Here is a 115,343-nt window from a genome sequence, read left to right on the forward strand (position 1 = left end):
ATGGTGGCAAAGTAATGACAGGTCACGAAGGACATTTAGGAATGGATAATAATGCATCAAAAAAAGAAACCGAGCATACCAATATGACAGAACGTTTGGAAGTATCAAAAGCATTTCAACAACAGTTAAATAAGGTTTATGAAAGCTATATTAATTTAAAAGATGCATTAGTTGAAGATGACACAAACAAAGTATCTAAAGATGCCAATAGTTTACTGGATAATTTGAGTCAGGTAGATATGAAATTAGTAAAAAATGAAGCTCATAACCATTGGATGTCATTAGCAAAAGAGATAAAATCTTCTTCAAGTGCTATTTCAAAAACAACAGATTTAAAGGAACAAAGAAGCCATTTCAAACATCTATCTTCACATTTAATCAATGCTGTACAATTGTTTGGAATCGATGAAAAAGTCTATGTAGAATTTTGCCCAATGGCAGATAACAATAAAGGTGCGTATTGGTTGAGTAAAGAAGAAAAAGTAATCAATCCATATTTTGGCGAAGCAATGTTAACCTGTGGAGAAGTAAAACAAGTAATAGAATAATTAAACAGAAATAATAACAATTAAATTTTTAAAAAATGAAGAAAGTAATTTTAAGTGTAGCTGTAATAGCAGCATTAGGTTTTACAAGTTGTAAAAACGAAACCAAAAAAGAAACAGGAACAACCACTACAGGAGTTTCAAAAGATATGGCAATGACTGACTTGTCTTTTGGAGTAAGAGGTAATTGCGGTATGTGTAAGAATACGATTGAAAAAGCAGCAAACGGAGTAGATGGTGTAGCAAGTGCCAATTGGGATGTCGATAAAAAGAAAATTGATGTATCTTTTGATGATACCAAAACAGATGCAATGGCAATTCATAAAGCAATAGCAGCGTCAGGTTATGATACCGAAAAAGTTGCTGGAAGTGAAGAAGCCTATAAGGATTTACCAGGTTGTTGTAAATACGACCACGAAATGATGATGAATCAATCAGGTGAAATGAAATCGGAAGACCATTCAAATCACGACAATTAAGTAATATAAATAGGGTCTATTGAAAGTGATTATTTTGATAGACTCTTTTTAAAAATTACAATAGCACATTCCATTCCACACACATTCCACTTCTCTCCTATCGTCGTTTCGTAAAAAGAGTGTTCCATTAACATTTCAGAAAAAACTTTTGAGAATAAATTTTTTCGAAAAACAGAAGTAACAACTTTCGCTTTTAACCAAAGCTCAAGTTACATAACGCAGTACATTATAGTACAAATGTTCATTATGTTTTTAGGGTATTATTTCCATTTGACAGCTATTAAATATATCAAAATTTGGTTATCATCTGTCGTTAAATATACTCACTATCTATTCAAATCATCCAAAACCAAACGTAATTCGCCATAGCTATATTTATCGTCTAGCTGCTGTTTTAAATCTGAAAGCCCCTCAAATTTGTGTTTAGGAATAAGTACCTTCAACTCTTTATAGTGTATTTCTGAAATTAAGTCGGTTATTTTCACCTCACCAGTTGGAATAAAATAAGCCAAATGCCCCATTATGGTGTTAGGGTTTAACTCCCTATCATTCGCTATTTCGTCAATTGATTTTCCTGCTTTAAATAATTCTAAAGATTCTTTTTTAGTATCACCTCGTTTTTTCTTGGGTTTTTCTGCTTCAAACAAATCTTCTTCGTTAGTCGTTTCAATATCGTTTTCTTCACAATACGCATGAATAACTTTTAGAATCTTAGTCCCATATTTTTCTACACGGGTTTTCCCCATCCCATTAATCTGTAGTAATTCTTTTTTATTAGTGGGTAAGGTTTCGCAGATTTCGTATAAAGCTTTTTGAGTAAACACTTGATAATGAATCAAATCATTTTCTGTTGCTATATCGTTTCTAAGCACTCTTAACAACTCAAATAATTCAATATTTGTTGTACCGTCAATTATTGATTTTCGGGGCTTCTTAGGTTTCTCTTTAGCAAGAAAAACAGACTTTGCTCTCAGCTCTAAAAATGTATTGACATTAAAACCTTTTTCCAACCCTTGAAAGTATAATAGTTTGGCTGCTAATAATTCTTCTATGGTGTCTAGTTGTTTATTAATATCTTTTTCAATTGCTTTGTTATCTGTAGTAAAACCTAAGGTTTTTAAAGGCTCACTAATGGTGGTTTTGGTTTGCTCACTAAAATAATGTATTGCTTTTACAAAACGCTCTTGAACGTCTTTACTAGATTCTGGGGCTTCCGCAGATTCAGACAATGTTTTAAGTTGCGCTTTAAAACCATTGCCAATTTTCAATAAGCTAGCAACGCCTTCTTTTATAGTATTTAAAGGCGTTTCTACCTGCCCTTCAATAATAGTTCTGTTTTTATAATAAATATCTAAAATGCGCCCTACAGGATATAAAAACTTATAAAAATCAAATAGTTCTGCTATTAAATTCAATTGAAACTCAGCTTTAGATTGTTGCAATATGTTCTTATCTGGCTGATTTTCTTCAGCACTTTTATTAAACGATATCACATTCACATCGCTAATAATTTGACTGGAATCTATTTTACTTTTTAAAACTAAACCTTCCAACGATTTACATCGGCTTAATGCCACATAGGTTTGCCCATGAGCAAAAGCGCCTTGGGCATCTATAATGGCTTTTTCAAAGGTTAAACCTTGACTTTTATGAATGGTTATTGCCCAAGCTAATCGCAAAGGCATTTGTGTGTACGACCCAATTTTGTTTTCTGAAATGGCTTTGGTTTCAGCATCAACCGTATAATTTATATTTTCCCAAATTTCTGGCGTGGTTACAATGTTAAAATCATCGTCAGGACAGTTCACCACTACTTCATCTTTATCTAAAAGAATCACTTTACCAATCTTTCCGTTGAAATAGCGTTTTTCTGGTGAGCTATCATTTTTTATAAACATGACTTGCGCCCCAACCTTTAACTCTAATTTTTCGTCATTAGGATAAGCATAATCGGGAAACTTACCTTCAATTTCAGCTTTATAAGTATGTGCCTTTGTTTTTAACTTAGCTAGTTCGGAATGATTCGTTTGTTCTGCTTTATTGTTGTGCGTTGTTAAAGCAATGTAACCGTCGTTTTTATCTGGCACAAAGTTAGGTTGATAGCGTTTGTTCAACTCATCTGCCGAGGCTTGAGTTAGTGTGTTGTTCCGTATTTCATTAAGAATATCAATAAACTTAGGATTATCTTGCCTGTAAATATGTTTTAATTCTACTGTAACAGCGTTGCATTGTTGGTACGCATAGCTACTAAAAAAGAAAGCATTTTTGTAATGCGCCTTTAATAGTTGCCATTCGTTGTCTTTAATAACTGGCGATAATTGCTGTAAGTCGCCAATCATTAATAATTGAACGCCTCCAAACACTTTGTTTTTATTTTTAAAACGCCTAAGTGTTTTATCAATGCCGTCTAATAAATCGGCGCGAACCATACTAATCTCGTCAATAACCAAAAGATCTAAAGATTTGATAATATTGATTTTGGTTTTATTAAATTTTCGGTTGAAGTTAGAAGAATTATTCAATTCTGCATCTGGTAAAATAGGACCAAAAGGCATTTGAAAAAACGAATGAATAGTAACGCCTTTAGCGTTTATAGCAGCCACACCAGTTGGTGCCACCACAACCATACGCTTTAACGATTTCATTTTTAATTTATGCAGAAAAGTGGTTTTTCCTGTACCTGCTTTACCTGTAAGAAACACATTTCTGTCTGTATTGTTTACAAAATCCCAAGCTAAATCTAATTCGTTATTTACATCCATTTTTTATACTTAGCTTACTTTTTTAACTAGTTTCCCAACGGTTAACCCTTGAACTAATATGGAAAAAACTACAACTATGTAAGTAATTACTAAAAACAAATCGCGTTGCATAGCCTCAGTTAAGCCTAATGCTAAGGCTATAGAGATACCTCCTCGCAGTCCGCCCCAAGTCATAATTAAATTCGTTTTCGGCACAAAATCCAATCGTTTTTTAAAAAAATTAATCGGGAACAGAAGTGATGCATATCTGCATAAAAGTATAATAGGAATGGCAATTAATCCTGCCAAAATATATTTGCCATCAAAAGCTAGAACAAGCATTTCCATACCAATAAGCACAAACAATATGGTATTTAAAAGAATATCAATAAGTTCCCAAAATTTATCTACATAATTCTCTGTAATTTTAGACATGGCTGTCCCTCTAACCGTATCGTTACCAACAATAAGTCCTGCCGTAACCATTGCCAAAGGCGCAGATACATGAATTTTATGTGCAATAACAGTACCCGCCATTACTGCTGCAAGAGTTATAATAACTTCAATATCGTAATCATCAATAGTCTTTAAAAGCTTATAAGTTATCCATCCTAAAACGCCTCCTAAAATAACGCCTCCAATAACTTCTTGTCCAAACAGTTTAACAATATTTAAAGTTTCAATATTACCGTTTCCAAAAGATGCTATTTGAAAAATAGTTAGAAAAATAACGACACCTACACCATCATTAAATAACGATTCGCCAACAATTTTAGCTTCTAGTTTTTTTGGCACACCAGCTTTCTTTAAAATCCCTAAAACTGCAATAGGATCGGTTGGAGAAATTAAAGCACCAAACAACAAACAATAAATAAAATCGACATCAAGCCCTATCATTTTCAAAATATAAAACATCACAGTCCCAACTAAGAAAGTAGATACAATTACTCCAAAAGTTGCAAAAACAAAAACGGGCCAACGCTGTACTTTTAATTGCTGAAAATTAGTATGCAACGCCCCTGCAAAAAGCAAAAAACTAAGCATGACATCTAGCAAAACGGCTTTAAAATCTATTTGAGTAATAATGTATTTTTCGGCATCTAAAAGTGTAGAATCAAAATAACTTAAAGCAAAAACTGCTAAAGTAAAAACAATTGTGATAAGCATTAAACCAATGGTGTTAGGCAACTTTAAAAACCGCACGTTTATGTAACCAAAAATAGCAGATAGCGTTACCAAAACAGTAATTATAAAAAAATAGTCGTCCATTGAAGTTTTGTTTAGTTCCGCTAAAATAAAATTTAAAAATCTATATAAATAATTTATGTTAAGTATTACAAATATTATCGACTGAAATCTTTTAGATTTATATCTTTAAGCAAAAATTTTATGGAAAAAACATATTACGACCCAGCAGATTTAAAGAAATTTGGAAAAATTAGTGAATGGAATCAAGAACTTGGTGACAAATTTTTTGAATACTACGGAAAAGTTTTCGAAGAAGGCGCACTTACGGCACGTGAAAAATCATTAATAGCCTTAGCGGTTTCGCACACAGAGCAATGCCCATATTGTATTGATGCTTATACTAAAGATGGTTTACAACGCGGCATAACCAAAGAAGAAATGATGGAAGCTTTACACGTTGGTGCAGCCATAAAAAGTGGCGCAACCTTAGTACATGGTGTTCAAATGATGAATAAAGTGAATAAGCTAGATGGTTAAAAGTTAGAAGACCGAAGAAAACTCCATTAATTTGGAAAATGAATATGACAAAACTAAAAACACAATCCCTACATAAACGCGAAAGCGATTTAGCAAATAGCAACAGGCAACTGGAAATCTTATCAAACGGTATTTTTAAAAACGGAGAATTACCAACCTTTAAAACTAAAATTTCCGAAACCAATCAATTTCCGCTAAAAGCGAAAAAATTAGAGATTCTTCAAATAAACGTAGGCTATATGTGCAACCAAGTTTGCGAACATTGTCATGTTGATGCTGGTCCCGATCGAAAAGAAATTATGACACGTAGCACCATGCAACAATGCTTAGAAGTCATAAAAAACACAGATGCACATACTTTAGATTTAACAGGCGGTGCCCCAGAAATGAATCCAGATTTTCGTTGGTTTGTAGAAGAAGCTGCAAAGGCAGGTATTAAAGATTTTATAGTGCGTTCCAACTTAACCATTATTCGAGCCAATAAAAAGTATTACGATTTACCGGAATTCTTTAAAAAACATAATGTACATATAGTAAGCTCTATGCCACATTGGACCCGTGGAAAAACAGATAAACAAAGAGGCGAAGGTGTGTTCGATCAATCTATAAAAGCATTACAAGAATTAAATACTATTGGTTATGGTATGCCAAATAGTAATCTCAAATTAGATTTAGTTTACAATCCTTCAGGAGCTTTTTTACCAGGAGATCAAATGACCATGGAGAAGGATTTTAAAAAAGCTTTAAAAGAAGATTTTAATATTCAATTTCATAATTTATTTGCCATTACTAATCTTCCAATTAGTAGGTTTTTAGATTATTTAATTGCTTCAGAAAATTATGAAGACTATATGTATGCGCTAGTCGAGGCATATAATCCAACTGCTGTTGCAAACGTTATGTGTACAAATACTTTATCTATAAGTTGGGATGGTTATTTATACGATTGCGATTTTAATCAAATGTTAGAATTGCCAGTAAATAGCAAAGTAAAACATATTTCAGAATATAATGAAGAACTGTTAGAAGGACGAAACATTGTCATTTCGCAACATTGCTACGGTTGTACTGCTGGCGCAGGAAGCAGCTGTCAAGGTGTTGTAGCTTAACCCAGTTCCTGCACAGGCAGGAATCTCATACTATGAAAACCAAAATTTTATATATACTTCTATTTTTTTCAGGCATTAGTTTCTCTCAAGAAAACCTTTCAGAATTATTAAAAAAGCATAACTCTGAAAGCATTCCATACATTTCGGCCGAAGATTTATCAAAACAACAAAATATCATCATTTTAGATTCAAGAGAATTATCTGAATACAAAACAAGTCATTTGCAACATGCAATTTACGTTGGTTATGATAATTTCAATCTAAAAAAAACAATCAAAAAATTCAACAACAAACAACAACCCATAGTTGTGTATTGCTCTTTAGGAATTCGGTCTGAAGATATTGCGGAAAAACTCAAAAAGGCTGGCTACACTAATGTATATAATTTATATGGTGGTATTTTTGAATGGAAAAATAATAATATGCCCGTTTATAATTCCAAAGAAAAAGAAACAGATAGCATACATACATTTAGCAAAGAATGGAGTAAATGGCTTAATAAAGGCACTAAAGTTTATGACTAAAGAACTCATTATTGTTTTTGTAAAAAACATAAAACTAGGCAAAGTTAAAACACGACTTGCAAAAAGCATTGGCAACCAAGGTGCTTTTGAAGTGTATAGCGAACTCGTTAAAATAACAGAAACAGCTATAAAAAACTTATTAATTGATAAGCGCATTTATTTTTCTGATGCCATTATCGATACTAAATGGGAGAACCATTATAAAGCAGTTCAAAAAGGTGAAAATTTGGGAGAGCGTATGAAAAATGCTTTTATAAAAGGTTTTGAAGATGGCTATGAAAAAATCGTTTTAATAGGCTCAGATTTACCAGATATAAATTCTAATCATATTGAAAACGGGTTGCAAGCGTTAAATAGCAATAATGTTGTTTTTGGACCAGCTATTGATGGTGGTTATTATCTTGTTGGGATGACTAAAATTTATGATTTTATTTTTGATAACAAACCTTGGAGTCAATCCAATTTATTAGAAATTACACTTGAAGAATTAAAGGAAAACAGCATCTCATTTAGTTTGCTAGAACCTTTAAACGATATTGATACATTTGAAGATTTAGAAACTTCAGCATTTTACAAATCGAATATTGAATTACAACAACGCATACAACAATTAAATGATAAAGCATATTAAAAAAACGGTAGAATATCTACAAGAAAAAGGATTCGAGAACCCAGAAATAGGCATTATTTTAGGCACAGGTTTAGGGCAACTTATTAATGAAATTGAGATTATAAAAGAAGTAAGTTATAACCACATCCCCTATTTTCCAACAGCAACCGTAGAATTCCATAAAGGAAAACTTATTTATGGAATGTTAGAAGGAAAAAAGGTTATTGTTATGCAAGGGCGTTTTCATTTGTACGAAGGCTACTCGCTACAAGATGTTACTTATCCTGTTCGCATTATGGAAAAATTAGGTATAAAAACCTTATTGGTATCTAATGCTGCTGGAGCTATAAATCTAAACTTTAAAAAAGGTGAATTAATGCTTATTGAAGACCATATAAATCTTCAAGGAAGCTCTCCTTTAGCTTTTAACGGTGTTGAAAAATTAGGCGAACGCTTTACAGACATGAGCGCTCCGTATGATTCTAGTATTAATTCAACATTAAAATCCATTGCTAAAAACAATAATATAAAACTTCACGAAGGTGTTTATGCTAGTGTTGTTGGGCCACAATTAGAAACGCGTGCAGAATACAGAATGCTTAAAATTATAGGTGCCGATGCTGTAGGAATGAGTACAGTACCTGAAATAATTGTGGCTAATCATTTAAAATTAAAAGTGGCAGCGGTGTCAGTTTTAACAGATGAATGCGACCCAGATAACTTAAAACCTGTTGATATTACAGAAATTATTGCTATGGCTGCAAAAGCAGAACCTGACATGATAACACTTTTTAAAAAACTTATAAAGATTATATAATCATGTAATATTTGTTACACTTAATTGTTTACAAAAAGTCTACTTTTAACATAGCAAAAACATCATTAAAAAATCATAAAATGAGTTATTTAGAAACCACACATAACGTATATAAAGAAGCAGCACTAACGCCAGACGTTGGACTATGCTGTACCACTAATCCTATTTGGGAATTACCGGGGTTAAAAATTCCTAAAATCATGCAGGAAATGAACTATGGTTGTGGTTCTACCGTGCATGCACGCGATTTAACCAACAATCCTAAAATGTTATATGTTGGAGTTGGTGGTGGTATGGAATTGTTACAGTTAGCATATTTTAATCGTCAAAAAAACGGTGTTATTGGTATTGATGTTGTAGATGAAATGCTGGAAGCTTCTCGCAAAAATTTTATAGAAGCTGAAGCCCAAAACCCATGGTTTAAAAGTGAGTTTGTTGATTTGAAAAAAGGTGATGCTATGCATCTTCCTGTTGAAGATAACAGCATTGACGTTGCTGCACAAAATTGCTTATTCAACATTTTTAAAGCAGATGATTTAAAGAAAGCTATTGCCGAAATGTATCGCGTTTTAAAACCTCACGGACGTTTAGTAATGAGCGACCCCACTTGCGAACAACCTATGAATGATGAATTACGAAATGACGAACGCTTACGTGCTTTATGTTTAAGTGGAAGTTTACCTATAGCAGAATACGTTAAAGCATTAACTGATGCTGGTTTTGGCACTATAGAAATTAGAGCTAGAAAACCATACAGAATTTTAGACCCTAAAAATTATCCAACAGACGAATTGATTTATATTGAATCTATTGAAGTAGCCGCCATTAAAGACCCAATGCCAGAAGATGGCCCATGTGTTTTTACAGGAAAAGCTGCTATTTATTATGGTGACGACGATTATTTTGATGATAAAGCGGGACATATTTTATTAAAGAATCAGCCTTTAGCCATTTGCGATAAAACAACAGTAGCTTTAAAAGCTTTAAATAGAGATGATATTTATTTTTCAGAATCCACGTTTCATTACGATGGTGGTGGATGCTGTTAGGTAATTGATTACCTTTTTATTATGCTTTGAATTATGAAATACTTAGTTCTCATTTTTTTGTTTTGTTTTTTAGCAGCATGCTCAGGAACTAAAAAAGCTGTTGAAAATACTCCTAAAATTGGAACTGAAGTTTTAAAAACCAAAGATTCTATTACCAAAAAAGAAGTTAAAGTCAAAAAAACTAATACGACTAAAAAAAACGAAGTAGAAAAACCTAAACAAGAGCTTAATCAAACATTAAGAAAAGAGTTTAAACCTATTCATCAATTATGGGATGAATTGTTACTAAAGCACGTTTCTAAAAATGGCAACGTAAACTATAAATCGTTTAAAACTGAACGCAAAAAACTGCTCACTTATATTCATACTTTAAATTTGATGTTTTCAAATGAAAAGTTTGATACATTCTCAAAAGAAGAAAAACTAGCGTTTTGGATAAATGCATATAATGCTATGACTATCGATTTAATTCTTCGTCATTATCCAATAAAAAGTATAAAAGATATTAAAAACCCCTGGAAGCAACGCTTTTGGAAATTAGATAAAAAGTGGTGGAATTTAAATGACATTGAGCATGAAATTTTACGAAAAATGGACGAACCCAGAATTCATTTTGCTATAGTTTGCGCTTCAGTTTCTTGTCCAAAATTATTAAATGAAGCTTATACGGCTTCAAATTTAGAAGAACAACTCATTAAAGTCACTCAATGCTTTTTAAGCGATTCAACAAAAAACAACATATCTGAGAACACCCTTAAATTGTCAAAAATATTTCAATGGTTTGCTAAAGATTTCAAACAAAATGGTAGTTTAGTTGATTTTTTAAACCAATATTCAGGCGTTCAAATTTCCGCGAAAGCTAAAAAAAGTTTTAAAAATTATAATTGGGGTTTGAATGAATAACACATTGCGTCATTCTGAATTTATTTCAGAATCTCATAAAAAAATGTGTCTGTAAGAAACGTGACTTAAAATATGAAACACCAAATCTCCATAATAATACCTACATTAAATGAAGCAGATAATATTCCCAATCTGCTTAATCATCTAATAAAAAACTCTTCAAAAGAAAATATAGCAGATATTATTATTGTTGATGGTGGCAGTACTGATGGCTCTCAAAATATAGTACAGAACTTTGTCACTTCGAGTAATTCTGAGTATAGCGAAGAATTGTATCGAGAAGTCCACACGCAAGTTCTCGATACAAAATTTTCTATCGAAAATTCTACTCGAACGGGCATCAAATTAGTTAACTCGACAAAAGGACGCGCAAAACAAATGAATTTAGGCGCAAAAAATGCCACTGGAAATATCCTGTATTTTTTGCATGCCGATTCTTTTCCTCCTAAAAATTTTGATAAGCATATCATTGATCAAATTAAAAAAAACAATCATGCTGGCTGTTTTAGAATGAAATTCAACAGCAGCCATTTGTGGTTAAAACTTGCTGGACAGTTAACATGTTTACCTTTTAAATCCTGTCGTGGTGGCGATCAAAGTCTGTTTATCACAAAATCCCTTTTTAATTGTATTGAAGGTTTTGATGAAAATTTTAAAATTTACGAAGACAACGATTTAATTAGCAAACTTTACGCTCGCAAACAATTTGTAGTCATTCAAAAGTGGTTAACTACCTCTCCAAGACATTATAACACGAATGGAGTTTGGAGTTTACAGTATCATTATTGGGCCATTCATTTAAAAAAATGGCTTGGTGCTTCGCCAGATAAACTAAATCAATATTATGCAAAATATATAAGTGTTAACAAATAATAAATTTCACTTAACGAAATTATAAATGTTACATTTAGGTCATATAATCGTCTATTTTTATAGCAAATAGATATTATATGAAATCAAACTTTTACTTTATTTTAATTACGCTTTTTATTTCTCAGCTATTTCAAGCACAAGAATCAATACATGCTAAACTGATTGACTCTACTACACAAAAACCTATTCCGTTTGCCACTGTAGAACTTAATAAAAAATCTGGGGTTATTAGTAATGAAAATGGTGTTTTTCAAATGTATTTGAATAAAAAAACAACTGTAAACGATTCGCTTTTTATTAATTGTTTAGGTTACGAGACAAAACGCGTGGCGGTTCAAAAATTTACGGATGGTATTATTGTTTTAAGTCAAAAATCTATTGAATTGGATGAAGTTTTAGTTTCTAATAAAGAATACACAGTTGATGAAATCATAGAAAAAGCACAAGAAAATTTAGCGACTAATTATGATTTTGAATATACCAAAAGTAGGCTATTTTATAGGCAATCTGATAATAACAATATTCTTAAAAACACTATAGATATTAAAAAATCAACCATTCCAGAAATTAATCAAAAATTTGTAGATAGCGTTTTAAGCATTATGCCTAAAAACTCAAGCAATTATACAGAAATTTTAGGCGATTTATACGAAAAGCCTATTGCTAATAATGCTCTGAAATTAGATATAATAAAAGCTTCAAACCTTTATGATAAAAACAATGAAATCTCATTTGAAAGTCTTGAGGAAAAATTTAATAATATATTTAAAAAGCACATTAAACGAGATTCTTATTTTAAAATTAAATCTGGAATTTTTGGAACTAAAGAAGAAATAGACTCCTCACTTTTTGGTGACACTAAAGATGATAAAGACATTGAAAAAACAAAAGTCTTTATTGAAGAACAAAAAAAGAAGGAAAGTGAAAGAAAAAAGAACTTTTTAAGATATAGAAAACAAGCTATTTCAAATTTAGAAACCAGTAGTTTTATTTTTGAAGACTCACATTTAAACTTTCTTGAAAAATCTAACAGATATAACTTTGAGCTTTTAGATTACCAATTTCTAAACGGTGAATTTGTTTATAAAATAACCTTTAAACCTAAAAGAAAAGAAGAATATAAAGGCGTTTTATATATTAATACTGATGATTTTGCCATTGTTAGAGTAGATTACAACAATGTAAAAAAACTAAAAAACTTTAGACTTTTAGGAATTTCTTTTAGTGAGTATCTAAAAAAAGGAACCTTTATTTACTCTAAAAATAATGCAAATAAATATGTGCTTAAATACGCTGAAGAGGAAAATGGAAATAAATTTGGAATTAAAAGACCTTTAAAGATTATTGAAAAAAATAAGCACACCAAAGGACGAAGAAAGCAGAATGAAATTTCAACCGATATTCATTTTATAGTTTCAAATATTACAAAAAAAGAATTGGTGGTTTTTGAAAATGAAAGTATTACTGAAACGACATTTAACGACTTTACAGAAAAAGCAAAAGTTAAGCCTACGTATTTACCAAAGTACGATCCTAGTTTTTGGAAAGGCTATAATGTTATGGAGCCCAATCAAGCTATAAAAGATTTTAAGAGTATTGAATAAATCAAACAACCTGAGTTTATTATAAAAATTCGTTTTTACTGTTAATATTTCAATGAAATCAATAGTTATCACCTTGAGCGCAGTCGAGAGGTCTTAAAACCAATGAAATTTAGAGGTTTTGACTGCGCTTAACTTAACACTCAAACATAAATTATAGACTTATAAGAATTGTATTTATTGATATATTAAATTCAGGCTATTAAGTTCTTAAGCCTTATTTCGCCCCTTTTCATTTGGATATAAAGCAGGTAAATTATCACTTTGAAAAAATGCTTTTGTTTCAATATTCATCGCTGATAATTTACCAGTAAAAGCAGCACCTGTATCAATATTCCAAATATTTACAGCATGCATGGGTACATCAACATTAAAATTAATGGTTGGCGTATGCCCTATATAAATTTCGTTATAATGTTTTAATCGTTTTGGATACAGTTCTGAATTCTTTTCAATCCGTTTATCCATAGTTATAGCCATTTCCCAAAGTGTTCTATCAAAATACAAACTTGCTTTAAAAACTTCTTTTTCTACACCGTGCATTGATGTAAATCCTGCATGAACAAACAATCTGTTTTTATCATCAATATAATAAAGCGGCATACTTTCAAAAAAAGCTAAATGCTCCTTTTTTTCATCTTCTGAAAAATCAGCATAACTATCCATAGTTTCTTTACCACCATGCATATACCAAATAGGGTTAACGGCGTCGTCTCTCAACCAATCTTCACACCAAACATCGTGGTTTCCTTTTATAAAAATACAATTTATTTTTTGAGATAACGCCATTAAAAACTGAATAACTTGTGCAGATTCACTCCAACCATCAACATAATCGCCCACAAAAACAAGGGTGTCTTCATCTTTAATTTCCATTTTATTTAATAGCTGGATTAAAGCTTTTAAACCGCCATGAATATCTCCTATTACAAATGTTTGCATATATTAAATTTTCAATCAAAAGTAAACGATTTTTTTAAAAATACTGCCCAATACCAAATACAAATCCCTTAGTAGAATTTTTAGTTATTCCATGACCGTAATCAATTCTAAAAATGGCATTGTATATTTTTTTATGAATAAAACGAAGTCCTAAACCTGGGTATACTTTAATATTATCATCTTTACTAAAATCGCCAAAATCGCCTCCAGGATTTCGCCAAGAACCAGCATCTATAAAAGCATTACTCTGTAAAACAAACCAGTTTTTTTCATAAAGCGTATAGCGGAATTCGGTGTTTAAAACTATAACTCCTGTGCCTCTATCTATGGTGTTTCCAACGCCTCTAATATTCAAATTATTATCAACTGAAAAAGGCGCAAACGGTGTTTCATCATTTTTTGATAGCCCCAATCGCAATCGGTTTGCCCAATTACTTCTCGTACCAAAACGTTTAAAATAGAAAAAATCGTTCCAAGCGATAAAAAAATCGGGTAACATATCGTTGGTTGATGTTACATATTGAAAGTTAAGTTGGTTTTTTACACCAGATACATATTGATAAAAATAATCCAAGTTATTGTATTCGTAAATACTTTTCAGCAACCATTTATGCACATTTAATTGCTGTGGCACACTGGGATTTATTGCGCCAGATTTATAGGCATAATCTTCAATAAAATAGTTAAGCCCAAGTTCAAGTTTATTATTAAAATTAAACTCATACAATCCTAAAATTTCTAAAGATTGGTTATTATATTTATAATTGGCTGTCGCATTATCAAAAAAAACGGGTTCTTGGGTTGTTAAATCTTGATAATTAACAGCTAATCCTAATGTATTTGAAAACAAATAAGGCGCTCTAAAATTGATAGCATAACTGCTATAAATATCTTTTTGATAAAATCCGCCAAAGCCAATATTTCTTCCCAATAAATTAAATTCGTGCAGTCCTAAACGATAAGCAAATTCATCATTATTAGTCGTGTAAATATTTGCAGATGGAATTAAAGTGAAGTTCTCTTCAATATTATAAAACACGTTATATTGATTGTTTTCTGAATGAAATACTTGATAATAAGCATGAGAAACCGAAGGTAATCGCTTTAGACGTTTCATATCTTGTTCAATAACTAGCGAATCCAATTTTTCTCCAGCTTTAGTAATTGAAATATTTTTTATGAAAACTGTTTTCAGCTTTTTATTACCTTGAATTTTTAAATCGGCAACCGTAAAATTCTGCGAAAACAAACTCACAGTGTACAAGCTTAATAATACAACGGTTAGAGTTTTACTCATTGAGCTTTAAACGTTTTAAGAATGACCCAATTTACCCAATTATCTTCACTAACGTCCATTAAAGTGAAGTTATAATTGTTTCCTAAAATTAAAGCAATTGGCGTTTCCGTTGTGATATTTAAAACAACATTTGAGATATTGTAATATTGAAAATAATTATCGTAAGTGTAAGTTCCAGACAATAAATTGTTTTGTTCATCCGAAACTACTTGAAAATATATTGCATTATCACCAAAAGCGTCATCTTCCCACATAAAATTTGGCATTCCAGATTGTGATTGATTTATAGTAACTTCATCATTCCAAACGGTTGGTTTTGTAATTTGTTTAGACCGAATAGGATTTGAAATTTTGATTTCATTATCCAATTCAAAAGTAACAATAATCCATTTTTCATTTGAAGATGATTGCGTAAACTTGCCTAAATAGCCATTAAAAAAAGGTTCACTTTGAATAGATACTTTCAAGTAATTTGAAAAATCATCTTTATTAACTTGAGCATTTTGGGTTTCATAAAAACGAATATTGGTAGCTCCAGTTTCTGGGTAATAAAACGTTAAAACATCGTTTGTTTTTTCATCACTTGCAGCACAAGCAATAACAGCTCCCATTTCAAAAGATTTATTTGAAACATAATTCTGTAAAGTATCGAGCAACATATCATCATTATCTTTTGAACAAGATATTAAAGCTAAAAGACTTACAATTATGTACTTTATTTTGTTCATTTATATTCTATATACTGCTTACGTAATAAATCTTCAACGGGTTTGTTTTGCGGTGTAAATTGCGAGTTGTTTATGCCACCAACTTCACCGTGATTAATAAACCATTTCCAAATAAAACCACCTGCAAACCAATCTTCGTTCCAAAAAGTATCAAACAGTGCTTTCGTGGTATTGGTTTGCGCTTCTAAGTTTACTTGATTCATACTTCTATCGCTTTTCCATGGTTCTCTTCCAGAATAATCTACGCTTCTATAACCAAACTCTGTAAACAAAATGGGCTTGTTAAATGTATTTGAAACTTCATTAATAACAGGTTTATGCGCTTTCCAACCTTCTTTAGCTTCTGCAATTGTTGGTGTTTTACTATCACTAATAGGAAAATAGGCATCAACTCCAATAAAATCTAAATCGCCCCAAAACGGTGTACGTTTAAACTCATCCCAATTTGCTGCGTAGGTTAATTTACCTTTGTATGTTTTCTTTATTTCTATTATTAAATTACTCCAATAATCTGGTCTGCTTTCTATGAATTTTTCGAGTTCTGTTCCAATGCAAAAAATTTCAGCTTGTGCCTCTTGAGCTAATTGGGCATATTCTAAAATAAATTTTGAATATGATTCTTCTAAAATTTTCCAATTGGCTTCAGATTTCATTTCTAAATAACCCGTAAATTCACCATGCCAAATCCAAATTTGAGGTTTTATCATAATTTTTATATGTTGCTCTCGAAGCACTTCAATATACTGCTTAGCTCCTGCCCTGGTTTCTCCAAACCACTGTCTATCTGTATTATGAATGATTTCTGGATGCTCTGAATTTTTTATAAAACCAAAAGGCATAATGGCTGCATAATTTGCATTAACATTTACAACAGGTTTTACATGAGATTCGTTAATTTTATCTGAAGAAGCTACAAAACTAATACCGTTAATTTTTTCTGGTTGACTTAAACAAGATTGAAAATTTAACGTTAAAAAAACAATGAAGAGCTTAAATAGTTGCATAAAAAACGATTTATAAACTCCTAATTTACACTATTAATTAAAATAATGCTCTTAACCCTATATTAAATGATTGCCCTAAACCTGTAGCATTACCTCTAACAAAATTACTATAAAGCACCTCTAAGTTTAAAGTTTTACATAATTGATACTTTCCACCAAAACCTAATGCGGTAAAATCTTGTTCAAAATCTCCAACACGTTGTTGGTGTTGCACAAAGCCTAAGATGGTAAATTCTTTATTAGGAAAATAACTTAAAAACACACCAGGAGCTAACACAAATGTTTTATCGGCAAAACTAGTTTTCTCACCAAAGTTATATTCGGTATTTAGCTCTGTAAAAAGTTGCCAATCTCCACTTGGAAACGTATAATCATAGAAAAAACGATTTTGAAATGTGTAAGCTGTTTGATCTAAAAACACACCATTTTCAGTTTCATTATCAACCAAAGGAATATGAAATGCGGTTTGAATTGTAAAATTACTCACATTTTTAAGCGGATTAAATTTGATAGCTGGTGCCATTGAAGTTATGCCCGAACGTGCCGTATTAGTTTCTCCATCAAATTTAAAAACATCGAGTGATTTTCTATTTCCAATTACATTTGAGCGCATTTCAATTAACAATCCTACGTTTAATTTACTGTTTTCTGAAACGCCTGCAAAAATGTCTATAGTTGATGTAAAATAAGTTTCTCTTGGTAAATTTTTGGTTACATCTCCACTGCTGCTTGCACTTTTTGTTTGCGTATACAAATTGTTAAAAAATTTAATATCCCATTGTCCTTTCTTTAATAATTTTGATGGTGTATAGGTTTGAATATTACTTGTTGTGGTTTCTTCCTCATCTTGTGCAAACCCCGTAAAACTTAAAGTTAATGCAATGATTAATACTATTAGTTTGTTCATTTTTATCTGTTTTTGAGTTGATTATTGTTTATTTAATGTCCAATCGTAAGGGAAATAACTTAGTTTGTATTTGCCTTCTAATTTTTCGGTTCTGTATTTGTTTATAAAATCGATTTCGGTTTTACCATTCATAGTAAAATCTTCTTTGTACCATTCCATAATTTGTGATGCTTCAACGCGTTTCTTTTTGGTAGTCACTCTTAAAAAACTACCGTTTATTGCTTTTTTAGTCTGTGTTTCTAATTGGGCATCCAATGTATTTGGTAAATAAGCCTTATTAATTAATGGCGGACAACCAACGGCTCCACAAACTAGCACAAAATGAAAACGTGTATCATTAAATTGTGCTCTCAATAATTTGTGTTCAATATCATTTAATGTGATATTTTTTCCTGCTAAACTATAAGTCGTTTTATCAAAAAAACCAACGTTATCCAAAGGTGATTTTGTTGGATAATTATTTATGATGCCTTTTATAACTGATAAATTATAAGCATTAATCCAAAAAGCTTGGTAGATTTTAGCATCTTCTTTTGAAACTGAAATAGCTTCGGAAATATTCATTAATTCATTTAAAGCATTTTGATTCTTATGAATTTCTGAGTATGCGACTTTTCCGTTATCAACATGGGTTTTAAAGAAAGCATTGGCTTTACTAAAAAAGCTATTTACATCTTGCGAAAATCCTTTAATACTAAGTAAAAGTATTATTAAAATGATTATTTGTTTTTTCATTTGGTTCAATTTACTATTTGCAAAGTAATAATACCTAGGTCGTATAAAATGTTAGATAGCTTACATTGATAAAAAAAGTTTTCGGCGTCTTTAAAATTTTTAAATCCTTACAAAACACCTTCAATTTAAAGCAATTCTAAATTAACAACTTCAATATAAGTTATTATCTTTAACTTCGACCTACTACAACACAATCAATAAATATGGAGCACATTGTTATTATAGGAAATGGAATTTCTGGTGTTACCGCTGCAAGACATATAAGAAAACTTTCCGATAAAAAAATCACTATTGTTTCTGCCGAAACTGATTATTTCTTTTCTAGAACCGCGCTTATGTATGTGTATATGGGGCATATGAAGTTTGAGCACACACAACCTTACGAAAATTGGTTTTGGGAAAAGAACAGAATTGAACTTAAAAAAGGCTATGTAAAAACTGTTGAAACAAAATCGAAAACATTGTATTTTGCAAATGGTGACACACTACGGTTTGATAAATTAATAATCGCCACAGGTAGCAAACCCAATAAATTTGGATGGCCAGGACAAGATTTAAAAGGTGTTATGGGCATGTACCATAAACAAGATTTAGATAATCTAGAAAAATACGCTCCTAATAATAAAGTTTGTAAACGTGCCGTAATTGTTGGTGGCGGATTAATAGGAATTGAACTTGCTGAAATGTTACATTCACGACATATTCCTGTTACGTTTTTAGTTCGAGAATCTAGTTTTTGGAATGGTGTTTTACCAGAAGGTGAATCGGCTATGATTAACCGCGAAATACTAAATAATGGTATCGATTTACGATTAGGCGTGAATTTAAAAGAAATTAAAGCCGATGAAAACGGACAAGTGAAATCGGCAATTCTTGAAGAAACAGGAGAAGAAATTGAATGTAACGTAGTTGGTTTAACTGCTGGGGTTTCACCAAATATTGATTTTATAAAAGAATCAGGCATTGAAACGAATCGCGGTGTAAAAGTAAACAGGTTTTTAGAAACTAACATTCCTGATATTTATGCCATTGGCGATTGTGCCGAACAACATGAAGCTATTAACCAGCGCAGACCCATTGAAGCCGTTTGGTACACCGGGCGCATGATGGGAGAAACCGTTGCGCAAACTATTTGCGTTAACCGCATTGAGTACAAACCAAGTCATTGGTATAACTCTGCAAAATTTATAGATATTGAATATCAAACTTATGGTTGGGTTTGGGCACAGTCAAAAGAAAATGAAGCGCGTTTTTATTGGGAACACGAAGATGGTAAAAAATGTATTCATATAAATTATGATAAAAATACGCGAAAATTTATAGGTATTAACTCTTTCGGAATTAGAATGCGCCATGAATTTTTTGATAAAATTTTAACCGAAAAGCGTTCTGTCGATTATGTTTTAGAACATTTAGCCGATGCTAATTTCGATCCTGAATTTTACAAACTTCACGAACCTGAAATCGTTGCAAAATTCAACAAAGAAAACAACACGAATATTCAACTTAAAAAGAAAAGTTGGAAACGTATTTTTAGTACTTAGTGAGCACTACCGTTATTACGGAAATGTAAATTTTTAATAAAATAGATTCCTGCCTTCGCAGGAATGACAAAAAATATATGAAAAACATTCAAAACATAGGGCTTGGTTTATTTTTAACAGGTCTTGCTATATTTATCTCGCTCATTTTTTTAGGAAAATATGAAGTATCTCCAGAGTTATTAGACAATATAGTTACTAATAAAGGTATTAAAAGCGAACTTTTTATTGATGAATTAAAATCTGAAGTAGTTGGAAAAAAATTTGCAAATCCGTTTTCATTTTCATCTAAAATCACATCAGCATTAAAAACAGTAAATGAAACGCACAAACAAAATAGTGAATGGGATAAAGTTATCTGGGATAAACCACATAGCTTCACTTATGAAATAGTCAAAAGTGCGGGAAGCGGTATTATTAAAGAAAATAAAGGGCTTTTTTGGTGGCTCACTTTTGGTTTAGGTATTATTGGCGCATTATTATTTATCATCCCAAATGTAATTACACTCGGCCCTGCGGGTATTAAAAACAATGGTATTTTTCATAACGCAGCGACTAACCGCGGATGGATTGGTTGGTTTGCATTTATTTTTTTAGTTGGATTTTATATTCTGCTTTATTTCAGGCCTGATTATATTGTAAACTGGGTTTACCTTGTAGACCCTATAAGTGAAAATTTAAGCGGTAACCCAGCCAGTCAATGGTTTCTATATGGATTTTTATATTGTACCGTTATGACGGTTATGGCTGTTAGAATGTATATAAAATATCGCCATAATAAGTACCAAATATTACGAACTACATCGGTTTTATTCTTTCAAATAGTCTTTGCGTTTTTAATTCCAGAAATCTTGGTTCGTTTTGAAAAACCTTGGTACGATTTTAAAAATGCGTTTCCTTTAGATTACGATTTCTTCTTTAAATGGAGTCTAGACGAACTTATTAATAGCGGTGGTTTAGGTTTATTTATTTTAGTTTGGGGTATCGTGCTAACTTTGGTCATCGTTCCAGTAATGGTTTATTTCTTTGGAAAACGCTGGTATTGTAGTTGGGTTTGTGGTTGTGGTGGATTAGCAGAAACTTTAGGTGATCCTTACAGACAATTATCCGATAAATCGTTAAAAGCATGGAAACTGGAGCGTTGGTTAGTTCATGGTGTTTTAGTATTTGCTTTAGTAATGACGGGGTTTACACTCTACTCCTATTTTTCAGGAGCCAAAGCTGTTTTAGATATTAAAACGCAAACCATTCAAGATATTTATGGCTTTTTAATTGGTTCTATATTCGCAGGAGTTATTGGCACAGGTTTCTATCCTATTTTTGGCAATAGAGTTTGGTGTCGTTTTGGTTGCCCGTTAGCGGCTTATTTAGGTATTGTGCAACGCTTTAAATCACGTTTTAGAATTACGACCAATGGCGGACAATGTATTTCTTGTGGCAATTGCTCAACCTATTGCGAGCAAGGTATTGATGTTCGCGCCTATGCTCAAAAAGGCGAAAACATTGTAAGAGCAAGTTGTGTGGGTTGTGGCATATGTGCTGCGGTTTGCCCGCGGGGTGTTTTAAAATTAGAGAATGGTCCAGAAAAAGGGCGAATTAATTCCAATGATATTTTGCTTGGAAATGATGTTGATTTAATGGATTTAGTGAATCAGAAATAGTGAGTAGTTTTCAGTTCGCCATAAAACATATGTGCATTCTTGGCAAAATCCAAAAAATTAAAATGAAAAAGAATCTATTCTATATAATACTTTTAATAAGCTTATCAGCATCAGCCCAAAAAACCTATCAAAAAAACTACTTTGATAATGGTAATTTAAAATCTGAAGGCTGGACAAAAAATAATCAAAAAAATGGTTATTGGAAATTCTATTATGAAAACAGAAGTATTGAAAAAGAAGGTCATTTCTCAGCAAACAAACCTGTAAAATATTGGTATTTTTACACCGAAAATGGCATTAAAAAAAGTGAAGGCCATTTTATAAAAGGTGAAAAAACAAATTGGTGGTTATTTTATGATGATAAGGAAAAAATTGATTATAAATGCCAACTGAAACACAATAAAAAAAATGGTTTTTGCTTAATGTATAAAAATGAAAAATTAATTTCTGCGGCTAAATTTAAAGCAGGAAAAAAGATTAAAGAATGGACAGATTTAAAGGCGTTCAAAAAAGAAAATAATCTATTAGACCTACAATGATCAACATAAAAGTCATCATTCCTGCCTATAACGAAGCAGATTCTATTACTCACGTTATTAATGATATTCCTAATATAGTTGACGAAATAATTGTTGTTAGTAATAACTCAACCGATGATACCGAAATTAATGCTAAAAAAGCCGGAGCCACCGTTTTAACTGAAACAAAAAAAGGCTACGGATATGCTTGTTTAAAGGGCATGCAGTACATCGCTTCGACTACGCTCAGCGACCCAAGTAAAAAACCAGACATCATAGTCTTTTTAGACGGCGACTACAGCGATTATCCAGAAGAATTAACAAAAATTGTAACACCAATTATTAATGATGATATAGATTTTGTAATCGGTGCTCGTGTTAAGCGACTTAGAGAACAGGGGTCGATGACGTTTCCTCAAATTTTTGGAAACTGGCTAGCAACCACATTAATGACCTTGTTTTTTAGAGCAAAGTTTACCGACCTTGGCCCATTCAGAGCCATTAAATACGATAAACTTTTGGCACTAAATATGGAAGACAAAACCTATGGATGGACAGTTGAAATGCAACTAAAAGCCTTAAAACAAAAACTTACATATATCGAAATACCAGTAAACTACAGAAACAGAATTGGCGTTTCAAAAGTTTCAGGCACGGTAAAAGGTGCTATATTTGCAGGCTTAAAAATATTAGGTTGGATTTTTAAATACAGTATTAAAAAATGAGCAACGTTTTATGCTTAAAATATTTTAAGGTCATTAATAGCGAATTACATATGACCTTTGAAAAACAATAAAAATCAACAGATGAAATGATTCTAGAAACAATAGTCATAATAATATATACCATTGCGTTACTTCTTATATTTATATACGCCTTGGCACAACTAAATCTTCTTTTTAATTATTTGTCTTCTAAAAAAAATAATGAATCTTGTGCGTCTTTCGATTTATCAAATCCAGAGGAAACCCCATTTGCAACCATACAACTGCCTGTTTATAACGAAATGTATGTGATGGAGCGTTTGCTTGATAATATTGCCAAAATTAACTATCCTAAAGATAAATTAGAAATTCAAGTTTTAGATGACTCAACTGATGAAACTATTGAAACTACTAAAAATCATATTGCTACACTTCAAACCAAAGGCATAGATATTCAACATATTACTAGAACTAACCGAAAAGGTTTTAAAGCTGGCGCGCTTAAAGAAGGATTAAAAACAGCTAAAGGCGAATTCATTGCTATTTTCGATGCCGATTTTCTTCCAAAAGAGGATTGGTTAAAACGTACTGTTCCTTATTTTAAAGATAAAAGCATAGGCGTTGTACAAACCCGTTGGGGGCATATTAATCGTAATTATTCGGTATTAACAAAAATTCAAGCTTTTGCTTTAGATGCGCATTTTACATTGGAGCAAGTTGGCAGAAACAGTAAAGGGCATTTTATAAATTTTAACGGAACTGCAGGGGTTTGGAGAAAGACCTGTATTATTGATGCTGGGAACTGGGAAGGAGACACTCTAACTGAAGATTTAGATTTAAGTTACCGTGCACAATTAAAAAACTGGAAATTTAAGTATCTTGAAGATGTTGAAACTCCAGCAGAACTTCCAATAGTTATAAGTGCAGCACGTTCGCAACAATTTAGATGGAATAAAGGTGGCGCAGAAAACTTTAGAAAGATGATGTGGAAAGTATTAAAAAATAAAAACATTTCATCTAAAACAAAAGTTCATGGTTTACTTCATTTATTAAATAGCACTATGTTTTTAAACATCCTTATTGTTGCTGTATTAAGTATTCCAATGTTGTACATTAAAAACGAATATGCTCATTTAAAACTCTATTTTTATGTCATGAGCTTTTTTGTAATAAGCACCTTAATATTTTTTATATGCTATTGGATCATGTACAGAAAAATGTATGGTGGTGGCATTAAAAATTTTATGAATTACATAGGGATGTTTTTTGTGTTTTTCTCAATAGCCATGGGTTTTTCATTGCACAATTCCATTGCTGTTTTAGAAGGCCATCTGGGGAAGAAAAGTGAATTTGTACGTACACCTAAATTTAATATTAGTACTATAAAAGATGGTTGGAAAAAGAATAAATACCTAAAAAAAACAGTTTCTATACACGTTATTTTTGAAGGTCTTTTAATGCTTTATTTTGCCTTTGGTATGTATAGCGCATTTGTAGTAGGCGACCAAGGTGGCGATTTTGGATTGTTTCCTTTTCACCTCATGCTATTTTTAGGCTTTGGTTATGTTTTTATTAAATCGCTAACTTCTAAAGTTTAAATCTCCTTGGTTTTTTTATCTAATTTAATCTGTAGCTCTTGTTTTAATTTCTCAACTAATTCTGGGTAATCATAAGCTATATTGTTAGTTTCTTTTTCATTCGTAGAATGATCATATAATTCCACAAAGCCGTCTTTATGAAGCACCAATCTATGTGTTAAGGTTCTTAAAGTGGCTGCATAATTGTTATATGCTAAGGCAATATGACCAACTGAATCTTTCTCTTCTAAAACTTTTTTTAACGAAACACCTTGGGTGGAATTAGGTATATCTAATCCGGTTAGCTCACATAAAGTTGGAAAAACATCAAGGGTTTCTACAATAGCATTGGTTTTAAAACCTTTCTTTTTAATTCTAGGATCATGAATTATCAAAGGAGCATGCAACGACTCCTCAAACAAGCTATGCTTACCCCATATAGCATGCTCACCTAAATGCCATCCATGGTCGCCCCAAAGAATAACTATAGTATTTTTATCTGCTCCAGTTCGTTTTAATTCTTCAAGAACTTTTCCAACTTGGGCATCGGCGTAACTAACACAAGCTGCGTAATGCCGTCTAACCTCATCAGCAAATAGGCCATCATTATTTGGGTCTTTCCCCCATCTATTATATTGCTTAAATTCTCCTGAATTATGCCATGTAGTCTTTCCTATTGGTTTATTAGAATGTTTTATATCAGGAAATTCAGCATCTTCATATTTGTCTAAATAAGCTTTGGGAGCTCCAAAGGGTAAATGTGGTTTAATAAAGCCTACTGCAAGAAAAAATGGTTTTTCATCATTAGTTGTAAGCCTTTTTAATTGCTTTAATGCCTCTTCAGTAATGGCACCATCAGGGTAGATATTATCATCACCATCTACTGATTGAAAAACATCCATTTCACTAGACTTTACGCGAATTTCCCCACGTGCTAGCCCGTGCATCATTCCACGTGGATGCTCCCATTCTGCAACTGGCATAATATGCTTATCCCAGCCATTAGGTATTTCAATAATAGTACTATCATTCCAATTCACTCCCCCTCTTCCTCCTGGGTGATGAGATACTTTTCCAACTGATATTGTTGTGTATCCTTGATTTTTAAACCATTTTGGCATACTTGGGTCAACCTGTTCTCCTTTTAATATTTTTTTTGAGCGTAAAAAAAGAGCATTGTTACCTGAAGCTCCATATTTACCAGTTAATAATGTATAACGCGATGGTCCACAACTTGGCGAATTAACATAATGTCTTTGAAAGGAAACTCCTTTGTCTGCAAGCTTATCAATGTTTGGGGATATTATATATTCTGCACCAAAGCTCTTTAACTCTGGACGAAGATCATCAACACAAATTAAAAGTATGTTTGGTTTTTTTTCAACTAATGCTTTTTTACAACTTGATATTAATAGGATTGGTATAACCAAACAAATAATCAATAATGATTTACTTCTCTTCATTATATTAATACTTTTAATTTATAGAAGTATTACAGCATAGAAACTAAACTAACCCAAAAAGACTTAATTTCTATCGAATTAGCTTATCAATCCTTGTCGATTTTTTTGTATTTATTTTTGTTTTTCTTCCAATCAATAAGTTTAGATGGGTAGTACTTAACATTCATACGGTCTAAAAATGGTGTTTGATTTGCTAATCGCACTTTGTAATTTTCCCAATCTCGATTCTCTTGAGTCGTCCAACTAAGCTCAGAGTAACCAATAGCTCTTGGAAAAGCCAAATATTCGAGCTCTTCAATGTTACTAATAGTTTCAGACCAAAGTGGTGCTTCTAATCCCAAAATATTTTTTATTGGTATGCCTTCATAAGATTCTGGTGTCCATATATATGCAGTATCTACAGGAATATAAGCTGCCCAATGTAAACCGTGTTTGGAAAGTGTATCATATTTCATATCTAAATACGCTTTTTTAGCAGGCGACATAATTATCTTCATTCCCTTATCTACAGCAGCTTGAGCGTTTTTTTTGCTAGCCCAAAATTGAGCAATTGAGGTTGAATCTATATCGGCCGTAGCAACTTCGTCCCACCCAATCATGCGCTTATTATATTTTTGAACAATCTTCTCTACTTTATTTACAAAATAGATATAATCTGACTTTTTAGTTGCGTGACTCTCATCGCCTCCAATGTGAATATATGGTCCAGGAGTAAGCGCTGCTATTTCGCGAATTACATCATCAATAAAGGTGTAAACGGTGTCTTTACGTGTGTCGAATGTACTAAAACCAACTTCTGTACCTTGATATAATTCAAGCTTCCTTCCATTTCCATTTAAAAAAGGGTAAGAAACTGAAGCTGCATTGGTGTGCCCTGGCATATCAATTTCTGGTATAACTGTAATATGATGCATAGCTGCATAATCTATAATTTCGGCATAGTCTTCTTGAGTATAAAAACCACCAGACTCCCCTCCTACTTCTGTACTTCCTCCTATTTCGGTGAGCTTAGGCCATGATTTAATTTCGAGGCGCCAACCCTGATCGTCTGTAAGATGCAAATGCAAAACATTATACTTGTAGTATGCCAAAATATCAATATATTTTTTAACATCTTCTACACTAAAAAAATGACGTGCAACATCTAACATGCTTCCTCGATATTCAAATTGAGGATTGTCTATGATTTTTCCTGTTGGGATAGTCCATATTTTAGTTCTAGCAATTAGCGTATCATTACTTACTTCGGGAATTATTTGTCTTAACGTTTGAATGCCCCTAAAACTACCTGCTGCTGTATTAGAATTCAAGATTATAGAATCTTGAGTTATATGCAGTTCATAGGCTTCTAATCCTTCAACATTAAGACTATCAGATTGATTAATATAAATAACTGTTTCTATATTAGGTAAGTCATTTACATTAACTTGTAAATCTAAATCCGTTTTTGCCTTAATTTTTTTTGCTAAAAATTTCCCAACATCCTCATAACCCTCAATATTTTTAGAGGTATATATGGCTGTATATTTATCAAGTGCAAACCCGTTATTAGATGGAATTACTTGTAAAGGTTTTGGGATAAAGTTTTCTAAAGATAAATCAGTTTTCGGAAAGTTAATTACCCGCTCCTTTTTTTGCTTTGAACAAGCCATAAAAATAATTACAAAAAATAAAGTTACTAAGGTTCTAATTGCTCTTGATCTTACCATAATTTAAATTGAAACTAACTATATTATACATTACATAAACAAGCTAACGAAGTTATCTAATTTCTCTCATAAAATCAAGTAAGTGTATCTATATAAAAACCGACAAACAATTAATATTATATTTACTGTATGCTTTTAAACCCTGTCTTTTTTAAATTAAACAAAACACCACTACTTTTAGCGTTAGTAAGCTTACTACTATACATTTCTTTTGCTTATGATTTGATTCGTACAGATTATATAAAACTGGTTATGCTATATGGTGCTTTATGGTTTTTGTTTTACAAATTGGTACAATTTTTAAAAACTAACATTAAACTTTTAACTTGGTTAGCATTTGGGCTTAGAGCCATATTTATTTTGGCTATACCAAATTTATCTCAAGATTTTTATCGTTTTATTTGGGATGGCAGAATGCTTTTAGAAGGTTTTAACCCTTATTTATTTACAGTAGATTCTTTTATTAGTAAAGGTGAGTTTCCTGTGGCTCAAGCACAAGAATTATACAATGGTATGGGCACTTTAAATGCTAGCCATTTTACTAACTATCCTCCTATTAATCAACTTTGTTTTGTTATTGCTGCACTATTCTCAGGAAAAAACATTTTAGGTTCAGTAATTGTAATGCGCTTATTAATTATTGCTGCCGATTTTGGAACTTTATGTTTTGGTAAAAAACTGCTAGAAAAACTAAGCATGCCCTCATACCATATTTTCTGGTATATTTTAAATCCGTTTATTATTATAGAGCTCACTGGCAATCTTCATTTTGAAGGTGTTATGATTTTCTTTTTAGTTTGGAGTTTATATTTACTGCATATTGGCAAATGGCAATGGGCTGCAATAGTTTTTGCTTTATCAGTTTCAGTTAAATTAATTCCTTTAATATTTTTGCCTTTATTTTATCAGTGGATTACTTTGAAAAAAAATGATGATGCAATGCTGAAACATACTTCGGATGCGCTCAACACAAGAGCTCAGCATGATGAAAGAATCAAAAAATGGATTCCTGCCCTCGTGGGAATGAAAAAGTTAATTTCATTTTATGCTATTATAGGTATTACAACAGTTATTTTATTTCTTCCTTTTTACTCATCCGAATTTATAACTAACTATACTCAAACTGTTGCTTTATGGTTTCAAAATTTCGAATTTAATGCTAGTATGTATTACATCGCTAGAGAAATTGGATATACTTTTAGGGGGTATAACGAAATTGCTATTATTGGAAAAGTAATACCAATAGTAGTAATCCTTTTTGTTTTAATAATTACTTTTTTTAGAAGAAACAAAACAACTGTAAAACTTATTACTGCCATGCTTTTGGTATTGTCCTTTTATTATTTTACAACCACTACAGTGCATCCATGGTACATTGCTACACTTTTAATATTGTCAGTTTTTACTAAATATAAATTCCCGTTAGTTTGGAGTTTTGTAATTATACTAAGTTATTTAGCTTATATAAATATTGATAAAGCCGATAAATCTGAAAACCTATGGATTATTGCTTTAGAATACGCCATTGTTTATGGCGTTTTTATATGGGAAGTATATTATAAAAAAGGCTTCCGTAAAAGGAAGCCTAAATTCTTTTTAAAAACTTAAAATCATTACATTTTTTTAAGTTTGATTATAGTATTAATTTCTTCTTCATCTTCATAACCATCATCATCTTTAGTTACTTCTGTTCTCGTTTTATAGGTAATACTAAATCTTTTTCCAATTAATGTTTCAGATTTTAAATCAAACTCTTTTAACAATTCGTCTTTTACCTCTTGAAATGTTATAGTGTATTCTTCTCCTTCTATATCTTTTGCTATAAAATTATAGCCATATTCTTCATGTCCATCATATACTGCATTTACTACAGTTTCATCTTGAACGCTTGATTTATATGTGGTTGTAAAGCTTACAAGCGTAAAAATTGATAGTGTAAAACCTACTAATTTTAATAAAAAATTTGTTTTCATTATTGTACAGATTTTAAAATTAAATTGAAAAAATTATCGGAAAACATCCTACCACAAGTCCGAATTACTCACAGTAATTTTAACCATTAAAACTACTAGTAGTCAATATTATATATACGTTTCGTTTTATTGCTCAGATTATACTTCATAAAAAAAATTAGATCTATTAAATTGTAAAATGATGTGTCTTTAGTTTTTAATCTAAATCTTCAGAATCTTCATCAATAATGTTTGGATCTTGTACAGCTTCTGGGTCATCATCATCAAAATCTTCGTAGTCATCCTCATCATAATTCTCCATAGTTAACTCTAGTTTTGTGCTTACTTTTACCAAATACTTAGTATCATCTGTAATAACCTCAACAGCTTCAATTAGTTCGTTTTGAGCGTTTCTAAAGGTTACTATATGATCTTCATCATAACCATCTGGATATTTCTCCACCAATAAAGCTAGAATTTCTGGTGTTAACTTTTTAAAATCTACGATAACACGTTTTAAATTGTCGTTTCTTTTTGTCATTATCTTAGGTAAAATTAATTTTTAGTTAAAGATATTATTTAATTCTTATAACATCGTAAAAATCTTTTCGTCTATCTTTTAAATTTTTAACAGCTCCAAAAGCATGCAACTCTCTTAATAAGCTTAAATCTACATCGGCTACTAATATCATTTCTGTATTTGTGGTCGCTTCTGCTTTAATGCCATTGCTTGGAAATGAAAAATCGCATGGTGTAAATACTGCAGATTGCGCATACTGAATATCCATATTATTAACATTTGGTAAGTTACCAACGCTACCAGCAATAGCGACATAACATTCGTTTTCAATAGCACGTGCTTGAGCGCATAAGCGTACACGAGAATAGCCATTTTGTGTATCGGTTAAAAATGGCACAAAGAGAATATCCATACCTTCGTCTGAAAGCAAACGGGATAGTTCTGGAAATTCAGAATCATAACAAATTAAGATGCCTATTTTTCCTGCATCTGTTTCAAATGTTTGCAACTTATTGCCTCTTTGCATTCCCCAAACTTTTGCTTCGTCTGGAGTTACATGTATTTTCTCATAACGCTCTAAGCTACCATCTCTACGACATAAATACCCAACATTAAACAATTTGTGATCTATAACTTCTGGCATACTACCAGTAATAATATTAATGTTATATGATATAGATAATTGCTGCATTTTCTCAACAATAACTTCGGTATATTTTGCTAATTCTCTAATAGCATCAGGTTCATGCAAATGATTAAACTTTGCCATAAGTGGTGCGTTAAAAAACTCAGGAAATACTGCAAAATCTGATCTGTATGCTGCAACGCTATCTACAAAATATTCTACTTGCTGCATCAATTCTTCCAAACTATTATAGGTTCGCATTTGCCATTGAATTAAACCTAATCTTACAACGGTTTTTATGGTACTCGCTTTTCTGTTCTTCTTGGTGTAATATATATTATCCCATTCCATTAAAACAGCGTATTCATTAGACGCTGTATCGCCTTCTAAATACCCTTTAATAATTCGTAATGGATGAAAATCATTAGATATTTGAAAGTTTAAAACAGGATCGTGTATCTCTTTACGTTTAACTTTTTCTATATACTCTTTTGGTGTTAACTCACTTTGATACTTATGGTAATTTGGCATTCTACCACCAAATACAATACCTTTTAAATTAAGTTCTTCACAAAGTTCTTTTCGGTAATCATACAAACGTCTTCCTAATCGTAAACCTCTATATTCTGGCTTTATAAAAACATCAATTCCATAAAGCACATCTCCGTTAGAGTCGTGATTTTTAAATTTATCACCTTCAATAATGTCTGCATAGGTATGATTATCTTCAATGTTGTTATAATTAACAATAAGTGACAAAGCACAACCTGCGATATTACCATCTATTTTTATAACCACTTGCCCCTTAGCAAAAATAGTAGTTAACTGTTCAATATGATGCTTTTTCCAATAGCTGTCAAGTACACCTCCATAAGATTCGAGTGTTGCCGATTTTAATTCCTCAAAATCATCAACAGTCAAATACTTTAATTCGATATTTTCTATTTTCTGTTCTTCCATTATAAGTTTAGAAGATAAGCAAAAATTAAAGGCGCTACAATAGTAGCATCACTTTCTATAATAAACTTAGGCGTATCAATATCTAATTTTCCCCAAGTAATTTTCTCGTTTGGCACTGCTCCAGAATACGAACCATAACTTGTTGTAGAGTCGCTTATTTGACAAAAATAACTCCAAAACGGCGTATCTGTACGCTCCATATCTTGATACAACATAGGCACAACACAAATTGGAAAATCGCCTGCTATCCCTCCTCCTATTTGGAAGAACCCAATACCATTCTTAGAATTATCGGTATACCAATCTGCTAAAAACGTCATATATTCTATGCCAGATTTCATAGTGCTTGCTTTTAATTCGCCTTTAAGCACATAGCTAGCAAAAATATTTCCCATAGTACTATCTTCCCAACCTGGGCAAACTATTGGTAAATTCTTTTCAGCAGCGGCATACATCCACGAATCTTTTAAATCAATTTCGTAGTATTGCTCCAGTACACCAGACAACAACATTTTATACATATATTCATGTGGTAAATAACGTTCGCCTTTAGCTTCTGCATCTTTCCATATTTTATAAATATGCTCTTGTAATCTTCTAAAAGCTTCGTGCTCTGGAATACATGTGTCTGTTACACGATTTAATCCTTTTTCTAATAAATTCCATTCCTCTTGAGGTGTTAAATCACGATAATTTGGCACACGTTTATAATGCGAGTGTGCTACCAAATTCATAATATCTTCCTCAAGATTTGCACCAGTACAAGAAATGATTTGAACTTTGTCCTGACGAATCATTTCTGCAAAACTTTTACCAAGTTCTGCGGTACTCATAGCACCAGCTAAAGACACTAACATTTTTGCACCATTGTTTAATTGTGCTTCGTAGCCTTTAGCTGCATCTACTAATGCAGCTGCATTAAAATGTAAATAATGTTTTTCTATAAATTGAGAAATTGGTCCTTTAGTAATCATCGCCATCGTTGTGTTTTGAATTATTTTTATTTATATAATCGCTATCAAAAGCATTATTATAATCGTCTTCTGCCTCATCGTTTTGAAATTTATAGCTTAACATTTTATAGTATAATTTAGCCGCTAAAAAGTCTGAAGATTTATCTTTTGAATTTGGACATAATTCAACAATATCAAAACCTACCACATTTTTTTCTTCGAAAACCTGTTTTAAAAACTCTAAGGTTTCGTACCATAATAAACCACCAGGTTCTGGTGTACCTGTACTTGGCATAATTGAAGGGTCGAAAGCATCTAAATCAAAAGTAATAAAAACATTATCTGTCATTTGATCGATTGCAGCATCCATCCAAGTATCATCAATAGCCATATCGTGAGCGAAATAGGTTTTCTCATCATCCATAACGGTTTTTTCCATCACATCCATTGAACGAATACCAACTTGAATGAGATTGGTGTTTTGACTCGCTTCGTAAACAGCACAAGCATGATTACACTTTGAACCTTTATAAGACTCACGCAAATCTGCATGCGCATCAATATGCAATACGGTTAAACTTGGATACATCTCGTTAAACGCACGAATAGTACCAATTGAAATAGAATGCTCACCACCAAAAATGGTTACAAACTTGTTCTTTTTAATATACCTTTTTACGGTTTGGTGTACTGCTTCAACCATAGTTTCTGATGAACTATTTTCTGTTACAGCATCAACTAAATGCACACCTTGTTTATACACTTCGGTGTCTGTTTCAATATCGTAAAGTTCCATGTTCTCAGAAGCATTTAAAAAAGCTTCAGGACCTTTGTCTGCACCTTTCTGCCATGTACTTGTACCATCATAAGGCACAGGGATTAATACAATTTTTGCGCTTTCTAATTTTGCGAATTCTTCTGGAATTCCAGCGTATGTTTTTGTTTTCATGTGTGTATTTTATTATTTTTCAATGGTCACATATAACCTTTAATGATTAAAGCAATCTTTAAATTGAGTATTTAAAGATTATTTTAATCATGTCGGTTTCATAGTTTTATTTATCTGCTAATTGCAAATCAACTTCTGTATTAGTTGTTTGTACTTCGTTTGTTTCAGGTTTTTTATCGTAACCTAAAATTTTTAGTAAATCTTCACTTTTCTGTTGTTCAGAAAATAATTCGGTTGTTATATTTCCATCTGCGTCTCTATTAATTAAAATATGCTTTGGCGTAGGAATTAAACAGTGCTGTAAACCTCCAAATCCTCCAATAGTTTCCTGATAAGCACCTGTATTAAAAAATCCAATATATAATGGTTTTTCTTTGTTGTATTTTGGTAAATAAATAGCATTCATGTGTTGTTCGCTATTATAATAATCATCACTATCACAAGTTAAGCCTCCCAACAATACACGCTCATAACTATCGTTCCAACGGTTTAATGGCAACATAATAAATCGCTTATTAATAGCCCAAGTATCTGGTAATGTTGTAATAAAAGATGAGTTAATCATATTCCACTTCTCACGATCGTTTTGTTGTTTTTGGTAAAGTATTTCGTAAATCGCTCCGCCACTTTCGCCAACGGTAAAGCTTCCAAACTCTGTAAAAATATTTGGCACATCTACCTCTTCTTCTTCACAAGTCACTTTAATTTGATTTACAATTTCATCTACTAAATACTCATAATCAAAATCGAAAACTAATGAGTTTTTAATTGGAAATCCACCACCTATATTTAAGCTGTTTAAAGTTGGACAAATCTTCTTTAAACTGGTATATACCTTTAAGCATTTTAAAAGTTCGTTCCAGTAATACGCATTATCACGAATACCGGTATTAATAAAAAAGTGAAGCATTTTAAGTTCTACTTTTTTATTATTTTGGATTTGATTTTTATAAAAAGGCACGATATTTTTGTAGCCAATACCTAGGCGTGAAGTATAGAATTCAAACTTTGGCTCTTCTTCTGAAGCTATACGAATACCAACATTAAATTTTCCTTTTATCTCCTGCGAAAGTAAATCGATTTCTTCATAATTATCAATTATTGGAATACAGTTTTTATGTCCGCTGTTAATAAGTCTCGCAATATTAGTTACATATTGCGCACGCTTAAAACCATTACTAATAACAAAGGTGTCATTTGTAATTTTACCTTCGTTTTTTAGGCTTTCAATAATATCAATATCAAAAGCCGAAGAGGTTTCAATATGAATATCGTTTTTTAATGCTTCGTGTAAAACATGCTTAAAGTGCGAGCTTTTAGTACAATAGCAATAGTTGTATTTACCTTTGTAATTATGTTTTTCAATAGCATTTTCAAACCATTGCTTTGCTCGATTTATGTTATTAGAAATTTGAGGTAAGTATGTAAATTTTAATGGTGCACCATACTGCTCAACCAATTGCATTAGGTTAACATCATGAAAATTAAGTTTATTGCCTTCAAGCTTAAATTCGTCTTGCGGAAAATCAAAAGTTTGATTGATTAAATCAATATATTTGGTATTCATTATTTGTTTTAAAATAGTGTTGTTTAAAATTGAAAAAAATAAGAAACGTAGCGTTTCTAAAACGGAAACAAAACTCTAAATCAAATCTGAATTTGACTCTGCGTAGTAGGTACAAAGCCATAGTTATGCTGGCTAGCATAGATAGGTAAAACGGAAGTTAGCTTTAAAATTCGGTCGCTCATCCTATAAGCTGCTTTTGAATATGACTTCCTAATTTTCAAAAGCCCGAACACAGAAACAGGGTTCAATTTGTTCAGCTAAATGCACTGCAAATGAAATACATTTTTTTGAATTACAAACTTTTTTTGATTTTTTTTTGAAAAAAATTTAAAAAATGATTTTTTAGGATGTTACCATACCCTTCGACTTAGCTCTTGGAAGTGGTCGAGCTTTCTTCTGCGTTGGCAAATTTAAAAAGGCTTAAAGCATTTTAAGTGTATTTAATTCTTGCTCGGTCAGATGTTTCCAACTACCACGCGGAATATCTTTTTTAGTTAAATGCCCAATAGCTACACAATCTAAATTTTCTATTTCGTACTTTAAATAATCAAAAATAGTACGGATAATTGTGTTACCAGTATTTTTAATTTTTAAACCTATTTCTTTTTTTGAAGCACCATCAATATAACTAATCTCTTCAACAGCAACAAGTTTACCTTGAACTTTAAAACCTTCTTGGATTTTCTTTAAATCTTCAAGCTTTAAGTTTTTATTCAATTCAATGTGAAATAAACGTGCCACACCATTTTTAGAGTTGGTGAATTTATCTACAATAGCATCATCATTTGTAAACAACAACAACCCTTTTGAGTTTCTACCTAAACGCCCTATTGGTTTTATTCTAGACGATGTTGCATTAGATACTAAATCCATTACTGTTCTGCCTTTACCTTCGCTAGTTGTGGTTGCAAATCCTTTTGGCTTATTAAGTAAAACATAAGCTTTCTTTTCAGGGTTTATACGCGCACCATCGTAACGAACTTCGTCACCTATTTTTACTTTGTAACCCATTTCGGTAATTACTTTTCCGTTTACAGAAACCAATCCTGTAGCAATATGCACATCAGCCTCACGACGCGAACACATACCAGAGTTAGCCACATATTTATTTAAACGAATCTCATCTGGATTAGATGGCTTTTTAGGCTTAGGTTCTGCCTTTTTAAAAGGTGTATTTCCTTTTACATAACTTTTTTTAAAGTTCTCTTTAGAACCCTCTACAGAAGTTTTTCCTTTTCTTTGTCCACCTTGTTGTTTACTCATCACTTTAATTTTGCTGCAAAGATATAGTTAAAATTACGATTTAAGATTTAAGATTAACAATTTTGTTAAATTCTATTCAACACCAAATCAACATTAATTAAAACAATACTAAAAACACCCATTAAAATGATAAACTTTAAGACATTATGGAGTACTAAATAGTGTGTTTTCGTTTTAGATTTCCATAACAATAATAAAAAACCAAGTAGCAACACAATACATAAATAAAAATAGATATACATAAAACCAATTTCGAAACGATACACTAATAAGTATATTGGTATTAATGTTAGCACAGATAACATTGTAAGCATAGCTTTAGATGCTCTTTCACCATAAACAATTGGTATAGTTTTATAGTTTAAAAGTAAATCACCTTTAATATTTTCTAAATCTTTGGTGAGTTCGCGCATAGATATTATTAAAAACAGAAACAGGGCATGTACAAAAATGACTGTTTCAAAATTTTTGTAATACATAAAAATGGCAAAAAATGGTGTAATAGTTAAAATTGCCGATGTTAAATTACCTATAAATGGAAGTTTTTTTAGTTTATGCGAATAAAACCAAATACCAAAAATATAAACAGAAAAAAAGATAACGGGCTTAAACGACACATAACTTGCCATAATAACCGCCATAAAATTTAGCACAAAATAAAATGATAGCTTTGTGTTTTGATTTATCAACCTATCTAATTTTGATTTATGTGGACGATTGATTAAGTCTTTTTCTGAGTCGTAAAAATTGTTAATAATATAACCGCCAGCAATGGTCGCTGCCGATGCCAAGACTAGCATGAGTAAATTAATATCAAAAAGGACACTTTTTAGTGGTTTATCATGAGCAAGAATATAAACAGCTGCTAAATACTGTGCTATAACAATTATCAAAATGTTATAACCTCGAACCACAGAAAACATACTGAAGAATTTTAATAGTATATGTTTCTGTCTTCGGTTGAACATGAAAATTTATTTAGTAAAAGACCTTTCGACCGCGCTCAAGGTGACAGAGAAGTTTAAAAGTTATAAACCACTTCTAACTTATAATCTTTTAAAGATTGTTTAGCAATATCAATATTTTCAGTAAACCCTAAAATATAACCACCACCACCTGAGCCACAAAGCTTTAAATAGTATTCGTTAGTTTCAATACCTTTTTTCCAAAGCTCATGAAACTGCTTAGGTATCATGGGTTTAAAATGATTTAAAACCACTTTTGATAATTGTTTGGTATTACTAAATAACGATTTAATATCGCCTTTTAAGAAATCGTCAACACAAGCATCAGTATGCTTAATGAATTGATCTTTTAGCATTTTTCTAAAACCTTCTTGTTTCATATTTTCCATAAAAATACTAACCATAGGAGCTGTTTCTCCTATAATACCACTATCTAATAAAAACACAGCATTTTTTCCTTCAGTATTTTGCGATGGAATACCAGTAGCTTCAATGTTATCTTTAGAATTGATTAAAATAGGAATACTTAAATAACTGTTTAAAGGATCTAAGCCTGAAGATTTTCCATGAAAAAACGATTCCATTGCAGAAAAAATCGATTTTAATTTAAGTAATTTTTCTCTTGTTAAATTCTCTAAAACCGTGATTTTATCTTGGGCATATTTATCGTAAATAGCTGCTACTAAAGCACCACTACTCCCTACACCATAACCTTGTGGGATAGAAGAATCGAAATACATTCCTGCTTCAACATCTTTTTGAAGTGTATCAATATCAAAAACCACTAATTCTGAATCAATATTACTCAAATAATTAACAAATTTCTTTAAGCTTTCATTTGAAGTTAAAGCTTCTTCAGAAGGGTTTTCGTCTGTCTTTAAAGCTCCATTATAAAAATTATATGGAATTGATAAACCTTTAGAATCTTTAATGATTCCGTATTCTCCGAAGAGTAATATTTTTGAGTAAAAGAGAGGTCCTTTCATAAGCAATCCTTGACTTGGTTAAGCAAAATTACAATAGTTTAGCTCCAAATCCAATTTTATCGTTAATATACTCACCTTTTTGACAATATGCAACTAATTCATTTTTAATGAATTCACAAATTTTTTCGGTTTCACTCTCAGGATACAAAACATGTACATTCGCTCCAGCATCTAAAGTAAAGCAAACATTTGAGTTTGTTTTTTGCCTAAACGCCCATATTTTATTAATAATTTCTAATGTATTAGGCTTCATTAAAATAAAATATGGCATACTGGTCATCATCATCGCATGCAAGGTTAAAGCTTCACTTTCAACAATCTCGATAAATGATTTTAAATCTCCTGTCTTAAATACATTTATTAAAACTGAAAGATTGCTATGTGCCTGTTTAAATCGTTCTTGAGCAAAGGGATGATTGTGCATTAAATTATGCCCCACTGTACTGCTTACTTGCTTTTCGCCTTTATCTACAAGTAAAATAGTATCGTTATAATTTTTAAAATTTTGATGTACTTCAAAAGGATATTTTATGCCAAATAAATCTGAGCTTCCATCTATTTCATCATGTTTTCCCCAAACCACTAAATCGCCTTCTAAACTTCGGCATGCACTACCTGAGCCTAAACGTGCTAAAAATGATGCTTTTTGGGTGAAATGTTCATTTGTAATTTCAGGGTTTAATTCTTTTTCAATACTCATTAAGCATGAAGCTAAAGCGCTCATACCAGAGGCTGATGATGCAATACCCGAACTGTGTGGAAATGTATTTGATGTTTCTATTTTAAAATAATAGTCTTTTAAAAATGGGGAATAAGCTTCAATACGTTTAAAAAAAGTTTCAATTTTTGGTTTAAAATTGTCTTTCTTTTCTCCATCTAAAAATACATCAAATAAAAATCCATTATTATTTTCTTTTTTAGAAAAGCTTAAAGTAGTAGTTGTTTTACAGTTATCTAGCGTAAAACTTATTGATGGGTTTTCTGGAATTTGGTTTTCCTTTTTACCCCAATACTTTACTAAAGCGATATTACTTGGCGACGACCATATGTAACTTCCTTTTTCTATCAAATTTTTATATGTTTTTGGAATAAAACCTTTTGCTGTCATTTATTATTTTTCTGCTGACAAAGATAATAACTTTACCATTGTATTATAGTTTCTTACTGTTGCAGTTGTATTCAATTTTCTTTCAAAGAAATTCATATTGAATTTTGCACGACCATAACCTGTTGAACAGTAAAAATAAATACAATCGTTTATAATATAGTATTCTTCACCTTCATACACTTTTTCTGAAGCTATTTTTACCAATTCTTCTTTTGGTGTATCATGCAATAGCGCAAAATAGCTCTTTAATTTCTTTTCTTCTATAAATGGACTAGCATCAAAAATGCGTTTCAAATCATTTCTTGTTTTTACAAAAACAGAAACATCAAACTCAAAATGGCTGATAATCGTATTTTTAATTGCTTTTTCAATGGATAAGGTGTTTTCTTTTGAAGATTGAAATATTACATTACCACTTTGAATATAGGTTTGCACATTTTTTAGATCAGATTTGACAAGTAATGTACGTAAATCTGCCATGGGTACTTTTTTATGCCCACCAACATTAATTCCTTTTAATAAAGCAATATATGTGTTCATTTATTCTGATATAGATTTAGCTGCAATAAATGCTCCTGTCCATGCATTTTGAAAATTAAAACCGCCTGTAATAGCGTCAATATTTAAAATTTCTCCTGCAAAATACAGGTTTTTATGTAGTTTACTTTCAAAGGTTTTAAAATTAATTTCTTTTAAATTTATGCCACCAGCGGTTACAAACTCTTCTTTAAAAGTGCTTTTTCCTTCTACTTTAAAAATGGCTTTTGTTAATTGTAATGCCAAAGCCTCCAATTGATTTTTATTTAAATCTGCCCAAGTTGTAGTTTCAGAAATATGTGATACTAAAACCAATTGACGCCATAAACGTTTAGGCAAATCAAATTGCGAAAACTTAAATACTGTTTTTTTATTTAATTCTTGTTTTAATACTTTTAAATTATTTATACAATCTTCATAAGATTGCTTAATAAAATTCACTTCTATCGAGAATTTATAATCTCGTTTCGCCAATTCTAAAGCACCAAAAGCAGAGAGTTTTAAAATAGCTGGAGCACTCATACCAGCGTGTGTAATAAGTAAAGGACCACCGGACTCTAAATTAGAATCAACCACTTTCACTTCTACATTTTTTGCTACAACTCCTGGAATAGTTTTAATGCGTTTATCTTTAATATTAAAAGTAAATAATGATGGAACAGGCTGTGAAATAGTGTGATTTAAACCTTCAAGCAGATTCCATATTTTAGGGTTACTTCCTGTTGCTATCAATAACTTTTCAGCAAAAAACTCACCTTGATTAGTATCCAATTCCCAACTATCTTTTATATTTTGAATGGATTTAACTGAATGATTATACAAAACTTCAACCTTGTATTTTTCAGCTTCATTTAAAAAGCAATCTATTATAGTTTGCGACGAATTTGATACTGGAAACATACGTCCATCTTCTTCAATCTTCAACTCCACACCCCTTTTTTCGAACCACTCAATAGTATCACCTGTCATAAATTGATGAAAAGATCCTAACAATTCTTTTTCCCCGCGAGGATAATTCCTTACCAAATCTTGTGGAATAAATTCTGCATGCGTCACATTACAGCGTCCGCCTCCAGAAATCTTTACTTTTTGCAAACCCTCTTTACTGCGTTCTAGAATAGCCACTTTCAAGTCTGGATTTTGTTCTGCAATATTTATAGCCGCAAAAAAACCTGCTGCACCACCTCCAATAATAATAACGTTATATAATTTCATATAGATTACAAAAATAAGATTATTATCTACTGTATTTCTAATGTTTAATTATTTGGTTTAACTTTGATTTATGGAAAAAGAACCCACACTTATTTGTATCCCCGATATTAGTGGTTTTACTCAGTTTATGAGTGAAGTTGACTTTGAATTAAGTAGTAAAATTATTCCTTCGCTACTCAATAAAATAGTTTATTCTAACGAAATTGGATTTAAAATATCTGAAATTGAAGGTGATGCCGTATTGTTTTTTAGAAAAGGTGAGCTTCCATCTTTTAAGTCACTTATCGAGCAATGCAAGCTTTTTTATACAGAATTTTATCATCAGATGGAATTATTAATGGCTGAAAATAGCCATAAACTAGACAGCCATATCATACCAAAAATACTAGGTTTAAAAATTGTTTTGCATTATGGCTTAGATATTGGTGCTATGCAAGTTGGCAATAACATAAAATTGATTGGTGAGGACATTATAATTGCACATCGATTACTTAAGAATAGTATTGAAAGTGACGAATATTTAATGATTTCGGACACTTTATTACATCAATATAAAGGTAATAATATTGAAAAAGAAACATATTGGTCTGATTTAAAACATGGGCAAGATAATTATGATCACATTGGCGAAATAAATTATCATTATATTGAATTAAAACCTTTACAGGGTTAAAATTAACAAAGAAAATGCTAACCTCTTATTATAGTAAGTTTATCCTTTTTATGTTTCTTTATTACTCATGCAACACTGGTAATTTGAAAGCAATTGCAGATATTGATGGAGAACTAAAAGAAGCCTCTGCTATTGAATTAGTTGAGAATTCAAACATTTTATGGACTATTGAAGATGCAGGAAATAAAAATAACATTTATGGCTTAAACATAAAAGGAGGTATTATTAAAGACATAGATATTAGCAATGCAAGTAATATAGATTGGGAGGATTTAACATCAGACAATCAAGGTAATTTATATATTGGCGATTTTGGAAATAACAGTAAAAATCGTGATGATTTTACTATCTATAAAGTTGCAAATCTAAATACCAAAAACAATAAGACTACTGCAGAAAAAATAAATTTCCTGCTTCCAAAAAAAATGAAGCCTAAAGATTTTGAAGCTTTTTTTCTTTTAAATGATTATTTCTACATTTTTAGTAAAGAAAATAAATCTAGCGTAGTTATAAAAGTTCCAAATGAAATTGGGAAACATACTGCAGAATTTGTGTCTGATCTTAAGCTAAATGGAAAGCATACAAAAATAACATCTGCAGATATAAGTGATGATAGTAAAACCATTGTGCTACTGAATCATGACAAGCTATGGGAAATCACAAATTTTAAATCTGACAACTTTTTTAAAGGTACCATTAAAGAATTAAAATTTAATCACGATTCGCAAAAGGAAGGTATTTGTTTTAAAAACAATTCAACAGTTTATATAACAGATGAGAAAAACAAAAGTGAAGGCGGAAATTTGTATACCTTAAAATTATAGTTTTTAATTTAAAAATTTAGCCCAAAACCAAACGAGAATCTAAACCCTTCTGTGCTATTAAAAAAGTTAAAAGTCCCCGATAAACTTTCAGCTGCTGTCATCCATAATCCACCACCATAATCACTGTGCCATTTATTAGAATCTTCATTTTTTAACCATACTCGACCAACATCTGCTCCTCCAAATATTCCTATTTGTAAAGGCAAAATATTAGTTTTAAAAGACGGAAAACTATATCTCAAATCGGCATTACCAACAAAAGAATTTTTACCTGTAAAACGCTCTGTTCTATAACCTCTTAAACCATTATTACCACCAATATTAGAGGCTTGATAAAACACGAGTTCATCTCCAACTCTTATTTGAGTTTTTACATCTGTTTTAAGCACCAATTTTCTGTTTTTTGATAAGGCATTATAAAACCCAAGATTAGAATTTATATAACCATAAGTATTTTTGGTATCCTTAAATTCTGTTTTACCCCCTATGTTTAACATAAATGTCATACCCCGCGACGGGTTTATAGCATTATCAAAACTTTTGTAGTTATACTCTGCCTCTAGTCCCCCAAAAAAGCGTCTTTTATAAAAATCTGTGTTAATTACCGGAGCAAAGTTAGAGATAAAACGCCCTTCTGTTTCGTCAATTTCAACACCTTCAAAAATTGTTCTAAAGCCATAATCACTACCAAAACTTCCTTTTTTTATAATGCCAATTTTTGTTCCGATAATACTGGTTTTCACTCTGTTAAAATCTAAATCATTGTTATTATTTACTGTTTCATTTCCGTAACCAAAAAAGTTATTTGTAAAATTTTCAGTTGTAAATGTCCCTGCAACATGTAAATTCCAATCTTGAAATATGTTAGCAAACTCGCCATCGTACTTAAGTGCAAATCCACTAGTAGCAAAAAAATAACCTCCTTTAAAACGATGTTGTTGTGAAAACGGATTGCGTTGAAATCCTTTCACTGTTTTTACAAAAGATACGCCTAGCTGAAATCCATCATCTGGATTATATCCTGTATTTGGTGTAATAGTAGATGTCTTTACAATATTTTTATTAAAATCGAAAAGATTTAAGTTATACACATCTGTAAGTTTAATTTGTCCGCCTTTATTCTCTTTTACTGTATTCTTTTTTGATTTATGATCGTAGACTTTAATACGTCTGCCATTTTTAATAATATATGTATCATTTTCTTGTCCGCCAATAAGTCTTGTGTATATTAAATTATTGGCTTTTCCAGAAACTTCAAAAATATCTTTATCATCTAAACCATAAATCCAGATTTCTTTAGTTACATCTCTATTAAAGGTTTTATCTACTAAAACTTCGCCTTTTTCTCCATCTTTAATTCGTGATATTTTTATGTGCGTTTCGTTATACCCAGTACGAGTGACTTCAATATAATCGTCTTTATCTGTTCCTGTTAAAATAACCAATTCGTTTAAATAATTATAATAACGTGTTGCTATATCTTGCAAGTTGCCTCGCCTTCCTTTTAACTTTTGCTTAATATCTTTAAGGGTTTCATCCTGAACAGTTTCCGGTACTTTTGAAAAAGCGACATCTATAATTTCATCAGTGATATGTTCTTGTAAAAATTTAGCTTGCTCTAACCATTTTTCTTTATCCGCTTTTTGAATAAGCACACGGTCTAGTTTAATTCCTGCACTATTCATCCACTCAATATCTTTTAACTCTTCATCATACACTTGAAGTTGTTTGGTTGAGCCCGAAATAATCTTCATGACATCAAGTAAAGCTCCGTCAAAGTTCGAAAACACTTGATCTCTATCTCTAGGAATTGGTCTGTAATATTTGTCGCCATTTTCCATATTAAACTGTGCCCATCTCCATTGATCTTGATGTCGATCCCAATCTCCAATAAGCATATCAAAAAGGCGTGCTCTTACAAAAGCATTTTCATCTATTTTATACTTTTCGTCTTCTCGCACCTTTTCAATAATATCGTGTGTACTTTCAATATCATCAGCATATCCAAAATTTTTTTCATCAGTATAGTTTTCTTCAGGACGTTCTTCAATCATATATAATTCACCTCCATATTCTTCATTATACTCCCCTAATGCCTTATGCTTAGGTATAAAAAACAGCTTTGGATTAGTGTGATAAATCTGAGCTGCATTTGACAAATCTGGAACTACTGTAAATGCATATGGATGTGCAGCTGTATAGAAGTCTAAAATAAGACCTTCAATAGCTGTTTTTTCAAACTCGTCTTGTATATAAGTGTCTTTAAAAAGTACTGTTTGAAGATATTGCGTTGCACTTTTACGAAGTGCTCTCATATTCAATTCTCTCCCATCTTTTGTTTTTAAGCGTAATGAACGTGTTTGATGCCCTCCACCTTTTCTAACCACTTCTAAACCGCCATAAAGTGTATCTAATGTTGCAACTTTAGCTTTTATTTTTGTGCTATAGATTTCTCTATAATGGTCGCCCCAAATAGATTCAAAAAAATCTGTTTTATCGGTTTCTTCTTTTGAGTAAATAGACACTTCTACTTCTTGCGGAAACGTTTCTTTTAAATTAGAAGCATCAAAAACTTTTCTTGCTTCAAAAACTTCTTTTTGAAACAATAATTTAGCTTTTCCGTTTTCTTCCCCATAAATTCTAACCCAACTACTTCCGTCTTTAAAAACAACTAATTCTGCAAAGCCTTGTTTTCCATAAGAAAACAAACCATTTTCCCCTAAAGCAGCCGCAGATCCTTTTGATCCAGAGCCAGAAACAATTTGCTTTATCGACTCATTTTCTATATACTGCATAGTATGCTCATGACCAGAAACAAAAACCACGTTTTCTGTATCTAAAGTCATGGTCTCCAACCTACTCATTAACTTGTGATAACGTTCGTTATAACGATCTTGAATAGATACACCACCTTGAGTTCTTACTTGAGCTAATAATGAGGCAATAATTGGAACAGGAATCTTTTTCTGAGTTGGGAATAAATGCTTTGATGCTGCGTAATAACCGCCATGAATACCATTAGTATACATAGGATGGTGCATGGCAAACACCACCGTTTTGTTTTGTGCTTTTTTTAATTCGCCCTCTACCTCTTCAAATAAACGTTCTCTTGTTTTTATTTCGCAATCATCATTTATAGTTGGGTTATGGTTCCAGTTTTCTAAATACCACTGTGTATCTATAATTATTAATTGAATGGTTTCGCTTACATCTACACTCTCTAAGGGGCAGCCATTTTCTGGCAAAAAGGTGTTTTTTCCTAAAGCATCTTCAATATATTTCTCTTCACGTTTTAAACCTTTTAATCCGTTAGAATACCAATCATGATTTCCTGGGATAAAAACAGTTTCTCCTTTAAAATTCTTAACAGATTTTATTTGTGCATTTAATCCGTTTTCTGCACTTGCTCTTCCTTTTTGATTTTCATCTGGTAAGCCTGCAGGATAAATATTATCTCCCAAAAAAATAGTGTAATCGCCTTTGGTGTTTTTATCTGAAATATGATTTTGAAAAGCTGTTAAACCTTTTGAAAGCGCACCTTGAGATGATAAACCTGCATCTCCAACAAGATAAAATATTCTATCTATTTCTTTACTTGGAAATTGATTTTGTTTAACATCTTCATTCGCATATTGTGCCTTGTGTGTTGCACATGAATTCATTATTAATAATGTTGTTAAAGCTAATATTCTTTTATAAATCATCATAATTGGTGGTTTCTTATTACAAAAATAACTATTTAAAGCATGGGTTAATAACGTATTTAAATCAATCATTAACCCTAAAGAAGATTAATTGCTAATTAATAAGATACATTTTTCTTGTAGAGTGGTGCAAAAAACTAGAAACTTAACTTTATCTTTTTTAAATAATTACTATTTAAGCATATCTGTATGAAGCTGTCTAAGCTTCGCTAATTTAGGTGTAATTACAAAACTGCAATACCCTTGTGATTGATTATTACGGTAATAATCTTGATGCTCATTTTCGGCTTCATAAAACACGTTTAAAGCAACAACCTCAGTAACTATTGGATTTTCATAATGTACCGCAACCTCTTTGATTACAACTTCTGCTATCTCTTTTTGCTTATCATTACAATAAAAAATCACTGAACGGTATTGCGTACCTCTATCTGCACCTTGTCTATTTAAAGTAGTAGGATCGTGCGTTGTCATAAAAATAATCAAGATATCTTCATATAAAATAATACTGGTATCAAATGTTATTTGTACCACTTCGGCATGTCCTGTTAAGCCTGAGCAAATTTCGCAATAGGTTGGACGCCCAGGAACATTTCCTCCTGAGTAACCAGACACGACCTTTTCTACACCTTTTACTTCTTGAAAAACAGCTTCTGTACACCAAAAGCAACCACCACCAACTATAGCAATTTGCAAACTCTTATTATTCATTCATCGCCTCCTTATTAAGAATCATTGATTCTGAGTTGATACAATATCGTAATCCGCTTGGTTCTGGTCCATCAGGAAAAACATGACCTAAGTGCGCATCGCAAGTATTACACATTACCTCAACGCGTACCATCCCAAAGGCTGTATCTCTTTCGTATTTAATAGCGTTTTCCTTAATGGGTTGTGTAAAACTAGGCCAACCTGTACCAGAACTAAACTTAATTGTAGAATCAAACAAAGGCATATTGCAACAAACACAATTATACTTACCAGCATCATGAACACTACAAAGCGCTCCGCTATGTGGGCGCTCGGTTCCTTTTTGCCTTGCAATTCTAAATTGCTCTGGAGTTAATTGAGCTTTCCATTCTTCATCTGTTTTTTCAACACGTTTATCTGGAGTTGGGTTTCCTTTTACAGAAAAGTTTATAACTTCTTTCCAAGTTAGCATAATATGGTTCCTTTTTTTTTAGATTAATTTATAATACACTTTTTAACCTAAATATAGTCGTTTTTTTTATCTTAAAATTACATATAAACAGAAACTACGATTCCTATTTTAATTATTTTTTTAGTACTTTGGTTTTTATTAAAACTTATCTATGTCTAAATTGATTAAAAGTACTGAAGAATTCGTGTTTAACTTATTAAAAAACGAGTTAGATCAGTCATTTATTTATCATAACTACACCCATACCGAACGTGTTTTACGAAGTATAAGAGAGATTATTAAAAACACGGATGTAGACAAAAAAGATGCAGAAACACTAGAACTAGCTGCATTATTACACGATACAGGATATACAAAAACTAGAGAAGGACATGAAGAGGAAAGTGCTAAAATTGCAACTGCCTTTTTAAAAAAACAAGGTGCAGACGATAGCATTATTGAAGCGGTTACTGAGTGTATTATGGCTACAAAATTTAAAGATTCGCCTAAAACCGAACTTGGTAAAATAATTAGAGACGCAGATTCGTCGCATTTTGGGAAAAAATATTTTAATGAAGCTAGCGAGTTTTTAAGAAAAGAGTTAGAAATTCAGGGTATTGCTACTTACGCTCCAAGTGAATGGATTAACGAAAACATAAAAGTACTTACTAGAAAACATGAGTTTTACACCGATTATGCTTTAAAAAATTGGCAACCTAGAAAGGAAAAGAACCTTGCCAAACTTATTAAAACCAAAAAGAAAAGAAAAAGCAAACTTAAAACAGAAGAGTTAAAGGCTAAATACAAAGCACAATATAAAAACGAAAGCCCAGAGCGTGGTATTCAAACATTTTATCGAGTAGCTTTAAGAAATCATATTAAGCTGAGTGATATAGCAGATACAAAAGCCAATATTTTACTATCTGTTAATGCTATTATAATTTCGCTAGTACTTTCAAATCTAATCTCAAAATTAGATACCAATGAATATTTAGTGTATCCTACAGCAATATTTACATTATCTAGTGTCATATCAATGATATTATCAATAATTGCCACAAGACCAAATGTAACAAGTGGAGAGTTTACTAAAGAAGATGTAGAAAACAAAAATGTGAATTTAACCTTTTTTGGAAATTTCCATAAGATGAGTTTAAATGAGTATGAATGGGCTATTAATGAGTTATTAAAGGATAAAAACTATGTATACAACTCACTTACAAAAGACCTTTACTTTCTAGGAAAAGTTTTAGAACGTAAGTATCGCATTTTAAGGATAACCTATACTATTTTTATGTCTGGAATAATAATATCTGTAATTGCTTTTGGAATTGCAGTAAAAAATAGTCCTGAAGCTGAAGGTGATCTTAAAGATATACTTCCAGAGAAAAAAACATCAATGATTCAGTTAGATTCTAACAGGAAAAGCAATGCTTTTATTTATAGTGTTTAGGCTTTAATTTCTTTCATTAAATCATTATAAGTATAAAAAGATTTATCTTCTTCATTTTTATGATATAACACACTTACTCGAATGGCTTTTAATCCTGTTACCGCTTGTAAGTCTTGTAGCTCAACTATTTCAACATCGGTATCTAAATAGTTTTTAGATTGTAAAAATTTGATATATCTTAAATATTCGCGCTCGTCTTGTTTTTGTGAGTACACAATGCTTATTTTTCCTTTTTGAGTAACACGCTCTTTAGTGCCTTTAATATAGGCCTTATCAACTCGCTTTTTAACAATTTCGTAGCGTGCATTGTATGTGCCATCTACGTCAAATTGTTTTTCATCCATTCTAAAACTAATGGATAGTGGTTGATTAAACACTAAAACCATTGATGCTACATCTAGCGCCACAGAAAACTCAGATTGCATTTGGTAGTAGGTATTCTCCATTTCGCACATAACCTGTAATTGCCACAAACGTAAATTGTATAAATAAATAGGATTAAAACTTTCTTCTTTAGTGATAGATTCTCCAATGTACATGTTATGCTCTACACCATCGGTTTTAAAACGCTCAAAATAATGTGGGTACATAGCCTGTGCTTCTTCTTGTTTTTTATCTAAAAGCGATGCCATTTCTTTATTAATTAATGCAATAGTATCATCATAATCTTTTCTGTGATGATACAGCACATTAACTTTATCGTCAATACTATTAAAATAAGCATCTATCTGCTCTTTCAACTCATCAATTGTATATAAATGTTTTAAAACAGCATTAAGTTCCTGATTAAAAAATTCAGAAATTTGCTGTTCACTATCCACTTGAAAATGCTTACTTAACCCTTCTAAATAATCATTTATTTGATATACATATTGCTCGTATATTGGTAATGTTTCTATTTTTGAGGCATTCTTAAAAATGTTTTTTACAGCATTTAACTGCAAGGTTAAATCTTCTTTTGTAGCTTGGTTTCTAGCTTCAGATGAGCCTTTAATATCAATTTGCCCATAAAGCGGGTAAATATTATCAAAGGCTATTTTTTTAAAGACAGCTTGTTCACCATTCATTTCAGCTTTAATAAAATCTTTTGCCTCTCTTGCAAATCGCCAATGCACACTCGGATGAATAGAAGTACACTCTTTTTGAATAATGGCTTCAATTAAATTTTCTTCATCATTTTTAGAACGCTCAACTGCAGATATAATGTAAGGCATAACATCAACCAACTTATTGGCATTTATACTGTTAAGCATTTGGGCTTTATTTGATACTATTTCTAAAATTCCCATTAACCCATCATCATTTGCAATAGGTGCAAAAATAGCACTTTTTATACCCTGTTTATGTAAGCTTGTAATGTGTGGAGCGCATCCTTTAGTTTTTTCAAACATTCCATCTACATCAGATACCGAGAAATATTTTTTTTCTTTTAATAATCTATCATACGACCAACTACACAGGGCATCAGTACATTTTTCCTTTTCATAATTTCTAAGAAGATAGCTTTTCATACCTGTGCCATAGACACGCTCAAAAACACCTTCTTCTTTATTATATATTGAAAACCCAACTTTAAGATCGTTAATACCAAAAAGAGATCTGAAAATTTCATGAAATCCAGCCATAAAATTTTCATCTTTTCGTTTGTCATCAGATATTAGACTTGACTTAACGTTAGAGATAGATTGATCATCAGTAACGTCAAAAATGTTTGAAATAACAAACCCTTTAAACGTGTAACTATTTGGTGGAAACTTTTCTTTCCAAAGGGCAATGTTTTCAAAATTATCTAATAATTCATCATAATCTTTTTGAGTTATTTTTGGTGCATTTTTATTAGGAACAATTTCAGTAAAATCGGCATTATATAATATTTTATAAAAATGTGTAATACCATTTTCATCAGGTATTTCGTAATAAAATGGGCGTTTAAAATTTAAATTATACCCATAACAAAAATTTAAAATGATAGTACAAGCAATTATATAAGTATCATCTTTAGGCATGTTTTTAATTTCTAATTCGAAATCTTTACCTGCTGTTTTAATTATACTTTTAAATCGTTCTGATGCATTAAAAATTAAATTATGAAAGGGTATCGACGCTGTTTTTATTTCATTTTTAGTTAAAACTGGACTAAACGAATCTTGTAGAATTGTACTAATTTCTTTTTCTCTTTTTTTTAATATAGAAGCGTCACTAAAGCCGTCTCTTAATTCTGGAAACACGCTAGCTGTTTTTAATATACGTTTAGCTTTAGCTGCAGTAAATTCGTCGCTATTCTCTGCTAATGTTTCATAGTGCTGTAGGAGCTTATTGAAACTCACTTTTAGTTCAAAAGGCGATTCTATATTTTCGTTAATATCCATGATATTGGTTTTCTTATAAAACAAAATTACAAATTATTGCGTTAGTCGTTTTTATATAGACTTTCTAACACATAAAATGTTACAAACTTATTGTTTAATATTTAGGGTTTTTAAATTAAAAAGGCTTCACAAAAAATGTGAAGCCTTTACTACTTATAATTAAGAAACCTGCAACAATCATCAAAATATTAAGTTTTACTAAGGTTTCTTATTTACTAACATGTAAAACTTAAACACTAATAACCAACCAGTGTTTTTTTAAAGCGAACTTAATATTGTTAACAATACAACCATAACAATGGTTGTAAGAACTCCTAAGAGGAAATAAAATCTAAAATTTTTCATCAGTTTTATATTATTTACGATGGTATTTTATTAAAATTTGGTATATGTGTTTTTTTAAAGTATTGAACTCCTTAATGAGCTGGACATATTGCGCTCTTTTATTTTCATGAATATTGGCTCTTAATGCATTGTACTCCGTTTTTCCGTATTCGTATTCATTTTTTAACGCTTGGTCATACTTGCAAAATATTGCCATAATCAAAACATTTTTTCGGCGCAACCCTTGAATTGAACTTGAGACAGAACCTTTTTTAACGAGTTGTTTTTCAATAATATTAAAGTAATTCAATTCGTTATTAAGTTCCTCTAAGGTACTTATCCACAGATTTAACTCGTTCAAATCTTTTTTGATGCATAACTGCCTTTGAGTCTCTATTTTTTGTGATAAGGTTGAATTCAATAAAAAATAATTAGTGCTTTGTGGTAAGCGTAAACTTACCCTGTACCTTGTTAAAAAACTTGTTTTTCAATTTTCTGTATGCCTCTATATGTTGCAAATATCTTCTTCTGCAACTCTCGTGTTCCGTAATGTAAACCATATCGCATTGCGTGTCTTCACACTCTATAATGTCCGTTCGGGAAATTGCATATCTATTTAATGCGGCAAGTAGGTCTTCGTTTTCAACTTCTTTTATTTGAAGACTTTTTAGCACATTATCTTCCTTTAGTTTCAAGCTTAAACCTGTGTTGCACAAGTTTACTAGATTGTTTATTTCCTTTTTTATGTATTTTAAATGGCTCATCCAATTGTCCAACTCTATGGTGTTGATTTTATGCGTAACATCTACATCTGAATCATTAAAGAATATTTGAGTATTTTGATTTTGCATAACTGTTAATTTTATACCACTAAATCCATTCCACTGAAAATTTCTTCTTGACTCACATCAGCAATCTTTAGTTGTTGTTTACCTGCTGGAAATTCCCAAAGAATGACATCATCTTTAGCGTACCCAAAAAGGGCCGACCCCATTGGTGTAAGTATTGAAATTTTGCTCTGCTTCATATCCTTGTCCATAGGTATCACGACTTGCAAGGTTTTTTCCCAGCCTTTATCTGATACTACCGTAACTTTTGAATTAAACCGAACAACATCATCAGGCATTTCGTTTTCATCCAATATGTGAGCAGTTTTAAGTTGCTCAGTTAATTCTTGTAACGATTTTTGGGTATTAAAATCTCCTACATAACCAGATATATTAAGTATGCGTTTTAAATACACATACTCTTTCTTTTCCAATATTAAACTTCCGTACTTCATTGTGTGAATTTTTAAATGTTTTATTATTATTATTATTATTATTATGGGAAAATCCCTCTTTCAATATAAGCTCTTTCTATGCGCTGAATAGCAATACAATAAGCAGCTGTACGCATATCTAGGCCTTCTCGTTGCGAATATTCATAAACCTTATTAAAAGATTCTCTTAACTTCTTTTCGAGTTTAACCATGACTTCATCCAGTTGCCAAAGCTCTCCATTTCGGTTTTGTAGCCACTCAAAATAGCTTCCAACTACACCTCCAGAATTACATAAAATGTCTGGAATAATAGCAATATCTCTTTCTAAAAGAGTTTTTTCTCCATCAACATTTGTTGGTCCATTCGCACCTTCAGCAACTAAACTTGCTTTAATTTGTGAAGCTTTTTTAGCTGTTATTTGGTTGCCTAAAGCTGCTGGAATACATATATCACACTCTGTTGCAAAAAACTTGTCTTTCTCTAAATTTTTAGCATTTGGAAAATCTACAACACTCCCTTTATTTGCCTTTGTATAGTTAAACAAATCTTCAACTACAATTCCTTTTTGATTTTCAATACTACCAAAAGCATCTTGAACAGCTACTAATTTTCCACCTTCTTTCTCTAGGAAATACGCTGCCCAATAACCTACATTACCAAAGCCTTGAACAATAAATTTCTTGACTTTTAAATTGATATTGTTTTTCTCTGCCCAAATTTTAATTGACAAGTAAACACCATAACCTGTTGCTCTATCGCGACCTTCAAGACCTCCACTACCAGCTGGTTTTCCAGTAACTACGTGTTGGTTTGCAGTACGTTCAGCTGGTGGACGTGTGCTCATATACGTATCTGCCATCCACGCCATAGTTTGGCTGTTGGTATTTACATCTGGAGCTGGAATATCGTGTTCAGGACCAATGTTATCTGCCAAAGCAAACGTAAAACGTCTTGTAATGCGCTCTAATTCACCTTGTGAATATTTTGAAGGATCCAATTGTATGCCTCCTTTACCTCCACCATAAGGTAACCCAGCTAATGATGTTTTCCAGGTCATCCACATTGCCAATGCTCTTGCAGCATCAATATCTACAGTAGGATGGTAACGTAAACCTCCTTTATAAGGTCCTAACGCATTATTATGTTGTACTCTGTAACCTCTAAATATTTCTACATCACCATTATCCATTTTTACAGGAAAATTGACAATGATTTCATTATTGGTAATGCTCAATATTTTTCTGATACTTGGATGTAATTTAATTTGGTTCGCAGCACTATTAAACTGCTCCATTACATTGTCCATCATTCCTTTTACTGGCACTTTTTTTGAGTTTTTCTTTATTTCTGCTGTTAATGTTTCCATTTAATAATATGTTTTTGGTTATAATTCGATTCTATTAAATCTTCCTTTATTTGAAAATCTGTAAGGGCTTGTCCTAATGGTATCAAACCTTAGTTTCCCCTTTGTTGTTCTTTGGTTTGTCAATCCGTTTAAAATCGTTTTAAAATTCATAATATGTTTCTTTTACAATTACACCAATACTAAATGAGTTTCCTTAATCTTATATTTTGCCCTTATTGGTGTTATCTGTTTTTAAATTGGCTATCTGAAATATCTATTCGAAATCGATCTTTCGTGATATTTATCCATGATGTATTGATGTCTCATTGTATTTATGCAAGACATTCTAATTTTTAAAAGTTTTTCTTTGATTCCTGATATTACTGTCTTAAAAATCATAATCTTAAGTATTTAATAGTTAAACTAACTGTAAGATTTCTTTTTTGTGTTGCTCTGGTTTTTGCATTGTCTCAGAATTACATATGCTTGGTATATCTTCATCAAACTCGCTACAAGACCAAACTTTGTCTTTTTGTGTAGTTAACACACAATTATTGCGATGTATGCAACTCGGACAAATATTAAAATGATTCATATTAAAATGTATTAATGTTTTACACCTACCATAAGGCAATGGATGTGCCAAAACAATTACCAAAATCATATTGAACACAAAAGACCCTTTGTTTATAAGGGCTTAAAGAGTTGATCGTAGAAATTAAATAAAATTAGAGTTGGTGCAAAATTACCCAACTGAGTGTAAATGTATCAGTAAAAATAAAACTATTCAGAAAGTTTATGACGAATGGTTTTTCTGTCTATTTGAAGAATTTCAGCAGCTTTGGTCTTATTGTTTCCGGTTGCTTGCAATACTTTTTCTATATATTTTTTTTCGATTTCTTTAAGTGGAAGTAGTTTGTTGTCTTCAGAAAAATCCAAACTGTATTTTAAGTGCTCAGGTAAATGCTCTATATCAATTAATTTATCACACATAATTACAGCACGTTGTATAACATTTTCTAATTCACGAATATTTCCAGGCCAATTGTAACGTTCTAAAACTTTTAAAGCTTCAGGTGTTATTTTTAAGAAACGATCTTTATATTCAACACCATATTTAAAAAGAAATTTATCAACCAATAAGGAAATATCTTCCTTTCGTTCACGCAATGGTGCAACCTCAATTTCTACCACAGTTAGTCGATAAAACAAATCTTCTCTAAAAGTTTGTTTTTCAATCATATCTCGCAAATTATTATTGGTTGCTGCAATGATTCTAACATCAATTTTTTCCGCTTTAGTTGCACCAACCTTAACCACTTCCTTTTCTTGAAGTACACGTAACAGTCGAGATTGCACAGCTAGTGAAGCATTGCCAATTTCATCTAAAAAAATGGTACCACCATTGGCTGCTTGAAAAAATCCATCTCTATTAGTTTCGGCGCCTGTAAATGCACCCTTTAGGTATCCAAATAATTCGGCTTCCAATAAGTTTTCAGGAATACCTCCACAGTTGACGGCAATAAATGGTGCTCTTGCAAATTTTCCTTGATAATGTATGGCTCTAGCAACTAATTCTTTTCCTGTACCGCTTTCGCCTTTTATAAAAATTGTGGCTTTGTTGTTTTTAACGCGTTCTATGATTTGAATAACATTATTAATTTTTTCTGAGTTTCCTATAATTTCTCCGTAGGAAGCGTTTTTCTCTTTGAGCAGTTCTATTGTTATATTGGAATCGTTTTTACCAGGTTTAAGCGATTTATCAATAGATGCTTTTAATTCATCTTTTGTAAAGGGTTTCGTTAAATAATCAACAACACCAGATTTGATAGCTGCTAAAGAATCTTGAACCGAAGGATAACCAGTAACTACTAATTTTGGTAATTGGGGATAATGTTCTGAGACAAATTTTATGAGTTCTGAGCCATCAATTTCGGGCATTTTTAAGTCCGTAATTAATAAATCTATTTTGGTGTCGCGTAAAATGGTTACTGCTTCTTTTACCGAAATGGCTTTAAAGGTATGGTAATTCCATGATTGTAAATGACGTTGCAATAATTCTAGAATATTAACATCGTCATCAACAATTAGTATATTTTCTTTGCGCAATTGCATAATTAAGACTTTGGTAATACAACCGTAAATATAGCACCTTTATTTGGTTTATTTTGTGCAGTAATAGTGCCTTTGTGTGATGCAACAATACCATGAACAACACTTAATCCCAACCCAGAACCATCACCTGTTGGCTTGGTTGTGAAAAATGGCTGAAACACTTTTTCTAATGCTTCTGGTGTAAATCCATCACCTTCATCTGAAATTTTCAGAATCACATTATTTTTGGTTTGAATGGCTTCAATAATTACCAATCCATCTTTTGGAGAAAAATAAATGGCATTCATTAATAAATTAAAGATAATTTGTGTGAGTTGAATTGGGTCTGCTCGCAACCATAATTCCTCATCTTCAATCTTTACTATGTATTTCACCTGTTCCTTTCTAAAGGTAGCATCCAAAAGATTGATGGCATTTTTAATGTTAGGTATAATATTAACACGCTTCATTTCCTGAGGCATTTCGCAGGCAAAAAACATAAGTTTTTTAACAACTTCTCTTGAAAAAATAGTGTTTTGAATGATTTTATCTAAATCGGTTAGTGCTTTTTTATTCTCTTTAACATCCGATTTTAACAATTCAGAAAATCCTAAAATATTAGTTAATGGCGTGTTGAGTTCATGAGCAATTCCGGCGGTAATTTCACCTAAAATACTTAAACGGTCTGCACGCTCCATTTGCCTTTTTAATGAGGTTTCGTTTTTTTGAATTTCTATGCGTTCAAGCATATTCCCAACTTTTAAGGCTACATTGTCTAATAATAATTGTTCTTCTTCTAAAAAATCTTCTTTTTTGAATTCTGAAGTGCTTAAATGAGCTATTATTTTCCCTCTGCTTTCATTAAAAATATTAATATTTGTATAGATTGTTACCGTGTCTTGTATAGATTCCTCTGAACTCGTTGAAATTTTATCATTAGTTATGGTAATACTTGTTTTATCAGGATATTGAAATGCTTTTTTTAAACTATTTGCAATCGCTTTTAGTGTATCTTGCAATAGTTCGGCATCGGCATTTACAATTATAGATGACACTTCGTAAAGACAGGTCAATTCTTTAATACGTTCATTTAATATTTGTTCAGTTTTACCCATCAAATGATTATTTGTTTTCAAATTTGGCAGTTACATCTTTCTTCATGACTATGGTTCTATGTGGGAATGGGATTTCAATACCTTCTTTATCAAAACGCTTTTTAATACTTTCTAATACATCAATTTTAAGTTGAAAACTATCACTAAAATCTCTACCCCAAGTCCATGCTCTTATGGTCATTGATGAATCGTTTAGTTGTATTACTGCTGTTTTTACTATAGGTTTTCCCTCCTGCACCTCCAGCTCCGTTCGATTATCTAAAATAAGCGGATGGTTTTCACATTCTTCTTGCATGATTTTTTTTGCCAAATCTATATCACTGTCGTAGGATATCCCAATCTCAATACGTTCACAAGTTTTAAGTTCTCCCATATCATAATTAATGAGTTTTTCTTTATTGATAATCGCGTTTGGAATCACAATCATTTTGTTTTCATAATTACGAATTACTGTATGTCGCAGTGTAATATCGGTAACTGTTCCGACCATAGCATCTGTTACTTTAATGCGTTCACCAATCTTAAAGGGCTTAAAGGCAATAATGAATAAACCTCCAATGATGTTTGCTAAGGCTTCTTGTGCTGCAAGTCCTGCAATAAGCGCCATGACACCTGCGCCACCTAAAGCTGTTTGAGCAACACCTTTAAGGGAAGGAAAAGCCAAAAGACAAAGCATAATTCCAATGAAATAAATACCAACAAGGACAACGTATCTTAAAAATTTAAAACTGGTTGGGTCATGTTCATTTTCTATCTTCTTTTGAATGTCATATTTAAACCACATATTGGCAGTTGTAGCTGCAATTATGGTAAGTGCTAAAACTACTCCTATATAGAGTGCTGTTTTAAAATCATTGGCTAAAGTGTCCTGTTTGCTTTCATCAACAATGAGATAAGTCAAGGCGATTATTCCTAAAACAATCCATAATGTATTGAGTATAAGTTTCAACAAATGAAGTGGTCTTAGTGTCTCTTCAGGAAACTTCCTTTGTTTCTCTTTTACTAGCCAATGATGTAATTTATTGGTCAAAAACCGCAAAACTAAAATTGCAACGATAATAATGAAACCAAAAATTACATCTTGCTTATGCGTTTCTAAAAATTCTACCATAATCGATTTCAATTTTCAATTTTTAAAAAATACTATACTTCAAGCTCTATTAGAAGCTATCTTACTATTAGTTGAATTTAACCTCAAAACCAAATAACCAACTATTGCTGAAATAAAAGACCCTATTAGAATTCCTATTTTAGCAGAATCTATATATTCTGGTGATGATGCAAATGCTAAACTAGCTATAAATATCGCCATAGTAAATCCAATTCCTGCGAGAAAAGAAACACCTATAATTTGTTGCATACTAATATCACTAGGAATTTCTATTATTTTCATTTTTTTAGCTAATATCACTATAGATGCTATTCCAATGCCTTTCCCTAGCACCAGGCAGATTACAATATTTGTAACTAAAGCTGTGTCTAAATATGCCGAACTATCAATAAGCACACCTGCATTTGCAAGTGCAAAAATTGGAATAATAAAATAGGCAACCCATCCATGCAAATTATGCTCAAGATGTTGTAATGGCGACTGAAATTTACTAGCCCAATCTTCTAAGTCATCAATATGTTCAATTTGCTCACTAGACAAGATAGGTTTATTTGAAATACTTACTTTTTTGATTTTATTGAACACTAATTCAAGTTGAACTAAAAATGTTGATGTATCAATTTTTTGTCTAATTGGAACTGAAAAAGCCATTAGAATGCCTGCTACTGTTGGATGCATACCTGATTTTAAAAATAAGAACCAGATGACAGTTCCAAAGAAAAAAAAGATATATCTAGAGTAAAACCCTTTAAATGAAAATAAATATAATACGGCCAACATTACTAAAGCAATTAATAATAAAGATAAATTAATTGAGCCACTATAAAATAATGCAATCACTAAAACTGCTCCAATATCATCTACAATTGCAAATGCTGTTAAGAATATTTTTAAGCTCAAAGGAATGCGTTTTCCAAGAACATTTAAAACTGCTAATGAAAAAGCAATATCAGTAGCCATAGGTATTCCCCAGCCTTTAAAGGTTTCGGGGTTTTGGTTTAAAAACAAAAAGAAAACAACAGGAACTAACATACCACCCAATGCTCCAAAAAGTGGGAATGCTATTTTTTTAACAGAATTTAATTCGCCAATAAGTAATTCTCTTTTAATTTCTAATCCTATTAAAAAAAAGAAAACAGCCATTAAACCATCATTTATCCATAAAATTAATGGCTTTTTAAATTCAAAACTTTCTGTTACTATACCAATATCATATTGCCAAAGTTCGCTGTAGGCATTGCCAAATGATGAATTTGCCCAAACAAGTGCAATTACAGTCGATAGCATTAGTAAAATACCACTAAAACTTTCAATTTTTACAAATTTTTGAAATGGTGTAAGAAATACTTCTTTAATCATTGTTGTTAGTTGCTTTTTTAAACCTACTCAAATATAAGATTTCGCAGTAAGAAACTGCATGAAATAAGTATTGATTTTAGTTGTATGAAAAATTAAAAACCACATAAAATAAATTTATTTAAAAGTAATATAAGATACAAGAAATTATCAGATAACAGAAAACTAAACTCTAATGTTTTTCATTTGAGATTCAATTTACTAAAGCTATATTTGTTATTTCAACAGAAATAAATAGTATGAAAGTTCGTGAAAAGTTTATTTTAATTTCAATAATAGCAGTTGTATTAGCATGTGTTATAGCTTTATTTTGGCCACCTATTTTATGGACGCTTTTACTTATTGCGCCACTTGTAATAATGGGTGTTTTTGATATTCTTCAAAAAAAGCATACCATAAGAAGAAACTTTCCGCTAATAGGTCGATTTAGATATATTTTAGAATCTATTCGACCAGAAATCATGCAATATTTTGTTGAAACGGATACAGAAGGAAGGCCTTTAAACCGCATATTAAGATCGTTAGTATACCGCAGAGCAAAAGGCGAAAATGACACCGAGCCTTTTGGTACACAATTAAATTTATATCATTCTGGTTATGAATGGTTGGAACATTCAATGTATGCAAAAAATAACCCAAAAAACATTGGAAAATTTCCTCGTTTACTTATCGGAGGAAAAGATTGTAAACAACCATATTCTTCAAGTTTGCTAAACATTTCTGCCATGAGTTTTGGCTCTTTAAGCACCAATGCCATTCTCGCATTAAACAAAGGTGCTAAAATGGGCGATTTTGCACATAATACTGGAGAAGGAGGGATAAGCAACTATCATTTAGAACATGGTGGCGATCTTATTTGGCAAGTAGGAACAGGATATTTTGGATGTAGAAAAGATGATGGAACGTTTAATGAAGATACTTTTAAAGAAAATGCTTTACGCCCACAAGTAAAAATGATTGAGATAAAATTATCTCAAGGCGCCAAACCTGGACATGGTGGTATTTTACCAGCTATAAAAAACACAGAAGAGATCGCTAAAATAAGACATATAAAACCTGGAGTTGCGGTACACTCTCCTCCGTCTCATTCTGCTTTTTCTGATCCTATTCAGTTTATGTATTTTATTAAAAAACTTCGTGATCTATCTGGAGGAAAACCAATTGGCTTTAAGCTTTGTCTTGGTCGTAAACAGGAATTTATGGATTTCTGTGAGGCTATGATTGCCACTGGTATTCAACCTGATTTTATAACTGTAGATGGTGGCGAAGGCGGTACGGGTGCTGCTCCAGTAGAATTTTCAAATTCCATGGGGATGCCATTACGCGAAGGATTAATTTTTGTTCACGATACTTTAATAGGATTTAATTTAAGAAAAGACATTAAAGTTATTGTTGCAGGTAAAATTATTACTGGTTTCCATATGGCAAGAGCCATAGCTTTAGGTGCTGATGGTTGCAATAGCGCACGTGCTATGATGCTTTCAATTGGATGTATTCAAGCTTTACAATGTAATAACAATACGTGTCCTGTTGGTGTTGCCACTCAAAATGCATCTTTAGTTAAAGGATTAGTTGTAGAAGATAAAGCACCACGTGCCAAAAGATACCACGAAGCAACAATACAAAGTTTTCTAGAACTTGTAGCTGCTGCTGGTCTTAATAATCCAAACGAATTAATCAGAAACCACATTAGCAAAAGAGTAGGTTTATATGATGTAAAAACTTATGAAGAGATTTACCCACACATGGAACCAGGTTCTCTTTTAGATATTAACAAAATTCCTGAAAACTATAAACGCTTTTTTCATTTAACCAGGATAATGAAATAGAGATCTATTAAGACATGTTTCTCTATTAGAATTCTTAAATAAAAGTTATTACTCTTATAGTTAAATACTATTCTTTTATTTTTTCGAAAACACTCAAACCACATTCTAAAAACCTAGCATAATCTTCTTCATCTGGAGTATAACCTACTGCCTGATTTAAAATTTTTGTGCCATCAGAATTTAATAATACATAATATGGTTGCGAATTTGTTTGAAAAAATTGTGTTTGAAAATTAGCCCATTTATGTCCATAACTCTCAAGTTTTCTCGTCCCTCCGTTTACTCTATTAACATTTACTTGCTCGTCTTCTGGCAATGTTTTTTTATCATCTACATAAAGCGAAATTAACACATAATCGTTTCTTAAGTAATTATCAATCTTTTTAAGTGGCCAAACATGTTCTTCCATTTTTCTACAATTCACACATGCATAACCTGTAAAGTCTAACATAATAGGCTTATTAACCTTTTTAGCATATGCTATACCTGTTTTTAAATCTTTAAAGCATTCTAAATTATTAGGGCAGTCATTTGGATATAAAAAACTATAACCAACTGGTGGAGCTAGCCCACTTAACAATGTTAAAGGTGTAAATGTATTTGTTTCTTTATTTACTCTAAATCCCGAAACTAAATATATAGTAAATGCTGCCACTAATACGCCTCCAGCTATTCTTGAAAATGATAGTTTCTTTATCGGTGAATCATGTGGAAATTTAATTTTCCCAAGCAGATATAAAGCTAATCCGCCAAAAATAATAATCCAAAGTATTAAAAAGGGTTCAATTTTTAAAAGATTCCAATGCGCTACTAAATCAGCATTCGATAAAAATTTGAATGCCAATGCTAATTCTAAAAACCCTAAAATTACTTTGGTCGTATTTAACCAACCGCCAGATTTTGGTAAAGCATTCATCATATTTGGAAACATAGCGAATAATGCAAAAGGCAAGCCTAAAGACACTCCAAACCCTGCCATACCAGCGGTAAGTTGCCATGCACCACCATCTGCTGTCAATGAGCCTGCTAATAGCGATCCTAGAATAGGACCTGTACATGAAAATGACACAATAGCCAGCGTTAATGCCATAAAGAAAATACCAATAAAGCCTCCTGAACTTTCTCCTTGAGTTGTTTTATTTGTCCAACTAGATGGTAAAGTTAATTCGTAATATCCAAAAAATGAAAATGCAAAAAATAAGAAAATTGCAAAGAATATAACATTTAACCACACGTTGGTTGATATTTCATTTAAAATATCTGGATTTACTGAATCTAATAAATGAAATGGAACACTTAAAATAATATAAACTGCAAAAATGAAAAACCCATAAAGCAATGCTTTAGATACTCCTGAACCTTTATTTTGTCCGCTTTTTTTAGTAAAAAAACTTACTGTAAGAGGTATCATTGGAAACACACAAGGCGTTAATAATGCTAACAAACCACCTAAGAAACCTAAACCAAAAATGCTCCATAATGATTTCCCTCCGCTTTGTACTTCTGATGCGTTACTAGTAACTTCATTTTCACATTTAATACTAGCCTTTTTTAAATCTTTAACAGATAATCCATAAAGTATATTATTAACAATCATATTATCTACCATTGGAGTAGTTTTATTATTGTCAGATGCTTCTAAGTTACTTTCTTTAGAAGAATTTATATTAAATACTAAATCTGCATAAGTTGGAGGCAAACACCTAGTATCATCACAAACCATAAACTCGACTTCGCCTTTAACTAACGACAGCTCATTATTTAATACTTTTATCCGTTGTTTAAAAACTACTTTATTTTCAAAAAACTTAATACGCATATTAAAAACGGGGTCATTTATGGTGTGCCCCTCCTCTTCTAAAACCGTTTGAATTAATTCATAATCTTGATTATCCTGAAAAGCAAACGTTGTTGGAATCGGCCCACCTTCAGGCACATTTTGCGAATATAAATGCCAACCTTTATCTATTTTTGCCGTAGCAATAAGCTCATACTCAGTTTCTGAAACTTTCTCAACAGATGTTGACCATTCAACAGGTTCTAGTATTTGGGAAAAGGCATTAAAGCCTAGAGTTAATACTAAAATTAAAACTAATTTTTTCATCTATTCGTATATATTTCTTTTGTAAAATCTTAAAAACACTCTCTTAATAGACGCTAAAAGTATAAAAAACTAATAGGTTTTGATTACTTTATTTTTTTAAAAAGTAAGTTGTTTAAATAAGATAGAAATATTGAGTGTAAGTTTTGATAAAACAGGCTATTTAATTCAATAGTTACTTTATGATTGTCTTTACTTTAATTAACACTAAAGATTATTAAAGTAAACAGATGGTGTTATTTTAAATGAATAAACATACTCTTTGTTTGCAGGAATAGTATATTCTGAATGTACTAACCTTCCCCAAGAGGAATCTCCACCAACTCCCATTTGTAAGAAATCAATATTCCATTGTATGGTTTCTCCAATTTTAATATCTGCACCATGTTTTTTAGTTACAGGTACTAAACCAGAAGCTGATTGACTTGCATCTCCACTTTTAAAATCAATTTCCGTCATAACAAACGGCCAAACACTTGTATTAATTAAAGTATTGCCTGATGCTTTTAAAGACAAATCATTCGAAGATACTTTAACCCAACGAACATTGGTTTTGTTCCCCGTTTCCTGTGGACGAAGATATCGTTCAAATTGGTCTATAATTTTTCCAGAATATACACTAGTTTTTACACCTGTTTTTCTGTCCCAATAACTTTCTGTTAAACCTTTACCATACCATGATATATTTGTGAAATCTTTTGGTAAAGTTATGTACATTCCTAAACGCGGAATGTTTGGAAGGTTCTTTTGATTGGGCATAAAACTATAATCAACGTTTAGACTTCCATCAGATTTTAAGGTATATTTTGCTTCTACCTTTGCTTTATTGTTAGGTAAAACATAATCAACCTTATAAGTTACGCCATCACCTAATTTAACAGGGTTTTCAATCAATTTAGAACTATAATTATACGTAGCGTTTTGCCAAATTTGAGCCCATTTATGCATATTATTACCCAAATCATTATCTGTTGGTGGTCGCCAGAAATTAGGACGAATAGCTTCGCTCGTTATTAGTTTTCCTTGACATATCCATAATTGAATCTCTCCTGTGTCAGCGTTAATTTTAAAGTCAACTTTATCATTTTTAATAGTTAAAGAACCGTCGGTTTTAATTATTTTAAGATTTTTTCCTTTTATAGAAGTAGTTTTATTAAATCTTCTTTTTTGAAGTAAAAACTCATCCCAAGCAATTTCATATCCTTTAGGAATTAAATTTTCATCTTCATTTTGAATTAAACTTACTTGAAAAATATATTCACCTTCTAAAGAAAAAGAATTTGGAAATTTTTCTAGTTGAATTTTTTTTGTCTCTTGAGGTTTAACATCAACTAAAATATTTTTATCTTGAAAAGCTTCTTTTCCATCTTTTAAAATTTTCCAAGCTATTGTTTTTTTTGAAAGATTACTAAAGAAATTTTTGTTTTCAATTTCAATAACGCCGTTACCTAAATAATTGAATTGAACTGGTTCATATACTTTTTTTACTTCGGTTAAATGAGGATGTGGATTGCGATAAGGGTTAACCAAACCATTGTTCAAAAAATTACCGTCTGTTGGTAAATCTGGATGATAATCGTGGCCATAAGCCAAATACGGATTACCGTTTTCATCTTTATATTCTAAAGCTTGATCTACCCAATCCCAAATATAACCACCTTGAAGATTTGGATACGTTTCTATAACGTCCCAATAATCTTGTAGGTTTCCAACAGAATTTCCCATAGCATGTGCATACTCAATCATTATAGATGGTTTATCTGAATTAGACTTACCATGATTAATTAAAAACTCTGGTTTTGGATACATTGGGCAATAAATATCAGTATAATCCTCTTTTTCAGCAGGCTCATATTGCACAATACGATTATCATCTTTGTTTTTTAACCATTTATAAGTGCTTTTAAAAACGTCTCCCTTACCGGCTTCGTTTCCTAATGACCACGAATATATAGATGGATGATTTCTATCACGATAATACATGCGTTTTGTACGCATTTCGTGTGCAGGTAACCAGCTCATTTCGTTACCTATTTGAGTATTTTCGTCTATGGCTAACGGATGACTTTCTATATTGGCTTCATTTACAACATATAAACCATATTTATCGCATAAATCCAACCAATACGGATCGTTTGGATAATGAGAAGAGCGTACCGCATTAATATTATTTTGTTTCATTAATTTAATGTCTTTCTCCATAGATTTTCTAGACACTACATGACCAGTAAAAGGATCGGTTTCGTGTCTGTTTACGCCACGAATATAAATAGCTTTACCATTAATTAATACTTGGGAATCTTTGATTTCTACGCTTTTAAAACCTATTTTTTTGGTGATGTATTGACTATTTTTTGTATTGGTTTCATCTTCTAAAGTTATTTTCAGCGTGTATAAATTTGGCTGTTCTGCAGACCATTGTTTTACATTTTTAATTACCGTTTCAGAAGTAAATTGAATAGTATCATTCGCTGGAATATCTATTGTTTTTAAATCTGAATACACTGAATTTTCATCATCAAAAAGTTCTAAAGATACTTTTCGTTTCACAGATGCTTCTGAATTATTTGCTATTGAAATTGCGGTTTCAGAAATTCCATTTTTATAGTTTTCATCTAAATTTGTATATGCATAATAATCTGAAATAGATACTTTGGGTTGTGTATATAAATACACATCACGTTCAATACCGCTCATGCGTAACATGTCTTGACTTTCTAAATAACTAGCGTCGCTCCAGCGAAACATTTGTAAAGCCAACAGATTCTTCCCTTTTTTTAAATACTCTGTGATATTAAATTCTGCAGGTGTTTTACTGCCTTGAGAATAGCCAACATACTTGCCGTTTATATAAACGTACATTGCAGATTTGGCACCTGCAAAATGTAAAATAACGTCTTGTGATAAGAATGCTGCATCTAAAGTAATTTCATTTCTATAAGTCCCCACGGGATTATAATCGGTTGGTACATTTGGCCACTTTGTGGTAAATGGATAACGTTCGTCCAAATAAATAGGGTGTCCAAAACCTTCAACTTCCCAATTGGCTGGCACGGGAATGGTTGTCCAATCTGAGTCATCAAAGTTTTCATTTTGAAATGTTGTTGGTCTCATTTTCGGGTCTTTAACCCAATTAAATTTCCATTGCCCATTTAAACTTAAATAGCGTTTTGATTTTTCTTTGACTGTAATATCCTCCGATTCAAATCCAAAATAAGTGGCTCTTGGCGGTAATTTATGCTCTTCAAATATTTTATGATTATAATGAAATGTTTGCTCTGGAACTTCTGGTAATGCTGTTTGTTTGCAACCCAAGACAATACAAAACAGGATAATACATAATAGTTTTAATTTCATTTGTCTTGTTTTAAAGTTGCATAAAATCTTCTGCAAATATTTTTCTTAAATAAAAGATTAATTCTTCTGCGTTTTCTTTAGTAAATACTATTGGTGGTTTAATTTTTAGGACATTATGATCTGGCCCGTCGGTACTCATTAAAATACCGTGGTCTTTCATTCTATTGGCTAAATAATCAGTTTGAGCTGGCAACGGATTCATATTAGCATCAACCAATTCAATACCAAGAAATAAGCCTTGGCCGCGAACATCTCCAATGATTGGGAATTCTTTTGAAAGTGCTGTTAATTTAGATTTTAAAAATTCCCCAACTTTTAAAGCATTTTCTTGTAATTTCTCACGCTTTACGGTTCGTATAACTTCAGCACCAATAGCACAAGACACTGGATTACCACCAAAAGTGTTGAAATACTCCATACCATTAGCAAATTTTTCGGCAACTTCTTGAGTGCAAGCCACTGCAGCAATAGGATGCCCATTACCTAACGGTTTGCCAATAGTTACAATATCTGGAACAATATTATGTAATTGAAAGCCCCAAAATGTTTTACCCATTCTACCACAACCCGTTTGTACTTCGTCTGAAATACAAAGTCCACCAGCGGCTCGAACATAATCATAAGATTTAGCTAAAAAGCCTTCTGGTAATTCAATTTGTCCGCCACAACTTATAATAGGTTCAATGATAAAAGCACCGATGTTTCGTCCTTTTTTATGAACCGTATCGATTTGTTTTTGAACCTCTTCGGCGTATTTTTCTGCACTATCTTCGCCTCTATGTTTTCCTCTAAAGGTATCTGGAAGCGGAAAAATGTGCGTGTGCTCTGGTGCGCCATTGCCACCTTTACCATCAAACTTGTAAGAGCTAATATCAATACACATATTCGAGTTGCCATGATATCCAACTTCGCTGGCAATAATATCGCGTTGGCCAGTTGATGCTTTTACCATCCGTATGGCTAATTCATTGGCTTCGCTACCTGAGTTCACAAAATGTAGCACGCTTAATTCTGGTGGTAAAGTTTCAATGAGTTCTTTCGCTAAAGCATTAATATTGTCGTGTAAATAGCGTGAATTAGTATTGATTAAAGCCATTTGCTCTTGCCCCGCTTTTACAACTGCATAATGTTCATGCCCAACATGCGCCACATTATTTACAATATCTAAATATTTGCGTCCGTATTGATCTATAAGGTATTGTCCAGCACCACGCACCATTTTAATAGGTACTTTATATTGAAGACTTAAACTTTTGCCTAAATGTTGTTTTCTGTAATTGATTAAATCTTCGTTTGAATTTTCAAAAGTATTTTGAAGCGTTTCCGATTTGAATAATAGATTTGGGTCTAGACAGATACTTTTCCAAACATCAATTTGTTTGTAATAAGCCACTCCAGGAAAATCATTTTTATAATCTAAAAGCGAAAGCATGACTTGAAAATGAAGATGTGGTGCCCAATTTCCGTTTTCATTTGAATGTCCTAATTCTCCAATCTTTTTGCCTTTTTTTATAATATCGCCTACTTCATTTTTAGTAGTACTAGCAACAGATAAATGACCATAAAGTGAGTAGAATTCAAAATTATCTACTTGATGTTTTAAAATAACCAATCCGCCATATGCTTTATTACCAGCATCGTTTACAGCAGCTACCACTTCGCCATCAAATAAAGCATGAACAGGTGTGTCACTTGGCAACCAAAAATCAATACCTAAATGAATAGTTCTACTTTCTTTACCATAATTCCCTATTTTATCATAGGTATTTGAAGTGTATAAAGGTCGTGGTTCTAAATAGCCGCCAGCTATAATTTTGTTTGGGTTTTTCTTTTGAAGCTGATTGATTTTAAATTCAAAGACATCCAAATTATTAAAATCTTCTTGATGACCAATCCATGTGCTAGACACGCTTAAATCTAATGGAGATACTTCATCTTTATTAATGGATGGAAATAATTCAGCTAATTTAAAATCTTGTTTTGAAGCCCAGTTTTTAAATTGATTTTCATTGTGGTGTCCATTAAAACCACAGGCATTTCTAAAACTAAAATGTGCAAAATCCGCACTTATATTTCGCCATTTTTTTAAGACTTCCCAAGCGGGTTTTTCGCTAATTAATAAATAGGCATTATTAGGTTCTTCTATTTTATTAATTGCCGATTTTGTAACCGAAATTACCAATCGCATGGCAATCGCATTATACAAATGTTGTAGTTCATTTTCTTGCAATGCAAATGTAGAATGATAACCTTTAATAATCGGCAAAGCAGCTTCTAGCGGATCGTTATGATGCATTATAGCATAGGCGCAAGCAATGGCGACATCGTTAATAATTTGCGTGTTTATAGCGTCTCCGTAATCTATAGCGGCTTGAACTTTAGGGTTAATTAAATCTGAAGAGACTATGACATTATTATCGTTAGCATCATTATGAACTACAGCTTTTCTTAATAATGAATAGGTATCTTGAGATTTTTCAAATTGGTTTTGAAAATATTCAATGAGTTCCTTTTCTTCATTATTAAACAAATTCATATGCACTTTTGTCCAAAGCGATTGTGCTACATCCCATTCAAATTCACGATGTGCTTCGGGATGTTCAAACCCTTGTAAAGCTTTAGTAAGTAAACCACATTGTTCACCTAAACTATAACGCAAATCGTTTAATTGCGGATTTACATTACTCCAAACATGCCCCGAAACCCAACTTAATAATCTGACATTTCGTTCATTTCCAAAATCATCTGTAATTTTAGAAATGGTATTTCCATGAATATCAGTAATAACTTTTGGAGCAATAAGATTTTGTCCATTGGCTTCAACAAACTGTAATAGTTTTTGTTGAAAATCTAGATATTTTTCGTTTTCATTTGGTCGAGAAATCTTTAAAATACAACCTTCTGAATCGTCAGTTTTAATTCTAAAATTAAAATCGACTTCTCCTGGAAGTTCTGCTGCAATTCCCTTTATTTTGAAAAGCTCGAAGAGGATATCTTCGGCTTGCTGATTTGAAATTTTTAATTTCTCGTAGTTCATTTAGTCCTTTTGTAATAGCATGATAAGGTGCGCTGCGCTCCAACTAAAATTTTCGGCATTTAAACCTTTTCCTGTTAATGGATGGTAATTTTCGCGTATAGATTTTCCTTTTCCTAAAATGCCTTCAGCACCTTCAATAATTTGAATGGTTGCTTTATCTGCCTCTTTATTAAACCCATAATTACGCAATCCTTTTACACCAAAATAAGCTTGATCGAGCCAATTTGGACCGCGCCAATAACCTTCTAACGGGTCGAATCTATTATGGTCTGCACTCATGGTTTGAAATGGCACTTTAGTATAGAATTTCTTTGGATTCATCAGTTTATTTTTTACAGCTTCTGCCTGTTCTTGTGTCGCTGCTTTAGCCCAAAGTGCTGTCCAGCCTTCACTACCTTCTCCTTTAATAAAAATGGTTCCTTCAAGATTTGTATCGTAAAACCAACCATCTTCTTTGTCGTAGAATTGTTGTTGGATTTTTTGTTTTAAAAGTTCAGCTTCCTCTTTATAGATTTTGGCATCTTCTGAATTTTTTAGAATAGTAGCTAATTCGCTTAAATATAGTTTTTCGGCATATAAATAAGCATTTAAATCTACACTTTCTTGGTCTAGAGAATATGCGCCTTCACTATTTTTAAGAATTTTAGAATCATCGAAACGAATAGCATTGTCCATACCGCTTTCCCATTTTGCAGCAATTAGTGTGCCGTCAGTTGAGCCATATTCACACAATCCATCTTGGTCGTGGTCACGTTTATTATACCACCATTCGTGATATTTTTTTAATTTCGGATAAGACTCTTTTACAAATTCAATATCCTTATTCTTTTCATAAATCTTAGTAACTGCCCACACAGCAAGTGGCGGTTTGGTATCACGATAATTATGCGCTTCAATTGTGGTGTCTCGGTAAATACAATCTACAATAAAACCGTCTTTACTTTGAAAATCGAACATCGCTCGCATTTGATTTTTTGCTAAACTGGTATCGTAATAAGATAGTCCCACAACATGCTTCCAAGAATCCCAAGACCAAAACCCATTAAACCATTCGTAGTGATAACTTGGGAATAAGCCTTCGTGTTTAATTTCTCCTGCAGGAATTCGCCAATTGTTTTGCAGTGTTAAATGAGCTTTGGCTAAAACTTCAGCATATTTATAATCTTTAAATTGTGATTTTCTGTTTTCGATAAGGGTTTTTAGTTGACTATTTTTTTCTTGTTTTCGTACATTTAAAACGGAATCGAAATTAATCTTTTGAATTTGTTTTTTTTCTTCTTCCCAAGAATATTCTGGAAAAATAAAGGTATGTAAAATAGTAATTTCTTTGGTTTCGTTGGGTTTTAAATCTAAACTACTTTTTGCGTTGTATTGTAAGCTATCTACTAATTCAACATGGGTAGTTTTAGGGAAAGTTAGATAACCTTTGGCATTTGTTTTTGTAGAATTAATTTTGATTATGTTATCACTTTTTGATAAAGAAATTCCACTAATCAAAATAGGCGAGTGACCCCATAAAATTTTCACATTGATACTCCTATCACTAGTGTTTTTTATTTTGGTTTGTAGTAAAGCAGTGTGCCCGTTTTTGAAAACTAGTTTTTCGCTCACAGCTATTTTATCGCTTGAATAGTTCTTCTCTAAATGACTTGAATAACTATGCCCTTGTCCCCCATTTAGTAATTCAAAGCTATTATCAACTTTAATCATGGCATTCATAAGAGATGTGCTTAACCAAACACCATTTTGCTGCGTCATCAAAAAAGGTCCAGAAAAACCAATAGATTCATTTGATTCTTTATGCAAGCCATACCCAAACCAAGCACCTTGACCTGAAAACATTAAACCAGATTTATCTACAGAGTCTTTTGGTGTAATATGGTAATCCAGAATATTTTTACTAAAGTTTAGGAAATTATCTTTATTATCAATCTTTATTGGTTCTTTAGGCTTATTACAACTAAAAATTAATAACAAAACTAAAACTGCTATATATTTAATCACCTTGTTTAAATGCATTTTTTTAATTAGGATGTGTACGTATTTTAAAACTTAATAGATTCTAACAAATTTCGATTATTTTTCTTTAATAATTCAAAAAACACCTTTACTTGACCTTTCATATTCACTTTTTTAAGCCCCATATTAATTTATAATATCGTTATTTGTAATATATGTAGATTTCTTTATAATTTATAAATCTTAGCTAATGAAAAAATTAATGAAACTTACTTTTTTTATACTTGTATTTATAGGTCTTACTATGCATTGTCAAACTAATATCTGGGATGAAAACCCAAGCGACTCTCAAATAGAATTGGATAGTTTACTAACCATCCTACCCTACTCAAGAGGTAAAGATAAAATACCTTTGTTAAATAGAGTTGCTGAAATTTATTGGTCTATAAACTCCAATAAAACTATAGAATATGCAAATGAAGCGTTACAGTTAGCACAAGAGTTTAATGATAAAAATCAAGAAGGATTAGCGCTTATTAATCTTTGTCAAGGCTATTTGTTTAATGATTTTTATGATAAAGCTTTACAACTAGGGCTGCAATCGTTGGAAATTAGAAAAGGTATTGAGAATGATTATGATTTAGCCTTTACACTACGAACCCTTGGATGGCTATATTACGACATTGGCTATTTTGACAAAGCTCTTGAATACCATACTGAAACTTTAAAAATACATGAAAAAATTGGCGACAAGCAGCGCATTGCTTATAGCTATAACAGTATAGGACTAATTCACGAACACAAAGGAGATTGCAATTTGGCATTATCTTTTTTTAAAAAATCTTTAGAGCTTAAAAAAGCGTTTAATAATAAAGATAGAATTGCAGAAACCATGAAAAATATGGGTGTTTGTTACCGTAAAATTAATGAACTAGATTCTGCTAAGACCTTTTTAGAATCTTCTTTAGAGATTACAAATCAAATTAAAGACGATCAAAATAAGGTGCATATTCTAAATGAACTTTCAATTGTAAATTTAAAGCTTGGAAATTTTGACAAATGTTATTTACTATTAAAAGAATCCAGATTGATTATGGAGGGATTAATGGATAATAAAGAGTGGATAGTGGAGAATGATAGAATTATGTCTGACTACTATTTAGCAAAACAAGATTATAAAGAGGCTTTCAATTACTATAAGAAATACGCAGAAGGGAATTCAGAAATTTTTTCGAGTAATAAAAGTGAAAAACTAACTGAAATGAGGATTCTTTACGAAGATGAGCGAAGAGAGTCTGAAATTAAATTATTAGAGCAACAAAGAAACTTAGAAGCCCAAAAAAGAAAATTATTACTAATTGGTTCTATATTATCAGTAATTATTGCAATTCTTATTATAGCATCACTTTGGAACAATATAAAAAAGAAAAAAGCGATTTACCTGCAAAGCCATAAGTTGTCAAAAGAAAAATTAAGAACACAATCGCTTTTACGAGAAAATCTTGAGCATAAATTAGAATTTCGTATGAAAGAGCTAACAAATCTAGCCTTATTTATATCTCAAAGAACATCAATATACAAAGACCTTACAAAATCTTTTAAAAGCTTAAATTTTACAGATATAAAGCAATTAAAAAAAGACATAAATGCACTTATAAAAGAATATACATTTAAGTTTGATTTTAATGAAGATATTCAAAGATTCCATACAAATGTTGAAACTTTACAAAGCGATTTTTTATTCAGAATTAAAGAAAAATATCCTCACTTAACTAACAAAGATGTACAATTAGCCGTTCAAGTTAAGCTTAAGCTCAGCTCAAAAGAAATAGCAAATATTAATAATATTTCTTTAAATTCTGTAGAAATTGGCAGGCATCGATTGAGAAAAAAACTGAATTTAGATAAAAAAGAAAACCTAGTTAGTTTTCTAGAAAGTATTTAGTTTTTTAAAATTCTTATCTCTAAATAGAGCCATACTCTCTTCTTTAATTTTTATTTACACGCATTTCTTATTAAACACACACAAATAAAGACATTTAAGTATAATGTAAAGGTCAAGTAAAGGTGATTTTTGAGGTTTTATTTGAAAATAATACAATATTTGATAACACCTAAGCTCATGCCAAAATTTGAGGCTTGGGCATATGACTAACAAATAACTATTAATATGAAAAAAAAACAATCAAAAAATCAAAACCAGCCTTTTAATGGCCTGTTTTTATTGCTTTTTGTGTTTGCATCGTTTGGGTTTACATCCAGTTCTTTTTCTCAAAGTATTGAAGTAAGTGGAACCATAACAGACAACACAGGAATACCTCTTCCCGGAGCAACAGTTACCATTAAAAACAATCAAACTGTTGGAGTACAATCTGACTTTGAGGGAACCTATTCTATTGAAGTCCCAAACAAACAAACCGTATTGGTTTATAGCTTCTTAGGCTTTTTAACCAAAGAGGTTATGGTAGGTAATCAGACTGCTATAAATGTTTCTTTAGAAGAAAATGCTGAAAGTTTAGACGAAGTTATTTTGGTAGGTTATGGCATTCAAAAAAGAGAAGAAGTAACTGCTGCCATAACATCTGTTAATGTTGCCGAACTTCAAAAAATCCCAACATCTAATATAGCAACCTCTTTACAAGGTCAAGCAGCAGGTGTTAATGTATCTTCTGCTACTGGTGCACCAGGCAGTGATCCTGTAATAAGAATTAGAGGTTTAGGAACTATAGGAAATAATAATCCGCTATTTGTTATTGATGGAATTCCTGGAGATCTTTCATATATTAATCCAGCAGATATTGCAAATATAAGCATATTAAAAGATGCTTCAGCAGCTACCATTTATGGTTCTAGAGCATCAAATGGTGTTGTAATTGTAACTACAAAAAGAGGTGAAACTGGAGAGCCTAAAGTAACTATTAACTCCTATATAAGCACGCATTCTGTAAGCGATAATGTAAGTATAGCAAATAGAAGTCAGCACGATCAAATTAAATTAGAAGCATATAATAATGTAGGAGTTACACCGGCACCTTATTTAACAAATGCCGAACAGTATGCAGATTCTGATTGGGTTGGAGAATACATGAGTAATGCTTTTGAGCAAAAACACGACATAGGAATATCTGGCGGGACTGAAAAAATGAACTACAATTTTTCTGCAGGATATTTTGATAATTCTGGAACGGTAATAAACACAGGTTTCGATAGGCTTAATACACGTCTTAATATGGATTTCAAACTGCTTAACGACAAGTTAAAAATCTCTCCAGGTTTAAGTTATACCAGAGAAAACACACGTGGGATTTTTGAGCCCATTGGAGGTGGAAATGCTAGTTTTTCTCCATTCTTAGATATTTATTCTCAATTACCACATAAAGCCATTTACGATGCAAGTTCTCTAAACGGGTTTGCTACTCCTGCAAATGGACTAGGCTCTGGTAACCCAATAGGAGAAGGTGAGATTACCGATAGAGCAAATCAAGATGATTATATGCAATTTAATATATCTGCTACCCTAGATATTATTGAAGGTTTAAAATATCAATTTCAATATGGAGCTAATGTAGAGAATACGCACTTTTCATTTTTCTTGCCAACTTATAATTTTGGACCGCAGTCAACCAATGACAATCCATTGTTAGATGAATCACGGTCGAGAACTAACGAGTGGACCTTAAATAATACCTTAAACTATCGTAAAAAATTTGGTAATCACGACGTAGATGTTTTATTGGGTGTCTCAAGAGAGAAAAGCCAATTCAGATCAGTTGGTGGTTCAAATAACACTTTAGCATCAGACCAATTACAAGCTTTAGGTGCTGGTATTGGAGATGAATCGTCTTATGGATTTAATTCAACAAATACATTGCAATCTTATTTTGGTCGAATCAATTACGATTTCAATAAAAAATACTATTTACAAACCAGTGTAAGACGCGACGGGTCTTCTCGATTTGGACCAGATAATAAATATGGTACATTTTATTCACTATCTTTAGGTTGGGCATTGCATAACGAAGATTTTTTCGAATCGGATTTATTTAGCCAAATAAAACCTAGATTTAGCTATGGCACATTAGGGAATCAATTAATTGGCGAACATTTATTTTTAGCTCGAATTGGTTCTGGCGGACAACAACTAAACTATCCTTTTGGCGAAGGTGTTAGCCAAAATGTTTTAGTCGGAGCAATTGCAAACTCGTTACCAACTCCTGATATTCAATGGGAAGAAACAGCAACTACTAATATTGGTGTTGATTTAGGGCTTTTAAACAATAGTATTAAGGCGACATTTGATTATTTTATTTCTAAAACAACAGATATGTTAGTGTCTGTGCCAATTCCAGCTTCATCAGGAATAACATCGTTTCCTTTAACAAACGGCGGAAATTTAGAAAACAAAGGTTGGGGTTTATCACTTACTTATAATAGTGATTCGGATAAAGATTTCACTTTTGATATTTCGGCAAACATAAGTAGCTCGAAAAATAAAGTTACTAAGCTGGGTATTGCAAATGAATCTTTTACAGATGGCTTTATTGAATTTAACAACTTCCCGACCACAAGAACAGAAGTAGGCGGAGAAATTGGTCGTTTTTATTTATTTGAAGCTGATGGAATTTTTCAAAATCAAGCAGAAATTGATGCACATGGCGTACAACCAGATGCAGTTCCTGGAGACCTAAGGTTTACAGATATAAGTGGCAATGGGTCTCTAGGTGATGAAGATAAACGCTATATGGGAAGCGGGCTTCCAGATTTTGAATATGGCTTAAATTTTAATGCTAAATATAAAAACTTTGATGCCAGTGTGTTCTTTCAAGGCACACAAGACAACAAAATTTATAACGGTGTAAAAATGTGGTTATATAGAACGGATAGAAATAATATGTCATCCGATTTATTAAATGCTTGGACGCCTCAAAATACAGGAAGTAATGTTCCTAGAAATGCATTTGGCGACCCTAACAATAATATTCGTCCTTCAAGTTATTTCTTAGAAAATGGTTCTTATTTAAGATTAAAAAATATTCAAATTGGTTACACTTTCCAAGAATCTGTAACTTCTAAACTGGCCATATCTAATGCCAGAATTTATGTAACAGCCAATAATTTGTTTACCATTACAGATTATTCGGGCTTCGACCCAGGACTTGCAAATGGAGGCACATTTACAAGAGGTGTAGATAGAGGTTTTTACCCTTTAACAAAGTCGTTTATTTTAGGAGTAAATCTTTCACTATAAATTAAAAAAAAGAACAATGAAAAAAATAAAATATATAATTATAACGGTATGCTTTATCGGGTTTTTAAATTCATGTAGCGATGATTTTATTAATGTTGAAAATAAAGAAGTTTTAACTGAAGAAAGTTTTTGGCAAACCGAAGATCATGCAATGCAAGCCTTAACTGCGGCCTACGGTGCTTTGCAAAGTGCTAGTGGAAGTAAATGGGCGTTTTTTGAAGAAATTTATACGTCTACAGCATACAGAGCAGACGATGTAGAGAACAATACAGCTGAAACTTATGGGCGTTCTTTAGCAAGTTTTTCTAACACAACTGAAGAAAGCGGACCATATAATGTATGGCAAGCAAGTTATGCCGGTATAGGTAGAGCAAATCAAATATTGCAACAAGTTCCTAATATGGAAGCACTTTCTGCAGATACTAAAAAAGGACTTATTGCTGAAGCTAAATTTTTAAGAGCTTACTACTACTTTTGGTTAGTAACTGGTTTTGAAAATGTACCACTAATTACAGTTTTTAGTGGCGATTTGGAAGATTTATTTCCAAGTCAAGCAGCACCTTCAGCAGTTTGGGCACAAATAGAAACTGATTTAAGTGACGCTGAAGCAGATTTGCCAACTAATTATCCATCAGAATGGAAAGGTAGAGCCACAAAAGGCGCAGCGAAAGCTATGCTAGGAAAGGTTTACCTGTTTCAAGAAAAATGGGGACAAGCAGAAACTAAATTACAAGAAGTTACAGGTATGGGCTATTCATTATTACCAAACTATGCCGATAACTTTAACGGATTAGCTGAAAACGGAAGTGAAAGTATTTTTGAAATTCAATTTTCAGGAGACCGTTCAAACGGAAACGACGAGCGTCAAGTTTTTAACTTTCAAGTATCGCCTTATGCCTTTGGGGGTTGGGAATTATTTTATCCTTCTCAATGGCTAGTAGATGAAATGAAAACTGATTTAACCACAGGTGGGGATATTAGTAATCGCGTTTACGAAAGTATTTTCTTTGATGACCCTAATTCTGAAATGTACAGTAGAGATTCTGGACAAAACGAAACTTACGCCAGTGTAGCAGCAGATTTGAATCATCCTAAATACTTTAAAAAATATGCGTTTAATGCCGACGAAAATTTCTATAACGGGACTAATATCTCTGTAATCCGTTATGCAGATGTGCTGCTAATGTACGCCGAAGCTTTAAACGAAAACGACAAAACACCTTTGGCAATTGATCAAGTCAATATTGTAAGACAACGAGGTGGTGCTGAAGCTTTGGGTGTAATGACAAAGGATGAATTACGCACGCAAATCCGTCATCATGAGCGTCCCGTAGAATTAGCTATGGAATTTGGTATTCGCTGGTTCGATTTATACCGATGGCAACGTGGTAGTACTGCAACAGAGTCTATTAAAACCACTTTAGAAAATCACAATAAGCCATTTGCGGAGAATTTTCAAGATAAGCATATTGTGTTTCCTATACCGTTACAAGAAATTAATATAAATAACAATTTAGACCCAAACCCTGGGTGGTAAATTTTAAGTAATAGAGTTAGTTAAAGTTTAGTTTTTTAACTGAATACACCTAGGGATTAATATTCCTAGGTGTTTCTTTATTTTTATACTATTAATACATCTGTCAATGATTAAATATTGCCAACATGTAAAATTGTTAATTGTCTTTTTAAGCATGCTTATTTTTTCATGTAAAAAGGATTCAAATAAAGAAACTCTTCAAAAAGATGCAAACACTACATTATTCACCGAAATTCAAGCTCATAAAAGCAGTATAAATTTTATAAACGAAATACCAGAAAGTAGTGCTATGAATAGTATGGTTTATGAGTATTTTTATAACGGAGGAGGTGTTGCAGTTGGCGATATAAATAATGATGGATTAGCCGATATGTATTTCACTTCCAACTTAAAAGACAATAAACTTTACTTAAACAAAGGCGATTTTAAGTTTGAAGACATCACAAATAAAGCCAATGTAAAAGGTTCTTTTGGGTGGACAACTGGAGTAACCATGGTAGATATAAATGCTGATGGGTGGTTAGATATTTATGTCTGCAAATCTGGAAAAGGAAAAGCTAAAAACAGACAAAATCAATTATTCGTAAATAATAAAAACGGAACTTTTACGGAAAGCGCAGCTCACTACGGATTAAATTTTTCTGGGTATAGCACCCAAGCCTCTTTCTTTGATTTTGATAAAGATGGTGATTTGGATATGTTTTTACTTAACCACAATGTTTCGCCAATAAACACAAACAACCCTGAAGATTTCAAGAATAAAGAAGATGAATTTGTGGGCGATAAATTATACCGAAACGACAACGGTAAATTTGTAGATATATCAAAACAAGCCGGCATAATTGGCAATCCCTTAGGTTTTGGTTTGGGCGTATCGGTTGGCGATTTAAATCAAGATGGGTGGCCAGATATTTACGTTGCAAACGATTATATAGAACACGATTATTTATACTATAATAATGGCGATGGCACTTTTACCGAAAGTTTAAAATCGTCTGTAAAACACATTCCAAATTTTTCAATGGGCACCGATATTGCGGATTTTAATAATGATGGCCTTTTGGATATTATGTCGTTAGATATGGTTGCCGAAGATAATTACGGTATTAAAACCAGTATGAGCGGCATGAATCCAGATATATTTAATCATGCAGTAAATAACGGATTTCATTATCAATATATGTTTAATGCACTACAAATGAATAATGGCAACCAAAATTTTAGCGAGATTGCACAACTTTCTGGAGTTTCAAATACTGATTGGAGTTGGAGTCCATTATTTGCTGATTTTGATAACGATGGTTTTAAAGATTTGTTCATTTCTAACGGATTAAAAAGAGATTTTAGGAATAACGATTTTAGAAACCACAAGCTAAAGCGTTTAGAGGAAGCCCAGAAAAACAATGAAAAAATGGCTGCCGTTATTGAAGAACTAGTCAAGCAAACACCACAAAGAAAAACGCTTAATTATTTTTTTAAAAACAATGGCGACTTAACGTTTGATAAAACTTCATCGGATTGGGGAATTACTAAATCTACGTTTTCAAATGGTGCTGCTTATGCCGATTTAGATAACGATGGCGATTTAGATTTAGTAGTTAATAATATTGATGAATCCGCTACTATTCTAAAAAATAATTCCAATAAAAATTATCTTCAATTTCAATTTAAAGGAAACTCTAAAAACCCATTTGGTATTGGTGTTCGCATTGAAGCTAAAACAAAAAACGGTTCTCAGTTTATAGAAAATTATCCTACCCGTGGGTATCAATCTGCAGTTGAACCTGTTTTACATCTTGGTTTAAATCAATTAAAATCTGTTGAAAGTATAACTATCATTTGGCCAGATGGCAAGTTTCAAATCATTGAAAATATTAAAGCAAATCAAAAGTTAACAATAAATTATAGCGATGCCAAAACAATTGACAAAACCAACAAAAAACCAAGTACTACTTTATTTACCGACGTTACTAAAAGTTCGAAAATAGAACATAAACACATTGAAAACAACCATAACGATTTTATTAACGAGAGCCTGTTGCCTCATAAAATGTCACAATTTGGACCAGCATCAGCAGTAGGAGATATTAATAATGATGGATTAGATGATTTTTATATTGGAGGTTCACAAGGGTATTCAGGGACTTTATACATTCAAAATAAAGATGAAACATTTAGTGTTTCCAATACTAAAACTTGGCAAATTGATAAAAATCAAGAAGATGTTAATGCTCATTTTTTTGATGCCGATAACGATGGCGATTTAGATTTATATGTGGTAAGCGGTGGTAACGAATGGAAAGCGAATAGCAGTATGTATCAAGACCGACTTTATATAAATACTAATGGAAGCTTTAAAAAAGACAACTCCAAACTTCCTAAAATGACATCTAGCGGAAGCTGTGTAAAACCCTTCGATTTTGATAATGATGGCGACTTAGATTTATTTATTGGAAGTCGACTTAAGGCACAAACTTATCCGTTTGCTGATATAAGTTATTTATTAGAAAATGATAAGGGGAAATTTAGAAATGTTGAAAAACTTAAAGCTCCTAAATTATCAAATATAGGACTAGTAACCGATGCCATTTGGACTGATTTTGATAACGACAATCAAACCGATTTAATAGTGGTGGGTGAATGGATGGAAATTAGCTTTTTTAAAAATGAAAATGGGAAATTTATACTTCAAGAAAATATACTTCCAAATTCAAGTGGTTGGTGGAATAGTATAAAAGGTGCCGATTTTGATAATGATGGCGATACAGATTATGTTGTTGGCAACCTCGGTTTAAATTACAAATACAAAGCTTCAGTTAAGGAACCTTTTGAAGTCTTTTCAACAGATTTTGACGATAATGGCACTAACGACATTGTTTTAGGCTATTATAATAATCAAGATTTATTTCCACTTCGCGGACGTGAGTGTTCCTCAAATCAAATGCCATTTATAAAGAAAAAATTCCCAACATATAACGATTTTGGCTCTGCAAAACTAATCGATGTTTACGGAAAGGAAAAACTAGAGGAAGCCTTACACTTAAAAGCAAATAACTTTGCTTCTGTGTATTTAGAAAACTTAGGCAATGGACAATTTAATACTATTCAACTTCCCAACCAAGCACAACTGTCTTCTATTAATGATATTTTAATTAATGATTATAATAATGATGGATTAAAAGATATTTTAATTGCAGGTAACATCTATCAATCTGAAATTGAAACCACAAGAAACGATGCGAGTTACGGATTATTACTAATAAATAACGGTAAAAATAACTTTAAACCCATTTCAGCTTTAGAAAGTGGAATAGCTATTAATGGTATGGCAAAAGGAATACATGTTATACAACAAAAAAACACAGAAAAAATCCTAGTTACAAGAAATAACGATGCTATGGTTGTTTATAAATTAAATTCCCAATAGAACTCCAACGAAAAGCTATTATTTAATAAAAAAACGCTTCTCGATTAAAAGAAACGTTTTAGCCTTATATCGTGCGGGCGGGGAGACTCGAACTCCCACACCTCGCGGCACTAGATCCTAAGTCTAACGTGTCTACCAATTCCACCACGCCTGCATTTTATTTTTTTAACACTAATAATTAGCTTAAATCCTAAGTCTAGGAAAATTTAGCATGACCTCTTAAGTCTTTGATAATGTATATATTATGATTAATTGACTGGACTATTCCTATAAAAATTTCGTATAGTAAATTATGTTTACTAATGTAGTAAAAAGTATTGGCAAGAAATAGCGTTTAAAACTAGTTATGCTAATATTAGAGAGTTGTTGTAGTTTCCATTGATTTCGCTCGTTTTTCAATAGTTTCAATCATGGATTTTAAGTAATTATTTTTAGGTCTTAATTCTAGAGCTAGAATACAATTTTCTTTGGAGAGATTTAGTTGATTGTCTATTAAATATGCTTCAGCTAAACTTGCATAGCAATTTGATGATTTTGGGTTTTCTTTAATATTCAACTTAAATACTTTTATAGCTTTTTTAATATTGTTCTTTTGCAGAAGAAGATAGCCAACAGCATTTAAGGTATTTTCAAATGAATAAGAGGATTTCTTATCTGATTCTTGTTCAGGATTATTAGCTTTTACATTAAAGTAATTTTTAATAGCATCTTCATCATTTTTCAACAAAAAACAAGATATAATCTCATGTTGAACGTTTGCTTTGTGATACACTAATTTAGAGTCAACAATACCAGCTACATGATTTATTATATCGTTATGAGGAGAAAAATATTTATACCCATTTGTTAAAACGATAATGGTAAGATTGTTATTAATAAACTTTCTAAAACCTGTTTGAGAACCACCTGTAAAACCATATGACACATTGTTGTTTAAAGAGTAAGTATGCCATCCATGAAGAAATTCATCAGTTTTATTATTAAATTTAAAAGGCTCCCACATTTTGTGTTTTAATTCGTTTCCTAATAAATGATTGTTATCCAAACGAGCATTCCATTCAACGAGTTCTTTTAAAGTAATGTTCATGCCATTGGCAGCATGGTATCTTCTTCCTCCATACACTTTAGAAATATTATATTCACCTTTCTCATTATTAAACTCATGACGACTAGCTCTGTTTAAAAATTCATCGCTTAGGTCTGATGAAAAGATAATATTACTTGAATCTTTTTGAAATTGGTTTGTAATAATAAAGTCCTCGAAAGACTGACTTGTTATTTTTTCAATAATTTTTGCTAGCAACCAATAATTTGTTTGATTGTATTCAAACTGATTGCCTGTATCAAAATGTAAACTTTCATTAATTAGTTTCGACCAAATATCAGTATCAGAAATAGTTCCTTCTTTTACATAAAAATCTGGTAAACCAGAAGAATGTGTTAATAAGTGTTCTACTTTAATAGTTTGCCAGCTTTCAGGTAAATTACTAATGTATTTGGAAATCACATCCTCTAAAGATATTTTATGTTGCTCAATGAGCTGAAAAATAGCAGTACTTACAGCCAACTTGGTAATGGAATAAACAGGAAAAAGGGTGTTTTTAGTTACAAGGGTGTTCTTTTCTAAATCGGCTTTTCCAAAGTATTCTTCATAAATTAAATTCCCATCTTTAATAACAGCTAGTGCTATACCTGGAATTTCTTGTATTTGTATTTGCTCTTTAATATATGTTGTAATTTCATTATTTAAATTGTTTTCAGTTACATCTTTTTTACAACCAAAAATTGTAAAAAGTAAGAGTAAAGTTGTAGTTGCTATAATTCTGTTCATTGATTTTTTTAGATTGATATACTACATAGACATTTTTTGTACTTCAATGTTACATAATAATTTATTGTGCTTAATGTTTTATGAGTGGTATTATATATTAATTTGCACAGTTATCACCACATTTTTTATTTTTTTTATAATCCATTATAGCACCTTTCCCTCCTTGTGTAATAGTACAACAATCTGATATTAATTTTTTTAATTTCACTCTGCCTCTTTGTATTTTAGATCGGACGGTTGTATAATTTAAATTAAGTTTTTCGGCTATTTCTTTTTGTGAGAAATTTTCAATTTCCGATAAATTAATAATAGTGCGGTAATTTTCGGGTAATTGATTTACAAATGGAGCAATACAATTGCTTAATTCATTAACTGTGTTTTTTTCTGATAATTCTTTTTGAAATTCGATAACCTCTATGTCTTCGGTAAACCGTTTTTTCTTTCGGTAATAATCTGTTATACTATTTTTTGCAATTGTGTACACCCAACTTTTAATATTTTTTACATTTTCATTTTTTGATGTGGATAGTTTGTAAAAAATTTCTTGAGTTAAATCTTCAGCATCTAATTGATTATTAATTCTTTTCCTGACATAAAGGAATAGAGGTTTATATAGTTGTTCTATTTGTTTTTCCATTTTGAATAATAAAATTAATAAATAAAGCAGTAATAAGAATTGTAAGAGCTAAGAATAAATAGTATTGACCAATATATTCTATTAATACGATGCCTAAAAAAGCTCCAAGTCCAGCTCCTAAATCCCACCAAGTGCTTACACTTGAAATAATTTGCAATGAATTATCGCTTTTTGTTTGCTGCTCAATTGCAATTAAAGGTGAAAAGGTAACTACTATAGCATTAGCCATAAAAGCAATAATAACACCCAATATAGTAAAGTTTATGGCGATTAAGAACATCGCTAGAATACATATAATTATTGAAACACTAAACAATTTTAAGGACTCTATTTTTAAAGTAAGCATACCACTAATTAAAGATACACCAACCATTGCTATTCGTTTCAATAATAAGTAAGATGCTACTAATATTAACAATTGTGGAGTGCTTATGGATGAATCGTTTAATAAGTTTGCAAGCACGACTACCAAAATACCGTCAATTGAAATTGCGAGAAAAGTAATTAATAAATTAAGTGTTGTAAACGAAAATGTTTGCTTAGTTTTTACCTTATTGGTTGGGGTGTGATTAAGATTAGATAAAGTGAAACTAAGAATTATAGCTACTGAACTGATACTTGCTATAACAAATAATGTACTTTCAATACCAAAAGTGGAAATTAATATTGGACCAATGCATAACGCTACTAATGCTCCTAATGATTTAATACTTTGTGTTATTCCAAAAGTAAATCCAACATTGCTTTTTACTTTTGATGCATAATTCTGGGTTGAAATTTTTAAGCCAGAATAACTTAATCCCCAAATAATTCTTGCCATAGCAAAGGTTATTAATCCTAATTTTAAGCCATAGACAAATGTGGTAATTACCGCAAAACAAGACGACCAAAGGAGTACCTTCTTCATACCAATACTATTAATAATATTGGCAATCCAAGTGTTAGAGATTACTCTAACAAAGCGATTAATTGAGAGTAAAAAACCAACGCTTACTAGCGGAAGACCTAATCTTTCAGCATAAATTGGTAATACGGGATACAAAATAGCATCTCCAAGTCCTGCCAAAGCCATAATACCACTAGAAGTTAAAGCTCCCAAAAAATGGGAGCTTTTAGTAGTAGATATATCAATTTTTAATTTTCTACTTAACAACAACCTGTTTTTTCAGAATTCACTTCTTTAGATTCTGTTTTATCACAACAAGAGGAACCGTCTTCTGGTTGTTCACAACATGGTGTGTTTTGCTCTTTCACACTCGCAGTTGGTGTACAACATCCCGAGCTTTGTGTTGTTGTTTCTTCGGTATTTAACTTACTTGTTTTCATAATTTAAATTTTTATAATTATAATCACTTACTAAGACGAATAGTTGAAAAAATGATGCATAAAATTCCTAAAGAATTAGATTATCGGTTATTTTCTTTAGTGGGGGATAGTGATCTTCAAAAGCAATTTCAAAATGAACCTTATTTCCTATTTTTTCAATAACCCCTGTTTTTTCTACCATTTCTTGATAGGTTTCGTAACACAGTAACGATTCTCTCATGGCAATAACATTATTCTTATTTAATGGTGTAATTACATCAATTAACTCACTCTCAGATAGTTTTAATCTTGGCCAACCATCTTTCATAAATGAAGGTGCTCCATTGTCTGGCATTGTAAAAAAAGCTAACCTTTTTAAATATTTTGCGCCATTATCTTTCATTTCAAGAAACACTCTTTTTACTACAGCATAAGTAACTAAATGGTCGTGAAAACCACTACCTCCATGAACAGGATAGGTTATTACTATGTTGGGTTGTATTCGTTCAATTTCTTTTTGAACGTCTCTTTCTATTATTCTTGGATCAAGTTCTTTTAACCGACTATCTGGGTAGTCTAATAGTGTAAATCCTGAAAAATGGAGTACTTTTTTTACATCAAGCATCTCGTTATGGCGGATGATTCCCATTTCCTCTATACTTAGATTTAGCTTATGCCTAACCTGGGTTGCGCCTCCTTTAGTTAGGGTGAGTAAATAAACGTCATTGCCATCATTTACTTGTTGATTTATTGCTCCAGCAGGCCCGAATGATTCATCATCGGGATGTGGAAATACATATAATATTTTCATTTTTTTTCATTTTTAATTTAACAACAACTTCCTTCACTCACGCTATCCGAGCTACAGACCCCTGTTTCTGGTAAGTTTAATTCTACTCTTTTTGCAGATTCAAAATCTCCATCTAAGTATGCCACAACGGATCGTACTTGCTCATACCCCGTAGCCATCAAAAATGTGGGAGCTCTTCCATAACTTTTAGAGCCAACTATGTAAAAGTCTTTTTCTGGATGTCTTAATTCTTTTTCACCGTGAGGACGTACTGTTCCACAGCTATGTGTATTGGGATCAATTAGTTCGGCTAAGTCAAAAACAGACTCCAATGAAGCGTCTAAATCGATTCTTACTTCACGGATCATATCTAAGTTAGGTCGCGAACCTGTATTGCTAATTATTTCATCAATATTGGATATGGTCTCATTTTCTCCATTTAGCTCTCCATCTATTTGGATTCCATTTTTATTCACTGTTAATTTTAGAATATGAAAGTGCGTATAAACATTCAATTTTTTACCATTTATCAATCCTTCAAGGCGTGCACCCAAAGCACCTCTTGCCTCGAATGCGTCATCTTCTTTTCCTCCATAAACAACTGAAAGATCTTTTTTTCGTAATACCCAGTTTATTTGTGTATTGGAATATTTCTTTTGAATATCTGCCAAGTCCAGTAAAACATTCATAGCAGAGTGTCCTCCTCCAACAACCAGAATATTTTTATTCTTATAACGATTTAATAGATCTCCTTTAATATTAGGAATACCATAGAAAATATTATTTTTAATCTCTTGTTCTCCTTCTGCAAAGACTCCTCCAGATCCGATAGGATTGGGCTGATTCCAAGTGCCAGAGGAGTCAATTATGGCTTTTGCCTCATAATATTTCGTCTGATTGTTTTCAATTACTTTAATTATAAACGGTTTGTTTTCTCTATTGGCTGTTTTCATTTTATCCAATCCTTTTCTTCCGATAGATACTACTTCTGTATTTAAATGTATATAGGGTTGAATTTGTGGATGTTGTGAAAGTGGATGGAAGTATTTATCTACCAATTCTTTTCCGGTTGGTAGACCTTCTTTATTGGGGATTTCCCAATTTGTTTGTAAAAGTAATTCTTCAGCAATTTTATCAATATTATATTTCCAAGGTGAAAATACTTTTATATGTTGCCAAGACAAGATATTTTGCCCAACGGAACTTCCTAATTCAAACAAAATAAAAGGAATTTTTCTTTTGGCTAGGTGGGCTGCGGCAACCAGACCTATAGATCCACCACCAATAATAGCAATAGGTAATTTATTAATTTGCATTTGTTGTTGTTTTGATTCACTCCATAAGACGAGTATTTCAAAAAAAGATGCAGAATTTCGATAATATTCTTTTTACCTATAAATCAAGTAATTATATAGTACCTTTGTTCTAGTACATTTTTTCTTTAATTTGTTTTATGTGTTCCCACTCATGATGCGCCTTCATTTTAATCATTTGAGTTATTGTTACAGGAGAGAATTTACCATAATACCTAATTTCGTGCTTTATATTTAACTGATCAGTATCTTTGTTTTCGCGAATCATATTTATTATTTCCTCATTAATTTGTTCAATTATGTTTATCAACTCCCAAAGGTCAGAACTCTGATACTTTTCTACATTTTTATCATTAAAATCCGTCCAGTTATTTTTTGAACTTATATGCCATGGAAAAGTTTGGTCTTTTGTTTTTAATAGGAATTTTATTTCATCTCTAAATTGTTCCGCCCACCCAATTAAATGAGCGACTGTTTCATTCAAATTCCAACAACTTGTTATCATGATTTTTTTAGATGCTGTGCCATTCAAGTTGATTGTGATTTTTTTGAGACTTTGAAGTGGTAAATTCAGGTGGTTAATACTTTCTTCAATCATTATTTCAATTTATTAAAATTATTTGTACATCATTTTAATTAAATTCCCTCTTAATGGGGAAAACCAAAGGAGAGAGTTATGTTTATTTGTTTTCAATTCGCCAAGGAGGGTTTAATCGATTTTTTCCACCACTAAATAATATCAATTGATTTCCGTCAACATCTTTCAGTCTTGCCTCTTTCCATAACCATCTTTGGTCAGTTGGATCTTGGTCAAACGCAATACCCCTTTTTTTTTTAAATTTTCTCAACTTGTTCGTCAAGGTTTTTACATTCAAAATACACATAAATCCCTTCTCCTTTTGGCAATTCCTCAGCTTGGTGTATCGAAAAAATTGAGTTTCCATTTGGGCATTCAAATCTGGAGTAATGTGGCAAGGATTCTACTATTAATTTCAGCCCTAATTTTTCATAAAACGGAATTGATTTTGTCAAATCCAATGAAGGAATAGTTATTTGATTTAAGTTCATATTTTAATGCTAGCGATGATTTTTACACATTTTTACAACCAGTTTTAATCTTTAGTATGCTTTGACGCATTAAGGAATATTTTATTTTTCTATTAGTACACCGACTAATTCAGCAAACTCAAATAAACCTGTTTTTCCTATACTACTAAATCCGCGAGATAGTCAATTAAAATCATAAACCGAAAAATTGTTTTTAATAAGTACTTTAATGATTTCAGAAAAATTAACTGCTTGAACTTCCCAACCGTGTATTAATAATATTTTATCTTTTCCACCTGCGATAAACCATAGAGTCACATTTTTCAATTTGGATGGCTTCTCTTATAAATCTCTCGACAAGTATTAAATAACAATACTTACAATGCTTGTTACAGTTGTTTTATTCCGTTTCTATTGTAAATGAAGCTGTTAGTCCAACACTAAAATTCCTTGGCAGTTTTTCAACTCCAAAAATTGCCCTTGAATGCTTTCCTTTGTCCTCCAATACTTTCAAAAACAAATCTGAAGCTCCGTTAGCAATAATTGGTGAGCTGTCCCAATTCGTACCTGACTGGAAATACGCGTCAATATGGTTAAGTCCGACAATTTTATCAAATCCGATTTTCTTTTCAATTTGTGCCAATACATTTAAAGCACACAATCTCATTGCATTATAGCCTTCTTCGGTTGTAATTTCGTTACCTAAACGTCCTTGATAAAGGTATTCCCCGTTTAATATTGGAAATTGGATTGCTATATATGCAATGCTACTTCGAACGTTTACTGAAACATAACTTCCACCTGGTGTAGAAGTTTCTGGTAATTCAATATTAAGTTTTGCAAGATTTTCTTTTGGATTCATACTTGTTATCTCTGTTTTATTTTATTGTTACATTTTGATCTGAATTTTGTTTTTCAGTCGTGTTATTTGCTTGGTTTTCACATCCCAATATGAATGTAAATATGTAAGAAAAAATTCCAATAGCTTTGGCTGCATTCTTAAGCACCATTTTTAATCCGTTGCTTCCTTTCAAGATTTTACTAGAAAGTACTTTCCTTCTAATAACTTTACTGTTTGGTAAAAGCTTGACATAACTAGTAAAGTGCTTAGCTATTTTTAACCCTATTATTTTTATTACATCAAAAACTACTTTTTTCATTAATGCCTATACTGTAGAGTAACTCATGAGTTCTATGCCAAAAGAACTAGTATTTATAATGTAAAGAACACTATTTCTTTAATAAGTTTTGTAATCTATTAAAATCTTTTTGAGAATGCTGAATGATTACTTCAGCATTTTTTTCTTTTGCAAAGGCCTCAAAAGACGTCATACTTTTTAAGGTTTGTTCTACATTGTGATTGAAAGATGGGACACCTTTATTCTTTCTATTTTCTTCAAAATGATATAAATCCCCAGTCAATAAAATAGGATTATCAAATCCGGCTTCAACATATAAAACCTGATGACCAATTGTATGGCCAGGCATTGTTTTTATAATAACTGTTCCGTCACCAAATACGTCAAAATCACCATTTAATTTTTTTATGTTTGTTAATTCTTTTATTGAATTATAAATGTCCTCATTTTTTACTTTTATGGAGTCATTAGCTATAAAATTGTATTCATTTTCTTGTACCAACCATGTTGCATTTTTAAAGTTATTTGCATGTCCTACGTGATCAAAATGAAGGTGTGATAAAGCAATATATTTGAAATCGGAAATCTTAAAACCAATTGAAGCCAATTGATTTTTAAGTGAATCTTTTCTTGAAACCGTAAATGCACCGCTTGGATCCGTATAAGGTTGTTGACCAACTAAATTTTCCGGTAAACCAGCGTCCCAAATTAAATTTCCTTTTGGATGAGCTATGACATAGTAGGCATCAGCCATCTGTTTTGTTTGTCCAGTATATGTAGTATCTTGAGAAAAAATCTCTAACTTATTTGCTAAAATTGAGCCTCCATCTAAAACATACAGCTTTACACCTTGTTTTATTTTTACACTCTCTGTTGTTTCTATTTGTTTACCTAATTCCGTTTTATTTCTACAAGAAGAAAATAAAGTAATGGTTAACACGATTAGAGTTGTTGTTTTCATGTTTTTTTAATTTTCATTATGTTAATTTTGGCGAGAAAATTACCTGAGTTACATCCAATAGATATTCTCCTTTAGTAAGAAATTAGTCTAATTATTTTGCCATTTTCAAACATTTTTATATCCCGTTTTACTTCAATCTCTATTGAATTTCTTCAATTTCAAAACCTAAGCCTTTTACGGCATTAAATACCACATCTTTTTTATCATCATCTAATTCCACTTCTAAAAATCGATCTTGATGATCAAGATCTACTTTCCAAGAATCGATATTATCTAAATTATTTAATACTGGCGTTAAAGATTTTATACAACCTGTACATTGTATGTTTGTTTTATATTTTACGATTGTCATGATGTAATTTGTTTTTTAATTAATTATACTATTTTTCAGTCTTAAGCTATTAGCGAGTACTGAGATTGAACTCATAGACATGGCCGCTCCAGCAATCATTGGGTTTAATAAAAAACCATTGATTGGATAGAGTACTCCTGCTGCTATGGGAATAGCGATAAGATTATATATAAATGCCCAAAATAAATTTTGCTTTATCGTTCGCATAGTTGCTTTAGACAAATGAATGGCTTTAGATATCTGTTTTAAATCGGAATGGATCAAAGTTATTCCTGCACTTTCCATAGCTATATCTGTTCCACTTCCCATGGCAATACCCACATTAGCCTGAGCCAAGGCGTGTGAATCATTTATTCCGTCTCCCACCATGGCAACAATTTTCCCTTGTTCTTGCAGTTTCATAACAAACGCTCCTTTGTCGGTTGGCATAACATTGGCTTGATAATGTTTTATTCCTACTTTATTGGCAATTGTTTTAGCTGTTTGCTCATTATCTCCTGTTAGCATGTGAATGTCTATTCCCATTTGTTGTAATTTCTGAATCGCAGAAATAGTTGTTTCTTTTAATTTATCAGCTACGGCTATAATGCCAACAACTACATTTTCACAGGCTATATAAACTACCGTTTTTGCTTCTAACTTTAGACCATTGCCTTTTGACATCAATTCATTTGGAATAGTTATCTCATTTTGAATCATGAAATTTTCATTACCAATTCTATAGGTTTTATTTTCAAATGTTGCTTCCGCTCCTAGGCCTGTTATGCTTTGGAATGATTCTATAACAACACTTTCCGTATTTGATCTTTTTAGATGTTGAACGATTGCTTCTGCGATTGGGTGCTCCGATTCTGATTCTATAGCCATTACTACTTTTTCAATTTGGGTAGATCCTATGTTTTTACCCCAAATTTGATCTGTTACTTGCGGTTTGCCCTCCGTTATTGTTCCTGTTTTGTCAAGAATTAAAGTGTCAATTTTATAAGCTGTTTCTAGAGATTGAGCATCTTTAATTAAAATGCCTTGTTCGGCTCCTTTTCCAATTCCCACCATTAAGGCTGTTGGGGTTGCCAAACCTAAAGCACATGGGCAAGCGATTATCAAAACCGTAATCGGAGTAAGTAATGCATAAGTTAAAGAAGGTTCTGGTCCTAAAAAGTACCATAAAAAAAATGTTAGTAGTGCCAACCCTATCACGATAGGAACAAATATGCCAGCTACTTTGTCTACCATTTTTTGGATGGCCGGTTTACTGGATTGCGCCTGTTCAACTAATTTAATGATTTGAGAAAGCAAAGTTTCGTTACCTACCTTAGTTGCAATTATTCGTAATGCTCCTTTTTGATTTATGGTGCCTGCAAACACATTGCTTCCCTTTGTTTTTTCTAAAGGAATAGGCTCTCCAGAAATCATACTTTCGTCAATAAAAGAGGTTCCTTTTTTTACTTTACCATCAACGGGGACTTTATCACCAGGTTTTAGGATAATAAGTTCTCCTTTAAAGATTTCGTCATAATTTATAACGATTTCTTCTCCGTTTCTAATAACAATCACTTTTTTAGGTTTTAATCCCATTAGTTTTTTAATTGCGGATGAAGTTTTACTTTTTGCCTTTTCCTCAAAAAAACGTCCTAATAAGATTAGGGTAATAATAATAACTGCTGATTCGTAATAAACATGGGGCATGAGTCCTTTACTTAAAAAGTACTGAGGATTTACCGTATTGAATACACTAAATATGAAAGCAATTCCAGTACTGAGTGTAACAAGCGTATCCATATTGGCGGAAAAATGCTTTAATTTTTTCCAAGCAATGACATAAAATTCCGCACCACTCCAAAATAAAACAGGGAGTGAAAGTGCCATCATAATCCAGTTTTCATAGGGTATTTTTCCCATAAAAAACATAGCCATAACAAAAATGGGGATTGAAAAAACAGCAGAAAAAATTAATTTAGCTTTAAGTAGAGCCAATCTTTTTTCTTCTAATTCTTCAAATACTATTTGGCTATCTTGGCTTTCACCTAATATAAGTGTATATCCAATTTCTTTAATTTTTGCCTGAATTGTTTCAATGGATATTTTGTTATTATCATATTTTAAAGCAACAGATTGATTCGGATAATTTACTGTCGCTTCTGAAATTCCATCCTGTGGCTTTAGATAGGATTCTATACTGACTGCACATGCCGCACATGTCATTCCTGCTATTTTATATTGTTCCTTCATGCTATATCTTTCTTGATAGAACAAAAGTAGAACTGCTACTAATCAAACGTATTACAGAATTTTGACTATTCGTTATAGAATTTTGATTTACCCAATATAATTCGTCTAAAGTGAATCTAAGGATTGATGATTGGGGGCTTTTAATTTTTTAAATTCAGAAGGAGACATGCCCGTTTCTTTTTTAAATTGAGCAGAAAGGTGAGCTACACTGCTGTAATTCATTTGAAAAGCTATTTCTGAAAGGGTATATTCTTTATAGAATAGGAGCTCTTTCACCCGTTCAATCTTTTGTTTTAGAATAAATCGTTCAATGGTCATTCCTTCTACAGATGAAAAAAGCCGACTAAGTGATGAATATTCTTGATGAAGTTTTTCAGAAAGGTATACCGAAAAATTCATAGTTAACTGTTCTTTTGTATGGTGTATTTGTGTTACAACTATCGTTTTAATCTGTTCTATAGTTTTTTGATTTTTATCTTGAAGTAATTCAAATCCTCTTTCTGTTAATCTTTCACTCAGTTTAGATTTTATATTCTCATTAATTTCTGAGGTACTTTCTATTTTACCTAATTGAATATGTTTTAAGGGGATGTTTAATTCTTCACAAATATCCTTAACTACGTCAATACAACGAGGACAAACCATCTTTTTTATGTAGATTATTTTTGAGTTCATTTAATGGTATACAATTAAAAGTTAAACTTCGTTCAAGTTTGAAATTGAAAAGATAATAAATTTGTTATTGTAATTAAAAAAATATTATTATATGGCAAGATGGGGTAAACCACCTTATCGAAATGGGTCTCTAATGATATTATTTTTATGGTGTTACCCTACCTGATTTTTTAATTATTTGACACCCAATAGATTTAAAAATATATAAAGAAAAGTATTTGAAAGTTATTTGTATTGGATTGATAAGCTCTAGAAGTAAAAATTTTCAAAATATAGAGGAATCCTGTAATAAAACATATAAATTAGAGTCACTACTGAAATTCGGAAAAATTTCGGGAATAAAAAATAGTCAATCACTTGATAAACAGGAAATTGACTTCATAATTTGTAGCATGAACTGGACTCGAACCAGTGACTTTCAGGTTATGAACTAAGATAATTGATTACAAACCCTAAAAATTTTAATCATGTGGTATTTATAAAGACTCTAATTTTTTGAATAAATATCAATACGAGACCTAACTAATAATTTTTGACGTTAAATAAATTTAAAACTCATCGTTTTAAATTCAGTCAGCGAATACAACAAAATGTTGTACCTAAGCATTTTTTCAAGCTAATTTTAAACAAAAAAAGTCGAAGATTTCTCTTCGACTTTTGTACAGGCGGCGAGACTCGAACTCGCACACCTCGCGGCATTAGATCCTAAGTCTAACGTGTCTACCAATTCCACCACGCCTGCATTTTATTTTTTTAACACTAATAATTAGCTTAAATCCTAAGTCTAGCGTGTCTACCAATTCCACCACGCCCGCTAAAGGACTGCAAATATAAACAACATTTTTAAATTGCAAACTTCTTTATCACTAAAAACATTCTTTTTTTATACTTTTGGTAACAACTTTATAAATTCACCATGAACAACGTTAAATCATACATTAAAGAACACAAAAAACGCTTTTTAAACGAACTCATTGAGCTATTAAAAATCCCATCTATAAGTGCTGACTCAGTTTATAAAAATGATGTTTTAAAAACTGCTGATGAGATTAAAATTAGCTTGGAAAAAGCGGGCTGCGACCATGTTGAAATTTGCAAAACTGATGGCTACCCTATTGTTTATGGCGAAAAAATATTAGACAAAAACCTCCCAACAGTTTTAGTTTATGGGCACTACGATGTACAACCATCAGATCCGTTAGATTTATGGCATTCACCACCATTTGAGCCTGTTATTAAAAAAACAGAAAAACATCCAGAAGGTGCTATTTTTGCTCGAGGCGCTTGCGACGATAAAGGGCAAATGTACATGCATGTAAAAGCATTGGAATTTATGACGAGTACCAATCAACTCCCATGCAATGTAAAATTTATGATAGAAGGCGAAGAAGAAGTAGGAAGTTCAAACTTGTCCATATTTGTAAAAAACAATCAAGACAAGTTAAAAAACGATGTTATTCTTATTTCTGATACTGGAATGATTGCACCCGATGTGCCTTCAATAACCACCGGATTACGCGGGTTGAGTTATGTTGAAGTTGAAGTTACTGGGCCTAACCGCGATTTACACTCGGGTTTATATGGTGGTGCTGTTGCGAACCCTATAAATGTTTTAGCCAAAATGATTGCATCCCTTCATGATGAAAACAATCACATTACCATTCCTGGATTTTACGATAAAGTAGAAGAACTCTCAAAAGAAGAACGTGCGGAAATGGCAAAAGCTCCTTTCAGTTTAGAAAACTACAAAAAAGCATTAGATATTAATGCGGTTTATGGCGAAGCAGGATACACTACAAACGAACGCAATTCCATTCGTCCAACTTTAGATGTTAACGGCATTTGGGGCGGTTACACAGGAGAAGGTGCAAAAACCGTTATAGCTAGTAAAGCCTATGCCAAAATATCTATGCGCTTGGTGCCACATCAAGACTGGAAAGATATTACACAACTGTTTAAAACCCATTTTGAAAGTATTGCCCCAGCTGGAGTTACCGTAAAAGTAAAACCACACCATGGCGGACAAGGCTATGTTACACCCATAAATAGTATAGGCTATAAAGCAGCAAGTAAAGCTTACGAGGACACTTTTGGCAAAACCCCAATCCCGCAACGCAGTGGCGGTAGTATTCCAATTGTGTCGCTATTTGAACAAGAACTTAAAAGTAAAACCATTTTAATGGGCTTTGGGCTAGATAGCGACGCTATTCACTCTCCCAACGAGCATTTTGGAATTTTCAACTATTTAAAAGGTATTGAAACCATTCCTTTATTTTATAAATATTTTACAGAGCTTTCAAAGTAATTTTTTGGGTGTTACCACCTTTTTCCTTTTTAAGGAAGAAAAAAGATGGTCGCGCTTTACACTACTAGTTTTGGCTCGATGCTCGCCTCGCCAAAAGCTAACCGTTTTAATCGCTAACACAAAAGGCGTAACTAAATGAACAATCAACACAGCAAACACCTTTTATTACTTTTATTAGCAACCCTTTTTATAAGCACATCTGGAGCTTTAGGCAGATATATTGATATGCCTATTCCAGTTATTATTTGGTGGCGCTCTATTATTGCTGCTATTTTACTCTATGCTTTTTGCAGATATAAAAAAATCAATCTTAAAATAAAATCAAAAAAAGAAATCGCTCTTTCTATAATAAGCGCCTTGTTTTTAGCAACACATTGGATTACTTATTTCTATGCTTTAAAGCTATCAAACGTGGCTATAGGTATGCTCTCATTATTTATTTACCCTATAATAACCGCATTTTTAGAACCTTTATTTATTAAAGTAAAATTCGACGCTATTTATATACTACTCGGTGTTATGGTATTAATCGGCATATACATATTAGCACCAGAATTTAATTTAGAAAGCACGCACGTAAAAGGCATTTTATATGGATTAGCTTCAGCTTTATTTTATGCGCTTCGTAATATTATTTCAAAACAATTAGTTACTAATAACAATGGTACTTCCATCATGCTATATCAAATAGGTATTATTAGTATTGTGCTCTCTCCTGTTTTATTTTTTATGGACACCTCTGGTATTTCTACACAATTCCCTTATGTTATTATCTTAGCAGTAGTTACTACAGCCGTTGGACATACCATGTTAGTTAATAGCTTAAAACATTTTACAGTAAGCACCGCTAGTATAATAAGTAGTACACAACCTATTTTAGGAATTGTTATTGCTTTCTTTTTTTTAAATGAAATTCCAACTTGGAATACGTTTTTTGGCGGGCTTATCATTCTTTCAACCGTGGTTATTGAAAGTATTCGATCTAAAAAAACATAATTTTATAATTTTTTTTACTCTACATTTGTAGAATAGAAATATTAACTCTACATTTGTAGAGTTAATTCTAATAATGTAGAGTATGCAACTATCAAAAACCGAAGAAGATTTAATGAATTATTTATGGAAGCTAGAAAAGGCTTTTATGAAAGATTTACTTGAGGCATATCCAGAACCTAAACCAGCAACCACAACCGTAGCAACCCTTCTAAAGCGCATGACTGACAAGGGTTTTATTGCATATAATTTATATGGAAAATCTCGCGAATATTATCCTTTGGTTAAAAAGAAAGACTACTTCTCAAAACATGTAAATGGTCTAATCAAAAACTTTTTCAACGATTCTGCGAGTCAGTTTGCATCGTTTTTTACCAAAGAAACTAATCTTACAAAAGAAGAATTAGAGCATTTAAAAACGCTTATTGATAGTGAAATTAAAAAGAAGTAAATTATGTTGTTATTCATATTAAAATCCAGTGCTTGTTTAGCTGTTTTTATGGTATTTTACAAGATATATCTTGAAAAGGAAAGCTTCCATCATTTTAAACGCTTTTATCTTTTGGGTGCTTTATTGATTTCTATAGGTATTCCGTTTATAACTTTCACAGAATATATTGAAGTAGAATCCATTCAAGATATTATTGCAGTTCTACCATTAGAGTTTTCAACTACTGAACCTTTAATTGTTGATGATGTTTCAACATGGCAAGATAATATCCCCACCATTTTATGGACCATTTATGTTATCGGTGTTTTACTTTTTAGCATTCGCTTTATACTAAATTTAATAACTATATTCTCCAGAATTAAAAACAACCCAAAGCATCAGTACCATGAATTCACGAATGTTTTATTAAATGGTTTAGTATCTCCGCACACTTTTTTTAATTACATCTTTTTAAACAAAACCAAATACGAACACAACCTTATCCCAAACGAAGTTTTATTACACGAGCAAACCCATGCCAAACAAAAACACGCATTAGATATTTTGTTTTTAGAAGTTCTTCAAATTGTATTTTGGTTTAATCCGTTACTTTATTTTATAAAAAAAGACATTAAACTTAATCACGAATTTTTAGCAGATCAAGCGGTTTTAAAACATGGTGTTGACACTAAAAATTATCAAAGTATATTACTCGCATTCTCATCTCCCGATAGTTATTGGGATGCTAGAACTAATCAGCTAGCAAATGCCATCAATTATTCATTAATCAAAAAACGATTTACAGTTATGAAAACAAAAACATCAAAAAAAGCCTATTGGCTTAAAGGACTACTTATTTTACCCATTCTAGCTATATTAATTTATGGTTTTAGTGAAAAAAAAATTGCAGTAGCAGAACTTGATACACAAGAACAAAATCAAGGGTTATCTATTAAAACAAATTTGTACAATTACCTTATTGAAAAACACATTGAAGCAATAGAAACTCTTAATGAATCTGAAAACAAAGACTCTACAGATTTAAAACTGATTCAAGAAAGAATTAGCCTAATAAGAAAAGATTTAGACAAACTAATTGAAACAGCAAATTCTGCTGAATCTATTAATAATGAGTTGAAAAAACTTCAAAAACAAATTCAATCAAAAAAAAATACTGCCATTAGAGATAATAAAAACCAGAAACATTACAGAATAATAACTTTTTTAGATAAAGATGGCTTAGTTTTACTTCCTAATGGATGGTATCCTGTTTCTACCTTAAAACGAAATTTTAATGCATTTCATAACAAATCTAAATCTGATTCAACAGAAATTGAATTATTAATTCATAAAAAGAGCACTAAAAGTAATACTTCTTTAGCTATAGATATTCTAAATAGTTTTGGAACTTTAAAAACCAAATATGTAGACAAATTAGGCTGGTCTCCCAGTCATGAAAAACAAAAAAAACAATGGGAAACAAAATTTATAATTGGAGAAAGTTTTTCTGATTCTGTTCAACAAAAAGCAACTAAAAAAGAAATTGCAGAATACAACAAGTTAGCAAAAAAAATTAAAGCTAATCCAAAAGGTGTTTTTAAAGAAAAAGACATTAAGCGATTAATCTCAATTTATAATTTAATGAGTATGGAACAGAGAAATAGTGCTGAAATAATGCCTAGTTTTATTCCACCTCCGCCAATCCCTAATAATACAACACCAGAACAAAGAAAAAAATATAAGCAAGCTATTCTTAATTTTAAAGAATTAACAAAAGAGCTAGACGTTATCGAAATACAAGAAGCTTTACCTCCACCACCTCCAATTCCAGCAAATGCTACACCTGAACAAAAGGCCAAATACAAAAAAGTAATTGACGATTATAAAAAGAAACACCCAGAAGCAGTTACTAAAAGGAAGTCTAAATCTGGTGAAGTTATTGAAATTGTAGAGGTTCCTGTAGACTTGTTCCCTCCACCTCCTCCTCCAAAAAGCCCTTTAGAACATGCTAAAGAAATGGCAAAAAAAGGAGCCAAGTTTTACTACAATAAAAAGGAAATATCTTCAAAAGAGGCTATAAATATATTAACTAAAAATAAAAACATTAATATAGAAACAAATCATTCAAATGATAATAATTATATAGTTCAACTTTCAACAAAACCCATAGTTATAAAAGAAGATTAAATTATTTTAAAAAAGCCTAAAGAAATTCTTTAGGCTTTTTTAAACCTAATTGTGTAACAAAACTATGCTTTTAACGTTCTAATAGACAACTTGTGCTAAGCGCAGTCGAAGTATCAATCAAAATCAATCACATTATGTTAAAGCAATTCTTCATTATTTGCTCTGGGTCAGATACCAATATTTTAAAAACTTGTTCGGTAGGCGAACAAAACAAATACGCCGGTATTGGTGCCACCGTTTTCTTCACCGCTGTTATGGCTTTTATTGCAGGTAGCTATGCGCTTTATACGGTTTTCGATAATCTTTACACGGCAATTTTCTTTGGATTAATTTGGGGGTTACTCATTTTTAATTTAGATCGTTATATTGTTTCAACCATCAAAAAAACAGGAAATGTTATAGATGAACTAATCCACGCTTCACCTAGAATTGTATTAGCAGTCATTATTGCAATTGTAATTTCGAAACCTTTAGAGTTAAAGATTTTCGAAAAAGAAATCAATCAAGTATTATTAGAACAAAAAAACGAACTAACACTAGCCAATAAAAACCAAATAGCAGAACAGTTTACACCAAATATAGCTTCACTACAAAGTGAAATAGCAAGTTTACAACAACAAATAGACATTAAAGAAGCGGAGGTTAATGCGCTTTACGATACCTACATAGCAGAAGCGGAAGGAACAGCAGGCACAAAACTATTGGGCAAAGGACCTGTTTATAAAGAAAAACGAGAAAAGCACGATGCTTTATTAGCTGAACTACAACAATTAAAAGCTGAGAATAAAGAAAAAATGATTGTCGCAGAGAATCAGATAGTTGTCCTTAAGGGAGATTACGAAAAACAAGTGGTTACAACACAACCCATAATCAATAATTTTGATGGCTTAATGGCACGTATTAATGCTTTAGGCGAGTTGCCTTGGTTGCCATCATTCTTTATATTCTTACTGTTTTTAGCTATTGAAACCTCACCTATTTTCGCTAAATTATTATCGCCAAAAGGCGCGTACGATTTTAAAATTGAAGATGAGGAAACAGCAATAAAAACTTCAGTTATTCAAAATAAAAACCAAAGAGAAGCTTTACTAAAAACAGATTATGCTATTAATGATCGTGTATATAATGATATTGAAAACGAAGAGGAATTGTATGCTTATAAAAAGAAAATAACTCAAGAGTTAATGAAAAAGCAACAAGAAGCTTTTTACAATAAACAAACTAAAATTCTATAATTTTTTATATCTAATTAAAAGCATTTAATTTCTGCCATGGCAGCAAATTGGGCTCCATCAAACGCAGATTTTGCAACAATCTTAAAATACCTAAAGGTGGTTTCACTATCCAAATGCACATGGTGTATTGTATTAATGTCTTTTAACACATAATTTCCTTTACTTTCCCATGTAACATTATCTGCACTAACCAATATTTCAACATCCTTTATCTTTCGCATACCATTTCTTTGTAAAAAAGAAAACCCTTTTGCTGTAATAGTTTCACCAGTATCAACAACTATACTATGAGGATACGTTGCAGTGCATCCTCCCGTCCAACATGAATGCCAAAACGTAGAAGGATCATCATCTAGAATCATACTAGCAGTAGCGTTATATTCTTCAGAGGTAAAAGACACTATACTCCAATTTGTTCTGACTAAATAGTCTTGATCGCCAAATTCAATAATAGGTATATTATTGTCAAACTTATAAGAATATGAAAAGTTAGAAATTTCTCCATTGGTATGGCATAATCTCAATCTTAATACGTATTCAATGGTTCCCTTTTTATCAAGCTCATTAATAGGCATAGAAACACTAAAAGTACTATTATCATCTACAGCTGTTGCCCAAGTAACAGCATCATAGTCGGCATTATCATCTGCTGGATCATTATAAAATCCAATATAATTTACAGCAACATCAGATTGAAATGTTCCAGACACCTTTAAAGCTCCATCTTCAAAGTTTGCTTGAATAGTATTAATCTGTGCAGTAGCTCCTGTATAAAAAGCTGCGTTTGAATTATTAAAAATTTGATTATTATTAAGAATAGCGCAACTTGCTTCGGTTAAAAATGTAGGTGTACTACCATATGTATAGTTACCAGCTCCCATTAATGAGGTTCCTTTATTTGCATCAGTATATTCTGATACTTTTTGTTTATTGTGTGGTAAATTTAGACCGTGTCCTAACTCATGAAGTAGACCTCCTATATATTTCGTAGCATCATTACTAAGTTTAGAATTCCCTCCAAAGTGTTTTACATCCATATCATTATAATCCAAAGCAAAACACCAACGCCCTAAACCATAAAATGGCACATTAGGATTATCATGATCTTTAACTGGCATTAAAACCAATGTATGCTCACTATTTTTTTCGCTAGGGTTCGCTTTAAAATAAGCCTCAATCTCTTCAATTACTTTATTACCTCCTCCTTCGTAAGGATAACTAGAGGTATTAAACTTTCCTTCAACGTAGTTTATCTTTACTCGGTTTTTAGCATTATCGACAAGTAAATTATATGTTTTATCTCCAAAACCATAACCATTCATATTTTGCTTATAAAACTCTTGACCATGCAGTAATATTTCACTTACTCTTTTATGAGAATTTGTACGATTTGGCACATCTTTAGGAATGAAGTATACAATATTCAAATTATACTTTGCATCTGACGTGTAATTAAACACTTCTTCTGTTGGGGAATCCGGATCTACAATAATATCTTCAGAAGGCACAGAGCCCTTTGAACAACTTATTAATATTGATAAAACTAAAAATCCACAGAAAAAACATATTCTTTTAAATAAACTCATCAATTCGCTCTTTATAATTAATAAGCAAACTTATTTATACTATGACGATGTAAGGGGTGATTTTTAATCAATTTAGAGTAAGATTTAACCATTAAAACAAGTAAAGACTTATATAATTATAAGCCTTTGCTTGTTATTGGGGTGATGACAATGTTATGCAGCAAAATCAGATTTAAAATGCTCGTATAAGTCTTTACATCCTAATCCAATTATAGACATTTTCTTGTTTTTAGATAAAGCTTCATAATGTAATTCTGCTAATGCAGTTACGCCATACTTATCCATCCACTCAATATTTTCAATACTAATAGTGAGCGCATTTACTTTTTCAAAAACATTATTAAACTCACTCTTAAATACATTCAAATTGCGTTTATTAAGAATGCCCTTCATTTTAAAAAAGTTATTGTAGCTTGTAATCTCTAATTCCATAATTAAGTTATTTAAAAGGGTTAAACAATAAATTTGAGGGAGACTAATCAATTGATTATCAAATAAAAGTATACAACTTAAAACAAAATCACATTATTTAATCGATGAAGAGATTTTAACTTTAGTTAAAAAAATAAGAGATGTCAAATTAATCGACGAGTAACCCCTTTTAAAGCAGGATTTTGTTATTTTTACTTTTATAAAAATACTATTTATGAAACATTTTATACTATTACTATGCCTTGTTACTTTTCTGCACAGCAATGGCCAATCAACTGAAATTCAAGACAAAAAAAGCATTGAAAAAGTTTTAAAAAAACAAAGAATAGCCTGGTCTAAGAATAATATTGAAGAATTTATGGAAGGCTACTGGAAAAGTGATTCGCTTAAATTTTATGGTAGTAATGGTGTTACTTATGGCTGGCAAAATACTTTAGAACGCTATAAAAAAGCATATCCTACCGAAGATCATACAGGTATTTTAAACTTTAAAATTAATGATATTTCCAAAATAAACGAAGGTGCTTACTTTGTTATGGGAGAATATCACCTAAAAAGAAATGTTGGAAATGCTGATGGTATCTTTATGATTGTTTTTAAGAAAATTAATGGTGAATGGAAGATTATTGCTGATACTTCCAGTTAAATTATGCAACTAATAGTTAGAAAAGCAACCTTAAAAGATTTACCCACTTTATTAAAGTTTGAGCAAGGTGTAATTGAGGCAGAAAGACCTTTTGATACTACGATTCAAAACGGAAATATTAACTATTATGATATTCCAGAATTAATTACAAGTCCAAACTCTGTAGTTTTTGTTGTAGAAAATGATAATGAAATTGTAGCATCTGGCTATGCAAAAATTAAATCTGACAGACACTACTTAAAACACGAAAAACAAGGCTATTTAGGATTCATGTTTGTTTCAGAAAAGCATAGAGGAAAACAGCTTAACCAACTAATAATTGATGCTTTATTAAAATGGTGTAAAACGCATTGTGTTTACGAAATTAGATTGGATGTTTATGAAGGTAATATAGCTGCTATTAAAGCCTACGAAAAAGCAGGTTTTAAAAAACATATGATTAATATGCGCTTACATATTGAAAACTTAGATTTGTAATAATTTAAAAATTTCTGTCTGGATGATAATTAGTTAATTCTAATGATGGTTTTTGTTCCGAAATAATTTCGGACACCAATTTCCCTGTAGCTGTCCCCATACTCCAACCCATCATTGCATGACCAGTGGCAACGGTTAAATTTTTACACTTTATAGATTTGCCAATATACGGTAATCCATCTGGTGACACTGGACGCAGTCCACAAGCCACATTGTTTTTTTCTTCTACAGTTAAAGTGATTTCAGGATAATATCGTTTAGCTGCATCAGCAATAGCTTCAACTCTAATTTTATTAATATTATGGTTAATGCCTGCAATTTCCATAGTACCAGCAAACCTTGTAAAACCATGCATTGGTGTTACAGCTACTTTTGCTTCGGTTAAAATGGCCGGTATTGAAATATTGGTTTGGTTTGTTGTATTTATCCTGTATCCTTTTCCAGCTTGAAGTAGTAATTTCAATCCTAATTTTTTGCTTAAAATAGGACTCCAAGATCCTGCCGCCAAAACAAATTCATTTGCTTTTAAAACTTGTTTATTGGTTTTGATGGCTAAAATTTTTTGGTTTTCAATTTCTAAATCTTCAACCTTTTCATTGGTATAAAAAATAACACCATTATTTTTTAAATACGTTTTCATGTCGCCCATAAACTCATGGGGTGTAGTATGAGAATCGCATTTGTATAAAGTCGCACCTTTAACGTTTAACGCTACATTTGGTTCTAATTGTTTTAGCTCATTAAGGTTAATTACTTTAGCATCTAAACCTTCTTGTTTTGCTAAATTTGCAGTTTTAATTTCTCCCTCTAAAGCTTTATCGGTTTGGCACAACATGAGTAAGCCCTTCTTTTCATAATGGAATGAAAAATTTTCATCTCGCTTTATGTCGTCGTATAAATCTTGACTTAAAAGCGAAATTGCTTTAATAGTTGGAATTGCTTTTTTAACATGCTTTGCATTGCATGATTTATTAAATGCCAATGTCCATCTTAAAAAATCTAAATCTAATCGCGGTTTTATATAAAGTGGACTTGATTTATTAAACATCCATTTCAAGCCTTTTCTCATTACACCTGGTGCAGATAAAGGAATAATATGACTTGGTGATAAATACCCCGCATTAACATAAGAAGCCCCAGAATCGAGATTAGACTGATCGACAATAGCTACTTGATGTCCTTCTTTTTGAAGATAATATGCAGAACATAACCCGATAATTCCACCCCCAATAATTATTACTTTTTTACTCATAATTAAAAATCAAATGACTTGAAAACCGTGAGCGTAAGGATCATCTTCGTCATCAATAAAAATTGTATTATACCCATAAACTTTTGCCCAACCTTGAATACTTGGTACTATTGCTATTTTACCATCTAAAATTGTTTCTTGTTCAATTCTACCAATAAATTTTGAACCAATAAAACTTTCGTGAATAAAGTCTTCATTCTTTTTTAGTTTTCCTTTAGCATGCAATTGTGCTAATCTTGCAGATGTTCCTGTACCACAAGGTGACCGATCTATCGCTTTATCGCCATAAAACACCGCATTTCGTCCAGAAGATGTTGGATCGATTGGATTTCCTGTCCACAACATATGAGTCACATTTTTAATGGTTTTGTTTTCAGGGTGAATAAACTTATTAGGATATTTTTCGTTGATTCTATCTCGTACCACTTGCGAATATTGAACGATTTTTGAAGCCGTAAAATCATGTATTCCTGAAAAATTTTTCTGTGGATCAACTATAGCGTAAAAATTCCCTCCATAAGCTACATCAAAAAGGATTTCACCCAATTCTGGACAATCAATTGTTAAGTTTTCTACTGCTAAATAGCTTTTTATGTTGGTTAATTTTACCCAATCTACTTTGTTTTTGGTTTGTTGATATTCAATTTCAACCAAACCAGCTGGTGCTTCCATTCTGATTTTCCCTGGAATCTTGGGTGTAATTAAACCTTCTTCAATGGCAATTGTAATTGTACCAATTGTTCCGTGTCCACACATTGGTAAACAACCAGAAGTTTCAATAAAAAGAATAGCAAAATCATTTTCAAGGTTATGTGGTGGGTAAATAATACTACCACTCATCATATCATGTCCACGAGGTTCAAACATTAAACCTTTACGAATCCAATCGTATTCTTTTAAAAAGTGCTGCCGCTTTTCACTCATAGTTTTACCAATTAGATTTGGGCCTCCACTTTTAACAACTCTTACAGGGTTTCCACAAGTGTGTGCATCAATACACACAAATTTTGTTTTACTCATTTAATTTTTCCTCTATATAGTTGTCCATACGCTTTTCCATAATTGAAAGCGTTACAGTTCCTTCTTCAAGAATAACTTCATGAAATTGACGAATATCAAACTTTTCACCTAAAGCTTTTTCTACTTTTTTACGTAGTTGCCTGATTTTAATTTCTCCTATTTTGTATGATAATGCTTGTCCTGGCCAAGAAATATACCTGTCTGTTTCTGTTTTCACTTCGTGAATTGACAACGCCGTATTTTCAGACATATAATCAATCATTTGCTGTCTTGTCCAACCTTTTGCATGAACTCCAGTGTCAACAACTAATCTGCAAGCTCTCCACATTTCGTAAGTTAACTGTCCAAATTTTTCATAAGGTGTTGTGTAAATACCCATTTCTTCTACTAAATATTCTGAATATAATCCCCAACCTTCACCATAAGCTGATAAATATAACCCTCTTCTAAAATCGGGAATTATTTTTGGCAATTCATTATTCAATGACATTTGTAAATGATGACCCGGAACGGCTTCGTGTGCTGTTAAGGCAGGAATTGTATATAATGTTCTGCTAGGTAAATTATAAGTGTTTACCCAATAAAACCCAGCTGTTGTTTCACTATAAGAACCAGAATATCTTCCTGCTGTATAATTTGGCGCAATTGCCTCTGGAACTGGAACAACGCCATAAGGTTTACGTGGTAATGTTATAAAATATTTAGGTAATTCAGCATCTATTCTTTTAGATATATCACGTGCAAACATTAACAATTCCTTAGCTGTTTTTGGATAAAATTGCTCGTCAGTTCTAAGGAATTTTAAAAACTCAGCAAATGATCCTTTAAAATTCAAATCAGAAATAATTTTATTCATTTCTGATTTAATTCTGGCTACTTCTTGCAACCCAATTTGATGAACATCATCAGCTGAATATTTAGAACTTGTAGTAAAATAATTGATTCTGTTTTGATAAAATGCTTTCCCATTTGGAACAGTTGAGATGCCTAAACCTTGTCTTGTATTTGGAAGGTATTCATCTTCAAAAAAGGTTTTTATCTTTTTATATTGATCTATTGCGTTTTTCTGAACACTGATTTTGGCAACGTTAATTATAGAATCTTTTAATTCTTTTGAAAACGATTCTGGTAACTTATTAAATGGTTTAAAAAACTCACTTTGGGTTACGTCCGAAAGAATGTGTTTATTATAAGTGTCTTCATAATTATGAAAAATTGCTTTAGGCTGTGCGAGCCCTTCTTTTATCGCTCCTCTTAATAAACTTATATTGTAATCAACCTTTTGTGGTAAGTTGTCTAGTGTTTTTAAATATTCAATTACTTGCTCCTTTTTTTCAAAAGTCCTATTTCCCATTCTACTCAAATTCAAGTGAAAAGCAGATTCATTTGTTATTGTATTCAAGTACGTCTTATAGGTATTTGCATCAATTTTATCCTGCAAAACGAATAGTAGCAACTCTCTAGATATTTGCTCTGTTTTAGATAAACCTTCGACAGCTAGCAACTCTAATTCTTTTTTAAGTTTTATTGAAAAATCAGCTTCGGCTTGATAATATTTAATCGTGTTTTCTAAAGATTCATTTCGCTTAAATTCATATTCTCTTTCCGCTTCATATTTTGCAATAATTGCGTTTAATTTATCTGAATCTGATATTTGTTTAAACGATAAAAAAACTAAAAAGGAAAAGAGGTAGTATAGTTTGAATCTTTTCATAAAACACGATTAAATATTAAATTTGTTGATTAGTAAGTTTCCCATTTACAATTCTTAGAATCTCTAATGGATTTTCGTTTTTCAATTCATCTGGAAGCAATTCGTTTGGCCAATCTTGATAACTAAATGGTCGAACCCATCTTTTAATAGAATCTACACCAACTGCTGTAAATCTTGAATCTGTTGATGCAGGATATGGGCCTCCGTGTTGCATGGATGGACAAACCTCAACACCGGTTGGTACACCGTTAAAAATAATACGCCCCACTCTATTTTGCAATGCACTAATACTATTTGAATGCTCAGTAATTTCATTATTATCAGAAATTATTGTTCCAGTGAGTTGCCCTTCTAAATTTGAAATAACGGCTTCTAATTGTGCTTCATTTTCACATTGAACAACTAATGAAAATGGTCCGAAAACCTCGTGATGTAATGTTGGATTATTTAAAAATGTTTCACCTTCAACTGTGGTAGCCACTTGTCTTGCAAAATTAGGCTCTACTTCATTTTCGTAACCAGCTAAAACTTTTAATCCTTTTTGAGATAATGCTTTTGTTTTATTGGTTTCGTAAGCTCCTGCAATATTTGGATGCAACATACACGAAGGTTCTATTTTTACAATTTCTTTAGCTAAAGTGTTTACAAAATTGGTTAACCCTTCAGATTTAATACCAATGATTAATCCTGGGTTTGTGCAAAATTGCCCTGAGCCTAAAGTAATTGAGCCTGCATATGTTTGAGCAATTGTCTCTGCTCTATTCTTTAATGCTTTTGGCAACAGAACAACTGGATTTATACTTCCCATTTCTGCAAATACAGGAATTGGTTCGTCTCGTTTTGCTGCTAAATTATATAATGCACGACCACCTTTTATGCTTCCTGTAAAACCTACTGCCTTAACTTTTGAATGTTGTACTAAAGCTTGACCAACTTCAATACCACTACTATTTAAGTTTGAAAACACACCATTCGGCATGCCTGTTTTTTCTGCTGCTTTTATAACTGCTGAAGCTACCATTTCGCCAGTTCCTGCATGCATTGGGTGCGATTTAACAATAACGGGGCATCCTGCTGCTAATGCCGCAGCGGTGTCACCCCCTGCTGTTGAAAACGCCAACGGGAAATTTGATGCTCCGAAAACGACAACGGGTCCTAAAGCCACATTCATTTTTCTTAAATCTACTTTTGGCAATGGTTGACGGTCTGGTAGTGCGGTATCGATAGATGCATCGACCCAATTACCTGCTTCAATATGATTTGCAAAAGCGCGTAATTGCCCCAATGTTCTACCGCGTTCGCCTATGGCTCTCCCATTTGGCAAGCCGCTTTCTGAGGAATATACTTGTAATAACTCGTCGCCCAAAGCTTCAATTTCGTTAGCAATTTCTCTTAGGAATGTTGCTTTTTTCACTCCTGATATTTTAGAATAAGTTTTAAATGCTTCTGAAGCTAATTCCACTGCTTGATTAACCTCATCGTTTGATGCTTCTGTGATGCCCCATGGGTTTTCAATATTCAGTAAAGGATTAAATGTTTTAAATGTTTTACTTCCTTTTGCTGATAGTTGATTTCCGATGTAGTTTTTTCCTGTTATCATAACTGTTTTTTGTCATTCTGCGCTACAACGCTGAATCGATTTTTTGTTTCATTGTGGATTCCGCATCAAATGCGGAATGACAAACATTGCTAATTTGTCTTATATTTCGATGCTAAACATCAATTTGATAGCTTACTTTTTATTCGCTTTAAATGTGCTTCTACATATCTACTGGTTTGTGAACTATTTTAGTTGATACTGGATATTTTTCTAATAAATTTTTTGGACGAACTGGTCGTTTTTCAAAATCACCGCCGCAGTTTGGGCAAACTTGCTGTAAAATTGAATCTACACAATCTTTACAAAATGTACATTCAAACGTACAAATCATAGCCTCTTGAGAATCAAATGGTAATGATTTATTACAGTGTTCGCATGTTGGTCTTATTTCTAACATTTTATTTTTATTAGTGTATTCCTGCCTTCGCAGGACTGACAAAAAAACAAAAAATACAGCCTTTCGACTACGTCCAAGACAAGCTACAAGACTGGCCGCTTTTTGGATTGGTAACACCCAAATTATTTATACTAGAGCACTTAAATTTTTATACTCTGGTAATATTGGACGTGTTCTTAATCCTGCTTCTATTATGTCGATTACGTGTTTACGTTCGTTGCCGTGAAGTGGTAAACGTGGTTCACGAACATTTTCGGATCCTATACCTGTGTACACTTCGGCTAGCTTTATATTTTGCACTAATTTAGGGTTTATATCTAACTCTAGCAATGGTAAAAACCAGCGGTAAATTTCGATGGCTTCTTTAATTCTGCCTGCTTTTTGTAGCTCGTAAATGGCAACGGTTTCGGCGGGAAATGCGCACACTAAACCAGCTACCCAACCGTCAGCTCCCATGAGTAAACTTTCTAGAGCGACAGTATCAACACCTGTCATTATTTTTAATCTATCACCAAAACGATTTTTTATTCTGGTAACGTTTGAGATATCTCTTGTTGATTCTTTTACAGCTTCAATATTATCGCATTTAAGTAACTCTTCGAACATATCTAAAGTCACTTCAATTTTATAATCTACTGGATTATTGTAAATCATTATTGGCAAGGATGTGTTATTTGCCACAGCTTTGAAATACTCCACTGTCTCTCTATCTCCAGATTTGTAACGCATTGGCGGCAACATCATGAGTCCTTTTGCACCATCTTCCTCAGCTTTTTGAGCAGCGGCGATAGCACCTTTTGTAGATTGTTCAGCAACATTCATTAAAACAGGAACTTGTCCTTCAACAATTTCAACCGTTGTTTTAACTAAAACACTTTTTTCTTCATCTAGTAAAGTACTTGCTTCTCCTAATGTTCCCCCAAGGACAATGCCATGAACACCTGCATCTAATTGTGCCTTAATATTGGTTTCGAACATTTGTAAATCCAAAGTATCACTATCAGTAAACTTTGTTGTAACTGCTGGCATAACGCCTTCCCATTTTAAACTCATTATTATGCTATTTAATTTTTACCAAAATTATAATTTGTTTGACTAGTTTAATAATGCTTGTTTATCCAGAACATATACTATATTATCCATACATGTATTCATAATAATTAATTAGAGTATTATTTATGTACCTTTATCCTCTCTGTCTCTATCAATACGCCTCTCCAAAGGAGAGAAATAAAAAAGCAATTAAAATTGAACGTTTTACCCTTTAAAATACCAAAACCAGAACATGATGCCTTTATTTTTCAGGTAGATTATACGGATGCATTTTATGATAAATTACACCAACATGAAGAGATTCAAATAAGTTTTATTGTTGAAGGCGAAGGCACTTTAATTGTTGGCGATACTATAAATGATTATACCAAAAATGACATTTTGGTAATTGGCAGTAATATTCCGCATGTGTTTAAAAGCGATTTGAATACTTCAACCACATCACACATGCTATCTTTATTTTTTACCAAACAGTCTTTTGGAACTCATTTTTTTGAATTGGAAGCTTTAAAAGAATTAGAGCCTTTTTTTAAGCGCGCCAAACACGGTTTTAAAATAATATCGAAAAAAAAACTGTTTAAAGATTTGTTTTTTGAAATTGAAAAGGCAACCAAATTGAATCGATTTATTGCGCTTCTTCAGCTTCTAAAAATAGCTTCAAAATGTAACTATAAAAGTTTATCTTCTTTTATTTACGATAAAAAATATTCTGATAATGAAGGGAACAGAATGCGAAATGTTTTTGAATATACTATGAATCATTTTGAAAGCGACATCACATTAAGCACCATTGCCGAAGTTGCAAACATGACTAAAAATGCATTCTGTAAATATTTTAAAAAGCGTACTAATAAAACCTATATTCAGTTTTTAAATGAATTACGATTAGAGCATGCTTGCAAGCTTTTACTATCAAATAAAGATTTAACAATTTCTGAAGTTGCCGAAAAATCGGGGTTTAATAATATGTCTAATTTTAATAGACAGTTTAAGGTTGTAAAACAATTGAGTCCAACTGGTTTTAAGAATAATAATTTATAATTTCTTTACGTAATCAGTAATAATAACGATTTGTGTAGGCCCAACTTTACCTTCAATGTATTTATCGTTATCACGATCTAAACGAATGTTTCTTACGGCCGTTCCTTGTTTAGCAACCATACTTGAGCCCTTTACTTTTAGGTCTTTTATTAAAACTACAGAATCTCCAGCTTCTAAAATAACACCATTTACATCTCTATGAATTACCTTATCACCTTCTTCAACACCTTCTCCAGTAGCTTTTGCAAACTCTAAAATATCATCTTCTAAATACATCATATCTAGCAAATCTTGTGGCCAACCTTCTGCTTTTAATCTGCTTAAAAGTCTCCAAACAACTACTTTTACCGCTTGATGTTCGCTCCACATACTATCATTTAAACATCTCCAATGATTTGCATCTGTAGTTTCTGGATTATTTATTTGAGAAATGCATGTGTTACAAGCTAGTAAACTTCCATCAACTCCTACGGTTGATGCTGGTGGCACTTCGTATATATCTAAATTCTCGGTGGCTGCACATAATTCGCATGCATTATTGCTTCTTTCTTGTAACGTTTGTAATAAACTCATGGGTTGCTTTTTGATTTTACAATATTACGCTTAAATAAAAGGTTCTACAAGTTTGTGTTTTGGTAAGCAAAAAAGAGACACCAATGGCATCTCTCCTTTTTAAAAAATTTGTGTTTTATTACTTCCTCAGTTCAGGAACAACTTTATAAACAGCATCTCCATGTACTCCTGTAAAATATTTTTTACCCATTTCACCCATTTCTTTTTTAGCTTCTTCATCGCTCCAATGCGCATCAAATAATTCTCCATCTTTATCAAACTTTTTATCTAAGTCTGCTAACGAATCTAAAAAGTAAGCCTCTACAAATTGCGTTTTATCTGAACCATAAGCATGACTCATTGGGTAATAAGCCTTTACATATTCGTTTTTATGAGTTACATTTTTAGTGTATTCTGCAAACGTATCCATAAACTCTTTATATGAACCATCTTCTGGAAAAGCAAAATGGCTAGTTCGTAAATACACAATCATGTCTTTTTTTGGTTCTTCAGATAAACTCTTCGCATGTGGCATGGTGGCATAAATCTCATCAGAATGAAAAGGCGAATAATAATTTGCTTGCTTGTTAAGGAAGGTTTTTCGTTTATCTTTATCTGGCCATGCGTCTTTAGCTAATTCTGTGTTTCTTTTAGCTGCTAAATCTATAGCATTCCAATTGGCATATGCCTGTACATAAACTAACTCTCTGTTGTCTGATGTAATTTGGTGTAAATAAAAGCCTGCTGCCATAACATGTTCATTCTTTTTAGTAACTTTATCCATATATTCCTTTTCTACTGCCTTCCATTCTTCCATTTTAAAATCTTCTAAATCCATATTCCAGTGCATGACTGTCATGGTTACGTACTCAGGTCCTTGCTGAGCTTCTTCTTGAGCAATAATTGTTGTTGTGTTTAACAACCTGAGTTCGATTAATATTTAGGCATTTTTTATTAGTGAAAAAGATAGATTTTCAGTAAATTAAAGTTCTGATTTTCAATTTATTAATCTAAAAATCTATCTATGATAATCTACTCTAAAATTACTGAAATTTTCTGTCTTGTTGATGAATTTTGTAAAGAATATGACCAAATAGTCGATAAACATCTTTTGGGAAATCCTCCAAAACGTCCATCTGTTATGTCAAATAGCGAGGTGATCACTATTACCATTTTGTTTCAGCTCAGTGGTTTTAGAACCTTTAAGCACTTCTACATTTATTACCTGCAAAAGCATATGCGAGATGATTTTCCAGCTACAGTTTCATACAATAGATTTACAGAACTCATGCAGCAAAATCTCATGCCAATGACTTTGTTTTTAAAGACGTGCTGTTTAGGCGATTCTACTGGTATTTCTTTTGTGGATTCTACGCCTGTTAGAGTTTGTAAACCTAAACGAATCAAGAACAACAAAGTATTCAAAGGCATTGCAACTACCGGGAAATCCACTATGGGATGGTTCCATGGCTTTAAATTGCACATCGTTATAAATGATAAAGGCGAGATTCTAAAC

At 31.8% G+C, this 115,343-nt stretch carries 97 protein-coding genes, 2 tRNA genes and 1 pseudogene (2 of these 100 only partly in view); 34 read left to right on the forward strand and 66 right to left on the reverse strand.

Annotation, left to right across the window (positions count from 1 at the left end; all coding sequences use genetic code 11):
* Both RG22_RS05680 and RG22_RS05685 read left to right on the forward strand, forming a co-directional pair.
* Positions 1 to 548, forward strand: partial view of an efflux RND transporter periplasmic adaptor subunit gene (locus tag RG22_RS05680; RefSeq protein ID WP_034041590.1) — the 3' portion only. 1,222 nt of this gene lie to the left of the window's left edge; the window shows 548 of its 1,770 coding nt (coding positions 1,223-1,770); its start codon lies beyond the left edge, outside the window; its stop codon occupies positions 546 to 548.
* A gap of 35 nt (positions 549 to 583) precedes the next feature.
* The gene (locus RG22_RS05685; protein ID WP_034041592.1) at positions 584 to 1,024 is read left to right on the forward strand and encodes a heavy-metal-associated domain-containing protein; all 441 of its coding nucleotides are present in this window, start codon (positions 584 to 586) and stop codon (positions 1,022 to 1,024) included.
* Positions 1,025 to 1,350: 326 nt separating this feature from the next.
* On the opposite strand, the gene RG22_RS05690 is transcribed toward RG22_RS05685, so the two are convergent.
* Positions 1,351 to 3,786 (reverse strand): helix-turn-helix domain-containing protein, encoded by a 2,436-nt coding sequence (locus tag RG22_RS05690; RefSeq protein ID WP_034041595.1) that lies wholly within the window; start codon positions 3,784 to 3,786, stop codon positions 1,351 to 1,353.
* A 9-nt stretch (positions 3,787 to 3,795) separates the two neighbouring features.
* Positions 3,796 to 5,034 carry a cation:proton antiporter gene (locus RG22_RS17850; protein ID WP_034041596.1) on the reverse strand — a complete coding sequence of 413 codons (1,239 nt, stop codon included), beginning with the start codon at positions 5,032 to 5,034 and terminating at the stop codon, positions 3,796 to 3,798.
* A gap of 120 nt (positions 5,035 to 5,154) precedes the next feature.
* On the opposite strand from RG22_RS17850, the gene RG22_RS05700 reads away from it, so the two are divergent.
* From RG22_RS05700 to RG22_RS05740, 9 genes are all read left to right on the forward strand, one after another.
* Positions 5,155 to 5,490 (forward strand): arsenosugar biosynthesis-associated peroxidase-like protein, encoded by a 336-nt coding sequence (locus RG22_RS05700; protein ID WP_034041598.1) that lies wholly within the window; start codon positions 5,155 to 5,157, stop codon positions 5,488 to 5,490.
* A 44-nt stretch (positions 5,491 to 5,534) separates the two neighbouring features.
* Positions 5,535 to 6,599: an arsenosugar biosynthesis radical SAM (seleno)protein ArsS gene (gene arsS / locus RG22_RS05705; RefSeq protein ID WP_034045783.1), complete on the forward strand. Its 1,065-nt coding sequence runs from the start codon at positions 5,535 to 5,537 to the stop codon at positions 6,597 to 6,599.
* 32 nt (positions 6,600 to 6,631) lie between these two features.
* A complete protein-coding gene (locus RG22_RS05710) occupies positions 6,632 to 7,123 on the forward strand; it encodes a rhodanese-like domain-containing protein (RefSeq protein ID WP_034041600.1) in 492 nt (163 codons plus the stop codon).
* Positions 7,116 to 7,754: a TIGR04282 family arsenosugar biosynthesis glycosyltransferase gene (locus RG22_RS05715; RefSeq protein ID WP_034041602.1), complete on the forward strand. Its 639-nt coding sequence runs from the start codon at positions 7,116 to 7,118 to the stop codon at positions 7,752 to 7,754. The genes RG22_RS05710 and RG22_RS05715 overlap by 8 nt, the downstream gene beginning before the upstream one ends.
* Positions 7,738 to 8,550 carry a purine-nucleoside phosphorylase gene (locus RG22_RS05720; protein ID WP_034041605.1) on the forward strand — a complete coding sequence of 271 codons (813 nt, stop codon included), beginning with the start codon at positions 7,738 to 7,740 and terminating at the stop codon, positions 8,548 to 8,550. The genes RG22_RS05715 and RG22_RS05720 overlap by 17 nt, the downstream gene beginning before the upstream one ends.
* Positions 8,551 to 8,630: 80 nt before the next feature.
* On the forward strand, positions 8,631 to 9,599 hold the full coding sequence (arsM, locus tag RG22_RS05725; RefSeq protein ID WP_034045784.1) for an arsenosugar biosynthesis arsenite methyltransferase ArsM: 969 nt from the start codon (positions 8,631 to 8,633) through the stop codon (positions 9,597 to 9,599).
* Positions 9,600 to 9,632: 33 nt separating this feature from the next.
* On the forward strand, positions 9,633 to 10,502 hold the full coding sequence (locus RG22_RS05730) for a DUF547 domain-containing protein (protein WP_034041608.1): 870 nt from the start codon (positions 9,633 to 9,635) through the stop codon (positions 10,500 to 10,502).
* Between the two features lie 72 nt (positions 10,503 to 10,574).
* Complete coding sequence (locus RG22_RS05735; protein WP_034041610.1) at positions 10,575 to 11,375, forward strand: TIGR04283 family arsenosugar biosynthesis glycosyltransferase; 801 nt, start codon at positions 10,575 to 10,577, stop codon at positions 11,373 to 11,375.
* A 77-nt stretch (positions 11,376 to 11,452) separates the two neighbouring features.
* Positions 11,453 to 12,979: a carboxypeptidase-like regulatory domain-containing protein gene (locus tag RG22_RS05740; protein WP_034041612.1), complete on the forward strand. Its 1,527-nt coding sequence runs from the start codon at positions 11,453 to 11,455 to the stop codon at positions 12,977 to 12,979.
* 207 nt (positions 12,980 to 13,186) lie between these two features.
* Here RG22_RS05740 and RG22_RS05745 read toward each other — a convergent pair whose 3' ends face one another.
* From RG22_RS05745 to RG22_RS05770, 6 genes are read right to left on the reverse strand one after another with little or no spacing between them, the layout of a single operon-like run.
* Positions 13,187 to 13,918 (reverse strand): metallophosphoesterase family protein, encoded by a 732-nt coding sequence (locus RG22_RS05745; protein WP_034041615.1) that lies wholly within the window; start codon positions 13,916 to 13,918, stop codon positions 13,187 to 13,189.
* Between the two features lie 34 nt (positions 13,919 to 13,952).
* Positions 13,953 to 15,215, reverse strand: coding sequence for a BamA/TamA family outer membrane protein (locus RG22_RS05750; protein WP_034041617.1), 1,263 nt, complete (start codon positions 15,213 to 15,215; stop codon positions 13,953 to 13,955).
* Positions 15,212 to 15,943 (reverse strand): hypothetical protein, encoded by a 732-nt coding sequence (locus RG22_RS05755; RefSeq protein ID WP_052143648.1) that lies wholly within the window; start codon positions 15,941 to 15,943, stop codon positions 15,212 to 15,214. Before RG22_RS05755 ends, RG22_RS05750 begins: the two co-directional genes overlap by 4 nt.
* Positions 15,940 to 16,947, reverse strand: a complete 1,008-nt coding sequence (locus RG22_RS05760; protein ID WP_034041620.1) for a glycoside hydrolase family 113 — start codon at positions 16,945 to 16,947, stop codon at positions 15,940 to 15,942. Before RG22_RS05760 ends, RG22_RS05755 begins: the two co-directional genes overlap by 4 nt.
* A gap of 37 nt (positions 16,948 to 16,984) precedes the next feature.
* On the reverse strand, positions 16,985 to 17,854 hold the full coding sequence (locus RG22_RS05765; protein WP_034041621.1) for a transporter: 870 nt from the start codon (positions 17,852 to 17,854) through the stop codon (positions 16,985 to 16,987).
* A gap of 21 nt (positions 17,855 to 17,875) precedes the next feature.
* A complete protein-coding gene (locus tag RG22_RS05770) occupies positions 17,876 to 18,589 on the reverse strand; it encodes a DUF547 domain-containing protein (RefSeq protein WP_034041624.1) in 714 nt (237 codons plus the stop codon).
* Positions 18,590 to 18,792: 203 nt separating this feature from the next.
* Here RG22_RS05770 and RG22_RS05775 point away from each other — a divergent pair, with 203 nt between their 5' ends.
* From RG22_RS05775 to RG22_RS05795, 5 genes are all read left to right on the forward strand, one after another.
* Positions 18,793 to 20,133: an NAD(P)/FAD-dependent oxidoreductase gene (locus tag RG22_RS05775; RefSeq protein WP_034041627.1), complete on the forward strand. Its 1,341-nt coding sequence runs from the start codon at positions 18,793 to 18,795 to the stop codon at positions 20,131 to 20,133.
* A 77-nt stretch (positions 20,134 to 20,210) separates the two neighbouring features.
* Positions 20,211 to 21,791 (forward strand): 4Fe-4S binding protein, encoded by a 1,581-nt coding sequence (locus tag RG22_RS05780; protein WP_034041630.1) that lies wholly within the window; start codon positions 20,211 to 20,213, stop codon positions 21,789 to 21,791.
* 62 nt (positions 21,792 to 21,853) lie between these two features.
* On the forward strand, positions 21,854 to 22,330 hold the full coding sequence (locus tag RG22_RS05785; RefSeq protein ID WP_034045787.1) for a toxin-antitoxin system YwqK family antitoxin: 477 nt from the start codon (positions 21,854 to 21,856) through the stop codon (positions 22,328 to 22,330).
* Positions 22,327 to 23,034 carry a glycosyltransferase family 2 protein gene (locus tag RG22_RS05790; RefSeq protein WP_034041633.1) on the forward strand — a complete coding sequence of 236 codons (708 nt, stop codon included), beginning with the start codon at positions 22,327 to 22,329 and terminating at the stop codon, positions 23,032 to 23,034. The genes RG22_RS05785 and RG22_RS05790 overlap by 4 nt, the downstream gene beginning before the upstream one ends.
* Positions 23,035 to 23,120: 86 nt before the next feature.
* Positions 23,121 to 24,611, forward strand: a complete 1,491-nt coding sequence (locus RG22_RS05795; protein WP_034041635.1) for a cellulose synthase family protein — start codon at positions 23,121 to 23,123, stop codon at positions 24,609 to 24,611.
* Here RG22_RS05795 and RG22_RS05800 read toward each other — a convergent pair.
* Positions 24,608 to 26,053, reverse strand: coding sequence for a sulfatase (locus tag RG22_RS05800; RefSeq protein ID WP_052143649.1), 1,446 nt, complete (start codon positions 26,051 to 26,053; stop codon positions 24,608 to 24,610). The genes RG22_RS05795 and RG22_RS05800 overlap by 4 nt on opposite strands.
* Positions 26,054 to 26,139: 86 nt before the next feature.
* Positions 26,140 to 27,762, reverse strand: coding sequence for a family 20 glycosylhydrolase (locus RG22_RS05805; RefSeq protein ID WP_034041641.1), 1,623 nt, complete (start codon positions 27,760 to 27,762; stop codon positions 26,140 to 26,142).
* Positions 27,763 to 27,891: 129 nt separating this feature from the next.
* On the opposite strand from RG22_RS05805, the gene RG22_RS05810 reads away from it, so the two are divergent.
* The gene (locus RG22_RS05810; RefSeq protein ID WP_034041645.1) at positions 27,892 to 29,370 is read left to right on the forward strand and encodes an MptA/MptB family glycosyltransferase; all 1,479 of its coding nucleotides are present in this window, start codon (positions 27,892 to 27,894) and stop codon (positions 29,368 to 29,370) included.
* Between the two features lie 5 nt (positions 29,371 to 29,375).
* Here RG22_RS05810 and RG22_RS05815 read toward each other — a convergent pair whose 3' ends face one another.
* From RG22_RS05815 to RG22_RS05870, 12 genes are all read right to left on the reverse strand, one after another.
* A complete protein-coding gene (locus RG22_RS05815; protein WP_034041647.1) occupies positions 29,376 to 29,735 on the reverse strand; it encodes a hypothetical protein in 360 nt (119 codons plus the stop codon).
* Positions 29,736 to 29,931: 196 nt separating this feature from the next.
* Entirely contained in the window at positions 29,932 to 30,255 is a 324-nt protein-coding gene (locus RG22_RS05820; RefSeq protein ID WP_034041650.1) for a hypothetical protein, read from the reverse strand.
* Between the two features lie 34 nt (positions 30,256 to 30,289).
* Positions 30,290 to 31,819, reverse strand: coding sequence for a bifunctional GNAT family N-acetyltransferase/carbon-nitrogen hydrolase family protein (locus tag RG22_RS05825; RefSeq protein WP_034041652.1), 1,530 nt, complete (start codon positions 31,817 to 31,819; stop codon positions 30,290 to 30,292).
* Positions 31,819 to 32,793 carry a deoxyhypusine synthase family protein gene (locus tag RG22_RS05830; protein ID WP_052143650.1) on the reverse strand — a complete coding sequence of 325 codons (975 nt, stop codon included), beginning with the start codon at positions 32,791 to 32,793 and terminating at the stop codon, positions 31,819 to 31,821. Before RG22_RS05830 ends, RG22_RS05825 begins: the two co-directional genes overlap by 1 nt.
* Positions 32,783 to 33,721: an agmatinase gene (speB, locus tag RG22_RS05835; protein WP_034041655.1), complete on the reverse strand. Its 939-nt coding sequence runs from the start codon at positions 33,719 to 33,721 to the stop codon at positions 32,783 to 32,785. Before speB ends, RG22_RS05830 begins: the two co-directional genes overlap by 11 nt.
* A gap of 106 nt (positions 33,722 to 33,827) precedes the next feature.
* Positions 33,828 to 35,288: an arginine decarboxylase gene (locus RG22_RS05840; RefSeq protein ID WP_034041657.1), complete on the reverse strand. Its 1,461-nt coding sequence runs from the start codon at positions 35,286 to 35,288 to the stop codon at positions 33,828 to 33,830.
* Between the two features lie 420 nt (positions 35,289 to 35,708).
* Positions 35,709 to 36,551 (reverse strand): pseudouridine synthase, encoded by an 843-nt coding sequence (locus RG22_RS05845; RefSeq protein ID WP_034041660.1) that lies wholly within the window; start codon positions 36,549 to 36,551, stop codon positions 35,709 to 35,711.
* 65 nt (positions 36,552 to 36,616) lie between these two features.
* A complete protein-coding gene (locus tag RG22_RS05850; RefSeq protein ID WP_034041663.1) occupies positions 36,617 to 37,519 on the reverse strand; it encodes a geranylgeranylglycerol-phosphate geranylgeranyltransferase in 903 nt (300 codons plus the stop codon).
* Between the two features lie 53 nt (positions 37,520 to 37,572).
* Complete coding sequence (locus tag RG22_RS05855; protein ID WP_034041665.1) at positions 37,573 to 38,502, reverse strand: mevalonate kinase family protein; 930 nt, start codon at positions 38,500 to 38,502, stop codon at positions 37,573 to 37,575.
* Between the two features lie 28 nt (positions 38,503 to 38,530).
* Positions 38,531 to 39,610 carry a diphosphomevalonate decarboxylase gene (gene mvaD / locus RG22_RS05860; protein WP_034041667.1) on the reverse strand — a complete coding sequence of 360 codons (1,080 nt, stop codon included), beginning with the start codon at positions 39,608 to 39,610 and terminating at the stop codon, positions 38,531 to 38,533.
* Positions 39,611 to 39,613: 3 nt separating this feature from the next.
* Positions 39,614 to 40,150 carry a DUF1697 domain-containing protein gene (locus tag RG22_RS05865; RefSeq protein WP_034041669.1) on the reverse strand — a complete coding sequence of 179 codons (537 nt, stop codon included), beginning with the start codon at positions 40,148 to 40,150 and terminating at the stop codon, positions 39,614 to 39,616.
* Positions 40,151 to 41,362 carry a BaiN/RdsA family NAD(P)/FAD-dependent oxidoreductase gene (locus tag RG22_RS05870; RefSeq protein WP_034041671.1) on the reverse strand — a complete coding sequence of 404 codons (1,212 nt, stop codon included), beginning with the start codon at positions 41,360 to 41,362 and terminating at the stop codon, positions 40,151 to 40,153.
* Positions 41,363 to 41,432: 70 nt separating this feature from the next.
* Here RG22_RS05870 and RG22_RS05875 point away from each other — a divergent pair, with 70 nt between their 5' ends.
* A complete protein-coding gene (locus tag RG22_RS05875; RefSeq protein WP_034041674.1) occupies positions 41,433 to 42,035 on the forward strand; it encodes a DUF2652 domain-containing protein in 603 nt (200 codons plus the stop codon).
* A gap of 83 nt (positions 42,036 to 42,118) precedes the next feature.
* A complete protein-coding gene (locus RG22_RS05880) occupies positions 42,119 to 42,859 on the forward strand; it encodes an SdiA-regulated domain-containing protein (RefSeq protein WP_244462117.1) in 741 nt (246 codons plus the stop codon).
* Positions 42,860 to 42,867: 8 nt separating this feature from the next.
* On the opposite strand, the gene RG22_RS05885 is transcribed toward RG22_RS05880, so the two are convergent.
* The 3 genes from RG22_RS05885 to msrB form a co-directional block, all read right to left on the reverse strand.
* Complete coding sequence (locus RG22_RS05885; protein ID WP_034045789.1) at positions 42,868 to 46,566, reverse strand: metallophosphoesterase; 3,699 nt, start codon at positions 46,564 to 46,566, stop codon at positions 42,868 to 42,870.
* 168 nt (positions 46,567 to 46,734) lie between these two features.
* The gene (gene msrA / locus RG22_RS05890) at positions 46,735 to 47,274 is read right to left on the reverse strand and encodes a peptide-methionine (S)-S-oxide reductase MsrA (RefSeq protein WP_034041678.1); all 540 of its coding nucleotides are present in this window, start codon (positions 47,272 to 47,274) and stop codon (positions 46,735 to 46,737) included.
* Positions 47,267 to 47,725, reverse strand: coding sequence for a peptide-methionine (R)-S-oxide reductase MsrB (gene msrB / locus RG22_RS05895; protein WP_034041682.1), 459 nt, complete (start codon positions 47,723 to 47,725; stop codon positions 47,267 to 47,269). Before msrB ends, msrA begins: the two co-directional genes overlap by 8 nt.
* A gap of 151 nt (positions 47,726 to 47,876) precedes the next feature.
* On the opposite strand from msrB, the gene RG22_RS05900 reads away from it, so the two are divergent.
* The gene (locus RG22_RS05900) at positions 47,877 to 49,157 is read left to right on the forward strand and encodes a Pycsar system effector family protein (protein ID WP_034041684.1); all 1,281 of its coding nucleotides are present in this window, start codon (positions 47,877 to 47,879) and stop codon (positions 49,155 to 49,157) included.
* On the opposite strand, the gene RG22_RS05905 is transcribed toward RG22_RS05900, so the two are convergent.
* From RG22_RS05905 to nhaA, 10 genes are all read right to left on the reverse strand, one after another.
* Positions 49,154 to 51,526, reverse strand: coding sequence for a hypothetical protein (locus tag RG22_RS05905; RefSeq protein WP_034041686.1), 2,373 nt, complete (start codon positions 51,524 to 51,526; stop codon positions 49,154 to 49,156). The two genes, RG22_RS05900 and RG22_RS05905, sit on opposite strands and share 4 nt — an antisense overlap.
* Before the next feature lie 355 nt (positions 51,527 to 51,881).
* Positions 51,882 to 52,211 carry a hypothetical protein gene (locus tag RG22_RS05910; RefSeq protein ID WP_244462118.1) on the reverse strand — a complete coding sequence of 110 codons (330 nt, stop codon included), beginning with the start codon at positions 52,209 to 52,211 and terminating at the stop codon, positions 51,882 to 51,884.
* 70 nt (positions 52,212 to 52,281) lie between these two features.
* The gene (locus tag RG22_RS05915) at positions 52,282 to 52,701 is read right to left on the reverse strand and encodes a hypothetical protein (protein WP_034041691.1); all 420 of its coding nucleotides are present in this window, start codon (positions 52,699 to 52,701) and stop codon (positions 52,282 to 52,284) included.
* A gap of 11 nt (positions 52,702 to 52,712) precedes the next feature.
* The gene (locus tag RG22_RS05920) at positions 52,713 to 53,132 is read right to left on the reverse strand and encodes a GreA/GreB family elongation factor (protein WP_034041694.1); all 420 of its coding nucleotides are present in this window, start codon (positions 53,130 to 53,132) and stop codon (positions 52,713 to 52,715) included.
* Positions 53,133 to 53,173: 41 nt separating this feature from the next.
* Positions 53,174 to 54,478, reverse strand: coding sequence for a Glu/Leu/Phe/Val family dehydrogenase (locus RG22_RS05925; protein ID WP_034041695.1), 1,305 nt, complete (start codon positions 54,476 to 54,478; stop codon positions 53,174 to 53,176).
* 397 nt (positions 54,479 to 54,875) lie between these two features.
* Entirely contained in the window at positions 54,876 to 55,121 is a 246-nt protein-coding gene (locus RG22_RS17855; RefSeq protein WP_156113353.1) for a hypothetical protein, read from the reverse strand.
* Between the two features lie 119 nt (positions 55,122 to 55,240).
* Entirely contained in the window at positions 55,241 to 56,572 is a 1,332-nt protein-coding gene (locus RG22_RS05930; RefSeq protein WP_034041697.1) for a sigma-54-dependent transcriptional regulator, read from the reverse strand.
* 2 nt (positions 56,573 to 56,574) lie between these two features.
* Positions 56,575 to 57,666 (reverse strand): sensor histidine kinase, encoded by a 1,092-nt coding sequence (locus RG22_RS05935; RefSeq protein ID WP_034041700.1) that lies wholly within the window; start codon positions 57,664 to 57,666, stop codon positions 56,575 to 56,577.
* A 7-nt stretch (positions 57,667 to 57,673) separates the two neighbouring features.
* Positions 57,674 to 58,777 carry a mechanosensitive ion channel family protein gene (locus RG22_RS05940; protein WP_034041703.1) on the reverse strand — a complete coding sequence of 368 codons (1,104 nt, stop codon included), beginning with the start codon at positions 58,775 to 58,777 and terminating at the stop codon, positions 57,674 to 57,676.
* Positions 58,778 to 58,816: 39 nt separating this feature from the next.
* On the reverse strand, positions 58,817 to 60,136 hold the full coding sequence (gene nhaA / locus RG22_RS05945) for a Na+/H+ antiporter NhaA (protein WP_034041706.1): 1,320 nt from the start codon (positions 60,134 to 60,136) through the stop codon (positions 58,817 to 58,819).
* 236 nt (positions 60,137 to 60,372) lie between these two features.
* Between nhaA and RG22_RS05950 the strand changes: the two genes are divergently transcribed.
* Entirely contained in the window at positions 60,373 to 61,962 is a 1,590-nt protein-coding gene (locus RG22_RS05950) for an FMN-binding glutamate synthase family protein (RefSeq protein ID WP_034041707.1), read from the forward strand.
* A gap of 67 nt (positions 61,963 to 62,029) precedes the next feature.
* Here RG22_RS05950 and RG22_RS05955 read toward each other — a convergent pair whose 3' ends face one another.
* The 4 genes from RG22_RS05955 to RG22_RS05970 all read right to left on the reverse strand — a co-directional run bounded on the left by RG22_RS05955 (position 62,030) and on the right by RG22_RS05970 (position 72,476).
* Entirely contained in the window at positions 62,030 to 64,066 is a 2,037-nt protein-coding gene (locus RG22_RS05955) for a protein-disulfide reductase DsbD family protein (RefSeq protein WP_034041708.1), read from the reverse strand.
* Between the two features lie 204 nt (positions 64,067 to 64,270).
* Positions 64,271 to 67,420: a beta-galactosidase, LacZ type gene (lacZ, locus tag RG22_RS05960; protein WP_034041710.1), complete on the reverse strand. Its 3,150-nt coding sequence runs from the start codon at positions 67,418 to 67,420 to the stop codon at positions 64,271 to 64,273.
* A gap of 10 nt (positions 67,421 to 67,430) precedes the next feature.
* Positions 67,431 to 70,457 (reverse strand): aminotransferase class III-fold pyridoxal phosphate-dependent enzyme, encoded by a 3,027-nt coding sequence (locus RG22_RS05965; protein ID WP_034041711.1) that lies wholly within the window; start codon positions 70,455 to 70,457, stop codon positions 67,431 to 67,433.
* On the reverse strand, positions 70,458 to 72,476 hold the full coding sequence (locus RG22_RS05970) for an MGH1-like glycoside hydrolase domain-containing protein (RefSeq protein WP_052143651.1): 2,019 nt from the start codon (positions 72,474 to 72,476) through the stop codon (positions 70,458 to 70,460). It lies immediately after the preceding gene.
* Positions 72,477 to 72,666: 190 nt separating this feature from the next.
* On the opposite strand from RG22_RS05970, the gene RG22_RS05975 reads away from it, so the two are divergent.
* From RG22_RS05975 to RG22_RS05990, 4 genes are all read left to right on the forward strand, one after another.
* Positions 72,667 to 74,361, forward strand: coding sequence for a tetratricopeptide repeat protein (locus RG22_RS05975; RefSeq protein ID WP_034041712.1), 1,695 nt, complete (start codon positions 72,667 to 72,669; stop codon positions 74,359 to 74,361).
* Between the two features lie 225 nt (positions 74,362 to 74,586).
* On the forward strand, positions 74,587 to 77,664 hold the full coding sequence (locus RG22_RS05980) for a SusC/RagA family TonB-linked outer membrane protein (protein ID WP_034041713.1): 3,078 nt from the start codon (positions 74,587 to 74,589) through the stop codon (positions 77,662 to 77,664).
* 16 nt (positions 77,665 to 77,680) lie between these two features.
* Positions 77,681 to 79,201, forward strand: a complete 1,521-nt coding sequence (locus RG22_RS05985; RefSeq protein WP_034041714.1) for a RagB/SusD family nutrient uptake outer membrane protein — start codon at positions 77,681 to 77,683, stop codon at positions 79,199 to 79,201.
* A gap of 154 nt (positions 79,202 to 79,355) precedes the next feature.
* Complete coding sequence (locus tag RG22_RS05990) at positions 79,356 to 82,628, forward strand: VCBS repeat-containing protein (RefSeq protein WP_156113354.1); 3,273 nt, start codon at positions 79,356 to 79,358, stop codon at positions 82,626 to 82,628.
* 72 nt (positions 82,629 to 82,700) lie between these two features.
* Here the strand turns inward: RG22_RS05990 and RG22_RS05995 are convergent.
* The 17 genes and pseudogenes from RG22_RS05995 to RG22_RS06070 all read right to left on the reverse strand — a co-directional run bounded on the left by RG22_RS05995 (position 82,701) and on the right by RG22_RS06070 (position 95,649).
* A tRNA-Leu gene (locus RG22_RS05995) sits at positions 82,701 to 82,782 on the reverse strand.
* Positions 82,783 to 82,983: 201 nt separating this feature from the next.
* Positions 82,984 to 84,459, reverse strand: a complete 1,476-nt coding sequence (locus RG22_RS06000; RefSeq protein WP_052143652.1) for a serine hydrolase domain-containing protein — start codon at positions 84,457 to 84,459, stop codon at positions 82,984 to 82,986.
* Between the two features lie 97 nt (positions 84,460 to 84,556).
* Positions 84,557 to 85,096: a sigma-70 family RNA polymerase sigma factor gene (locus RG22_RS06005; RefSeq protein WP_034041717.1), complete on the reverse strand. Its 540-nt coding sequence runs from the start codon at positions 85,094 to 85,096 to the stop codon at positions 84,557 to 84,559.
* Entirely contained in the window at positions 85,068 to 86,195 is a 1,128-nt protein-coding gene (locus tag RG22_RS06010; RefSeq protein WP_156113355.1) for an MFS transporter, read from the reverse strand. The genes RG22_RS06005 and RG22_RS06010 overlap by 29 nt, the downstream gene beginning before the upstream one ends.
* Before the next feature lie 47 nt (positions 86,196 to 86,242).
* The gene (locus tag RG22_RS06015) at positions 86,243 to 86,422 is read right to left on the reverse strand and encodes a hypothetical protein (RefSeq protein ID WP_034041722.1); all 180 of its coding nucleotides are present in this window, start codon (positions 86,420 to 86,422) and stop codon (positions 86,243 to 86,245) included.
* Positions 86,423 to 86,489: 67 nt separating this feature from the next.
* Entirely contained in the window at positions 86,490 to 87,212 is a 723-nt protein-coding gene (locus tag RG22_RS06020) for a PIG-L deacetylase family protein (RefSeq protein WP_034041724.1), read from the reverse strand.
* A 17-nt stretch (positions 87,213 to 87,229) separates the two neighbouring features.
* Positions 87,230 to 88,507, reverse strand: a complete 1,278-nt coding sequence (locus tag RG22_RS06025) for an NAD(P)-binding domain-containing protein (protein WP_052143653.1) — start codon at positions 88,505 to 88,507, stop codon at positions 87,230 to 87,232.
* A 109-nt stretch (positions 88,508 to 88,616) separates the two neighbouring features.
* Positions 88,617 to 89,102 (reverse strand): DinB family protein, encoded by a 486-nt coding sequence (locus tag RG22_RS06030; protein WP_034041728.1) that lies wholly within the window; start codon positions 89,100 to 89,102, stop codon positions 88,617 to 88,619.
* 82 nt (positions 89,103 to 89,184) lie between these two features.
* A pseudogene (locus RG22_RS06035) lies at positions 89,185 to 89,572 on the reverse strand (VOC family protein).
* Between the two features lie 162 nt (positions 89,573 to 89,734).
* A complete protein-coding gene (locus tag RG22_RS18190) occupies positions 89,735 to 89,869 on the reverse strand; it encodes a hypothetical protein (RefSeq protein WP_262507876.1) in 135 nt (44 codons plus the stop codon).
* An 82-nt stretch (positions 89,870 to 89,951) separates the two neighbouring features.
* Entirely contained in the window at positions 89,952 to 90,413 is a 462-nt protein-coding gene (locus RG22_RS06040; protein WP_034041730.1) for a RidA family protein, read from the reverse strand.
* 16 nt (positions 90,414 to 90,429) lie between these two features.
* Positions 90,430 to 90,711: a hypothetical protein gene (locus tag RG22_RS06045; protein WP_034041732.1), complete on the reverse strand. Its 282-nt coding sequence runs from the start codon at positions 90,709 to 90,711 to the stop codon at positions 90,430 to 90,432.
* 70 nt (positions 90,712 to 90,781) lie between these two features.
* On the reverse strand, positions 90,782 to 91,651 hold the full coding sequence (locus RG22_RS06050) for an N-acyl homoserine lactonase family protein (RefSeq protein WP_034041734.1): 870 nt from the start codon (positions 91,649 to 91,651) through the stop codon (positions 90,782 to 90,784).
* Positions 91,652 to 91,790: 139 nt separating this feature from the next.
* On the reverse strand, positions 91,791 to 92,003 hold the full coding sequence (locus RG22_RS06055) for a heavy-metal-associated domain-containing protein (RefSeq protein ID WP_034041737.1): 213 nt from the start codon (positions 92,001 to 92,003) through the stop codon (positions 91,791 to 91,793).
* Between the two features lie 15 nt (positions 92,004 to 92,018).
* Positions 92,019 to 94,232, reverse strand: coding sequence for a heavy metal translocating P-type ATPase (locus tag RG22_RS06060; RefSeq protein WP_052143654.1), 2,214 nt, complete (start codon positions 94,230 to 94,232; stop codon positions 92,019 to 92,021).
* Positions 94,233 to 94,337: 105 nt separating this feature from the next.
* Positions 94,338 to 94,907 (reverse strand): helix-turn-helix domain-containing protein, encoded by a 570-nt coding sequence (locus RG22_RS06065; protein ID WP_034041741.1) that lies wholly within the window; start codon positions 94,905 to 94,907, stop codon positions 94,338 to 94,340.
* A gap of 660 nt (positions 94,908 to 95,567) precedes the next feature.
* Positions 95,568 to 95,649: transfer RNA gene (locus tag RG22_RS06070), tRNA-Leu, on the reverse strand.
* A 174-nt stretch (positions 95,650 to 95,823) separates the two neighbouring features.
* Between RG22_RS06070 and RG22_RS06075 the strand changes: the two genes are divergently transcribed.
* The 5 genes from RG22_RS06075 to RG22_RS06095 all read left to right on the forward strand — a co-directional run bounded on the left by RG22_RS06075 (position 95,824) and on the right by RG22_RS06095 (position 102,057).
* The gene (locus RG22_RS06075; RefSeq protein ID WP_034041743.1) at positions 95,824 to 97,212 is read left to right on the forward strand and encodes a dipeptidase; all 1,389 of its coding nucleotides are present in this window, start codon (positions 95,824 to 95,826) and stop codon (positions 97,210 to 97,212) included.
* Between the two features lie 135 nt (positions 97,213 to 97,347).
* Positions 97,348 to 98,208 (forward strand): DMT family transporter, encoded by an 861-nt coding sequence (locus RG22_RS06080; RefSeq protein WP_034041745.1) that lies wholly within the window; start codon positions 97,348 to 97,350, stop codon positions 98,206 to 98,208.
* An 82-nt stretch (positions 98,209 to 98,290) separates the two neighbouring features.
* Positions 98,291 to 98,656, forward strand: coding sequence for a BlaI/MecI/CopY family transcriptional regulator (locus RG22_RS06085; RefSeq protein WP_034041747.1), 366 nt, complete (start codon positions 98,291 to 98,293; stop codon positions 98,654 to 98,656).
* A gap of 3 nt (positions 98,657 to 98,659) precedes the next feature.
* Positions 98,660 to 100,822 carry a M56 family metallopeptidase gene (locus RG22_RS17245; protein WP_081997681.1) on the forward strand — a complete coding sequence of 721 codons (2,163 nt, stop codon included), beginning with the start codon at positions 98,660 to 98,662 and terminating at the stop codon, positions 100,820 to 100,822.
* A gap of 134 nt (positions 100,823 to 100,956) precedes the next feature.
* The gene (locus tag RG22_RS06095) at positions 100,957 to 102,057 is read left to right on the forward strand and encodes a DUF4407 domain-containing protein (RefSeq protein ID WP_034041750.1); all 1,101 of its coding nucleotides are present in this window, start codon (positions 100,957 to 100,959) and stop codon (positions 102,055 to 102,057) included.
* A gap of 14 nt (positions 102,058 to 102,071) precedes the next feature.
* Here the strand turns inward: RG22_RS06095 and RG22_RS06100 are convergent, their stop codons facing one another.
* Both RG22_RS06100 and RG22_RS06105 read right to left on the reverse strand, forming a co-directional pair.
* Complete coding sequence (locus RG22_RS06100; protein WP_034041751.1) at positions 102,072 to 103,643, reverse strand: discoidin domain-containing protein; 1,572 nt, start codon at positions 103,641 to 103,643, stop codon at positions 102,072 to 102,074.
* 153 nt (positions 103,644 to 103,796) lie between these two features.
* Positions 103,797 to 104,075, reverse strand: coding sequence for a hypothetical protein (locus RG22_RS06105; protein WP_034041752.1), 279 nt, complete (start codon positions 104,073 to 104,075; stop codon positions 103,797 to 103,799).
* A 214-nt stretch (positions 104,076 to 104,289) separates the two neighbouring features.
* On the opposite strand from RG22_RS06105, the gene RG22_RS06110 reads away from it, so the two are divergent.
* Complete coding sequence (locus tag RG22_RS06110; protein WP_034041753.1) at positions 104,290 to 104,721, forward strand: YybH family protein; 432 nt, start codon at positions 104,290 to 104,292, stop codon at positions 104,719 to 104,721.
* Positions 104,722 to 104,724: 3 nt separating this feature from the next.
* Positions 104,725 to 105,198: a GNAT family N-acetyltransferase gene (locus tag RG22_RS06115; protein WP_034041754.1), complete on the forward strand. Its 474-nt coding sequence runs from the start codon at positions 104,725 to 104,727 to the stop codon at positions 105,196 to 105,198.
* A gap of 4 nt (positions 105,199 to 105,202) precedes the next feature.
* On the opposite strand, the gene RG22_RS06120 is transcribed toward RG22_RS06115, so the two are convergent.
* The 6 genes from RG22_RS06120 to RG22_RS06145 form a co-directional block, all read right to left on the reverse strand.
* The gene (locus RG22_RS06120) at positions 105,203 to 106,450 is read right to left on the reverse strand and encodes an NAD(P)/FAD-dependent oxidoreductase (protein ID WP_034041756.1); all 1,248 of its coding nucleotides are present in this window, start codon (positions 106,448 to 106,450) and stop codon (positions 105,203 to 105,205) included.
* A 9-nt stretch (positions 106,451 to 106,459) separates the two neighbouring features.
* Positions 106,460 to 107,470, reverse strand: a complete 1,011-nt coding sequence (locus RG22_RS06125; protein ID WP_034041758.1) for a 4-hydroxyproline epimerase — start codon at positions 107,468 to 107,470, stop codon at positions 106,460 to 106,462.
* Positions 107,463 to 109,184 (reverse strand): DUF885 domain-containing protein, encoded by a 1,722-nt coding sequence (locus RG22_RS06130; protein ID WP_034041761.1) that lies wholly within the window; start codon positions 109,182 to 109,184, stop codon positions 107,463 to 107,465. The genes RG22_RS06125 and RG22_RS06130 overlap by 8 nt, the downstream gene beginning before the upstream one ends.
* Before the next feature lie 16 nt (positions 109,185 to 109,200).
* Positions 109,201 to 110,784: an aldehyde dehydrogenase (NADP(+)) gene (locus RG22_RS06135; protein ID WP_034041763.1), complete on the reverse strand. Its 1,584-nt coding sequence runs from the start codon at positions 110,782 to 110,784 to the stop codon at positions 109,201 to 109,203.
* Between the two features lie 160 nt (positions 110,785 to 110,944).
* The gene (locus RG22_RS06140) at positions 110,945 to 111,181 is read right to left on the reverse strand and encodes a DUF1272 domain-containing protein (RefSeq protein WP_034045798.1); all 237 of its coding nucleotides are present in this window, start codon (positions 111,179 to 111,181) and stop codon (positions 110,945 to 110,947) included.
* Between the two features lie 126 nt (positions 111,182 to 111,307).
* Positions 111,308 to 112,234 carry a dihydrodipicolinate synthase family protein gene (locus RG22_RS06145; protein ID WP_034041765.1) on the reverse strand — a complete coding sequence of 309 codons (927 nt, stop codon included), beginning with the start codon at positions 112,232 to 112,234 and terminating at the stop codon, positions 111,308 to 111,310.
* A 195-nt stretch (positions 112,235 to 112,429) separates the two neighbouring features.
* Here RG22_RS06145 and RG22_RS06150 point away from each other — a divergent pair, with 195 nt between their 5' ends.
* Complete coding sequence (locus tag RG22_RS06150) at positions 112,430 to 113,275, forward strand: AraC family transcriptional regulator (RefSeq protein ID WP_034041768.1); 846 nt, start codon at positions 112,430 to 112,432, stop codon at positions 113,273 to 113,275.
* On the opposite strand, the gene RG22_RS06155 is transcribed toward RG22_RS06150, so the two are convergent.
* Together RG22_RS06155 and RG22_RS06160 are read right to left on the reverse strand one after the other, a co-directional pair.
* Positions 113,270 to 113,848 carry a PhnA domain-containing protein gene (locus tag RG22_RS06155; protein WP_034041771.1) on the reverse strand — a complete coding sequence of 193 codons (579 nt, stop codon included), beginning with the start codon at positions 113,846 to 113,848 and terminating at the stop codon, positions 113,270 to 113,272. The two genes, RG22_RS06150 and RG22_RS06155, sit on opposite strands and share 6 nt — an antisense overlap.
* A 118-nt stretch (positions 113,849 to 113,966) precedes the next feature.
* Positions 113,967 to 114,749 (reverse strand): hypothetical protein, encoded by a 783-nt coding sequence (locus RG22_RS06160; protein ID WP_052143656.1) that lies wholly within the window; start codon positions 114,747 to 114,749, stop codon positions 113,967 to 113,969.
* Positions 114,750 to 114,851: 102 nt separating this feature from the next.
* On the opposite strand from RG22_RS06160, the gene RG22_RS06165 reads away from it, so the two are divergent.
* Positions 114,852 to 115,343, forward strand: the 5' portion of a protein-coding gene (locus tag RG22_RS06165) for an IS982 family transposase (RefSeq protein ID WP_034041773.1). 402 nt of this gene lie beyond the right edge of the window; only the first 492 of its 894 coding nucleotides appear in the window; its start codon is at positions 114,852 to 114,854; the stop codon falls past the right edge of the window.

Origin of the sequence: Wocania ichthyoenteri Th78, from assembly GCF_000789235.1 — a bacterium.
Classification (GTDB): domain Bacteria; phylum Bacteroidota; class Bacteroidia; order Flavobacteriales; family Flavobacteriaceae; genus Wocania_A; species Wocania_A ichthyoenteri.

Bases quoted from the DNA above. Each gene is read 5' to 3' on its own strand.
- RG22_RS06020 (WP_034041724.1), bottom strand. From the start codon at position 87,212: ATGAAAATATTATATGTATTTCCACATCCCGATGATGAATCATTCGGG.
- RG22_RS06100 (WP_034041751.1), bottom strand. From the start codon at position 103,643: ATGAGTTTATTTAAAAGAATATGTTTTTTCTGTGGATTTTTAGTTTTA.
- RG22_RS06015 (WP_034041722.1), bottom strand. From the start codon at position 86,422: ATGAAAACAAGTAAGTTAAATACCGAAGAAACAACAACACAAAGCTCG.
- RG22_RS06055 (WP_034041737.1), bottom strand. From the start codon at position 92,003: ATGACAATCGTAAAATATAAAACAAACATACAATGTACAGGTTGTATA.
- arsS (WP_034045783.1), top strand. From the start codon at position 5,535: ATGACAAAACTAAAAACACAATCCCTACATAAACGCGAAAGCGATTTA.
- lacZ (WP_034041710.1), bottom strand. From the start codon at position 67,420: ATGAAATTAAAACTATTATGTATTATCCTGTTTTGTATTGTCTTGGGT.
- RG22_RS06110 (WP_034041753.1), top strand. From the start codon at position 104,290: ATGAAACATTTTATACTATTACTATGCCTTGTTACTTTTCTGCACAGC.
- RG22_RS05825 (WP_034041652.1), bottom strand. From the start codon at position 31,819: ATGGAAGAACAGAAAATAGAAAATATCGAATTAAAGTATTTGACTGTT.
- RG22_RS05820 (WP_034041650.1), bottom strand. From the start codon at position 30,255: ATGACAAAAAGAAACGACAATTTAAAACGTGTTATCGTAGATTTTAAA.
- arsM (WP_034045784.1), top strand. From the start codon at position 8,631: ATGAGTTATTTAGAAACCACACATAACGTATATAAAGAAGCAGCACTA.
- RG22_RS05950 (WP_034041707.1), top strand. From the start codon at position 60,373: ATGAAAGTTCGTGAAAAGTTTATTTTAATTTCAATAATAGCAGTTGTA.
- RG22_RS17850 (WP_034041596.1), bottom strand. From the start codon at position 5,034: ATGGACGACTATTTTTTTATAATTACTGTTTTGGTAACGCTATCTGCT.
- RG22_RS05940 (WP_034041703.1), bottom strand. From the start codon at position 58,777: ATGGTAGAATTTTTAGAAACGCATAAGCAAGATGTAATTTTTGGTTTC.
- RG22_RS06105 (WP_034041752.1), bottom strand. From the start codon at position 104,075: ATGGAATTAGAGATTACAAGCTACAATAACTTTTTTAAAATGAAGGGC.
- RG22_RS05965 (WP_034041711.1), bottom strand. From the start codon at position 70,457: ATGAACTACGAGAAATTAAAAATTTCAAATCAGCAAGCCGAAGATATC.
- RG22_RS06040 (WP_034041730.1), bottom strand. From the start codon at position 90,413: ATGAATCCAAAAGAAAATCTTGCAAAACTTAATATTGAATTACCAGAA.
- RG22_RS05955 (WP_034041708.1), bottom strand. From the start codon at position 64,066: ATGAAAAAATTAGTTTTAATTTTAGTATTAACTCTAGGCTTTAATGCC.
- RG22_RS05990 (WP_156113354.1), top strand. From the start codon at position 79,356: ATGCTTATTTTTTCATGTAAAAAGGATTCAAATAAAGAAACTCTTCAA.
- RG22_RS05885 (WP_034045789.1), bottom strand. From the start codon at position 46,566: ATGATGATTTATAAAAGAATATTAGCTTTAACAACATTATTAATAATG.
- RG22_RS05905 (WP_034041686.1), bottom strand. From the start codon at position 51,526: ATGGATATTAACGAAAATATAGAATCGCCTTTTGAACTAAAAGTGAGT.
- RG22_RS06115 (WP_034041754.1), top strand. From the start codon at position 104,725: ATGCAACTAATAGTTAGAAAAGCAACCTTAAAAGATTTACCCACTTTA.
- RG22_RS05755 (WP_052143648.1), bottom strand. From the start codon at position 15,943: ATGAACAAAATAAAGTACATAATTGTAAGTCTTTTAGCTTTAATATCT.
- RG22_RS05855 (WP_034041665.1), bottom strand. From the start codon at position 38,502: ATGAAAGGACCTCTCTTTTACTCAAAAATATTACTCTTCGGAGAATAC.
- RG22_RS05745 (WP_034041615.1), bottom strand. From the start codon at position 13,918: ATGCAAACATTTGTAATAGGAGATATTCATGGCGGTTTAAAAGCTTTA.
- RG22_RS17855 (WP_156113353.1), bottom strand. From the start codon at position 55,121: ATGATTTTGGTAATTGTTTTGGCACATCCATTGCCTTATGGTAGGTGT.
- RG22_RS05800 (WP_052143649.1), bottom strand. From the start codon at position 26,053: ATGAAGAGAAGTAAATCATTATTGATTATTTGTTTGGTTATACCAATC.
- RG22_RS05775 (WP_034041627.1), top strand. From the start codon at position 18,793: ATGGAGCACATTGTTATTATAGGAAATGGAATTTCTGGTGTTACCGCT.
- RG22_RS05770 (WP_034041624.1), bottom strand. From the start codon at position 18,589: ATGAAAAAACAAATAATCATTTTAATAATACTTTTACTTAGTATTAAA.
- RG22_RS05685 (WP_034041592.1), top strand. From the start codon at position 584: ATGAAGAAAGTAATTTTAAGTGTAGCTGTAATAGCAGCATTAGGTTTT.
- nhaA (WP_034041706.1), bottom strand. From the start codon at position 60,136: ATGATTAAAGAAGTATTTCTTACACCATTTCAAAAATTTGTAAAAATT.
- RG22_RS06080 (WP_034041745.1), top strand. From the start codon at position 97,348: ATGAACAATCAACACAGCAAACACCTTTTATTACTTTTATTAGCAACC.
- RG22_RS05710 (WP_034041600.1), top strand. From the start codon at position 6,632: ATGAAAACCAAAATTTTATATATACTTCTATTTTTTTCAGGCATTAGT.
- RG22_RS05840 (WP_034041657.1), bottom strand. From the start codon at position 35,288: ATGAATACCAAATATATTGATTTAATCAATCAAACTTTTGATTTTCCG.
- RG22_RS05810 (WP_034041645.1), top strand. From the start codon at position 27,892: ATGCTTTTAAACCCTGTCTTTTTTAAATTAAACAAAACACCACTACTT.
- RG22_RS05865 (WP_034041669.1), bottom strand. From the start codon at position 40,150: ATGAACACATATATTGCTTTATTAAAAGGAATTAATGTTGGTGGGCAT.
- RG22_RS05730 (WP_034041608.1), top strand. From the start codon at position 9,633: ATGAAATACTTAGTTCTCATTTTTTTGTTTTGTTTTTTAGCAGCATGC.
- speB (WP_034041655.1), bottom strand. From the start codon at position 33,721: ATGAAAACAAAAACATACGCTGGAATTCCAGAAGAATTCGCAAAATTA.
- msrA (WP_034041678.1), bottom strand. From the start codon at position 47,274: ATGAATAATAAGAGTTTGCAAATTGCTATAGTTGGTGGTGGTTGCTTT.
- RG22_RS06000 (WP_052143652.1), bottom strand. From the start codon at position 84,459: ATGAACAGAATTATAGCAACTACAACTTTACTCTTACTTTTTACAATT.
- RG22_RS05870 (WP_034041671.1), bottom strand. From the start codon at position 41,362: ATGAAATTATATAACGTTATTATTATTGGAGGTGGTGCAGCAGGTTTT.
- RG22_RS05915 (WP_034041691.1), bottom strand. From the start codon at position 52,701: ATGCAAAATCAAAATACTCAAATATTCTTTAATGATTCAGATGTAGAT.
- RG22_RS05700 (WP_034041598.1), top strand. From the start codon at position 5,155: ATGGAAAAAACATATTACGACCCAGCAGATTTAAAGAAATTTGGAAAA.
- RG22_RS06130 (WP_034041761.1), bottom strand. From the start codon at position 109,184: ATGAAAAGATTCAAACTATACTACCTCTTTTCCTTTTTAGTTTTTTTA.
- RG22_RS05795 (WP_034041635.1), top strand. From the start codon at position 23,121: ATGATTCTAGAAACAATAGTCATAATAATATATACCATTGCGTTACTT.
- msrB (WP_034041682.1), bottom strand. From the start codon at position 47,725: ATGCTAACTTGGAAAGAAGTTATAAACTTTTCTGTAAAAGGAAACCCA.
- RG22_RS05985 (WP_034041714.1), top strand. From the start codon at position 77,681: ATGAAAAAAATAAAATATATAATTATAACGGTATGCTTTATCGGGTTT.
- RG22_RS06025 (WP_052143653.1), bottom strand. From the start codon at position 88,507: ATGCAAATTAATAAATTACCTATTGCTATTATTGGTGGTGGATCTATA.
- RG22_RS05740 (WP_034041612.1), top strand. From the start codon at position 11,453: ATGAAATCAAACTTTTACTTTATTTTAATTACGCTTTTTATTTCTCAG.
- RG22_RS05935 (WP_034041700.1), bottom strand. From the start codon at position 57,666: ATGGGTAAAACTGAACAAATATTAAATGAACGTATTAAAGAATTGACC.
- RG22_RS06140 (WP_034045798.1), bottom strand. From the start codon at position 111,181: ATGTTAGAAATAAGACCAACATGCGAACACTGTAATAAATCATTACCA.
- RG22_RS05980 (WP_034041713.1), top strand. From the start codon at position 74,587: ATGAAAAAAAAACAATCAAAAAATCAAAACCAGCCTTTTAATGGCCTG.
- RG22_RS05785 (WP_034045787.1), top strand. From the start codon at position 21,854: ATGAAAAAGAATCTATTCTATATAATACTTTTAATAAGCTTATCAGCA.
- RG22_RS06030 (WP_034041728.1), bottom strand. From the start codon at position 89,102: ATGATTGAAGAAAGTATTAACCACCTGAATTTACCACTTCAAAGTCTC.
- RG22_RS06075 (WP_034041743.1), top strand. From the start codon at position 95,824: ATGAACAACGTTAAATCATACATTAAAGAACACAAAAAACGCTTTTTA.
- RG22_RS06125 (WP_034041758.1), bottom strand. From the start codon at position 107,470: ATGAGTAAAACAAAATTTGTGTGTATTGATGCACACACTTGTGGAAAC.
- RG22_RS05720 (WP_034041605.1), top strand. From the start codon at position 7,738: ATGATAAAGCATATTAAAAAAACGGTAGAATATCTACAAGAAAAAGGA.
- RG22_RS06145 (WP_034041765.1), bottom strand. From the start codon at position 112,234: ATGAGTTTAAAATGGGAAGGCGTTATGCCAGCAGTTACAACAAAGTTT.
- RG22_RS06135 (WP_034041763.1), bottom strand. From the start codon at position 110,784: ATGATAACAGGAAAAAACTACATCGGAAATCAACTATCAGCAAAAGGA.
- RG22_RS05805 (WP_034041641.1), bottom strand. From the start codon at position 27,762: ATGGTAAGATCAAGAGCAATTAGAACCTTAGTAACTTTATTTTTTGTA.
- RG22_RS05830 (WP_052143650.1), bottom strand. From the start codon at position 32,793: ATGATTACTAAAGGACCAATTTCTCAATTTATAGAAAAACATTATTTA.
- RG22_RS05875 (WP_034041674.1), top strand. From the start codon at position 41,433: ATGGAAAAAGAACCCACACTTATTTGTATCCCCGATATTAGTGGTTTT.
- RG22_RS05850 (WP_034041663.1), bottom strand. From the start codon at position 37,519: ATGTTCAACCGAAGACAGAAACATATACTATTAAAATTCTTCAGTATG.
- RG22_RS05925 (WP_034041695.1), bottom strand. From the start codon at position 54,478: ATGGAAACATTAACAGCAGAAATAAAGAAAAACTCAAAAAAAGTGCCA.
- RG22_RS05815 (WP_034041647.1), bottom strand. From the start codon at position 29,735: ATGAAAACAAATTTTTTATTAAAATTAGTAGGTTTTACACTATCAATT.
- RG22_RS17245 (WP_081997681.1), top strand. From the start codon at position 98,660: ATGTTGTTATTCATATTAAAATCCAGTGCTTGTTTAGCTGTTTTTATG.
- mvaD (WP_034041667.1), bottom strand. From the start codon at position 39,610: ATGACAGCAAAAGGTTTTATTCCAAAAACATATAAAAATTTGATAGAA.
- RG22_RS05760 (WP_034041620.1), bottom strand. From the start codon at position 16,947: ATGCAACTATTTAAGCTCTTCATTGTTTTTTTAACGTTAAATTTTCAA.
- RG22_RS05845 (WP_034041660.1), bottom strand. From the start codon at position 36,551: ATGAGTAAACAACAAGGTGGACAAAGAAAAGGAAAAACTTCTGTAGAG.
- RG22_RS05930 (WP_034041697.1), bottom strand. From the start codon at position 56,572: ATGCAATTGCGCAAAGAAAATATACTAATTGTTGATGACGATGTTAAT.
- RG22_RS05715 (WP_034041602.1), top strand. From the start codon at position 7,116: ATGACTAAAGAACTCATTATTGTTTTTGTAAAAAACATAAAACTAGGC.
- RG22_RS05690 (WP_034041595.1), bottom strand. From the start codon at position 3,786: ATGGATGTAAATAACGAATTAGATTTAGCTTGGGATTTTGTAAACAAT.
- RG22_RS05780 (WP_034041630.1), top strand. From the start codon at position 20,211: ATGAAAAACATTCAAAACATAGGGCTTGGTTTATTTTTAACAGGTCTT.
- RG22_RS05790 (WP_034041633.1), top strand. From the start codon at position 22,327: ATGATCAACATAAAAGTCATCATTCCTGCCTATAACGAAGCAGATTCT.
- RG22_RS06085 (WP_034041747.1), top strand. From the start codon at position 98,291: ATGCAACTATCAAAAACCGAAGAAGATTTAATGAATTATTTATGGAAG.
- RG22_RS05920 (WP_034041694.1), bottom strand. From the start codon at position 53,132: ATGAAGTACGGAAGTTTAATATTGGAAAAGAAAGAGTATGTGTATTTA.
- RG22_RS06060 (WP_052143654.1), bottom strand. From the start codon at position 94,232: ATGAAGGAACAATATAAAATAGCAGGAATGACATGTGCGGCATGTGCA.
- RG22_RS06155 (WP_034041771.1), bottom strand. From the start codon at position 113,848: ATGAGTTTATTACAAACGTTACAAGAAAGAAGCAATAATGCATGCGAA.
- RG22_RS06005 (WP_034041717.1), bottom strand. From the start codon at position 85,096: ATGGAAAAACAAATAGAACAACTATATAAACCTCTATTCCTTTATGTC.
- RG22_RS05750 (WP_034041617.1), bottom strand. From the start codon at position 15,215: ATGAGTAAAACTCTAACCGTTGTATTATTAAGCTTGTACACTGTGAGT.
- RG22_RS06120 (WP_034041756.1), bottom strand. From the start codon at position 106,450: ATGAGTAAAAAAGTAATAATTATTGGGGGTGGAATTATCGGGTTATGT.
- RG22_RS06045 (WP_034041732.1), bottom strand. From the start codon at position 90,711: ATGAAAAAAGTAGTTTTTGATGTAATAAAAATAATAGGGTTAAAAATA.
- RG22_RS06050 (WP_034041734.1), bottom strand. From the start codon at position 91,651: ATGAAAACAACAACTCTAATCGTGTTAACCATTACTTTATTTTCTTCT.
- RG22_RS05900 (WP_034041684.1), top strand. From the start codon at position 47,877: ATGTCTAAATTGATTAAAAGTACTGAAGAATTCGTGTTTAACTTATTA.
- RG22_RS06065 (WP_034041741.1), bottom strand. From the start codon at position 94,907: ATGAACTCAAAAATAATCTACATAAAAAAGATGGTTTGTCCTCGTTGT.
- RG22_RS05765 (WP_034041621.1), bottom strand. From the start codon at position 17,854: ATGAACAAACTAATAGTATTAATCATTGCATTAACTTTAAGTTTTACG.
- RG22_RS05970 (WP_052143651.1), bottom strand. From the start codon at position 72,476: ATGCATTTAAACAAGGTGATTAAATATATAGCAGTTTTAGTTTTGTTA.
- RG22_RS06095 (WP_034041750.1), top strand. From the start codon at position 100,957: ATGTTAAAGCAATTCTTCATTATTTGCTCTGGGTCAGATACCAATATT.
- RG22_RS05975 (WP_034041712.1), top strand. From the start codon at position 72,667: ATGAAAAAATTAATGAAACTTACTTTTTTTATACTTGTATTTATAGGT.
- RG22_RS05735 (WP_034041610.1), top strand. From the start codon at position 10,575: ATGAAACACCAAATCTCCATAATAATACCTACATTAAATGAAGCAGAT.